This is a genomic window from Leifsonia xyli (assembly GCA_001647635.1).
GTDB lineage: Bacteria > Actinomycetota > Actinomycetes > Actinomycetales > Microbacteriaceae > Leifsonia > Leifsonia xyli_A.
Genome location: CP014761.1, coordinates 3,200,384 through 3,315,726 on the forward strand (window position 1 = coordinate 3,200,384; position 115,343 = coordinate 3,315,726).

At 70.9% G+C, this 115,343-nt stretch carries 101 protein-coding genes, 1 tRNA gene and 9 pseudogenes (2 of these 111 running past the window's edge); 67 read left to right on the forward strand and 44 right to left on the reverse strand.

Annotation, left to right across the window (positions count from 1 at the left end):
* Together A0130_15645 and A0130_15650 are read right to left on the reverse strand one after the other, a co-directional pair.
* A protein-coding gene (locus tag A0130_15645) for a cyclase (protein ID ANF32905.1) crosses the window boundary here: on the reverse strand, positions 1-615 show its 5' portion. Its footprint begins 63 nt before the window's first position; the window shows 615 of its 678 coding nt (coding positions 1-615); the start codon lies at positions 613-615; its stop codon lies beyond the left edge, outside the window.
* A 34-nt stretch (positions 616-649) separates the two neighbouring features.
* Positions 650-1,488, reverse strand: a pseudogene (locus A0130_15650) (hypothetical protein).
* A 17-nt stretch (positions 1,489-1,505) separates the two neighbouring features.
* Here A0130_15650 and A0130_15655 point away from each other — a divergent pair.
* The gene (locus A0130_15655) at positions 1,506-2,501 is read left to right on the forward strand and encodes a hypothetical protein (GenBank protein ID ANF32906.1); all 996 of its coding nucleotides are present in this window, start codon (positions 1,506-1,508) and stop codon (positions 2,499-2,501) included.
* 24 nt (positions 2,502-2,525) lie between these two features.
* Here the strand turns inward: A0130_15655 and A0130_15660 are convergent, their stop codons facing one another.
* From A0130_15660 to A0130_15680, 5 genes are all read right to left on the reverse strand, one after another.
* Positions 2,526-3,866, reverse strand: a complete 1,341-nt coding sequence (locus A0130_15660; GenBank protein ID ANF32907.1) for a hypothetical protein — start codon at positions 3,864-3,866, stop codon at positions 2,526-2,528.
* Positions 3,867-3,875: 9 nt separating this feature from the next.
* Positions 3,876-4,817, reverse strand: a complete 942-nt coding sequence (locus tag A0130_15665) for an AAA family ATPase (GenBank protein ANF33489.1) — start codon at positions 4,815-4,817, stop codon at positions 3,876-3,878.
* A gap of 65 nt (positions 4,818-4,882) precedes the next feature.
* Entirely contained in the window at positions 4,883-6,148 is a 1,266-nt protein-coding gene (locus A0130_15670) for a hypothetical protein (GenBank protein ANF33490.1), read from the reverse strand.
* Positions 6,149-6,162: 14 nt separating this feature from the next.
* A complete protein-coding gene (locus A0130_15675) occupies positions 6,163-6,822 on the reverse strand; it encodes a hypothetical protein (GenBank protein ANF32908.1) in 660 nt (219 codons plus the stop codon).
* Complete coding sequence (locus tag A0130_15680) at positions 6,807-8,078, reverse strand: hypothetical protein (protein ID ANF32909.1); 1,272 nt, start codon at positions 8,076-8,078, stop codon at positions 6,807-6,809. Before A0130_15680 ends, A0130_15675 begins: the two co-directional genes overlap by 16 nt.
* Positions 8,079-8,262: 184 nt before the next feature.
* Between A0130_15680 and A0130_15685 the strand changes: the two genes are divergently transcribed.
* From A0130_15685 to A0130_15705, 5 genes are all read left to right on the forward strand, one after another.
* Positions 8,263-8,946 carry a DNA-binding response regulator gene (locus tag A0130_15685; protein ANF32910.1) on the forward strand — a complete coding sequence of 228 codons (684 nt, stop codon included), beginning with the start codon at positions 8,263-8,265 and terminating at the stop codon, positions 8,944-8,946.
* 15 nt (positions 8,947-8,961) lie between these two features.
* On the forward strand, positions 8,962-10,614 hold the full coding sequence (locus A0130_15690; protein ID ANF32911.1) for a two-component sensor histidine kinase: 1,653 nt from the start codon (positions 8,962-8,964) through the stop codon (positions 10,612-10,614).
* The gene (locus A0130_15695; GenBank protein ID ANF32912.1) at positions 10,611-12,317 is read left to right on the forward strand and encodes a hypothetical protein; all 1,707 of its coding nucleotides are present in this window, start codon (positions 10,611-10,613) and stop codon (positions 12,315-12,317) included. Before A0130_15690 ends, A0130_15695 begins: the two co-directional genes overlap by 4 nt.
* Before the next feature lie 910 nt (positions 12,318-13,227).
* Positions 13,228-13,929, forward strand: a complete 702-nt coding sequence (locus A0130_15700; protein ID ANF32913.1) for an RNA polymerase subunit sigma-54 — start codon at positions 13,228-13,230, stop codon at positions 13,927-13,929.
* A 198-nt stretch (positions 13,930-14,127) separates the two neighbouring features.
* Complete coding sequence (locus tag A0130_15705; GenBank protein ID ANF32914.1) at positions 14,128-16,932, forward strand: preprotein translocase subunit SecA; 2,805 nt, start codon at positions 14,128-14,130, stop codon at positions 16,930-16,932.
* Between the two features lie 87 nt (positions 16,933-17,019).
* Here A0130_15705 and A0130_15710 read toward each other — a convergent pair.
* Positions 17,020-17,358 (reverse strand): annotated as a pseudogene (locus A0130_15710) (hypothetical protein).
* A gap of 264 nt (positions 17,359-17,622) precedes the next feature.
* Between A0130_15710 and A0130_15715 the strand changes: the two are divergent.
* Positions 17,623-19,116, forward strand: a complete 1,494-nt coding sequence (locus A0130_15715) for an ATPase (GenBank protein ID ANF32915.1) — start codon at positions 17,623-17,625, stop codon at positions 19,114-19,116.
* Positions 19,117-19,248: 132 nt separating this feature from the next.
* Here the strand turns inward: A0130_15715 and A0130_15720 are convergent, their stop codons facing one another.
* Complete coding sequence (locus tag A0130_15720) at positions 19,249-19,497, reverse strand: WhiB family transcriptional regulator (GenBank protein ID ANF32916.1); 249 nt, start codon at positions 19,495-19,497, stop codon at positions 19,249-19,251.
* A 225-nt stretch (positions 19,498-19,722) separates the two neighbouring features.
* Here A0130_15720 and A0130_15725 point away from each other — a divergent pair, with 225 nt between their 5' ends.
* From A0130_15725 to A0130_15755, 7 genes are all read left to right on the forward strand, one after another.
* Positions 19,723-20,154 carry a hypothetical protein gene (locus A0130_15725; protein ID ANF32917.1) on the forward strand — a complete coding sequence of 144 codons (432 nt, stop codon included), beginning with the start codon at positions 19,723-19,725 and terminating at the stop codon, positions 20,152-20,154.
* A 35-nt stretch (positions 20,155-20,189) separates the two neighbouring features.
* The gene (locus tag A0130_15730) at positions 20,190-20,945 is read left to right on the forward strand and encodes a hypothetical protein (GenBank protein ID ANF32918.1); all 756 of its coding nucleotides are present in this window, start codon (positions 20,190-20,192) and stop codon (positions 20,943-20,945) included.
* 59 nt (positions 20,946-21,004) lie between these two features.
* Positions 21,005-22,489, forward strand: a complete 1,485-nt coding sequence (locus A0130_15735) for an ABC transporter substrate-binding protein (protein ID ANF33491.1) — start codon at positions 21,005-21,007, stop codon at positions 22,487-22,489.
* Positions 22,490-22,579: 90 nt separating this feature from the next.
* The gene (locus tag A0130_15740) at positions 22,580-23,542 is read left to right on the forward strand and encodes an ABC transporter permease (protein ANF32919.1); all 963 of its coding nucleotides are present in this window, start codon (positions 22,580-22,582) and stop codon (positions 23,540-23,542) included.
* Complete coding sequence (locus A0130_15745) at positions 23,539-24,420, forward strand: ABC transporter permease (protein ID ANF32920.1); 882 nt, start codon at positions 23,539-23,541, stop codon at positions 24,418-24,420. The genes A0130_15740 and A0130_15745 overlap by 4 nt, the downstream gene beginning before the upstream one ends.
* Positions 24,417-25,220, forward strand: a complete 804-nt coding sequence (locus tag A0130_15750) for an ABC transporter ATP-binding protein (GenBank protein ANF32921.1) — start codon at positions 24,417-24,419, stop codon at positions 25,218-25,220. Before A0130_15745 ends, A0130_15750 begins: the two co-directional genes overlap by 4 nt.
* The gene (locus A0130_15755; protein ID ANF32922.1) at positions 25,217-25,981 is read left to right on the forward strand and encodes a peptide ABC transporter ATP-binding protein; all 765 of its coding nucleotides are present in this window, start codon (positions 25,217-25,219) and stop codon (positions 25,979-25,981) included. The genes A0130_15750 and A0130_15755 overlap by 4 nt, the downstream gene beginning before the upstream one ends.
* Before the next feature lie 23 nt (positions 25,982-26,004).
* On the opposite strand, the gene A0130_15760 is transcribed toward A0130_15755, so the two are convergent.
* From A0130_15760 to A0130_15770, 3 genes and pseudogenes are all read right to left on the reverse strand, one after another.
* On the reverse strand, positions 26,005-26,481 hold the full coding sequence (locus tag A0130_15760; protein ANF32923.1) for a peroxiredoxin: 477 nt from the start codon (positions 26,479-26,481) through the stop codon (positions 26,005-26,007).
* A 44-nt stretch (positions 26,482-26,525) separates the two neighbouring features.
* Positions 26,526-27,589, reverse strand: a pseudogene (locus A0130_15765) (GTPase).
* Positions 27,582-28,952 carry a 3-phosphoshikimate 1-carboxyvinyltransferase gene (locus A0130_15770; GenBank protein ANF32924.1) on the reverse strand — a complete coding sequence of 457 codons (1,371 nt, stop codon included), beginning with the start codon at positions 28,950-28,952 and terminating at the stop codon, positions 27,582-27,584. The pseudogene A0130_15765 and the gene A0130_15770 overlap by 8 nt, the downstream one beginning before the upstream one ends.
* Positions 28,953-28,995: 43 nt before the next feature.
* Here A0130_15770 and A0130_15775 point away from each other — a divergent pair, with 43 nt between their 5' ends.
* Both A0130_15775 and A0130_15780 read left to right on the forward strand, forming a co-directional pair.
* A complete protein-coding gene (locus A0130_15775) occupies positions 28,996-29,679 on the forward strand; it encodes an RNA polymerase subunit sigma (GenBank protein ID ANF32925.1) in 684 nt (227 codons plus the stop codon).
* Positions 29,676-29,921 carry an alpha-ketoglutarate decarboxylase gene (locus tag A0130_15780; GenBank protein ID ANF32926.1) on the forward strand — a complete coding sequence of 82 codons (246 nt, stop codon included), beginning with the start codon at positions 29,676-29,678 and terminating at the stop codon, positions 29,919-29,921. The genes A0130_15775 and A0130_15780 overlap by 4 nt, the downstream gene beginning before the upstream one ends.
* Positions 29,922-29,937: 16 nt before the next feature.
* Here A0130_15780 and A0130_15785 read toward each other — a convergent pair whose 3' ends face one another.
* The gene (locus A0130_15785; GenBank protein ID ANF32927.1) at positions 29,938-30,720 is read right to left on the reverse strand and encodes a glyoxalase; all 783 of its coding nucleotides are present in this window, start codon (positions 30,718-30,720) and stop codon (positions 29,938-29,940) included.
* Positions 30,721-30,758: 38 nt separating this feature from the next.
* Positions 30,759-34,592 carry an alpha-ketoglutarate decarboxylase gene (kgd, locus tag A0130_15790; protein ANF32928.1) on the reverse strand — a complete coding sequence of 1,278 codons (3,834 nt, stop codon included), beginning with the start codon at positions 34,590-34,592 and terminating at the stop codon, positions 30,759-30,761.
* 147 nt (positions 34,593-34,739) lie between these two features.
* On the opposite strand from kgd, the gene A0130_15795 reads away from it, so the two are divergent.
* Positions 34,740-36,179 (forward strand): inosine 5-monophosphate dehydrogenase, encoded by a 1,440-nt coding sequence (locus tag A0130_15795; protein ID ANF32929.1) that lies wholly within the window; start codon positions 34,740-34,742, stop codon positions 36,177-36,179.
* Between the two features lie 92 nt (positions 36,180-36,271).
* On the opposite strand, the pseudogene A0130_15800 reads toward A0130_15795, so the two are convergent.
* From A0130_15800 to A0130_15815, 4 genes and pseudogenes are all read right to left on the reverse strand, one after another.
* Positions 36,272-37,660, reverse strand: a pseudogene (locus tag A0130_15800) (hypothetical protein).
* Between the two features lie 123 nt (positions 37,661-37,783).
* Positions 37,784-38,335, reverse strand: a complete 552-nt coding sequence (locus tag A0130_15805) for a TetR family transcriptional regulator (GenBank protein ID ANF32930.1) — start codon at positions 38,333-38,335, stop codon at positions 37,784-37,786.
* 58 nt (positions 38,336-38,393) lie between these two features.
* Positions 38,394-39,431, reverse strand: coding sequence for a hypothetical protein (locus tag A0130_15810; GenBank protein ANF32931.1), 1,038 nt, complete (start codon positions 39,429-39,431; stop codon positions 38,394-38,396).
* A complete protein-coding gene (locus tag A0130_15815) occupies positions 39,424-40,746 on the reverse strand; it encodes a hypothetical protein (protein ID ANF32932.1) in 1,323 nt (440 codons plus the stop codon). The genes A0130_15810 and A0130_15815 overlap by 8 nt, the downstream gene beginning before the upstream one ends.
* A 228-nt stretch (positions 40,747-40,974) precedes the next feature.
* On the opposite strand from A0130_15815, the gene A0130_15820 reads away from it, so the two are divergent.
* Entirely contained in the window at positions 40,975-41,352 is a 378-nt protein-coding gene (locus A0130_15820; GenBank protein ID ANF32933.1) for a glyoxalase, read from the forward strand.
* 28 nt (positions 41,353-41,380) lie between these two features.
* Here the strand turns inward: A0130_15820 and A0130_15825 are convergent, their stop codons facing one another.
* Entirely contained in the window at positions 41,381-42,463 is a 1,083-nt protein-coding gene (locus A0130_15825; GenBank protein ID ANF32934.1) for an oxidoreductase, read from the reverse strand.
* An 8-nt stretch (positions 42,464-42,471) separates the two neighbouring features.
* On the reverse strand, positions 42,472-43,089 hold the full coding sequence (locus A0130_15830) for a hypothetical protein (GenBank protein ID ANF32935.1): 618 nt from the start codon (positions 43,087-43,089) through the stop codon (positions 42,472-42,474).
* A 72-nt stretch (positions 43,090-43,161) separates the two neighbouring features.
* On the opposite strand from A0130_15830, the pseudogene A0130_15835 reads away from it, so the two are divergent.
* The 5 genes and pseudogenes from A0130_15835 (at position 43,162) to A0130_15855 (ending at position 47,340) form a co-directional block, all read left to right on the forward strand.
* Positions 43,162-44,017 (forward strand): annotated as a pseudogene (locus tag A0130_15835) (NAD(P)H-hydrate dehydratase).
* Positions 44,018-44,073: 56 nt separating this feature from the next.
* The gene (locus A0130_15840; protein ID ANF32936.1) at positions 44,074-45,417 is read left to right on the forward strand and encodes a hypothetical protein; all 1,344 of its coding nucleotides are present in this window, start codon (positions 44,074-44,076) and stop codon (positions 45,415-45,417) included.
* An 83-nt stretch (positions 45,418-45,500) separates the two neighbouring features.
* Entirely contained in the window at positions 45,501-45,809 is a 309-nt protein-coding gene (locus A0130_15845) for a hypothetical protein (GenBank protein ID ANF32937.1), read from the forward strand.
* A 1-nt stretch (position 45,810) separates the two neighbouring features.
* Positions 45,811-46,050, forward strand: coding sequence for a hypothetical protein (locus tag A0130_15850; protein ID ANF32938.1), 240 nt, complete (start codon positions 45,811-45,813; stop codon positions 46,048-46,050).
* 39 nt (positions 46,051-46,089) lie between these two features.
* A complete protein-coding gene (locus A0130_15855) occupies positions 46,090-47,340 on the forward strand; it encodes an arabinose ABC transporter permease (GenBank protein ANF33492.1) in 1,251 nt (416 codons plus the stop codon).
* A gap of 18 nt (positions 47,341-47,358) precedes the next feature.
* On the opposite strand, the gene A0130_15860 is transcribed toward A0130_15855, so the two are convergent.
* The 6 genes from A0130_15860 to A0130_15885 form a co-directional block, all read right to left on the reverse strand.
* Positions 47,359-48,012: a LuxR family transcriptional regulator gene (locus A0130_15860; protein ID ANF32939.1), complete on the reverse strand. Its 654-nt coding sequence runs from the start codon at positions 48,010-48,012 to the stop codon at positions 47,359-47,361.
* A gap of 36 nt (positions 48,013-48,048) precedes the next feature.
* A complete protein-coding gene (locus A0130_15865) occupies positions 48,049-49,266 on the reverse strand; it encodes a hypothetical protein (protein ID ANF32940.1) in 1,218 nt (405 codons plus the stop codon).
* On the reverse strand, positions 49,263-50,429 hold the full coding sequence (locus A0130_15870; GenBank protein ID ANF32941.1) for a histidine kinase: 1,167 nt from the start codon (positions 50,427-50,429) through the stop codon (positions 49,263-49,265). Before A0130_15870 ends, A0130_15865 begins: the two co-directional genes overlap by 4 nt.
* Before the next feature lie 16 nt (positions 50,430-50,445).
* Complete coding sequence (locus A0130_15875; protein ANF32942.1) at positions 50,446-51,651, reverse strand: homoserine O-acetyltransferase; 1,206 nt, start codon at positions 51,649-51,651, stop codon at positions 50,446-50,448.
* 71 nt (positions 51,652-51,722) lie between these two features.
* Positions 51,723-52,424 (reverse strand): hypothetical protein, encoded by a 702-nt coding sequence (locus tag A0130_15880; GenBank protein ANF33493.1) that lies wholly within the window; start codon positions 52,422-52,424, stop codon positions 51,723-51,725.
* A 10-nt stretch (positions 52,425-52,434) separates the two neighbouring features.
* A complete protein-coding gene (locus A0130_15885; protein ANF32943.1) occupies positions 52,435-53,220 on the reverse strand; it encodes an oxidoreductase in 786 nt (261 codons plus the stop codon).
* A 108-nt stretch (positions 53,221-53,328) separates the two neighbouring features.
* On the opposite strand from A0130_15885, the gene A0130_15890 reads away from it, so the two are divergent.
* Positions 53,329-54,651 (forward strand): O-acetyl-L-homoserine sulfhydrolase, encoded by a 1,323-nt coding sequence (locus A0130_15890; protein ANF32944.1) that lies wholly within the window; start codon positions 53,329-53,331, stop codon positions 54,649-54,651.
* 61 nt (positions 54,652-54,712) lie between these two features.
* Here A0130_15890 and A0130_15895 read toward each other — a convergent pair whose 3' ends face one another.
* Both A0130_15895 and A0130_15900 read right to left on the reverse strand, forming a co-directional pair.
* Positions 54,713-55,504 carry a hypothetical protein gene (locus tag A0130_15895; GenBank protein ID ANF32945.1) on the reverse strand — a complete coding sequence of 264 codons (792 nt, stop codon included), beginning with the start codon at positions 55,502-55,504 and terminating at the stop codon, positions 54,713-54,715.
* Between the two features lie 2 nt (positions 55,505-55,506).
* Complete coding sequence (locus A0130_15900; protein ANF32946.1) at positions 55,507-56,967, reverse strand: transporter; 1,461 nt, start codon at positions 56,965-56,967, stop codon at positions 55,507-55,509.
* Between the two features lie 42 nt (positions 56,968-57,009).
* Here A0130_15900 and A0130_15905 point away from each other — a divergent pair, with 42 nt between their 5' ends.
* From A0130_15905 to A0130_15925, 5 genes are read left to right on the forward strand one after another with little or no spacing between them, the layout of a single operon-like run.
* Positions 57,010-57,531, forward strand: a complete 522-nt coding sequence (locus tag A0130_15905; protein ID ANF32947.1) for a phosphoribosyltransferase — start codon at positions 57,010-57,012, stop codon at positions 57,529-57,531.
* Positions 57,532-57,538: 7 nt separating this feature from the next.
* Positions 57,539-58,231: a uracil-DNA glycosylase gene (locus A0130_15910; protein ID ANF32948.1), complete on the forward strand. Its 693-nt coding sequence runs from the start codon at positions 57,539-57,541 to the stop codon at positions 58,229-58,231.
* Positions 58,232-58,266: 35 nt separating this feature from the next.
* On the forward strand, positions 58,267-58,845 hold the full coding sequence (locus A0130_15915; GenBank protein ID ANF32949.1) for a phosphinothricin acetyltransferase: 579 nt from the start codon (positions 58,267-58,269) through the stop codon (positions 58,843-58,845).
* Positions 58,846-58,882: 37 nt separating this feature from the next.
* A complete protein-coding gene (locus A0130_15920) occupies positions 58,883-59,437 on the forward strand; it encodes a hypothetical protein (protein ANF32950.1) in 555 nt (184 codons plus the stop codon).
* Entirely contained in the window at positions 59,437-59,667 is a 231-nt protein-coding gene (locus A0130_15925; GenBank protein ID ANF32951.1) for a hypothetical protein, read from the forward strand. The genes A0130_15920 and A0130_15925 overlap by 1 nt, the downstream gene beginning before the upstream one ends.
* A 16-nt stretch (positions 59,668-59,683) precedes the next feature.
* Here the strand turns inward: A0130_15925 and A0130_15930 are convergent, their stop codons facing one another.
* From A0130_15930 to A0130_15945, 4 genes are all read right to left on the reverse strand, one after another.
* On the reverse strand, positions 59,684-60,016 hold the full coding sequence (locus A0130_15930) for a cation transporter (GenBank protein ID ANF33494.1): 333 nt from the start codon (positions 60,014-60,016) through the stop codon (positions 59,684-59,686).
* A gap of 182 nt (positions 60,017-60,198) precedes the next feature.
* On the reverse strand, positions 60,199-60,972 hold the full coding sequence (locus tag A0130_15935) for a hypothetical protein (GenBank protein ID ANF32952.1): 774 nt from the start codon (positions 60,970-60,972) through the stop codon (positions 60,199-60,201).
* Positions 60,969-61,880 carry an ABC transporter ATP-binding protein gene (locus A0130_15940; GenBank protein ID ANF32953.1) on the reverse strand — a complete coding sequence of 304 codons (912 nt, stop codon included), beginning with the start codon at positions 61,878-61,880 and terminating at the stop codon, positions 60,969-60,971. Before A0130_15940 ends, A0130_15935 begins: the two co-directional genes overlap by 4 nt.
* Complete coding sequence (locus tag A0130_15945) at positions 61,877-62,263, reverse strand: GntR family transcriptional regulator (GenBank protein ID ANF32954.1); 387 nt, start codon at positions 62,261-62,263, stop codon at positions 61,877-61,879. The genes A0130_15940 and A0130_15945 overlap by 4 nt, the downstream gene beginning before the upstream one ends.
* A gap of 109 nt (positions 62,264-62,372) precedes the next feature.
* Here A0130_15945 and A0130_15950 point away from each other — a divergent pair, with 109 nt between their 5' ends.
* Genes A0130_15950 through A0130_15960 form a run of 3 tightly spaced genes read left to right on the forward strand, consistent with a single transcriptional unit; the run spans position 62,373 to position 66,397 of the window.
* On the forward strand, positions 62,373-63,512 hold the full coding sequence (locus tag A0130_15950; protein ID ANF32955.1) for a hypothetical protein: 1,140 nt from the start codon (positions 62,373-62,375) through the stop codon (positions 63,510-63,512).
* Positions 63,513-63,521: 9 nt separating this feature from the next.
* Positions 63,522-64,952 (forward strand): amidase, encoded by a 1,431-nt coding sequence (locus tag A0130_15955; protein ANF32956.1) that lies wholly within the window; start codon positions 63,522-63,524, stop codon positions 64,950-64,952.
* 59 nt (positions 64,953-65,011) lie between these two features.
* Positions 65,012-66,397 carry a pyridoxal-dependent decarboxylase gene (locus A0130_15960; GenBank protein ID ANF32957.1) on the forward strand — a complete coding sequence of 462 codons (1,386 nt, stop codon included), beginning with the start codon at positions 65,012-65,014 and terminating at the stop codon, positions 66,395-66,397.
* An 82-nt stretch (positions 66,398-66,479) separates the two neighbouring features.
* Here A0130_15960 and A0130_15965 read toward each other — a convergent pair whose 3' ends face one another.
* Entirely contained in the window at positions 66,480-68,279 is a 1,800-nt protein-coding gene (locus tag A0130_15965; GenBank protein ID ANF32958.1) for a transferase, read from the reverse strand.
* Between the two features lies 1 nt (position 68,280).
* Entirely contained in the window at positions 68,281-68,655 is a 375-nt protein-coding gene (locus tag A0130_15970) for an ATPase (protein ANF32959.1), read from the reverse strand.
* A gap of 366 nt (positions 68,656-69,021) precedes the next feature.
* On the opposite strand from A0130_15970, the gene A0130_15975 reads away from it, so the two are divergent.
* From A0130_15975 to A0130_15990, 4 genes are all read left to right on the forward strand, one after another.
* A complete protein-coding gene (locus A0130_15975) occupies positions 69,022-69,579 on the forward strand; it encodes a translation initiation factor IF-3 (protein ID ANF32960.1) in 558 nt (185 codons plus the stop codon).
* A complete protein-coding gene (locus tag A0130_15980) occupies positions 69,579-69,773 on the forward strand; it encodes a 50S ribosomal protein L35 (GenBank protein ID ANF32961.1) in 195 nt (64 codons plus the stop codon). Before A0130_15975 ends, A0130_15980 begins: the two co-directional genes overlap by 1 nt.
* Positions 69,774-69,806: 33 nt before the next feature.
* Complete coding sequence (locus A0130_15985) at positions 69,807-70,199, forward strand: 50S ribosomal protein L20 (GenBank protein ANF32962.1); 393 nt, start codon at positions 69,807-69,809, stop codon at positions 70,197-70,199.
* Positions 70,200-71,253: 1,054 nt separating this feature from the next.
* Positions 71,254-71,685: a hypothetical protein gene (locus A0130_15990; GenBank protein ANF32963.1), complete on the forward strand. Its 432-nt coding sequence runs from the start codon at positions 71,254-71,256 to the stop codon at positions 71,683-71,685.
* Positions 71,686-72,233: 548 nt separating this feature from the next.
* On the opposite strand, the gene A0130_15995 is transcribed toward A0130_15990, so the two are convergent.
* Positions 72,234-73,118 carry an aldo/keto reductase gene (locus A0130_15995; protein ANF32964.1) on the reverse strand — a complete coding sequence of 295 codons (885 nt, stop codon included), beginning with the start codon at positions 73,116-73,118 and terminating at the stop codon, positions 72,234-72,236.
* Between the two features lie 74 nt (positions 73,119-73,192).
* On the opposite strand from A0130_15995, the gene A0130_16000 reads away from it, so the two are divergent.
* Positions 73,193-73,765 (forward strand): hypothetical protein, encoded by a 573-nt coding sequence (locus A0130_16000; protein ANF32965.1) that lies wholly within the window; start codon positions 73,193-73,195, stop codon positions 73,763-73,765.
* A 6-nt stretch (positions 73,766-73,771) separates the two neighbouring features.
* On the opposite strand, the gene A0130_16005 is transcribed toward A0130_16000, so the two are convergent.
* Positions 73,772-74,125 carry a hypothetical protein gene (locus A0130_16005; protein ANF32966.1) on the reverse strand — a complete coding sequence of 118 codons (354 nt, stop codon included), beginning with the start codon at positions 74,123-74,125 and terminating at the stop codon, positions 73,772-73,774.
* A gap of 75 nt (positions 74,126-74,200) precedes the next feature.
* Here A0130_16005 and A0130_16010 point away from each other — a divergent pair, with 75 nt between their 5' ends.
* From A0130_16010 to A0130_16055, 10 genes are all read left to right on the forward strand, one after another.
* Entirely contained in the window at positions 74,201-75,001 is an 801-nt protein-coding gene (locus A0130_16010) for an RNA methyltransferase (GenBank protein ANF32967.1), read from the forward strand.
* An 86-nt stretch (positions 75,002-75,087) separates the two neighbouring features.
* On the forward strand, positions 75,088-76,128 hold the full coding sequence (locus A0130_16015; GenBank protein ID ANF33495.1) for a phenylalanine--tRNA ligase subunit alpha: 1,041 nt from the start codon (positions 75,088-75,090) through the stop codon (positions 76,126-76,128).
* Complete coding sequence (locus A0130_16020) at positions 76,128-78,668, forward strand: phenylalanine--tRNA ligase subunit beta (protein ID ANF32968.1); 2,541 nt, start codon at positions 76,128-76,130, stop codon at positions 78,666-78,668. The genes A0130_16015 and A0130_16020 overlap by 1 nt, the downstream gene beginning before the upstream one ends.
* 273 nt (positions 78,669-78,941) lie before the next feature.
* Entirely contained in the window at positions 78,942-79,988 is a 1,047-nt protein-coding gene (locus tag A0130_16025) for an N-acetyl-gamma-glutamyl-phosphate reductase (GenBank protein ANF32969.1), read from the forward strand.
* Positions 79,985-81,139, forward strand: a complete 1,155-nt coding sequence (locus tag A0130_16030; protein ID ANF32970.1) for a bifunctional ornithine acetyltransferase/N-acetylglutamate synthase — start codon at positions 79,985-79,987, stop codon at positions 81,137-81,139. The genes A0130_16025 and A0130_16030 overlap by 4 nt, the downstream gene beginning before the upstream one ends.
* 17 nt (positions 81,140-81,156) lie before the next feature.
* Positions 81,157-82,050, forward strand: a complete 894-nt coding sequence (locus A0130_16035; GenBank protein ANF32971.1) for an acetylglutamate kinase — start codon at positions 81,157-81,159, stop codon at positions 82,048-82,050.
* A gap of 14 nt (positions 82,051-82,064) precedes the next feature.
* Positions 82,065-83,279: an acetylornithine aminotransferase gene (locus A0130_16040; protein ID ANF33496.1), complete on the forward strand. Its 1,215-nt coding sequence runs from the start codon at positions 82,065-82,067 to the stop codon at positions 83,277-83,279.
* A gap of 36 nt (positions 83,280-83,315) precedes the next feature.
* The gene (locus A0130_16045; protein ANF32972.1) at positions 83,316-84,254 is read left to right on the forward strand and encodes an ornithine carbamoyltransferase; all 939 of its coding nucleotides are present in this window, start codon (positions 83,316-83,318) and stop codon (positions 84,252-84,254) included.
* Positions 84,251-85,705 carry an argininosuccinate lyase gene (locus A0130_16050; protein ID ANF32973.1) on the forward strand — a complete coding sequence of 485 codons (1,455 nt, stop codon included), beginning with the start codon at positions 84,251-84,253 and terminating at the stop codon, positions 85,703-85,705. The genes A0130_16045 and A0130_16050 overlap by 4 nt, the downstream gene beginning before the upstream one ends.
* A 123-nt stretch (positions 85,706-85,828) precedes the next feature.
* On the forward strand, positions 85,829-86,458 hold the full coding sequence (locus A0130_16055) for a 3-methyladenine DNA glycosylase (protein ANF32974.1): 630 nt from the start codon (positions 85,829-85,831) through the stop codon (positions 86,456-86,458).
* 21 nt (positions 86,459-86,479) lie between these two features.
* On the opposite strand, the gene A0130_16060 is transcribed toward A0130_16055, so the two are convergent.
* Both A0130_16060 and A0130_16065 read right to left on the reverse strand, forming a co-directional pair.
* Positions 86,480-87,079 carry a hypothetical protein gene (locus tag A0130_16060; GenBank protein ANF32975.1) on the reverse strand — a complete coding sequence of 200 codons (600 nt, stop codon included), beginning with the start codon at positions 87,077-87,079 and terminating at the stop codon, positions 86,480-86,482.
* Entirely contained in the window at positions 87,076-87,705 is a 630-nt protein-coding gene (locus tag A0130_16065; protein ANF32976.1) for a DNA-binding protein, read from the reverse strand. Before A0130_16065 ends, A0130_16060 begins: the two co-directional genes overlap by 4 nt.
* 135 nt (positions 87,706-87,840) lie before the next feature.
* On the opposite strand from A0130_16065, the pseudogene A0130_16070 reads away from it, so the two are divergent.
* The 7 genes and pseudogenes from A0130_16070 (at position 87,841) to A0130_16100 (ending at position 96,215) form a co-directional block, all read left to right on the forward strand.
* A pseudogene (locus A0130_16070) lies at positions 87,841-89,159 on the forward strand (tyrosine--tRNA ligase).
* 173 nt (positions 89,160-89,332) lie between these two features.
* Positions 89,333-90,132, forward strand: a pseudogene (locus A0130_16075) (hemolysin).
* A 98-nt stretch (positions 90,133-90,230) separates the two neighbouring features.
* On the forward strand, positions 90,231-91,148 hold the full coding sequence (locus A0130_16080; protein ID ANF33498.1) for an NAD kinase: 918 nt from the start codon (positions 90,231-90,233) through the stop codon (positions 91,146-91,148).
* Between the two features lie 13 nt (positions 91,149-91,161).
* Positions 91,162-92,883, forward strand: coding sequence for a DNA repair protein RecN (locus tag A0130_16085; protein ID ANF33497.1), 1,722 nt, complete (start codon positions 91,162-91,164; stop codon positions 92,881-92,883).
* A 130-nt stretch (positions 92,884-93,013) separates the two neighbouring features.
* Positions 93,014-94,663, forward strand: a complete 1,650-nt coding sequence (locus tag A0130_16090) for a CTP synthetase (GenBank protein ID ANF32977.1) — start codon at positions 93,014-93,016, stop codon at positions 94,661-94,663.
* Positions 94,663-95,310, forward strand: a complete 648-nt coding sequence (locus A0130_16095; protein ANF32978.1) for an ADP-ribose pyrophosphatase — start codon at positions 94,663-94,665, stop codon at positions 95,308-95,310. Before A0130_16090 ends, A0130_16095 begins: the two co-directional genes overlap by 1 nt.
* Entirely contained in the window at positions 95,307-96,215 is a 909-nt protein-coding gene (locus tag A0130_16100; protein ANF32979.1) for a tyrosine recombinase XerD, read from the forward strand. The genes A0130_16095 and A0130_16100 overlap by 4 nt, the downstream gene beginning before the upstream one ends.
* Before the next feature lie 126 nt (positions 96,216-96,341).
* On the opposite strand, the gene A0130_16105 is transcribed toward A0130_16100, so the two are convergent.
* Positions 96,342-96,869: a hypothetical protein gene (locus tag A0130_16105; GenBank protein ANF33499.1), complete on the reverse strand. Its 528-nt coding sequence runs from the start codon at positions 96,867-96,869 to the stop codon at positions 96,342-96,344.
* Between the two features lie 145 nt (positions 96,870-97,014).
* On the opposite strand from A0130_16105, the gene A0130_16110 reads away from it, so the two are divergent.
* From A0130_16110 to A0130_16140, 7 genes are all read left to right on the forward strand, one after another.
* The gene (locus A0130_16110) at positions 97,015-97,875 is read left to right on the forward strand and encodes a chromosome partitioning protein (GenBank protein ID ANF33500.1); all 861 of its coding nucleotides are present in this window, start codon (positions 97,015-97,017) and stop codon (positions 97,873-97,875) included.
* Positions 97,859-98,686, forward strand: coding sequence for a chromosome segregation protein ScpA (locus tag A0130_16115; protein ANF32980.1), 828 nt, complete (start codon positions 97,859-97,861; stop codon positions 98,684-98,686). Before A0130_16110 ends, A0130_16115 begins: the two co-directional genes overlap by 17 nt.
* The gene (locus A0130_16120) at positions 98,676-99,326 is read left to right on the forward strand and encodes an SMC-Scp complex subunit ScpB (protein ANF32981.1); all 651 of its coding nucleotides are present in this window, start codon (positions 98,676-98,678) and stop codon (positions 99,324-99,326) included. The genes A0130_16115 and A0130_16120 overlap by 11 nt, the downstream gene beginning before the upstream one ends.
* Entirely contained in the window at positions 99,316-100,077 is a 762-nt protein-coding gene (locus tag A0130_16125; protein ID ANF32982.1) for an MFS transporter, read from the forward strand. The genes A0130_16120 and A0130_16125 overlap by 11 nt, the downstream gene beginning before the upstream one ends.
* A 125-nt stretch (positions 100,078-100,202) precedes the next feature.
* Positions 100,203-101,291, forward strand: a complete 1,089-nt coding sequence (locus A0130_16130) for a prephenate dehydrogenase (GenBank protein ID ANF32983.1) — start codon at positions 100,203-100,205, stop codon at positions 101,289-101,291.
* Entirely contained in the window at positions 101,288-101,959 is a 672-nt protein-coding gene (locus A0130_16135; GenBank protein ID ANF32984.1) for a cytidylate kinase, read from the forward strand. The genes A0130_16130 and A0130_16135 overlap by 4 nt, the downstream gene beginning before the upstream one ends.
* Entirely contained in the window at positions 101,952-103,457 is a 1,506-nt protein-coding gene (locus tag A0130_16140; protein ID ANF32985.1) for a ribosome biogenesis GTPase Der, read from the forward strand. Before A0130_16135 ends, A0130_16140 begins: the two co-directional genes overlap by 8 nt.
* Here A0130_16140 and A0130_16145 read toward each other — a convergent pair.
* Positions 103,454-105,394, reverse strand: a complete 1,941-nt coding sequence (locus A0130_16145; GenBank protein ID ANF32986.1) for a hypothetical protein — start codon at positions 105,392-105,394, stop codon at positions 103,454-103,456. The genes A0130_16140 and A0130_16145 overlap by 4 nt on opposite strands.
* A gap of 259 nt (positions 105,395-105,653) precedes the next feature.
* On the opposite strand from A0130_16145, the pseudogene A0130_16150 reads away from it, so the two are divergent.
* The 4 genes and pseudogenes from A0130_16150 to A0130_16165 all read left to right on the forward strand — a co-directional run bounded on the left by A0130_16150 (position 105,654) and on the right by A0130_16165 (position 110,490).
* Positions 105,654-107,927 (forward strand): annotated as a pseudogene (locus tag A0130_16150) (glycosyltransferase).
* A 77-nt stretch (positions 107,928-108,004) separates the two neighbouring features.
* Positions 108,005-109,615, forward strand: coding sequence for a glycosyl hydrolase family 18 (locus A0130_16155; GenBank protein ID ANF32987.1), 1,611 nt, complete (start codon positions 108,005-108,007; stop codon positions 109,613-109,615).
* Between the two features lie 493 nt (positions 109,616-110,108).
* A complete protein-coding gene (locus A0130_16160) occupies positions 110,109-110,333 on the forward strand; it encodes a hypothetical protein (GenBank protein ANF32988.1) in 225 nt (74 codons plus the stop codon).
* An 83-nt stretch (positions 110,334-110,416) separates the two neighbouring features.
* Positions 110,417-110,490, forward strand: a tRNA-Pro gene (locus tag A0130_16165).
* Between the two features lie 103 nt (positions 110,491-110,593).
* On the opposite strand, the gene A0130_16170 is transcribed toward A0130_16165, so the two are convergent.
* From A0130_16170 to A0130_16185, 4 genes and pseudogenes are all read right to left on the reverse strand, one after another.
* Positions 110,594-110,980: a hypothetical protein gene (locus A0130_16170; GenBank protein ANF32989.1), complete on the reverse strand. Its 387-nt coding sequence runs from the start codon at positions 110,978-110,980 to the stop codon at positions 110,594-110,596.
* Positions 110,980-111,750: a hypothetical protein gene (locus A0130_16175; protein ANF32990.1), complete on the reverse strand. Its 771-nt coding sequence runs from the start codon at positions 111,748-111,750 to the stop codon at positions 110,980-110,982. Before A0130_16175 ends, A0130_16170 begins: the two co-directional genes overlap by 1 nt.
* Before the next feature lie 461 nt (positions 111,751-112,211).
* Positions 112,212-112,832: a DNA-binding response regulator gene (locus A0130_16180; protein ANF32991.1), complete on the reverse strand. Its 621-nt coding sequence runs from the start codon at positions 112,830-112,832 to the stop codon at positions 112,212-112,214.
* Positions 112,829-114,024, reverse strand: a pseudogene (locus tag A0130_16185) (two-component sensor histidine kinase). Before A0130_16185 ends, A0130_16180 begins: the two are co-directional and overlap by 4 nt.
* 150 nt (positions 114,025-114,174) lie before the next feature.
* On the opposite strand from A0130_16185, the gene A0130_16190 reads away from it, so the two are divergent.
* Positions 114,175-115,263, forward strand: coding sequence for an ABC transporter substrate-binding protein (locus A0130_16190; protein ANF32992.1), 1,089 nt, complete (start codon positions 114,175-114,177; stop codon positions 115,261-115,263).
* A protein-coding gene (locus A0130_16195; GenBank protein ID ANF32993.1) for an ABC transporter ATP-binding protein crosses the window boundary here: on the forward strand, positions 115,260-115,343 show its start. Its footprint extends 624 nt past the window's final position; the window shows 84 of its 708 coding nt (coding positions 1-84); the start codon lies at positions 115,260-115,262; its stop codon lies off the right edge, out of view. Before A0130_16190 ends, A0130_16195 begins: the two co-directional genes overlap by 4 nt.

Here is a 115,343-nt window from a genome sequence, read left to right on the forward strand (position 1 = left end):
AGCGGCGGTGAAGCGGGCGCCGCGCTCCGGCAGCTCGCCGAGCCGCGTCAGGTGCTCGACCACGTGGATGCCGGCGGCGAGCAGGATGCTGTGCGCCGGTCTGCTGCCGCCGCCCTCGGTGTCGTCGATGTTGAGCGAGTCGATGCCGACCAGGGCGACGCCCGCCTCCACCAGCGCCTGCGCCCCCTCCTCGGTGAGGAACGGGGCGCCCGCCGCGTACGCGGGGGTGCCGAAGTGCGCATCCCACCCCGTTCGCAGCAGCACGGCGCCACCCGGTTCGCCGACTCCGGCGACGGCCGAGGCGGGGACGCCGCGAGCGTCACGCACGCCGTCGCTCCAGTCGACGACCCCCGCCGGGAGGCCGACCAGCGTCGCCAGGTCGAGCCCGGCGAGGTCGCGGCCGTCCGCGTAGCGGTGGAACGGGCTGTCGAGATAGGTGCCCGTGTTGCCGATCATCGTGATCACGTCCATCGCGAACTCCGTGCCCAGTGCGTAGACCTCGCGGGAGGCCTCGCGGGTCAGGTGCGGCGTGATCGTCGGCGCGGGGAGCCCGGGATAGGTGACGAGCCCGGCGCGGATCGGGTGGCTGAGGTCGACGATGCGGCGTGCGGTCACGGTGCTCCTATGGATCGGGGTCGGCGTCGAGCGCTCAGCGCTCGGGGAAGCCGTGCGGCAGCGCGCCGAGCACCGGTTCGAGCCGTTCCAGCCGCTGCTTCTCCAGCTCGAGTCCGCGCGCGTCGCGCTCCCGCCGCAGCACCGCGACGGCGACGAGGAACGTCTCGGCGTCGACCGGGGGACGGGGGAGACGTAGGGCACCGCTTCACGCGCCAACTCGGTGCTGAGGCCGAGGCGCGCGGCCGGCGTCAGGTCCGGCGCCTGGCGGATGAACTGCGCGATCCGGCGCGAGAGCCGGTCCGGCAGGCGCGCGACGTCCGCGGTCGCCGCCCAGGCGGTCAGGTGCGGGGCGAGGTAGAGGGGCAGCGGGGTCGGCTTCGGAACGCGCACGAGCTGGCTGTACGTTCCCGCAAGCAGGTCGCCGAGCCGCTTCGACCGGGTGTTGAGCAGGCCGGTCAGCGCGGCGACGGCGCCGACCGTCATGAAGATCTCGAGAACGCCGACGAGGGCGCGGATGAACGAGTGCCGGAAGCCGATGGCCCCTCCGTCGTCGCGCACGATCCGCGCGCCGACCGCGAGCTTGCCGAGCGAGCGGCCTCGGGACGCGAGCTCGACCGTCGTCGGCAGGACCACCATCCCGAACACCAGGATGAGCACCACCAAAGCCCGGGCAAGGGCCTGATCCAGGCCGCCGCCGGTGGCCGCCAGCAGCAGGATGCAGCCGAACATGACCAGCATGTACACGAGCCAGTCGATGATGCAGCCGGCCGCCCGCAGGATGTAGCTGGCGGGCTTCACGTCGAGCGCGACGGCTTCGCCGGTGACCAGCTCGCGCTCGTCCCGCGACGCGCTCCCCGGCCCCGCCTGCATCATAGATATCATCTAAGCAGATGGACCTCGACGCCTACACCGCCGCGCGCAGCGCCGACTGGGAGGAGCTCTCCCGGCTGGCCGCGAAGCGACGCCTCGACGGGGCCGAGGCCGACCGGCTGATCGACCTCTACCAGTCCGGCGCGGCCGACCTGTCGGCCCTCCAGACCAGCGCGGGAGCGACCACCGCGGGCGATCGGCTCTCGCTCGCGCTGTCGAACGCCCGGCTGCGCTTCACCGGCGCCGGAGCCAACCTGTTCGCGCAGCTGCCGCGCTTCTTCGTGCTGCAGCTGCCCGCCGCGCTCTACCGCCTCCGCTGGATCGTGCTGGCCGTCGCCCTCGCCACAGCCGTGATCGCCACGCTGTACGCGCTGTGGATCACCGGCAACCCGGACGTGCTCCGCAATCTCGGCGACGACGCGAACCTGCGCCGCTACGTGGAGCACGACTTCATCGACTACTACTCGAACAACCCGGCCGCGTCGTTCGCGGGCCAGGTGTGGACGAACAACGCCTGGATCGCGGCACAGTGCATCGCGTTCGGCATCACCGGCCTCTACGTTCCGTACGTGCTCATCCAGAACGCGGTCGGCGTCGGCACCGCGGCGGGCGTGATGTTCGCCTACGGCCGCGGCGACGTGCTGTTCTCCTACATCGTCCCGCACGGCCTGCTCGAGCTCACCAGCGTCTTCGTCGCCGCGGCCGCGGGCCTCCGCATCTTCTGGGCCTGGATCGCCCCCGGCGCGCGCACCCGCGGCCAGGCGCTCGCCGAGGACGGCCGGGCGCTGTTCACGGTCGCCGTCGGCTGCGCCATCTCCCTATTCGTCTCCGGGCTCATCGAGGGCTTCGTGACGCCATCCGGCCTGCCCGTCTGGGCGAAGATCGGAATCGGGGCGCTCGCCCTGGCCGCATTCCTGACCTACATGCTGGTGCTCGGGCGGCGCGCCGTGCGTGCCGGCGAGACGGGAGACCTCACCGAGTACGAAGCGGGGACGCGACGCATCGTCGCCGGGTGACCGACCGGCTGTCGACGCCGCGCGTCAGAGCCGTCCGGCGGCCTTCAGCGCCAGGTACCGGTCGGCGAGTGCCGGCGGCAGGTCCGCGGGTGCCCCGGTCACCACATCCCCGCCGAGCCGGCGCACCGCGGCCGCGACGCGGCTGACGTCGAGCAGCGAGCGCTCGGCGGCCGCCGCCCGGTAGACCGCCTCGCGGTTCGGCCGCTCGCGCGTTGCCGCCAGCGTGTCCGGGTCGGTAACGCTCGCGACCACGACGAGGTGCTTGGCGGTCAGCTGGGGGAGGGCGGAGAGCAGCCCGCGCGACGCGCCGGGGGACTCGATCGAGGTGAGCAGCACGACCAGCGACCGCTGCGACGTGACCTGCGCCACCTGCGACGGCACGGCCGACCAGTCCATCTCGATGAGGGCGGGCTCGATCCCGGCCATCGCATCCACCATCCGCGACAGCAGCTCCGGGCCGGAGGCTCCCTGCACCCGGCCGCGGACGACCCGGTCGTACGCGATCAGATCCACCCGGTCGCCCGCGCGCGTGGCCAGGGCGGCGAGCAGCAGCGAGGACTCGAACGCGGTGTCGATCCGCGGCTCGTCGGCGACGCGTGCGGCGGAGGTGCGCGCGGTGTCGATCACGATGACCACGCGCCGGTCGCGCTCGGGTCGCCAGGTGCGGACCATCACCCGGGCGCCGCGTCCGCCGGTCGGGTCGTGTCGGCGTGCCGTCGCCCGCCAGTCGATCGAGCGCACGTCGTCACCGCGCACGTACTCGCGCAGCGAGTCGAACTCGGTCCCCTGGCCGCGGAGCAGCACGGTCGTGCTCCCCTCCAGCTCACGCAGGCGGGCGAGTCGCGAGGGCAGGTGCTTGCGGGCGGTGAACGGCGGCAGCACCCGGATGCGGCCCGGCGCCTCGAGCGTCGCCTGCCGCGCCCACAGGTGCAGGGGCCCCCAGGACCGCACAGTGACGGCCGCCACGCGGCGTTCGCCGCGCCGCCACGGGCGCAGCGACGCGACGACGCGGCGGCGCTCGCCGGCCAGGATCGAGACCCGCGTGCGTGTCGGTGCGGCGCCGGCGGAAGGCTCCCAGGCGTCGCGCACGGTGCCGCGGAGCGTCCGGCGACCTGCGTTCGTCACCAGCAGCTCCGACTCCGCCTCTGCTCCGAGGCGCACGCGAGCCGGGAGCGTGCGCTCCAGCCGGACCGCGCGCGGCGAGGCGGCCGCCGTCAGGTCGATCGCCCCCAGGAGGATGCACAGCACGAGCCAGCCGCCCAGCGCGAGGTACGCGGTCGCGTCGTTCCCGCCGCCCAGTCCGAGCAGCACGACGGGGACGACGCCCAGCGCGAGCAGGGCGACGAAGCGTCCGGATACGGTCACGTCGGGCGCCTAGATCGGGACCTGGACCTGCTGGACGATCGACTGCAGGATCGCGTCCGCGCCCACGCCCTCCAGCTCCGCCTCGGGCCGCAGTTGGATGCGGTGGCGCCAGACCGGGAGCAGCATCGCCTGCACGTGGTCCGGCGTGATCGAGTCGTAGCCGGACAGCCACGCCCAGGCCTTGGCGGCCGCGAGGAGCGCGGTCGTCCCGCGCGGGCTCACGCCGAGCTTCACCGACGGGCTGCGCCGGGTGGCCCGCGCGAGGTCGACGATGTAGGCGAGAACGTCACCGTTCGCTCCGACGGTCGCCGCGGACGCCCGCGCGGCGGCCAGCTCCGCGGCCCCGAGCACCGGGGTCACGCCGGCGGACGCGAGGTCGCGCGGGTTGAACCCGGCGGCGTGCCGGCGCAGCACCTCCACCTCGGTGTCGCGCTCCGGCACGTCGAGCGTGAGCTTCAGCAGGAAGCGGTCGAGCTGGGCCTCGGGGAGCGCGTAGGTGCCCTCGTACTCGATCGGGTTCTGGGTCGCCGCGACGATGAAGGGGTCGGGGAGGCGGCGGCTGACGCCGTCCACGCTGACCTGGCGCTCCTCCATCGCCTCCAGCAGCGCGGACTGGGTCTTCGGAGGCGTGCGGTTGATCTCGTCGGCGAGCAGGATGTTGGTGAACACCGGTCCCTCGCGGAACACGAAGCCGCCCGTCTGCGCGTCGTACACGAGCGACCCGGTCACGTCGCCCGGCATCAGGTCGGGCGTGAACTGCACGCGCTTGGTGTCGAGGCTGAGCGCCTGGCTGAGCGACCGCACGAGGAGGGTCTTCGCCACGCCCGGGACGCCCTCCAGGAGGACGTGGCCGCGAGCGAGCAGCGCGATGATGAGCCCGGTGACCGCGCCGTCCTGGCCCACGACCGCTTTGCCGACCTCCGTGCGCACCCCGGCCAGGGCGGAGCGCAACTGCGCGGCATCGGCGGAGGCGCCGGGGGAGGAGGCGGGGAATCCTGTCCCCGTGGTGACGTCGGTCATTCGCTCATTCTTCCGTTCTGGCCCGGATCGGGCGGGGACGTGGGCGGTGCGGCGGTCGGCGAGACGGCGTCCGCCGCGGCGCGTTCGAGGTCCGCGAGGTCGTCCGAGAGCCGCAGCAGGTCGCGGTCGGTGGTGGGGACGCGGTCGACGAGGACGTCGCGGACGCGCATCCGGTCGGCTCGCAGCAGCGCCGCGACGGCGTCTGCGACCTCGAGCGTGGTCGCGGTGGCCGGCAGGCCGACGACGACGGAGAGGCGCCCGATCGTCCCGACGCGCAGCGCGTCGGCGGCGCGCAGCCTCGCGGAGGACCGCTGGTAGAGCCGGGCGCGGCCTTCCCGGGTCTCCCCGGCGCGGACGACCACCGGCAGGTTCTCGACGACGAGCGGCCCGAAGCGCCGTCCGCGCCAGACGGCGGCCGCGATGAACACGACCATCAGCAGGAGCATCACGGGCGTGACCCAGCCCGGGGTGAGCGCCGCGATGTCCGGCGGCCCGGTGACCGGACGGTCGTCGATCGACGGGAGATACCAGACCAGCGTGCGGTGGGCGCCGAGCAGGTTGAGCGCCAGCGCCGCGTTCCCCTCGCGCTCCACGCCGTCGTTCGTGAGCACGGCGGCGGAACCCAGGAGGTACAGCGTCGAATCGTCGAACGTCGTGCGGACGAGCGACGTCCGTCCGCCCGCGTCCGTGAAGCACGCGACGCCGTCGCCGGCGACCCGGAACGTGCCGGGATGGATGTGCTCCTCCGTGTTGGGGGTGCTGCGCGGGTCGATGCGCTCGGCCCGCTCGGCCGCGCGGACGCCGCACCCGGCGGTGACAGCCCCGCGCGGTGCGCCGGCCGCAGTGACGTCGGGCGCGACCGTCCGCAGAGCCGCGAATCCCGGCTCGACCAGCACGAGGGTGCGTCCGTCGCCCGCGAGCGATCGGTAGCCCGAGGAGGACAGGTTTCCCTGCGGGTCGTACATGAGCACGGTCGCCTCGTCCGCGGCCGCCCGCGTGGCGTCGGCGAGCGTGGTGACCGGATGGATCGTCACGCCCTGATCCTTCAGCACCTGGGCGACCGCCTCGGCGCCGGCCGGGGCGGCGTTGGCCGGGTCGACGGGCGTGCCCTCGCCGCTGCGCCCGCCGGTCAGCAGGATGCCGAAGAGCGCGATGACGACCGCGATCGCGGCCAGGACGATCCACGGCACGGCCCGCCGCGCCGTCTGACGGACCGTGGGCGAGACCGCCGGAGCGGGCGCCGTCACGTCCCGGTCGCGCACCGGTGCGGACGCGGTCACGACGTCACCGCCGCCGCGGGGACGCGCACCCGCTGCAGGCGCTGATCCAGGGCGACCAGCTGCTGGTAGGCGGCCTCGGTGCCCGGCCGATCGAGGTAGCGCACGTCGTCGAAGGAGCGCGCCGCAGCTCGCAGGGCCTCGCGCTCGTCCGGCGCGACCGCGGCGGTGCGCTGGGCGAACTCCGTCGCCGTCGTCCCCGGCGTCACGCGCACGAGTGTGCGCTCGTCCAGCGACACCGCGATCGCACGGAACTGCTCCTCCACCGCGACCACCCAGTCGCCCGCGCGCGCCGCGCGTTCCGCGGCCGCACGCAGGTCGGCGGCGCTGCGGGAGTCCTCGTGGCCGAACAGCGACCGCCGCTCGCGCTCCGACCGGCGATTGACCCGCGGACGGCCGAACACGAAGAAGGCGACCGCGATCAGCCCGGCGATCACCAGCACCACGACGAGGAGCAGCACCGGGCCGCCGTTGGCTCCCGGGCCCTGGAACAGCGAGGCGAGCCAGTCCTGCACGGCCTTCGACGCCAGATCGAACCAGGTCGGTTTGGCGGCCTGGTACTGCGGGCGCGCGAGCTCGTCGCGCAGCCACTGCTGCGCCTCCGGCGAGCTCGGGTCCACCGGGATGTCGACGTGGAACACGATCAGCCGGCCGGCCACCCGGGAGCCGCGGCGGGCGGCTGCGCCCGCTCGGCCGGCGGCAGGTACGGGTCGGGCAGCTCCTGGCCGGTCTGGCGCGCTTCGACGAACCGCACGAGGTCGAGGTCGAGACCCTCCTTGCGCATCCGCAGGTCGAGGTAGAGCAGCGCGACCGTGGCGTTCTGGATGACGCTGCCGATGGCTCCCACGATCGACGTCACGATGCTCGCCAGCACGTTGACGCTCAGCTGCGTGACCAGCAGCTGGGTCATCGGGTCGCCGGAGCTCGCCTGTGTCGGTGCGAGCACCCCGCCGAGGAACCCGCCGACGAGGCCGAACGGGATGCTGATCGTCTGGGTGATCGCGTAGACGATCAGCCAGACCAGGGTGATGATGCCGAAGGTCCGCCAGAAGTAGTTGTTCGTGAGGCGCCACGACCGCGCCACCGCTGCGGTGAGCGGCAACCGCTCCAGCACGATGGCGGAGGGCACCATGGCGAGCTTCGTGTTGACCCAGATGGCGAGGGCGGCGAGACCGAAGCCGCCGACGATCCCGGCCGACACCGCGCCGATCACGCCGGCGGTCCCTCCGAGCATCGCCAGGACGACGACCACGGTCGTGACCAGCGCCACGGCGACGATCCAGGCCAGCCCGAGCAGCAGGGTCCAGCCGATCAGGGCCCCGACGCGCCCGCGCACCAGGCGCCACAGGGAGCCGAACGTCAGCTTCTCGCCCAGAGTCTCACGGGCGACTTCCCCGACGATCACGCCCTGCAGCAGCGCGCTGAAGACGGTCGTGATGAGCAACGAGAGGACGCCGAGGACGATGATGCCGCCGACCGCTCCGGCCTGCAGGGTGGGCTGATCGGCCACGTCGCCGTTCGCGATGCGCCCGGCGAGCAGCGCGACACCGCCCGCGATGACGATGCTGACCACGATCGACGGGATGCCCTGCAGCACGAGGGCGGCGCCCACGGTGACCCGCGGGTTGCGCCGGAGCGCCTGGAACGGCGCCGCCAGCAGCGGGCCCAGCGTGAGCGGGCGCAGCGGGATGAGTCCAGGCTTCGGCGGGGGAGTCCACCCGGGCTGCTGACCCGGCTGCCCGTAGCCCGGGTACGGCCCGTACTGGGGCGGCTGCCCGTACGGCGGCGGCTGCCCGTACTGCGGCTGCCCGTACTGCGGCTGCCCGTACGGCTGCTGCGGCTGCTGCGGCTGCCCGGCACCCTGCCACCCGGACCCCTGCGAGCCCGGCGCCTGCCAGTTCTGTTCGTCGGTCACGCCGTGCCCTTCCGTCCCCGCGCGTCGTGCGTTGGTCCCATGCTGGCACATCGGCCTCGCGAGCGATGTCCCATCCACAGGGCACGTGATGCATTCATTCAAGCCCGTATCAGGACTGCTCCATTACGCTGATCATGTTGTCCGCGGCTCCGGCCGCTCGAGGAGGGTTCGGGAAACGTCCCACATGACTAGTCGCATCCTGGTGGTCGACGACGACACCGCGCTTGCGGAGATGATCGGCATCGTGCTGCGCACGGAGGGCTACGACCCGGTCTTCTGCGAAGACGGCTCCCTCGCTGTGGACACCTTCCGGTCGTCGAAGCCCGATCTCGTGCTGCTCGACCTCATGCTGCCCGGCATGGACGGCATCGAGGTGTGCGGCCGCATCCGCGCCGAGTCCGGCACCCCGATCATCATGCTCACCGCCAAGTCCGACACCGCCGATGTGGTCAAGGGCCTCGAGTCGGGCGCCGACGACTACATGGTCAAGCCGTTCAACCCCAAGGAGCTCGTGGCGCGCATCCGCACCCGCCTCCGCCCGGGTCCCGCCGCCCCGCCCGCCGACGAGTTGACCGTCGGCGACCTCGTGGTCGACGTCGCCGGCCACGAGGTGCGCCGCGGAGACACCCGCATCGCGCTCACCCCGCTGGAGTTCGACCTCCTGCTCGCCCTCGCCTCCAAGCCGCAGCAGGTGTTCACCCGCGAGATGCTGCTGGAGCAGGTCTGGGGCTACCACTACAAGGCCGACACCCGGCTCGTGAACGTCCACGTGCAGCGGCTGCGCGCCAAGGTGGAGCAGGACCCGGACAACCCGAAGATCGTCATGACCGTGCGCGGGGTCGGCTACCGCGCCGGCGCGGCCGCCTAGCGGTCGGAGGCCGGGATGCGCTGGTGGCCGACGCGGGAGATGTGGCGGCAGGCGCCGTCCCGTCTGGCGCGCCTGTGGCGCAGCTCGCTCCAGCTGCGCACGGTCGCCATCACGCTCCTCCTGACCGGCGTCGCCATCCTCGTGACCGGCGTCTACATGGCGCTCAGCATCAGCAACGACCTCTACCAGTCGCGGCTCGACCAGGCGCTCCGCGACTCCAGCCGTGCCACGACGACCGCGCAGTCCACGCTGAACGCGTCCGACGTCTCCACCGGCGACGCGGGCAAGAACCTGCTCAACACGGTCCTGCAGAGCGTGCAGGCGTCCACGTCCAGCCGCCTGGTCGCGGCCTACCGCGTCCCCGGGCAGGACACCGGCGTGCTGGCACCGCCTGACCGCGGCAGCCCCGCCATGAACTCCGTCATCTCGCCCGAGCTGCGCGAGAAGGTGCAGAACGGCGGGACCAAGCAGTTCTACCAGTCCGTCGCCCTGCCAGCCGTCGTCGGCGACACCGACCCGGGGATCGTCGTCGGGTCGCAGCTGACGCTGCCCTCGTACGGCAAGTACGAGCTCTACATCGGCTACAACCTCCGCGACTCCGAGAACACGCTGCTCTTCGTGCAGAACACGCTGCTGCTCGCCGGGCTCGCGCTCATCCTGCTCATCGGCGCGATCACCTGGGTGATCGTGCGCTTCGTCGTGGAGCCGATCCGCGTCGCCGCGCGCACCAGCGAGCGGCTCGCCGCAGGGGACCTCGCCGTCCGCATCCCCGAGAAGGGGGAGGACGTCTTCGCGACCCTCGCCCGGTCGTTCAACGGGATGGCCGACAGCCTGCAGAGCCAGATCAACCAGCTGGCGACGCTGTCGCAGCTGCAGCAGCGGTTCGTGTCGGACGTCTCGCACGAGCTCCGCACGCCGCTCACCACCATCCGGCTGGCCGGCGACGTCATCTACGACCAGCGGGAGGGCTTCGCGCCCGCGACCGCCCGCACCGCCGAGCTGCTGCACACGCAGATCGAGCGCTTCGACCGGCTGCTGTCGGACCTCCTCGAGATCAGCCGCTACGACGCCGGATCCGTGGTCCTCGACGCCGAGCCCACCAACCTGGTGCGACTCGCCGAGGACTGCGTCGACGAGCTGCGCACGCTGTCCGAGCAGAACGGCTCGGAGCTCATCCTCGACGCCCCCGGCGGCTACTTCGACGTGCCGATGGACCCGCGCCGCATCCGCCGCGTCGTCCGCAACCTCATCGGCAACGCGATCGAGCACGGCGAGGGGCGCCCCGTCATCGTCACGGTGGACAGCAACGAGACCGCGATCGCACTGACCGTCCGCGACTACGGCATCGGCATGAGCCCGCAGGACATGGCCCACGTCTTCGACCGCTTCTGGCGCGCCGACCCGTCCCGCAAGCGCACGCTGGGCGGCACCGGACTCGGCCTCGCGATCTCGCTCGAGGACGCGACCCTGCACTCCGGCTGGCTGCAGGTGTGGTCGGCTCCCGGGCAGGGGTCGTGCTTCCGTCTGACGCTGCCGCGCGTCACCGGACGCGAGATCACGGCCTCGCCGCTGCCGCTGCCTCCGGCGGATGCCGGGGCGACACTCCCCGCCGGATCGGCTCCCGAGCTGCCCGGCGCGGTCGGAACCGGAAGCGAGGCCCGCGCATGATCCGTCGTCGCTCCCCGGGCGTCCGTGCAGCGCTCGCCGCGCTCGTCTCGCTGGCGCTCCTGGCGCTCGCCGCGTGTGCGAGCATCCCCGACTCCGGTCCCGTGCGTCAGGGCGCGCCCGTGGCGCAGGTGAACGATCCGCTCGACCTCGACTTCAACCCGTCCCCGCCCGAGAAGGGCGCGTCGCAGCAGCGGATCGTGCAGGGCTTCATCGACGCCGCGTCCAGCCCGAAGAACAACTTCAAGATCGCCCGCGAGTACCTGACCACGGCGATGGCCGCCAACTGGAACCCCGACGAGTCGGTGACCGTGGACGACGGCCGCAATCGCACCTACGACGACCAGGGGACCCTGTGGCGCCTCGACGTCACCCCGGTCGCGAACGTCGACAGCGTCGGCTCGTACCATCCCGTGGCCAGCACCGCCCCGGTCGGACTGAACTACCAGCTGGTGAGGGAGGACGGGGAGTGGCGCATCTCGGTCGCCCCCAACGGCGTCGTCATCGACGACCCCACGTTCCGCGCGGTCTACGCCCAGCAGAACCTCTACTTCTACAGCCCGGGCTACACGTACCTGGTGCCGGATGCGCGCTGGTTCCCGGCGCGCGTCGCATCCGCCGCCACCCGGGTCGCCAGCTCGGTGCTCGCCGGGCCCGCGCCGTGGCTGAACGGCGCCGTCGTCACGTCGTTCCCGAAGGGGACCCAGCTCGCCGTCCCGTCGGTCACGACGGAGGGCGGCGTCGCCCGGGTCGACCTCAGCTCCGAGGCGGGACAGGCGGACTCGGCGCAGCTGCAACGCATGCAGTACCAGCTGGAGCAGTCCCTCGGCAGTCTCGCGCAGAGCGTCCAGCTGTCGATCGAGGGCAATGTGCAGCAGGTGCCGACCCTGAGCGCGGACGCGACGCCGATCCGGAACCCCTCCGTCGACTCCCGCGCGTATGTCTACCGCGGCGACGTGTTCGGGCCGCTGAACGGCGACACCGTGACGGGGCTGACCGGACTGAGCGACAAGGTCGCGGCGCTGCGGCCGACGGCGATCACGCTGAGCGCCTCGCGCGACCAGGCCGCCGTGCTGTCGCAGACGGGGGTGTACTCCGTGCGCAAGAACGGCGATCCCGTCCGCGTGGATGGCCGTCCGGGCCTCATCGGACCGTCGCTCGACCCGCAGGGCTGGGTGTGGTCGGTCCCCGGCGGCTCGCCCGGTGCGGTCCAGGTGACGGCGGCGAACGGCGCCGATGCGCACGGGCTGGTCGCGAACTGGCCGGATGCGACCGGGATCCTCTCCCTCGCCGTTTCGCGCGACGGGACCCGGCTCGCGGCGCTGCTGCGGACCAACACCGGCTACGCGCTCATGGCCTCCGGCATCGTGCGGGCCGCGAACGGGGCGCCGAACGGGCTCACCGAGCCCGTCGAGCTCGCCGTGCCGTCGGCGGGAGCGCGGTCGGCGGCGTGGACCAGCGACCTCACCGTCGCGGTGCTCGGCACGACGAGCGGAGAGGCGACCAGCATCGCCCAGCAGACGGTCGGGGGCACGCAGACGACGACCTCCGGGCCGACCGGCGGGCGGACGATCATCGGGGCGGCGGGCCTCGCCCCCTACGTCGTGCTCAGCGCCGACGGCACGCTGCTGGCGCCGACGGGCACGGGGTGGCAGGCGCAGCTCGACAAGGTGGGCGCGGTGGCGGTGCAGCAGGGCCAGCCCTGAGTTCTCCACAGCGCCGGTTCCGACGCGGTTCTCCACCGATTCGCGACATCCGGCCCGCAGCGGTGCGCCGCCCGCGAGGCTCGATGCATGACAACCCACGCCCTGGTCCGTGAATCCCTCCTCGACGCGGCGGCGATCCTGCTGCCCGTCCGCTGCGCCGGCTGCGGTGCGCCCGACCTCACGTTGTGCTCCGAGTGCGGCGCTGCTCTGCGGCCGGTGCTCCGGGTCGACGCGGTCGGCGACGTCCCGGTCTGGTCCGCGCTCGCGTACGACGGCGTGGCCCGTCGGGTGCTCCTCGCCTACAAGGACAGCGGGCGCGTCGACCTCGCGCGAGCGCTCGCGCGCGTGTTGCGCGAGGCGATCGCCGAGGCGCAGCGGCAGTCGCGCCGGGGGAGCGACGGCTCCGCGCTGCTCCCGGTCGTGATCCCGTCCACACGGGCGGCGTGGCGCGGCCGCGGCTATCATCCGACCCGGTCGGTGCTGGCCCGGGCGCACATCCTGGTTCCTCCGCTCTGGGGCGCACTGCGTCTCACGCGGCAGACGGTCGATCAGGCCGGGTTGTCGGCGGCGGACCGGTCGGGCAACCGGGCCGGGAGCATGCGGGCGTCCTCACGCCTGACGGGACGCGACTGCCTGATCGTGGACGATATCCTCACCTCGGGCGCGACCATCGCCGAGGCGGCTCGTGCGATCCGTAGGGTGGGTGGACGCGTGACCGGCGCGGTTACCATCGCACGCACCCCGCTCCGCAATGAAGGTGATGCTCAGCGAGCGTCCAGCGGACGCACCGCAAATGGATCACGATGGGCGGTTTCGCTTCCGGAGCGCGCGCACTACGGTAGTCGAAAAGGCGCGAGCGATCCGCCTCTCGTGAACGGGGCGGACATCGCGCCGGATCAGGGAGGTCTCCATGGACATCAACATCATCGGACGCAACCTGGATATCACTGATCGTTTCCGGGAGTACGCCACCGAGAAATCGGACAAGGTCGCGCACCTGGCCGAACGAGCGATCTCGTTCGAGATCAAAGTGAGTCGTCACAACGAGAAGCTGGGCAACGTCAGCGGCGATGACCGCGTCGAACTCACTCTCGTCGGCCCCAGGGCGGTGGTGAGATCCGAGGCGACGGGCCAGGACAAGTACGCGGCTTTCGACATCGCGCTCGGCAAGCTCCTCGAGAGAGTCCGTCGCGCGAAGGATCGCCGAAAGGTCCATCGCGGGCAGCACCGGCCGACCTCGTTGCGCGAGGCCAGCACCGACGGCTTCAGCGCGGTGGGTCTGGCGGCGGCTCCGGTCGCCGTGCTCGACCAGGTCCGAACCGGCGCAACACCCGCTGCATCCGATGAGGTGACGGAGACCGCGGAGGCGGAGGAGGAGTACTGCCCCGTCGTCATCCGCAAGAAGGTCTTCGCGTCCATTCCCATGACCGTCGACGACGCGCTCTATTACATGGAACTCGTCGGTCACGACTTCTATCTGTTCGTCGACCAGGAGACCCAGCGTCCGAGCGTGGTCTACCGCCGCAAGGGCTGGGACTACGGCGTCATCTCGCTCGACGATGAGGCCGAGGAGCTCCAGGAGGTCGCCACGGCGGCGCGCAAGCTCGGCTGATCGCCGGTCCAGCGCCGATGGCGGCCGCCCGGGCGGCGGTCGCCATCGGCGCCTGTCCAGGCTGCTCCCAGGCATCGCCTGCCGAACGCGAGGGCTGAACAAGTAGCATGTCCCTAACGTCGGCGGAGTCTGCCGTCCGACGCGCGCCCGCCGGGGCGCCGGGCCATCGGCCCGACCGAGCAAAAGTGGAGTGCATCAGTGGCCTCAGTTCTTGAAAAGGTCCTTCGTGTCGGCGAGGGCCGGACCCTCCGTCGGCTGGAGGCGTATGCCAAAGCGGTCAACGCCCTCGAAGACGACTTCAGCGAACTCACCGACGAAGAGCTCGCGCACGAGACGGTCGAACTGCGCGAGCGCTACGGCAACGGCGAATCGCTCGACGACCTCCTCCCCGAGGCGTTCGCGGCGGTGCGCGAAGCGGCGAAACGCACGCTCGGGATGCGGCACTTCGACGTGCAGATCATGGGCGGCGCCGCCCTGCACCTCGGCAACATCGCTGAGATGAAGACCGGTGAGGGCAAGACCCTGGTGGCGACGACCGCGGCCTACCTGAACGCGATCGGCAGCCGCGGTGTCCACGTCGTCACAGTCAATGACTACCTCGCGAGCTACCAGTCCGAGCTCATGGGGCGCGTCTTCCGTGCCCTCGGCATGACGACCGGCGTCATCCTCGCCGGCCAGACCCCGGAGGAGCGCCGCGAGATGTATGCGGCCGACATCACCTACGGCACGAACAACGAGTTCGGCTTCGACTACCTGCGCGACAACATGGCGTGGCAGGCGAGCGACATGGTGCAGCGCGGCCACTTCTTCGCGATCGTCGACGAGGTCGACTCGATCCTCATCGACGAGGCCCGCACGCCGCTGATCATCTCAGGGCCGTCCTCCGGCGAGGCGAACCGCTGGTTCAACGAGTTCGCGAACCTCGCCAAGCGCCTCACCCCCGAGGTCGACTACGAGGTGGACGAGAAGAAGCGCACCGTCGGCGTGCTCGAGCCGGGCATCGAGAAGGTCGAGGACTACCTCGGCATCGACAACCTCTACGAGTCGGCGAACACCCCGCTCATCTCGTTCCTCAACAACGCGATCAAAGCCAACGCCCTGTTCAAGCGCGACAAGGACTACGTCGTCATGAACGGCGAGGTCCTGATCGTCGACGAGCACACCGGCCGCATCCTGGTCGGCCGTCGCTACAACGAGGGCATCCACCAGGCGATCGAGGCGAAGGAGGGCGTCGAGGTCAAGGCCGAGAACCAGACCCTCGCCACCGTGACGCTGCAGAACTACTTCCGCCTCTACAAGAAGCTGTCCGGCATGACCGGTACCGCCGAGACCGAGGCGGCCGAGTTCATGAGCACCTACAAGCTCGGCGTCGTCCCCATCCCGACCAACAAGCCGATGCAGCGCATCGACCAGTCCGACCTCGTCTACAAGAACGAGAAGGCCAAGTTCGACCAGGTCGTCGAGGACATCGTCAAGCGCCACGAGAAGGGCCAGCCGGTCCTCGTCGGCACGACCTCGGTCGAGAAGAGCGAGTACCTGTCCCGCCTGCTCGCCAAGAAGGGCGTGCGCCACGAGGTGCTCAACGCGAAGAACCACGCGCGTGAGGCGGCCATCGTCGCCCAGGCCGGCCGTCTCGGCGCGGTCACGGTGGCCACCAACATGGCCGGCCGTGGAACGGACATCATGCTCGGCGGCAACTCCGAGTTCATCGCGGTCGCCGAGATGAACGCACGCGGACTGTCCCCGGTCGAGACGCCGGACGAGTACGAGGCCGCCTGGGAGGAGGTCTTCGAGAACGTCAAGGCGCAGGTCGCCGAAGAGGCGGAGAAGGTCATCGAGGCCGGCGGCCTCTACGTGCTCGGCACCGAGCGCCACGAGTCGCGTCGTATCGACAACCAGCTGCGCGGACGGTCCGGCCGTCAGGGCGACCCGGGCGAGAGCCGGTTCTACCTGTCGCTCACCGACGACCTCATGCGTCTGTTCAACGCGGGCGCGGCCGAGAGTCTGATGGGCCGCAGCAGCGTCCCCGACGACATGGCCATCGAGTCGAAGGTCGTCAGCCGCGCCATCCGCAGCGCCCAGTCGCAGGTCGAGGCGCGCAACGCCGAGATCCGCAAGAACGTGCTCAAGTACGACGACGTCCTCAACCGGCAGCGCGAGGCGATCTACAGCGACCGCCGCCACATCCTCGAGGGCGACGACCTGCACGAGCGCGTGCAGCAGTTCCTCACCGACGTCATCGACGACATCCTCGACCAGCACACCGGCGAGGGCAGCGGCGACGACTGGGACTTCGATGCGCTGTGGGCCGAGCTCAAGACCCTCTACCCGGTCAGCGTCACCATCGACGAGGTCATCGCGGAGGCGGGCAACAAGGGCCGCATCAACCGCGACTTCATGCGCCGCGAGATCCTCTCCGACGCCAAGATCGCCTACCAGCGCCGTGAGGAGTCGCTGGGATCGCCCGCGATGCGCGAGCTGGAGCGGCGCGTGGTGCTCTCGGTGATCGACCGCCGCTGGCGCGACCACCTCTACGAGATGGACTACCTCAAGGACGGCATCGGCCTGCGCGCCATGGCGCAGCGCGACCCGCTGGTCGAGTACCAGCGCGAGGGCTTCGCGATGTTCCAGCAGATGATGGGCGCGATCCGCGAGGAGACCATCGGCTTCCTGTTCAACCTGGAGGTGGAGGTAAACCAGGCCCCCGGCGAGGTGGAGCAGCCGGCGGTCGCCGCGAAGGGCCTCACCCGCGGCGAGGGCGACACCGCGCTCAGCTACTCCGCGCCGGCCGAGCAGGGCGGCGTCGAGGTGCGCAACCAGCGCGGCCAGGTCGAGCAGGCCGCGACCGCTCGTGCCCAGCGTGCGCAGCAGCAGCAGGCCGCGCCCGCCGCGCCGGCACAGGGAGCCACGCAGCGCGGCGCCTTCGGCCAGCGCGTGCAGGAGCCGTCGGACGACGCGCCTGCGAACCGCGCCGAGCGCCGGGCCCAGGCCAAGAAGCGCTGAGCCCGCGGCGCTGAGCCCCGGCTCATCGACATGACGACGAACGGCGGCCCCTCGGGGCCGCCGTTCGTCGTTCCGGCCGTCTCCGGCTCAGAGCACATTGATCGTCGTCGCCCGCCACCGGGCGCGGTGCCGCTCCAGGCGCATGGCGACCGCGCGCGAACGGCCCTGCTGGTGCACCAGGACGACCGCCTCCACCACGCCCTCCGAGGGCCGGCTCAGGCGCGGTTCCCCGATGCGCATGCGGGGCCGCAGCGCGTCCTCCGTCGAGAGGGCGCGGGCGCGCGCCGCCAGCACGGTCCGGCGCAGCAAGTGGACGTACACCGCGTCGCTGACCCAGGGGCCGACCTGGTCGAGCGGCCGGGCTCCGGCGAGGATTTCGATCACGCAGCGGGCGAGATTGGAGCACAGAGTGCCCGGATCCGGGTCGCTGAGATCCCAGGCCCGGATCGGCGGGATGGCCTCTCGTGTGGGTGTCTCCGGGGCGACGAGGGTCATCGTGGGGGTGAGAGCGGGGGCGAGTGCGAGGTGGTGCATGAGTCTTCCAATTACGAGTGTCGGTGGTCCATGTTCTACTGGACCTGTGATATGTCCGATGCCTCACTCAAGCAGGCGAGTGCGCGGCGGTCCAGGGCATATGTGCCCTGTGGAGAACCGGGGAGGGGCGCAGCGGACGCCGCTTAGGATGGGGTGGTGTCGACGCTCAGTGATCTCGTTCATGCCCACGGCCGCTCCTCGGAGGCCGACGTCGAGTGGCTGCACGGGCTGGTGGGCGACTGGCAGCTGCTCGCCGACCTCGCCTTCGCCGACATCGTCCTCTGGGTCCCGACGGCCGACGACGACTTCGTCGCCGTGGCGCACGCGCGTCCCTCATCCGCGGCGACCTTGTTCTACCGCGACTTCGTCGGCCAGCGCATCAAGCCCGAGTGGCGGCAGCAGGTCACCGACGCCTACTCGTCCAAGCGGATCATCGACACGTCGGCGCCGGACTGGTTCGAGGAGACGCCCACCCGGGTGCGCGCCGTCCCCGTCATCCGCCGGCTCTCCGTCCACTCGCCCGAGACCGCGGACGAGCCTGTGGCCGTCATCACGCGCCACACCAACCTGAGCGAGGCGCGCACTCCGAGCCGCCAGGAGCTCACTTTCAACGAGTGCGCCAACGACCTCTTCAACATGATCGCGACGGGCGACTTCCCCGACCTCGGCGCTCCGGCCGCCCCGCGCCGCGGCGCCCCGCGAGCGGCGGACGGCCTCATCCGCCTCGATGTGGACGGCATCACGACCTTCGCGAGCCCCAACGCGCTGAGCGCGTTCAACCGCATGGGCTTCACCGACGAGCTCGAGGGCGAGTCCCTGGCAGCGGTGACGACCGGCCTGCTGACGGGCACGATCACGACCGACGAGTCGCTGCCGCTCGTCGTCACGGGCCGCGCTCCCTGGCGCACCGACATCGAGGCGCGCGGCGTCACCGTCTCGCTGCGTGCCATCCCGATCCGCAACCGGGGGGAGCGCGTGGGCGCGATCGTGCTGTGCCGCGACGTCTCCGAGCAGCGCCACCAGGAGCGGGAGCTCATCACGAAGGACGCGACGATCCGCGAGATCCACCACCGCGTCAAGAACAACCTTCAGACCGTGGCGTCGCTGCTGCGCATCCAAGCCCGACGCACGCACTCGGAGGAGGCGCGCGAGGCCCTCAGCCAGGCCATGCGCCGCGTGGCCGCCATCGCGGTCGTGCACGACACCCTGTCCACCGGTCTCGCGCAGATCGTCGACTTCGACGACGTGTTCGACCGGGTGCTGCTGCTCGTGGCCGAGGTCGCGGCCAGCCACACCACGACCGTGCACCCCAAGAAGACGGGCAGGTTCGGGCAGCTGCCGTCGGAATACGCCACCCCGCTCGCCCTGGCGCTCACCGAGCTCGTCACCAACGCGGTCGAGCACGGACTCGCCGGCCGGGAGGGCCAGGTCGAGATCATCGCGAAGCGGTCGGACGACTCGCTGACGGTGAAGGTCGTCGACAACGGCTCCGGGCTTCCGGAGGGCAAGGTCGGTTCGGGCCTGGGCACCCAGATCGTGAGGACGCTGATCCAGGGGGAGCTCGGAGGAGCGATCGACTGGCACACGCTCATGGGGCAGGGCACCGAGGTGACCATCGAGGTCCCGCTGCGCTACCTGACCAAGCTCTGACGCCGTCCGGGGGTCGCCGGACATAGAGAAGCCGAGGGGCGCTCGAGTGCTAGGTGTGCGAGCGCCGCCTCGGCGATGCCGTACGCGCGGAATTCGGGTCCGCGCGGACGGGGTGGTGCTGTGCGGCCGGCCTCAGGAAGCGCGGCGGGCGCGGGCGGCGCGGCGCTTGAGAGCGCGGCGCTCGTCCTCGGAGAGACCGCCCCAGACGCCCGAGTCCTGACCCGTCTCTAGGGCGTACTGCAGGCAGATCTCGGTCACGGTGCAGCGCGCGCAGACGGCCTTGGCCTTGTCGATCTGGTCCACCGCCGGCCCGGTGTTGCCCACCGGGAAGAAGAGTTCAGGGTCTGCGGTGAGGCAGGCGGCTTTGTCGCGCCAATCCATGTAGATGTGCTCCTTGTTTACTGGGGTCTCTGGCCCGAGGGGGCCATAGAATGCAGGTAAGCAGTCGAGCTGCAGGGTGCTTAGATCCGTGGGGAATCAGACCTGCCCACGACCCTGTGAGCGTTAACTCGACCGCTGAATATGCTCCCATAGCGCTTATTCCGAATCAATAGTTTTGTATGGGATAACGCTGAGAACACGAGCCGGAAACGTCAGGATGCTATAGTGCCCGACCCTCAGAACGCCCCCATGCCCGCTGCGCCCGCCCGCCCCGCCCTGCTGCTGGTGCTCGCCGTGATCGTCGGCCTGGAGGCCCTTCTCGTCACCGGTCTGGCCGTCTGGCTGCTGATCGAGCTGCTCACTCAGCGGCCGGAGTCGTACCCGTCGGCGGTCGCGATCACCGTCCTCGGCTTCCTCGCAGCGGCCTGGGCGATCTTCACGTTCGTCGGGCTGCTCCGTCGCCAGGGCTGGGCGCGTGCGTCGGCGCTGACCATCCAGATCCTCCAGCTGGCGGTCGCGGTCGGGTGCTTCCAGGGCCTGTTCGCGCGTCCCGATCTGGGCTGGGCGCTGCTGGTGCCGGCCGTCGTGGCCGGCGTCCTCGCGATCACCCCCGCGGTCGTGCGCGCCACCGCCCGCAACACGGAGCAACACGAATAGATCGAATCGGGAAGAAGTCGCAGACTCGGATGGTTATGTCCCACATCGTGACCGATATCTTCACACCGACCTCCGCTTCCCCTGAGACCGTCGACCGCGCCCACGCGGGCTGGGACGCCTGGCGCGAGAGCCGCCTCCGCGGCGTCACCGCACCCACCGGCAACCTCGCGCTGATCGAGACCCGCTGGCTCCCCGCCGGCGATGAGACCACCCTCGAGGAGGCGCGAGCCGGGCATCCGGATACGGTCACGGCGACCGAGCTCAGCCGCACCAGCCTGGAGACCGGCGAGACCGAGCGCGGCATCCGTCTCTGGGACGCCGACTCGCCGGCCAACCGCGCCTTCCAGGGCATCGACGTCTTCCCGTTCGACCCGAGCTGGGTCATCGAGGCGACCTTCACACCCGTCTCCGACGAGCGCACCATCCCGTTCGAGCACATCCGCGACAACGGCCTCACCCGCGACCTGGTCGTCCCGGGCGACATCCGCTTCGAGCGCGACGGCGTCGAGTACACGCTGAGCGCCTTCGATGACGGCGGCACGCTGCTTCTCGTCTTCGGCGACCCGAGCAACGGGGCCGACGGCGACGACGGCACCTACGCGTCGGGCCGCTTCCTCTTCGTCGAGCTGGACGGCGACCGCGCCGTCCTCGACTTCAACCGCGCATTCGTCCCGCCGTGCGGCTTCTCGGACCAGTACAACTGTCCGCTGCCTCCGCGCAACAACCGCTTTCCCGTCGCGGTCACTGCAGGGGAGAAGCGCGTCACCTTCGACGTGGCCTTCCAGCACTGACCTGCTCCTGCACTCCCCCTTCACCCCACAGCACTGGAGAACCCGTGAGAAAGTCCACCCTGTTCGCGACGCTCGCCGTCGGTGTCACCGCCGCCTTGGCGCTGGCCGGCTGCGCGGGCGGCTCGTCGTCCTCCTCGGGCGGCGGTGACGCCTCCATCGCGATCGGCTCGCTCTACGAGCCGGTCAACCTCGACAACACCGCCGGCGGCGGCCAGGGCGTCACCGAGGCGCTCAACGGGAACGTCTACGAGGGCCTGTTCAAGCTCACCGACGACGGCAAGGTCGAGCCGCTGCTCGCGACCAAGTACACGACCAGCGAGGACGGCCTGACCTACACGTTCACGCTGCGCGACGGCGTGAAGTTCCACTCCGGCAAGGCGCTGACCAGCGCGGACGTGAAGAGCAGCATCGAACGCGTCACCGCCGAGGACTCGCAGTCTGCCCGCAAGTCGCAGCTCGCGGTGATCTCCGACATCGCGACGCCCGACGACAAGACGGTGAAGATCACGCTGAAGTCGCGCTCGATCTCGCTGCCCTACAACCTCAGCTACGTGTGGATCTACGGCCCCGGCACGAAGAACTACAAGACCGCCGAGGACGGCACCGGTCCCTACACGCTGGGAACCTGGAAGCGCGGAAGCTCGCTCAGCCTCGAGCGCTGGAGCGGCTACTGGGGCGACAAGGCCAAGAACAAAGAGGTGGAGTTCGACTACTTCACCGACGCGTCGGCCCTGTCGAACGCCCTCCAGACCAAGCAGGTCGACATCGTCACGAGCATCCAGAGCCCGGATGCGCTCAGCACCTTCAAGGGCAACAAGGACTACACGATCTCCGACGGCAAGTCGACGACCAAGGAGCTCCTGGCGTTCAACGACAAGGTCGCGCCCTTCAACAACACCGAGGTGCGCAAGGCCGTCTACTCCGCGATCGACACCAAGAAGCTGCTGAACTCCATCTGGGGCGACTACGGCACGCTCATCGGCTCCATGGTCCCGCCGAGCGACCCCTGGTACGAGGACCTCACCAAGGTGAACCCGTACGACGTCAACCTGGCCAAGAAGGAGCTGGCCGAGGCCGGCTTCGCGAACGGCTTCACCTTCACGCTGGACACCCCGACCTACGACCCGCACCCCGCGGTGGCGGAGTTCCTGAAGAGCGAGCTCGCCAAGGTCGGCATCACGGTGAACATCAACTCCATCTCGGCCGACGAGTGGTACACGAAGGTGTTCAAGAACCACGACTTCACCGCGACGCTGCAGGAGCACGTCAACGACCGCGACGTAGTCTGGTACGGCAACCCGGACTTCTACTGGGGTTACGACAACCCGCAGGTGACCCAGTGGGTGAACGAGGCCGAGCAGGCCACCACCACCGCGGAGCAGACGGCGAAGCTGAAGCAGGTCAACGAGCAGATCGCGAAGGATGCGGCCAGCGCCTGGCTGTACCTCTACCCGCAGATCGTCGTGGCCGACAGCAACGTCACCGGCTACCCGGTCAACGGTCTGAACTCGCAGTTCTTCGCCTACGACATCGTCAAGAAGTAACCACTCCGCGTTATCCACAGATGCTCGGGGAGCCGGTCGGCCGGTTCCCCGAGCATCTACTCTACTGAGCCTCTAAAGTTAAAGGGCACCATGGCTCTCTACCTCGTCCGTCGCACCGCGTTCCTCGTGGTCTCGCTGCTGCTGGCCATGGTGGTGCTCTTCTTCCTGCTCCGGGTGCTTCCTGGCGACCCGTCCAACGCACTGTTGTCGGTGGGCGCCACCAAGGAGCAGATCGTGGCTGCGCAGCGCCAGGTCGGCAGCGATCAGCCGCTGCTGCAGCAGTTCTTCGCGTGGTTCGGCAGCCTCCTTACGCTGAACCTGGGGGAGTCGTTCATCAGCTCCCTGCCGGTCGGGCCCGAGATCGCCGCGCGGCTGTCGGTGACGGTTCCGCTCACGCTCCTCTCGTTCGCGCTCGCCCTCGTGCTCGCGCTGCCGATCGGCTTCGTCGCCGCGTGGAAGGCCGACCGCTGGTACGGGGTGGCGCTGTCCGCGTTCTCGCAGCTCGGCATCGCCGTGCCGGTGTTCTGGGTCGGCATCCTGCTGGTGGATGTGTTCGCCATCACCCTGGGGTGGTTCCCGTCGGGCGGGTTCCCGCGCGACGACTGGCAGGATCCGTCGGCCGCGCTGACCTCGCTCGCGCTGCCGGTGGTCACGATCGCGATCGTGATGAGCGCGTCCATCTCCCGCTACGTACGCAGCGCGACGCTGGATGTGATCGGCAGCGACTACCTGCGGAACGCCCGCGCTCTCGGGTCGGGTTTCTCGCGGGCGATGTGGCGTCATGGTGTCCGCAATGGCGCCGTGCCGGTGATTTCGGTGCTCGGCATCGAGTTGGCGACGACGTTCCTCGGCGCGGTGGTCGTCGAGAGCGTGTTCACCCTGCCTGGGCTGGGCAGCATGCTGTTGAAGGCGATCGAGCAGCACGACTATCCGAACATCCAGGGCATCCTGTTCGTCTCGACGCTGCTGGTGCTGATCGTCGGCTTCCTCGCCGACATCGCGCAGCGGCTCGTCGACCCGCGGCTGCGCCGCAGCATCTCGGGGAACGTATGAGCGCGATCGTGGAGCAGGCGACCGAGGCCGCCGCACCGGAGCCGGCCGGCCGTCCTCGCCGTCGTGTCCGGCGCTCTGTGAGCCTCGGGATCGGCCTGACGCTGGTCGGGCTCGTCGTGATCGTCGCGGTGGTCTCGTTCGTCTGGCTGCCGTACGCCCAGTCCGACACCTCCGGCACCCGGCTCGAGCAGCCGAGCGGCGCGCACTGGCTCGGGACGGACCGGTTCGGCCGCGACCTCATGACGCAGCTCATGATCGGCGCGCGCATCGCCCTCGCCGTGGGGCTCGGTTCGGTCGTCATCGGCGCTGTCGTCGGCATCACGCTCGGCCTGCTGGCGGCCTTCGCGACCACGTGGCTGGACGACACGCTGTCGGCGGTACTCGACATCCTGATCGCGTTCCCGACACTGCTGCTCGCGATGCTGATCGTCGCGGCACAGGGCGCCTCGCTCGGCACGGCGATCGTCGCCATCGGCCTGGCGATGTCGGCGGTGGTGGCACGACTGACGCGCGTGCTCGCGAAACGCGTGCTCGCGCAGCAGTACGTGACGGCGGCGCGCACGTCGGGCACATCCTGGTGGGGCATCATCGCCCGGCACATCCTGCCGAACATCTGGCCGACGCTCAGCGTCAACCTCGCGCTCCAGTTCGGCGTTGCCGTCCTCGCCGAGGCGAGCCTGTCGTACCTGGGACTGGGCGCTCCGCCTCCCAACGCGTCGTGGGGACGCATGCTCCAGGAGGCGCAGGGCACCGTCTCGACGGCACCGGTCGGGGCCATCGCGCCGGGCGTGGCGCTCGTGATCCTGGTGATCGGGGTCAACCTCGTCGCCGACGGGTTGCGGGATGTGGCCGACCCGACGCGGAGGAGGTCGCGATGAGCGCGCAGGAGGTGCTGCTGGAGGTGGACGGCCTGTCGGTCGCGACCCGCGACGGGGTGCCGCTCGTGAACGACGTCTCGTTCAGCCTGCGGGGCGGTGAGCGGCTGAGCCTGATCGGGGAGTCGGGGTCGGGCAAGTCGCTGACCTCGTTCGCTCTCACGGGGCTGCTGCCGGAGGGGCTGACGGCAACGGGCAGCGTGGTGCTCGACGGCGTGCAGGTCGTCGGCGCTCGCGAACGCGACCTGGTGCCGCTGCGCGGACGCGTCACGTCGACCGTCTTCCAGGAGCCGTTGACCGCGCTCGACCCTCTCATGCGACTCGGGCGCCAGGTCGCCGAGCCGCTCCGGCGGCACCTGGGCCTCCGCGGCGACGCTCTCACGCGGGCGGTGCTCGACGCGCTCGACGAGGTGGGGCTGCCGGAGCCCGAGCGCATCGCGCGCGCCTACTCGTGGGAGATCTCCGGCGGCCAGCGGCAGCGCGTCGCGATCGCCGCGGCGCTCGCGTGCCGGCCGCAGCTGCTCATCGCCGACGAGCCGACCACCGCTCTCGACGTGACGGTGCAGGCCGAGGTGCTCGCCCTGCTGGAACGGCTCGTGGCGGAGCGCGGCATGGCGCTGCTCTTCGTCAGCCACGATCTCGCCGTGGTGTCCCGGATGGCGCAGCGCGCGATCGTCCTGCGCGGCGGTCGCATGGTCGAGGAGGGTCCGCTCGACCGGCTGCTGTCCGCGCCGACGCACCCGTACACGGCCGAGCTCGTCCGCAGCGCCCGTGAGCTCGATGCCGCACTGGAGGTGCGATGACGGCCATCCTCGAACTGCGCGATGCCGGGTTCCGGTACCGCCGTGCTGCGTCGTCTGCGCTGGAGGGCGTCTCGTTCTCCGTCCAGCCGGGGCGGAGCCTGGGGTTGGTCGGGGAGTCCGGCGCCGGGAAGACGACCGCCCTGTCGCTGCTGCTCGGGCTCACTCGGCCGACCAGCGGCGCGGTGCTGTTCGAGGGGGAGCCGCTCGATCCGCGCGACCGGCAGCAGCTCAGGCGGTTCCGGCGCACGGTGCAGCCGGTGTTCCAGGACCCGTACTCGTCCCTCGATCCGCGGCAGAGCGTCGGCCGGATCGTCGGCGAGCCGCTAGCCAGTCTCGGCATCGCGACCGGTGCCGACGCGCGCGACCGCGTGGCCCAGGCGCTCGAGGCGGTCGCCCTGCCGTCCGACGCCGCCCGCCGCTACCCGCACGAGTTCTCCGGTGGTCAGCGGCAGCGCATCGCCATCGCGCGGGCGATCGTCTCCCGTCCTCGCGTGCTGCTCGCCGACGAGCCGGTCAGCGCCCTGGATGTGACGACGCGCATCCAGATCATCGACCTGCTCGGCGAGCTCGCCGCGCGCGAGGACCTGACCGTGGTCATGGTGTCCCACGACCTGGGCGTCGTCGCGTCCCTCTGCGCCGAGACCGTCGTGCTGCAGGGCGGCCGCGTGGTCGAGCAGGGCGAGACTCGGACCGTCCTGGGCGCGCCGCGCGACCCGTACACGCAGCGCCTGCTGGCGTCCGTGCCGCGGCTGCCTGTCTAGTCTCTAGACGGCGGCAGCGCGCGTCACGCGTCGATCTTGAGCTTCTTGCGCAACGACGCGACGTGTCCGGTCGCCTTCACGTTGTACAGCGGCAGGCGGAGGGACCCGTCGGGGTCGACGACGAACGTCGAGCGGATGACGCCCTCCACGGTCTTGCCGTAGAGCTTCTTCTCGCCGTAGGCGCCGTACTCCTTGTGCACCGCGAGGTCCTCGTCCGACAGCAGCGGGAAGTTCAGGCCCTCCTGCTCCTGGAACTCCTTGTTGCGCGCAGGGGCGTCCTTCGAGATGCCGATCACCTGGTAGCCCGCCGACTTCAGCGAGTTGAGGTTGTCGCGGAAGTCGCAGGCCTCCGTGGTGCAGCCCGGCGTCATCGCGGCCGGGTAGAAGTACACGATCACGTTCTTCCCGGCGAAGTCGCCGAGCGAGACCTCCGAACCGTCCTGGTCGGTCAGCGTGAATGCGGGGGTCTGCTCGCCCGCCTGGAGTCGCACATCCGTCATGCCTCCATTCTGGCAGCGAATCACCGCGCGGGAGGCGGCAGCCGTCATCGTGCGAATGTCGCCAGCAGCCGCTGCAGCGAGTCCAGTCGCGCGCGCCCAGCTTCGCCGAGCCGACCCTCCTCGACCGCCTCGATGATGGCGCAATCCGGGGCGTCCGGAAGGTGCGTGCAGCCGCGCGGGCAGTCCTCGGCGATCGCGGCCAGGTCGGTGAACGCCCTCAGGATACTGTCCGTGTTCACGTGGCCCAGCCCGAAGGACCGGACGCCGGGGTATCGATGACCCAGCCGTGATGTCCGGAGCCGTCCTCGACCCGCAGCGAGACCGTGGACGACGAGGTGTGCCGTCCTCGTCCCGTCACCTGATTGACGATGCCGGTCGCGCGCCGGGCACTCGGGACGATGGCGTTGACGAGCGTGGACTTCCCGACTCCCGAATGCCCGACGACGACGGTGTCGTGCCCGACGAGAGCCGCCGTGATGTCGTGAACCGGGATGTCGTCCTCGCGGCTGGTGAAGACCGGCAGGTCGAGCCCCGCGAAGTTCTGAAGGAAGGCGTCAGGATCGGCCAGATCGGTCTTCGTGACGCAGAGCATCGGCTCGATGCCCGCGTCGTACGCGGCGACGAGGTAGCGGTCGACCAGGCGGGTGCGCGGCTCGGGATTCGCAGCGGCGACGACGATCAGCATCTGGTCGGCGTTCGCCACGATGACCCGCTCGACCTCGTCGGTGTCGTCGGCGCTCCGCCGCAGCAGGGCCGTGCGCGGCTCGATGCGGACGATGCGGGCGAGCGTTCCATCCTCGCCCGTGGTGTCGCCGACGACGGCCACGCGGTCGCCGGTCACGATCGGGTTGCGACGCAGCTCGCTCGCGCGGGCGGCGGTCACCTGCCGCTCTTCCGGAGTGTCCTCGTCGAGCAGCACGGTGTAGCGGCCGCGGTCGACGCCCAGAACGCGCGCGATCTCGGCGTCAGCGTGCTCGGGCCGCGTCTTGGTCCGCGGACGGTTGCCCTTCGGATTGGGCCGGCTGCGGATGCTGGAGTCGTCGAAGAGGTCGAGCTCGTCCTCGTCGTCCTCGCCGTCGTCCCACCACGACCCGGAGTTGTCAGACACGCCGGCTGGCGCCTTCCTGCAGCATCCGGCCCCACAGCTGAGTGAACTGCGGCAGGGTCTTGGCGGTCGTGCCGACGTTCTCGATCTCGACGCCCTCGACGACGAGGCCGACGATCGCGCCCGCGGTCGCCATGCGGTGGTCCTCGTAGCTGCGCCAGACGCCGCCGTGCAGGGGCCGCGGCTCGATGCGCAGGCCGTCCTCGAGCTCGGTCACCGCGCCGCCGAGGCCGTTGATCTCGGCGGCCAGCGCGGCGAGGCGGTCGGTCTCGTGGTGGCGGATGTGCCCGATCCCGGTGATCTCGCTCGGGCCGTCGGCCAGCGCGGCGATCGCCACGAGGGCCGGCGCGAGCTCGCCGCCGGTCGTCAGGTCGAGCGTGACGCCGTTCGGGAGCTCGGGTCCGGTCACGGTGAGCCGGTCGCCGTCGCGCGTCACGGTCGCGCCGAAGAGGGGGAGGAGCTCGGCGAGGTCGGCGCCCACCTGGGTGGTGGAGGCGGGCCAGCCGGCGATCGTGACTGTTCCGCCGGTCACCACGGCGGCTGCCAGGAACGGCGCCGCGTTGGAGAGGTCGGGCTCGATGTCGACGTCGCGGGCCGCGATGGACCCCGGGGCGACGACCCAGCGGCCGGTCGACGGAGACTCGACGGTCACGCCGCGCTGGGCGAGGGCCGCGATGGTCATCTCGATGTGGGGGAGGCTCGGCAGGCGCTCGCCGGAGTGGGTGAGGTCGAGGCCGTTCTCGAAGCGGCTCGCCGAGAGCAGCAGGGCGCTGACGAACTGGCTGGAGCTGGACGCATCCACCTCGACCGGGCCGCCCGCGACCCGGCCGGTGCCGTGAACGGTGAAGGGGAGGGAGCCGCGGCCGTCGTCGTTCACGTCCACGCCGAGGGCGCGCAGCGCCGCGATGATGGCGCCCATCGGACGCCCGCGCGCCGAGTCGTCGGCGTCGAACATGGTCGGGCCGAGCGCCAGCCCGGCGATCGGCGGGACGAAGCGCATGACCGTGCCGGCCTGGCCGCACTCGATGGTCGTGCTGCCGAGCAGCTCCTCGGCCGGGGTGACGAGCAGATCCGCGCCGAACTCTCCGGCGCCCTCCTTCTCCTCGATGCCGACCCCGAGCGCCCGCAGCGCCTCGACCATGTTGGCGCTGTCGCGTGAGTGCAGCGGGGAGCGGAGCAGCGACGGACCGTCCGCCAGCGCCGCGAGCACGAGCTCCCGTGCCGTCAGCGACTTGGACCCGGGGAGGGACACGGTGGCGGACACCGGGCCGCCCGCCACCGGGGCGGGCCACAGGGTGTTCGGCTCCTCCGCGCGGTTGTCGCCGTACGGGTCGAAGTCGGGGGCGGAATATTTCGAGATCAGCATTGTTGTCCAGATTATCCGGGATCGCCCAAGAAAGGATCAGTCCATGACCGCCACCGCTCTCCTCGACGCTCCCCGCGTCGCTGTGCGGGCGACGGAACTAGACTGGCCGGTGATGAGCACCGAGACCACCGAGGACCAGGGCCACCTCTTCGAGGAGCAGGCCCTGCCCTTCATGGACCAGCTGTACGCGGCTGCGCTGCGGATGACCCGGAATCCGTCCGACGCGCAAGACCTCGTGCAGGAGACGTTCGTGAAGGCGTACGCGGCCTTCAACCAGTTCCAGCAGGGCACCAATCTGAAGGCCTGGCTGTACCGCATCCTCACCAACACGTTCATCAACACGTACCGCAAGAAGCAGCGCGAGCCCTACCAGGGGACGATCGACGAGCTCGAGGACTGGCAGCTGGGGGGCGCGGAGTCCATGTCCTCGTCCTCGAGCCGCTCGGCTGAGGCCGAGGCGATCGACCACCTGCCGGACAGCGCCGTCAAGGACGCGCTGCAGGCCATCCCGGAGGACTTCCGGCTGGCCGTCTACCTCGCCGATGTCGAGGGGTTCTCCTACCAGGAGATCGCCGACATCATGAAGACCCCGATCGGCACCGTGATGAGCCGCCTGCACCGCGGCCGTCGCATGCTCCGGGAGCTTCTGACCGACTACGCGCACGAGCGCGGACTCTCCGCCGTCCAGGAGGGTCGCACCGTGCAGACCACCAGGAGCAAGAAATGACCGACTGCGGCTGCGAGAAGGCGAAGGCCGAGCTCGAGGAGTACCTGCGCAACGAACTGTGCAGCGAGGATGCTGCCGACGTGCGCGAGCACCTGGCCAACTGCTCAGGATGCTCCGACGAGGCGCACCTGAACGTCGTGCTCACCGAGGTGGTGCAGCGCGCGTGCAAGGAGACGGCGCCCGAGACGCTGCGCACCGAGGTGCTGCTGCGCATCCGGTCGTTCCAGGCGACCGCGCACTGACAGGCGGGCGGCCCCGCTAGGCCGCGCTGCCGGAGCCGATCTCGTGCAGGAAGAACAGGCCGCCCAGGGGGTCGGTGGCCTGCGCGAAGCGCCCGAACTCGCTGTCCCACGGGTCGCGGATGACCGTCCCGTCGAGTTCGACGACCCGCGCGGAGGCGGCCGCCGCGTCCGCCACGCCGAAGTAGACGACCCAGTGCGAGGGCACGCCCCCCGGGAGCATCCCGTTCGCGTCGAAGACGCCGCCGCTCGGTGACGCCGGGTCGCCGAAGGTGGAGTAGCGGAAGTCGGCGGTGTCGCTGAGCACCTGGGTCTTCCAGCCGAAGACGCGCGTGTAGAAGTCGACCTGGGCGGCGTACGAGCGGGCGTACAGCTCGTGCCAGGACAGGCCGCCGACTTCGGCGACGAGCTCGTAGCCGCGGTGCTGCTCCGGGTCCCACAGCCCGACGACCGCACCGCCCGGATCGGCGATCACGGCGAGGCGGCCCTGGTCGCCGACGGTCATCGTGGGGGCGATCACCTGCGCGCCGGCCTTAAGGGCCGCCTTCTCGGAGGTCTCCGCATCCTCCACCAGCAGGTACGTCAGCCAGCTGTTGCCGCCGGCGTCGCCCATCACCGGACCGAGCCCGGCGACCGTGCGGCCGTCGCGGCGGAAGGTGATGTAGCCGCCGTACTCCTCGCCGGCCTCGTCGACGGTCCAGCCGAACAGGCTGCTGTAGAAGTCGCGGGCGCGCGGGACGTCCGTGGCGGCGTAGTCGACCCAGCAGGGCTCGCCGAGGCGGTGGTTGGTCACGACGGTCATGGTGCCAACCTAGCCGCCTCGGCGAGCCTGCGGCAGACCTACAGCGTGAGCGCGCGCTGGATGAGGATCTGCTGCTCCTGCGCGTGGCGCTTCGCCGAACCGGCGGCCGGCGACGCCGACGGCGGACGCGAGACGACGCCGAGCGGGCGCGAGCCGAGCTTGGAGGTCTCCAGGATGATGAACGGCCACGCGCCCTGGTTCTCGGGCTCGTCCTGCACCCACACGAGCTCTGCGTTCGGGTAGGCGTCGACCACGGCCTTCAGCTCCTGGCCGGGGAGCGGGTAGAACTGCTCCACGCGCACGAGCGCGATCTCCGGGTTGGGGTTCTTCTCCAGCTCGTTGAGCAGGTCGTAGTACAGCTTGCCCGCCATGAGGAGGACGCGCTTCACGGCTCCCTTGTCGGTGATCCGCTGGTCGTCGATCACCGGCTCGAAGCGGCCGTGCGTGAAGTCCTGGACGTCGCTCGACGCACCGCGAAGGCGGAGCATGGCCTTGGGAGTGAAGACGACGAGCGGACGGCGAGGACGGGCGTACGCCTGGCGGCGCAGCAGGTGGAAGTACGACGCCGGGGTCGACGGACGCGCGACGGTCATGTTGTTCTCGGCGCACAGCTGCAGGTACCGCTCGATGCGGGCGCTGGAGTGGTCCGGTCCCTGACCCTCGTAGCCGTGGGGGAGGAGCAGCACCAGCGACGAGCGCTGGCCCCACTTCTGCTCGGCGGAGGAGATGAACTCGTCGATGATGATCTGGGCGCCGTTGGCGAAGTCGCCGAACTGCGCCTCCCACAGCACCAGGGCGTCCGCCCGCTCGACCGAGTAGCCGTACTCGAAGCCCATCGCCGCGTACTCGCTCAGCAGCGAGTCGTAGATCCAGAACTTCGCCTGGTTGTCGCTGAGGTTGGCGAGCGGCAGCCACTCCTGGCCGTTGACCCGGTCGTGCAGCACGGCGTGACGCTGCACGAAGGTGCCGCGGCGCGCGTCCTGGCCGGCGAGGCGCACCGGGGTGCCCTCCACGAGCAGGGAGCCGAGCGCGAGCAGCTCGCCGAAGCCCCAGTCGATGCCGCCGTTGCGGCTCATCTCGCTGCGCTTGTTGAGCAGCTGCTGCAGCTTCGGGTGCACGGTGAAGCCGGCGGGCGGGTTGTTGAACGCGTCGCCGATCATGTGGATGACCTGCTCGCTCACCGCGGTGGTCTCCGGCTCGCCGACGTTGCCGTCGTCGCCGTGGTTCGGCTGCTCGAGGTCGCCCTCGTCGCCCGGGGTGAGGACCGGCGTGGGCGTCGTCTGCGCCGCGTGCGTCTCCATGAAGGCGCGCTCCAGGCGCTCCTGGAAGTCGCGGTGCGCCTGCTCGTACTCCTCCTCGGTGATGTCGCCGCGGCCCACCAGCGCCTCGGTGTAGAGGCGGCGGACGGAGCGCTTCGCCTCGATGAGGCTGTACATCAGCGGCTGGGTCATCGACGGGTCGTCGCCCTCGTTGTGACCGCGGCGGCGGTAGCAGACGAGGTCGATCACGACATCGCGCTTGAACTCCTGGCGGTACGCGAACGCGATCTCCGCGACGCGGACCACGGCCTCCGGGTCGTCGCCGTTCACGTGGAAGATCGGCGCCTGGATGGTCTTGGCCACGTCCGTCGAGTACACCGACGACCGGCCCTCGCCGGGAGGCGTGGTGAAGCCGACCTGGTTGTTGATGTTGACGTGGATGGTGCCGCCGGTCTTGTAGGCGCGCAGCTGCGACATCTGCATCTGCTCGACGACGATGCCCTGACCGGCCATGGCCGCGTCGCCGTGGATGAGGATCGGCAGCGTCAGGAAGGTGCCCGCCGGACGGCGGTCCTGCTTGGCGCGGACGATGCCCTCGAGCACGCCGTCGACGGCCTCCAGGTGCGACGGGTTGGCCGCGAGGTAGACCGGGATCTCCTCGCCGCCGGCGCCCTTGAAGGTGCCCTCGGTGCCGAGGTGGTACTTGACGTCGCCCGAGCCCTGAACGGTCTTCGGGTCCTGCGTGCCCTCGAACTCGCGGAAGATCTGGCCGTACGTCTTGCCGGCGATGTTGGTGAGCACGTTGAGGCGGCCGCGGTGGGCCATGCCGATGGCCACCTCGTCCATCCCCGCCTCTGCGGCGCCCTGGATGATCGCATCCAGCAGCGGGATGGTGGACTCGCCGCCCTCGAGGCTGAAACGCTTCTGGCCGACGTACTTGGTCTGCAGGAACGTCTCGAACGCCTCGGCCTCGTTGAGCTTGCCGAGGATGCGGAGCTGCTCGTCGTGTCCGGGCTTCTGGTACGGGCGCTCCAGCTTGTCCTGGAACCACTTGCGCTGGGCCGGGTCCTGGATGTGCATGTACTCGATGCCGACGGTGCGGCAGTAGGAGTCGCGCAGCACGCCGAGGATGTCGCGCAGCAGCATCTTGCGGCGGTCGCCGCCGAACTGGCCGGTCACGAACTCGCGGTCGAGGTCCCAGAAGGTGAGACCGTGGTTCTCGATCTCGAGGTCGGGGTGCGAGCGCTGCTTGTACTCGAGCGGGTCGATGTCGGCCATGAGGTGGCCGCGGACGCGGAAGGAGTTGATGAGCTCCTGGACGCGGGCGGTCTTGTCGACGGCGCTGGCCAGGTCGACCGAGATGTCCGGGTTCCAGTGGATCGGCATGTACGGGATGCGCAGCTCGGCGAAGATGTCCTCGTAGAAGTTGCGCTTGCCGATCAGCAGCTCGTGCACGATCTTCAGGAACTCGCCGGATCCCGCGCCCTGGATGACGCGGTGGTCGTACGTGCTGGTGAGGGTGATCGTCTTGCCGATCGCCAGGCCCGCGAGGGTCTTCTCGGCGGAGCCCTGGAACTCGGCCGGGTACTCGAGGGCGCCGGCGCCGATGATCGCGCCCTGGCCCTTCATCAGACGGGGCACCGAGTGCACGGTGCCGATGCCGCCCGGGTTGGTGAGCGAGATCGTGGTGCCCGCGAAGTCGGACGCGGCCAGCTTGTTGTTGCGGGCCTTGCTGACGAGCTCCTCGTACGCGGCGAGGTACTCGCCGAAGCGCATGGTGTCGGCGCGCTTGATGCTGGGGACGAGCAGGGCGCGGGTGCCGTCCGGCTTCGGGATGTCGATCGCGATGCCGAGGTTGATGTGCGCGGGAGCGACGACCGACGGCTTGCCGTCGACCTCCTCGTAGTAGACGTTCTGGCTCGGGAACTCCTTGAGCGCCTGGATGAGAGCCCAGCCGATCAGGTGCGTGAACGAGACCTTGCCGCCGCGGGCGCGCTTGAGGTGGTTGTTGATGACGATGCGGTTGTCGATCATCAGCTTGGCCGGGATGGTGCGGACGCTCGTCGCGGTCGGGACGGTGAGCGACGCGTCCATGTTGGTGGCCAGCGTCTTGGACATTCCGCGCAGCGGGGTGACCTTGTCCTCTTCGGCCGCCTCGACGGTGGCGTTGGGGGCCGTGACCGGCGCGTCGGCCGGGACCGGGGTCGGCTTCGGGGCGAGGGAGGTGGTGCGCGCGACGGGCTGCTGACCGATCACCGGGATGGGGGTGGTGACGGGCTTCGGCTCGTTGGGGTGCGGGGCGGGGGCGCCGCCCGCCGGGGGAGCCGGTGTCGTCGGCTCGGACGGGGTCGGCGCCGTCGGCTCAGCCGGGGAGGGCGCCAGGGGCTCCGACGGGGTCGGGGCGGTGGGCTCGGCGGGCGTCGGGGCCGGGGTCTCGTCCGGCGACGGGGTGGAGTCGTCCTTCACCGCCGGGTGGTAGTTCTCGAGGATCGGCCACCACGACTTGTCGACCGAGTTCTTGTCCTGCACGAACTGCTCGTACAGCTCGTCGACGAGCCATTCGTTGGCTCCGAACTCGCCCGAGGACCCGTCTTCGGTTCCCACTCCGGTCAATTGGCTCGACACAGCCGATCGCCCACTCTCTCCATTGATTTCTCATGACCGAGCGGCAAAGAACCGCCCGCTTCCATCCGAGCATCAAGCCTAATCCCATCGACGCCCGGGTGCGGCCGCTCAGGAGAGCGGGATAGCGTTATTCCCATGCAGTTCTATGGAACGTCGCCGCGCCACGACCTCACCTACTCCGACGTGTTCCTCGTGCCGTCGCGATCGAACGTCACCAGCCGCCTGGATGTGTCCCTCGCGCCCAACGACGGCACCGGCGCGACCATCCCCATCGTGTCCGCGAACATGAACTCGGTGACGGGCAAGCGGCTCGCCGCGACCCTCGCCCGGCGCGGCGGTCTCGGCGTGCTGCCGCAGGACATGCGCCTGCAGGACCTCGACGACGCGATCCGCTGGGTGAAGGCGCAGCCCGTCGCCTTCGACACCCCGTACGACGCGCGTCCCGACGAGTCGGTCGCAGACGTGCTTCGCCGCATCCCGCCGGTGGAGGGGCACGGGATCGTCGTGAGCGACGCATCCGGCGCCTACCTGGGGTGCCTGGCCGCGGTGCAGCTCGGCTCGGCCCTGCCGGACGCGCGGATCGGCGACCTGCTGCACGGCGCGCTCACGTCGCTCGACGCGGAGGACCTCTCCGATGGCAAGGCGGCGTTCCGCGTCATGGACGCGGCGGGCCTGGAGTTCGCCCCGGTGCTCGAGCACGGCAAGGTCGTCGGCACGCTCTCGCGCCGCAGCGCCCTCCGCTCCACCATCTACACGCCTGCGCTGGATGCGCACGGCCGGCTGCGCGTCGCGGCCGCGGTCGGCATCAACGGCGACGTCGAGGGCAAGGCCAAGGCGCTCGCCGCGGCCGGCGTCGACGTGCTCGTGATCGACACGGCGCACGGCGACCAGGACGGCATGATCCGCGCCATCCGCACGGTGAAGGCGCTCGACCTCGGCCTGCCGATCGTCGCGGGCAACGTGGTGACCGAGCAGGCCGTGCGCGACCTGGTGTCGGCGGGCGCGGACATCCTCAAGGTCGGCGTCGGCCCGGGCGCGATGTGCACGACGCGCATGATGACCGCGGTCGGCCGTCCGCAGTTCTCGGCAGTGCTCGAGACCAGCGCGACCGCCCGCGAGCTCGGCGCCCACGTCTGGGCGGACGGCGGGGTGCGCTACCCGCGCGACGTGGCGCTCGCGCTCGCCGCCGGCGGCGCGTCGGTGATGATCGGCTCCTGGTTCGCCGGGACGATCGAGGCGCCCGGCACGCTCGACCGGGACGCGAACGGCCAGCTCTACAAGGAGAGCTGGGGCATGGCCTCCACCAAGGCGGTCAAGGGACGCTTCGAGCGGCTGGACGCCTACGAGCTGGCCCGCAAGGAGCTCTTCGCCGAGGGCATCTCGAGCTCCCGCATCTACCTCGACCCGCTGCGCCCCTCGGTGGAGGACCTGCTCGACATGATCACCACCGGCGTCCGCAGCTCGTTCACCTACGCCGGAGCGCGCACCCTCGCGGAGTTCCACGAGCGTGCACTGGTCGGTATCCAGTCGGCCGCCGGCTACGAGGAGGGCAAGGCTCTTCCCGTCAGCTGGTAGCGGCACCTGGGGCGGCGCGCGACTGCGGCGGTTCGTACCGTGTGCGGTGCGGCGAGCACCCGCAGACATTCCGAACCGCCGCAGTCGGTCTGTCAGCGGCGGCGGACCAGGACGGTGAACGCGGCGCCGATCACGGCGAGCACCGCGACTCCGAGGAAGAGGAGCAGGAAGCCGCCCGCCGACGCGGCCGCGGCACTGGCGCCTCCCGCGGCCAGAGCAGAGGTCTGGGCGGCGGCGATCCCGCCGAGCACCGCGAGCCCGAGCGCGCCGCCGATCTGCTGGGCGGTGTTGACGAGCCCGCTCGCCAGGCCGGACTCCGACTCCGGGACGCCTCGCACGGCCAGCTGCGTGGCGGTGACGAAGGTCGCGCCGAGGCCCAGCCCGATGACGACGCTCGGGAGCAGGAAGCCGAGCACGAACCCGGTGGCTCCCGCGAGGGCGAACCACAGGACGCCGGCGGCGAGCACGACGAGGGCACCAGTGAGGGTGGGTCGGAGGCCGGCGCGGCTCACGATCGCGGGCACCCCTCCGGCGATGCCGACCAGGGCGAGCGCGAGCGGGAGCTGGCTGAGGCCGGCCGAGAGCGCATCCAGGTGAAGCACCTCCTGGAGATAGACCGACAGGGCGAAGAACAGGGCGACGGTCGCGCCGCCGACCACCAGCATCACCAGGTCGCCGGCGAGGGCGTCGCGGTTGCGGAAGAAGCCGAACGGCAGCAGCGGGTGCGTTGCCCGGCGCTCGACGAAGACGAAGGCGGCGAGGAGGACGACCGCGGCGACCGCGAGGCCGAGGACGATCGGGTGGGTCCAGCCGAGCGTGCCGCCCTCGCTGAGTGCCGCGACCGCCGCCGCGAGTCCGAGGGTCGCGGTGGCGGCTCCGGCCGTGTCCATCCGCTCGCCGGCGGCGATCCGGTCCCGGGTGATGAGGAACGGGTTGACGGCGAGCACCAGGATGCCGACCGGCACGTTGACGAAGAACACGGCCGGCCAGCCGAAGCTGGTGGTCAGCACGCCGCCGAGGAGGACGCCGGCGGCGCTGCCCATCCCGGCCACGGCGCCCCACAGCCCGAGGGCCTTGCCGCGGGCGGCGGAATCCGGGAACAGCTGGGTGAGCAGGGCGAGGGAGGCGGGCGCGAGAAGCGCCGCGAACGCTCCCTGCACCGCGCGGGCGCCGAGGAGCATGGTGCCGTCGACCGAGAGGCCTGCGGCGAGCGACGCGAGGGCGAAGCCCGCGACGCCGATCAGGAACACCCGACGGTGCCCGAAGCGGTCGGCCAGCCGGCCGCCGAGCAGCAGCAGGCCGCCGAAGGGGAGCACGTACGCGGTCACCACCCAGGCGAGCGCTGCCGTGTCGAGACCCAGGGCGGTCCCGACGGACGGCAAGGCGATGTTGACGATGGAGGCGTCGAGCACGACGAGGAACTGCGCGAGGGCGAGGACGGCCAGCGCCCACCAGCGGTGGCGGCTGCGCGGGGTGGCCGCGAGCGTGGAAGCAACGGCCGGGGAGCGGTGCGGGTGGTGTTCATGATAATTCTCCTTCGATGGTGAGTGACTGTTCAATCACTCCTGAGAGTGTGGCGATGAAGCGGTGATAGAGGGGGTGGTTCAGGGGTGCCGGATCCCCTTCGTGAGCACGCGCGCCCACGTGTCAGGGATCTCGTCGAGGCCGGCCGTCACGATGAGGTGGCAGAGCTGGCCCCAGGCGATGAAGTGCTGAACGGCGTCGCCGTCGGCGCCGGAGCGCTCGGTGGCGAAGCGGGTGATGCGGGCCAGGCCCTGGCGGAGGGCGGCCTGGATGGCCGGGACGTCCGACGCCGACTGCGCGTGCACCTGGAGCATGAGCAGCGAGCGATCGGCGATGAAGTCGGCGTAGGCCTCGCCCATCGCGTCGAGGACCTCGGCGGGCGTTCCGTCCTTCACGGTGCGGGCGCCCTCCTCGAGCGCCGCCTCGATCCGCTCGAAGCAGCGCTCGAGGGCGGCGACGAACAGGGTCTCCTTGCCGGGGAAGAGCTTGAACACGTAGGCGGTGGAGATGTCGGCGTCGGCGGCGATCGACGCGATCGGGGTGCCGAGGTAGCCGCTCGCGGCGAAGACCGTGATGGCGCTGTCGAGCACCGCCTCGCGGCGGTCGTCTGCGGTGGAGAGCGTTCGTGCCATGTGAGTGACTGTACACTCACTGTCCTTGCGATGTCAACAAAGGGGGAGACCCGGCGCATCAATTGCGCCGGGTCGCGTCCTGCACTTCGCCGACGAGCTCCTCGATGATGTCCTCGAGGAACAGCACGCCGGCGGTCGCGCCCTCGCCGTCGACCACCCGGGCGAGGTGGCTGCCCGAGCGGCGCATCGTGGCCAGGGCGTCCTCCAGGTCGCTGCCCGAGAACACCGTGACCAGGCGGCGGATGCGCTTGGCGGGCACGGGGAGCTCGAACCCGGTCTCCTCCAGGTCGAGGACATCCTTGAGGTGGAGGTAGCCGGTCGGCTCTCCGTCCGCGTCGGGGACCACATAGCGGGAGAAGCCGTGCTTGGCGACAGCCTTCTCCACGTCCGCGGGAGTCGGGGACGCCGGGAGGGTGACCAGGGCGTCAAGCGCGACGGCCGCCTCCCGCACCTTCTTCTCGGTGAACTCGAACGCCGCCGTCAGCGCGCCGGTGCGGTCCATCAGCACGCCCTCGCGCGTCGACTGGGACACGATCGTGGCCACCTCGTCGAGCGTGAAGGTGCTCGCCGCCTCGTCCTTCGGCTCCACCCGGAACAGGCGCAGCACGCTGTTCGCCGTCGCGTTCAGCGCGACGATGATCGGCCGGACCGCGCGGCCGATACCGACCAGCGGCGGTGCGAGCAGCAGGGCGGCCTTATCGGGCATCGAGAACGAGATGTTCTTCGGCACCATCTCGCCGAACACCACGTGGAGGAACGACACCACCACGAGCGCCACGATGAACGCGATGGTGCCGATGACCTCCTCCGACCATCCGGTCAGGTGCAGCGGGACCTCGAGCAGGTGGTGGATCGCCGGCTCGGAGACGTTCAGGATCAGCAGCGAGCACACCGTGATGCCCAGCTGGGTGGTCGCCAGCATGAGCGTCGCGTGCTCCATCGCGAACAGCGCGGTCTTGGCGCTGCGCTTGCCGCGCTCGGCGAGGGGCTCGATCTGGGAGCGCCGTGCCGAGATCACGGCGAACTCGGCGCCGACGAAGAAGGCGTTGACCGCGAGCAGCACGACCAGCCAGGCGAGTCCGGCCCAGTCACTCATGGCGCACCCCCTCTTCCGTGGCGCCGTCGGTCACGACGACCGGATCGGGCGTGTACCGGATGCGGTCGACGCGGCGGCCGTCGAGGCGCTCGACCCGAAGGGTGCCGCCGTCGATGGTCACCTCGTCGCCGACCTTGGGCAGCCTCCCGAGCTCGTTCATCACGAAGCCGGCGACCGTCTCGTACGGACCCTCCTCGGGCACGGTGACCCCGGCGCGCTCCTCGAGCTCGTCCGGGCGCAGGATGCCGGGGAAGGTGATGGAGTCGCGGCCGCGGATGACGCCGGCGCGCGTGCGGTCGTGCTCGTCCGCGACCTCGCCGACGATCTCCTCGACCAGGTCCTCCAGGGTGGCGATTCCCGACGTGCCGCCGTACTCGTCGACGACGATCGCGAGCTGGTAGCCGCGGGCCCGGAGCTCGCCGAGCAGCGTGTCCAGGTTCATGGTCTCCGGCACGCGCAGCGCCTCGGTCATGAGAGCAGACACGGGGACGCGCCCGCGGCGCTGGCGCGGGACGCCGACCGCCTGCTTGACGTGCACCACGCCGACGACGTCGTCGATGTCGTCGCCGATCACCGGGAAGCGGGAGTAGCCCGTCTTGCGGGCGAGGTCGCTGACCGCCTGCGCAGGGTCGGTGCGCTGCACCGCCTCGATGCGGGGCCGCGGCGTCATCACGTCGGAGGCGTTGCGGCTCGAGAAGGCGAGGGTCCGGCTGAGCAGGGTGGCCGTGTCCTCCTCCAGCACGCCCGCGCTCGCCGAGCGGCGCACCAGCGACGAGAGCTCGTCGGCCGTGCGGGCGCCCGACAGCTCCTCCTTGGGCTCGATGCCGAGCAGGCGCAGGATGCCGTTCGCCGTGCCGTTGAGCAGTCCGACGAAGGGGCGGAACACGGCGGTGAACACGGTCTGGAAGGGGATGACGATCTTGGCCGTCGCGAGCGGCAACGCGAGCGCGAAGTTCTTCGGCACCAGCTCGCCGAGGATCATCGACAACAGGGTGGCGATCGTGATGGCGACGATCGTCGCGATCGGCATCACGGCGCCCGCGGGCAGCCCGGTCGCCGTGAGCGGGCCGCGCAGCAGCGAGCTGATCGCGGGCTCCATCGTGTAACCGGTGAGCAGCGTCGTCAGGGTGATGCCGAGCTGCGCGCTCGACAGGTGAGTGGACGTGATCTTCAGCGCCGCGATGGTCATCGTCAGGCGCGACTCGCCCCGTTCCCGCCGGGCCTCGAGGTCGCCGCGATCGAGGTTGACCAGCGCGAACTCGCTGGCGACGAACAGGCCGGTGCCGACGGTCAGCAGGAGGCCGACCGCGAGCATGATCCATTCATAGGCCACCCCGCTCACCTCGCTGAGTCCGGGGCGGGCGGGCCGTCATGAATGGGCTGGGAGAGGGAGGGTCGTCCATTTGCCCGCCAGTATATCGAGGCGGGATGCGGACCCTGCGGGAGTTCTCAGGCGGATTCACAGGGTGTAGACCGCCGGTTCCAGGTAGCCCGCACGAGCGCCTCCGGGCGTAGCGTTCCGCCTGGATCAAGGAGGATCACCATGTTGGAGTCATCTGTCACGTACTCCGTCCTTCCTGCCTCCGACCTGCAGCGGGCCATCGGGTGGTACCGCGACAAGCTGGAGCTCGAACCGGAGCGCACAACGGACGGCGGTGTGCTGTACGGCACCGGCGGCGAGGGCAAGATCTACGTCTACGAGACCGGCAACGCGGGCACCGCGCAGAACACGGCGATGTGCTGGCTGGTCGACGACATCGAGGCGACGATGTCCCACTTGCGGGAGCGCGGCGTGGTCTTCGCCGACTACGACTTCCCCGGGCTCAAGACCGAGAACGGGATCGCGACCGACGAGATGGGGCGGTCGTCGTGGTTTCAGGACAGCGAGGGCAACTACCTCTGCCTCACCCAGCCCACCTGACCCGACCGCCCGATCGCAGGATCGGCGGTCAGCGACGCCACTTCGCGCGCAGGTACTGCGGCGGCCAGTAGTCGATCTCGACGCCGAGCTCGTGCGCGGCCCGCAGCGGGAAGTGCGGGTCGCGGAGGAGTTCGCGCGCCAGCATGACCGCGTCCGCGCGGCCGCTCTCCACGATCTCGGCCGCCTGCTCGGGCGTGGTGATGAGACCGACCGCGCTCACATCCACCTCGGACGTGCTGCGCACGTGGTGCGCGAACGGCACCTGGTAGCCGGGCTCGACGGGGATGCGGATGCCCGCCTGGATGCCGCCGCTGGAGATGTCGAAGAAGTCGGCTCCGGCATCCTGCGCCCACGCGGCGACCGTCGCGGTCTGGTGCTCGTCCCAGCCGCCCTCGGTCCAGTCGCTCGCGGAGAACCGGACGAACAGGGGAGCGTCGGGCGCCTCCTCGCGGACGGCCGCCACCACGCGCAGCAGCAGCCGCGCGCGGTTCTCGAGCGAGCCGCCGTACCCGTCGGTGCGCTGGTTCGAGATCGGGGAGAGGAACTGGTGGATGAGGTAGCCGTGCGCCGCGTGAATCTCGAGCACCCGGAAACCGGCCTCGAGCGAGCGCCGCGTCGCGGTGCGGAAGTCGTCGACCACCGCGTCGATGCCGGCGGCGTCCAGCTCCTCCGGCACGTCGTATCCCTCGAACGCGACGGCGGACGGGGCGACGGCCGTCCAGCCGCCCTCGCTCGCGGGGACTGTGCCGTGCCGGCCCTCGAAGCCCCACGCCGGCCAGGTCGAGGCCTTGCGCCCGGCGTGCGCGAGCTGGATCCCGGGGACCGCGCCCTGGCTCTCGATGAAGGCGACGATCGGCTTCCACGCGTCGCGCTGCTCGTCGGTCCAGATGCCGGTGTCGCGGGGGCTGATCCGCCCCTCCGGGTTCACGGCCGTCGCCTCGGTGAAGACGATGCCGCTGCCGCCGCTGGCGAAGGAGCCGAGGTTGACCAGGTGCCAGTCGGTCGGCACGCCGTCTTCGGCGAGCACCGAGTACTGGCACATCGGCGAGGTCCACACGCGGTTGCGGGCGGTGACGCCGCGGAGGGTCAGGGGGTCGAAAAGAGAGGGCATGTCTCCATCTAAGACCCGAGGGCGTCGAGATATGCCCGGAGCGCCTGAGGACTCGTGAAGACGTGGCCCGCGATGCCGAGCGCCTCGGCCCCGCGCACGTTCTCCTCCTTGTTGTCGATGAAGACCGTCTGCGCGGGAGTGACGCGCAGCTCGGTCATGACGTGCTCGAAGATCTCGCGGCTGGGCTTGATGGTGCCGAGCTCGCCGCTGACGAAGACCTGCTCGAACAGGTCGCCCAGCGTCCCGTGGCGGAAGTACGAGCCGAAATCGCGTCCGGCGTTGGAGAGCAGCGCCATGCGGGTGCCGCCCTCCTTGAGGTCGAGCAGCACGTCGAGCGTGTCGTGGTCGATCGTGAGCCAGCTGCGGAAGTCCGCCAGCCACAGCCGGTGAACGGTCGCGTCGCCCCAGCTCTCGCCGAGCTCGCGTTCGATGCCGCGCCAGTACGACTGGATGCTCAGCGTGCCCTGGTCGAGCGCGTTGCGATGGCGCCAGTAGGCGGGCCAGAACCGCTCCGCATCGCCGCCCGCCAGCTCGGTGAGCGCCGCGCGGTCCTCCGGGGTCGGGGTCACCGAGATGACCTCGCCGTAGTCGAACACGATCACCTTGCCGGGGATGCTGATCGCCATGCTCACAACCTATCGTGGGCGGCGCGGGGTTCGATGGGGGACGATGGACTCACGAGCGAGCGGAGGCGGCCGGTGACGCAGTGGCAGCAGTGGGACGAGACGGACGCGGCGGCGTGGATCGCGGTGCCGCAGGAGTCGAGCGACAAGTACTCGCGCGGCGTGCTCGGGTGGTGACCGGCTCCGAGCGGTATCCGGGAGCGGCGGTGCTCGGGGTCGAGGGTGCGTCCCGCACGGGTGTGGGCATGATCCGCTACCTCGGCGCCGAGCGGCCCACCGACCTCGTCATGCGTCGACGGCCCGAGATCGTCACCGCGCCGGGACGGGTGCAGGGCTGGCTGATCGGCTCGGGCATGGACGCGGCCGGCCGGCCCGACGACGACGCCCAGCGCCTGCGCGCGGCGCTCCGTGACGGCCGACCGCTGGTGATCGACGCGGGAGCGCTCGACCTGGTCGGCCGGGCCTCCGCGCCGGTGATCGTCACGCCGCACTTCCGCGAGCTGGCGACCATGCTCGCCGCGCGCGCCGACGACGACTCGGACGCGGTGACCGCCGACGACATCGCGGCCGACCCGGCGGGGTGGGCGGTGCGCGCGGCCGACAGCCTCGGGGTGACCGTGCTGCTCAAGGGACACACCACCTACGTCGCCGCCCCCGGCGGACCGCATCACGCGGTGACCGCCGGCCCGGCCTGGCTCGCCACGGCGGGCAGCGGCGACGTTCTCGGCGGTGTCCTGGGCGCGCTCGTCGCGACCCACGCCCGCGAGATCGACGAGGACGGCCACGCGGCGCTCGCCGCCCTCGGCGCGACGGCCGCGTGGATCCACGGTCGGGCGGGGAGCGCGTCTCGGACGGCGGTCCGATCGTCGCGCTGGACATCGTCGAAGGACTGTCCGAAGTGGTCCGCGACCTCGTCCGCGCACGCGGCTGACCGCAATCGCGTCCCGTTCAGGAGCGCGTTCGACGCATCCCCTAGGATGTGGCGCTATGGGGATGGAAGCGGCGCCGATCCGCGCGTCGGCGACCCTGCGAGCCGAGCCGGGCACCCTCTACCGGGTGGTGCACAGCCCGCTGTCGCTGTGGATCGGCTTCCTCGCCGTCCACCTCTTCATCAGCGGCATCGCCCTGATCGACGGCAAGGGCCTCGGCGACGTCTTCCTGGTCTACAAGCCGTGGGCGGAGCTGGCCGCGCAAGGCACGCAGATCGTCGGCGTCGACTCCGACTGGGTGTACCCGTTCGGCGCGCTCGTGCCGGTCATGCTGCCGCTGCTGTTCGGCGACCACGGCTACGTCTGGGCGTGGCTCAACATGGTGATGCTGCTCAACGCGGCCGCCTTCGCCGTGCTCATCGTCGGGCGCGAGCCGCGCCGGCTGGTCGCCGCGTGGTGGTGGCTCGGCTTCCTGCTGTTGCTCGGTCCGATCGCGGTCGGGCGGCTGGATGCCGTGTCCGCGTCCCTCGCCATCGTCGGCCTGCTCTGGCTCACCCTGCACGAACGGGCCGCGGTCGTGGTCCTCACCGCCGCGACCTGGATCAAGGTCTGGCCGGCGGCCATTCTGCTCGCCGCCGTCGTGGCGCTGAAATCGCGGTGGCACATCGTGCTCGTGGCGGTCGTCACGTCGGCCGTGATCGTCGCGGTGCCTCTGATCTTCGGCGCCGGATGGCACATCCTGAGCTTCATCACGATGCAGACCGACCGTGGCCTGCAGATCGAGGCCCCGGTGAGCACGATCTGGATGTGGCAGGCCGCGTTCCACGTGCCCGGGGCGGCCGTCTACTACGACCGGCAGTTGCTGACCTTCCAGGTGAGCGGCAGCGGGACCGGGATCGCGGGCAGCCTGATGAACCCGCTGTTCGGGCTCACGGCGGTGGTCGTGACGCTGATCGGCGTGCGGGCGCTCCGGCGCGGGACTCCGTACACGCGCATCCTGCCCGAGCTGTCGCTCGCGCTGGTGACCGCGTTCATCGCCTTCAACAAGGTGGGCTCGCCGCAGTACGTCGTCTGGCTCGCGGCGCCGGTCGTGATCGGGCTGACGTACCAGGGCCGCGGGTTCAAGACGCCCGCCATCCTCGTGCTCATCACCGCGGGCCTGACGCAGGTGTTCTACCCCTTCCTCTACGACATGCTGCTCGGGGTGCCGCAGCCGGCCATGGTGGCGGTCCTGACTCTGCGAAACCTCATGTACTTCGTCATCCTCGGCTGGACGATCGGCGCGCTGTGGCGGCGCCGCCACCGCCAGGAGGCGGCAGGCGACCTGGTGCCGGCGCACGCGTGGCCCTTCCACACGGCGCCCGGGGCGCACACGGAGCCGGTCGGCGGCGACCCGCGCTAGGGCGGATCCTCCGCTTCCCTGGCCGTGGCCCCGCAGAAGATGACATCATCGAGGGACCCGTCCATCCCGTCGAAGGGGGAATCATGCTGGTGGCGTTCTCGGTGGCCCCGAGCGGTGGGGAAGGGGCCGACGCGTCGGTGCACGATGCGGTCGCCGCGGCGGTGCGCGTGGTGCGCGAGTCGGGCCTCCCGAACCACACCGACGCGATGTTCACGACCATCGAGGGGGAGTGGGACGAGGTCTTCGATGTCGTCCGCCGCGCCACCGATGCGGTGGGCCGCTTCGGCACGCGGGTCTCGCTCGTGCTGAAGGCCGACATCCGGCCGGGCTACACCGGCGAGCTCGAGGGCAAGGTGCAGCGCCTCGAGGCGGCGCTGGAGCAGGGGGAGTGACGTGGATCTGAACACGATCGTGCTCGCGGTGGTGGGCGTGCTGATCTACTTGACACCGCTGCTCGCGCTCATCGCCGTGCTGGTCGGCGGCGTGGCGCTCGGCTGCGTCATCGTCGCCATCGTCGGCGCCGTGCGGACCGGCGTCGCACGTCCGGAGGAGACCCGGGATGTGGATGTCGCCGAGTTCTTCGAGCAGGAATCCGCCGCGGCGGTGGCCGTGGGTCGAAACGATTCGATATAGACTCGGCGGGTGACCCCGATTCTCGACGGGCCGACGACGATGTCGTCGGCCCGTATTCGTCTTGCTCTCCTGGCGCTCGCCCTCGGCGGCTTCGGCATCGGCTCCACGGAGTTCGTCGCGATGGGCCTGTTGCCCAACATCGCGCACGACCTGCTGCCGCAGCTGTACGCGACGTCGCCCGACGACGCCAACGCCCAGGCCGGCTGGATCATCTCCGCCTACGCGCTCGGGGTCGTGGTCGGCGCGCCGACCATCGCTGCGGTCGCCGCGCGCTGGCCGCGCAAGAAGCTGCTGCTCTGGCTGCTGGTCGCCTTCACGGTGGGCACGATCGCGTCGGCCGTGGCGCCGACGTTCCAGCTCGTCATGCTCGCGCGGTTCGTCTCGGCGCTTCCGCACGGAGCCTACTTCGGTATCGCGTCACTGGTCGCCGCCTCCCTCATGGGTCCGGGGAAGCGCGGCCGCGGAGTCGCCTTCGTGCTCTCCGGCCTGACGATCGCGAACGTCATCGGCGTGCCCGCGATCACCTGGATCGGGCAGCACAACGGCTGGCGCATCGCCTACCTGGTCATCGCCGCGATCTTCGCGCTGACGTTCGTGGCGGTGGCGTTCCTCGTCCCGTGGCAGGCCGGCGACGCGAAGGCGACCATGCGCAAGGAGCTGCGCGCCTTCACCCGCCTGCAGGTCTGGCTCGCTCTGCTGATCGGCGCGATCGGCTTCGGCGGGTTCTTCGCCGTCTACACGTACATCGCGCCGATCGTCACGACGGTCACCGGGCTCCCGGAGGCGTCGGTGCCGCTCATCCTCATCGTCGCGGGCCTCGGGATGACCGTCGGCAACATCCTCGGTGGCCGGGCGGCCGACCACAGCGTGCGGAACAGCATGCTGCTGTTCTTCGCGATCCTGCTGGTGGCGCTCGCGGCGCTGTGGCTGACGGCGTCCACGGTCGTCGGGCTGGTCGTCTCGGTGTTCGTGGTGGCCGGCGCGTGCTCGGCGCTCTCGCCGACCATCCAGACCCGGCTGATGGATGTGGCGCACGACAGCCAGTCGATCGCCGCCGCCCTCAACCACTCGGCGCTGAACATCGCCAACGCGTCGGGCGCGGCCCTGGGCGGTCTGACGATCGCAGCCGGCCTCGGCTACCTGTCGCCGATCGTGGTCGGCGCGATCCTCGCCGTCGCGGGCATCCTGCTCGCCCTGCTCTCGTTCGGCATCGACCGCTCGCGCGAGCGCCGCGGCGTCGACACCGGCGTCGTCCACGCCCAGCGCCCCGACCCCGTCTCGGTCGACTAGCCGCCGAGCGGCCAGCGGCTAGTCGTTCTGGAGCAGGATGCCGTCCTGGATGGCGCGCTTGCGCAGGGCGACCTTGGTGCCCACGTCGTAGCCGGCCACGCGGTACTTCTCGCGGATGCGCTTGAGGTAGCTCTTGGCCGTCTCGTCGGAGATGCCGAGCTGGAAGGCGACCGCCTTGACCGGCTCGCCGGCGCCGTACAGCGCCATCACTCGACGCTCCTGGGCGCTCAGCTTGGGGGCGCCCCCGAGCTCGCCGGCGTTCAGCGCGAGGTCGAGCTCGGCCGAGATGAACGACTCGCCCTTGCGGGCCGCGCGGATCGCCTCCACGATCATCTCGGCGTCCTCGCTCTTCACGAGGTAGCCCATCGCGCCGGCGGCCAGAGCCTCGCGCACGACGGCCGGCTCGGAGTACGTGCTCATGAGCACGGTCGCCACGCCGGTCGTCTTCAGCGTCGACAGCTTGAGCGAGATCGGGATGTTGTCCTTCAGATCCAGGTCGAGGAGGACCACATCCACCGGGAACTCGGGATGCGTCAGCAGCTCCGGCCAGCTGGCCACCGCCGCCACCATGCGGATGTCATCCGCGGCGCTGCGGATCCACTCGGTGAGCGCTCCGAGGAGCATCTTGTGGTCATCGACGATCGCGATCCGAATCGGCGGCTGCTCGCCCATGTCGTGCCTTTCTCTGTCCCGGTCCTGCCCGCTGGGTCAGCCCAGTTCGGCGGAAGTGTCGCGGACCGAGGTGATCTCGATCCTCAGGGCGGATCCGGAGAACGACTCCGCATAGCGCCCCACTTTACGGATAGCTTGCCATGCCGCAGGGTCTACCCCGTTTCGCGGCACACCGCTGGTCGTGATCACGATCAGTGTCGTCGCGCCCGGGTTGGCAGACCTCGGGTAGGTGCCGACCGGGCGGGAGAGCTCGAGCGTGAGGGTGCGCGGTGCTCCCGCGCCGGTGCGGATGGGGTCGCTGATGAGCAGCCAGACCGCCGTGAGCAGGCCGTCGCGCTGGTCGCGGCTCAGCCAGGCGGCCAGGCCGTCCGGGTCGGTCAGCGTCACCGACGGTCCGAGCAGAGCCGACTCCGTCACCGCGTGGTACAGCCAGGTCTCTTTGCGGCCCTGGATGAGGTGGAGGCGGAGCTCGGTCGCGATGCTGGCAGCAGCGTCCGCCGTGTCCTCGCCGAGCGGCAGCCGGGTGCGGCCGGTGGCGACGCCGTCGAGGAGCCGTTCGGCGGCGAGGTCGAGGCGGGCGAGCTCCTCGGAGGCCAGCATCCCGACCGCGTAGCCGGGGGAGACGACGGTGCTCTGCACCTGAACCAGGTCGAGCTCGAGCTGCACCAGCGTGCGCAGGCTTCGGACGATCTGAACGCCGACCAGGGGAGGCGCGACCGCGATCGCGACGGTGACCACGCCGGGGCCGAGCAGCTGGAGGTCGGGCAGCGCGCGCCAGACCACCACGACGGCGAGCGTCGCGCCGAGCACTGCGGTGGCCAGGACGATGTCGCGGGCCGGGCGGACGGGGGCGCACAGCAGCAGCGCCGGTCCGACGGCGGCCGCGGCCGTGAGCGGGACGATCGCGCCGTCGAGAGGCCAGGTTCCGACGACGTCCAGGGCGACAGCGCCGGCCCATAGCGCGAGGGCGCCGAGGTAGAGCGGGAAGGGCAGCTCGTCCGGCAGGCGGAACCGCAGCACCAGCGCGCCGACGAGCGACACCCCGATGAGCACCCACGCGGAGACGGTGAAGCCCAGCAGCGCGTACTCGCTCGCGTTGATCGCGAACAGGATGAGCAGGAAGGCGATGAGGGCGACCGTCGCCACGTTGAAGCCGAGGTCGAGCCGGGCACGGCCGAGCGCGTCCCGCTCGTCCCCGGCGGCGCCGCGGGCGATCGGGCTGCGGGGGACGGTCCGCTCGTCGACACGGGTCACTTCGGCACCTCCAGCACTACGGTCGTCCCGCTGCCAGGCGACGAGAAGAGGCGGGCGTTCCCGCCCACGTCACGCAGTCGGGCGACGATCGACTCGGTGAAGCCGAGGCGCTCCGTGTCGATGGTGGCGACGTCGAAGCCCTTGCCCGCATCGGTGACCATCGCGCGCACGTTCGTCTCGTCGTCGGTGATCGTGACGTGCGCCTCGTTGACCCCGGAGTGCCGGCGCACGTTCTCGAGGCACTCGCCCAGCGCCAGCAGGAACGCGTCGAGCACGTCCGACGGCAGGAGCACCTGACCGGCGCCGTGCCAGTTGACCTCGAGCCCCATGCGGCGGAAGCGCTGCTTGACGGACTCCAGCGTCTTGCCGAGCGTGGATTCCTCCACCGGCTTCAGCTTGTAGTCGCCGGAGCGCGCCGGGTCGGGCGTGAAGCCGAGCCGGAGCTGTCGCAGCAGGGCCGCATCCTCCGCCGCCTGCTCGCGCAGCGCGCCATGACTCACGCCCACGCCGGAGTGGGCGAGCAGGGTCAGGGTCGCGAGCACGGTGTCGTGCAGCAGGCGCGCGCTCTGGCGGCGGCGCGCCTCCGTCTCGCTGGCCTGCCGCTCCACGCGGTAGGCGCGGCTCATGGTCGAGATGCGCTTCAGCGTGCGGGGCACGGTGCGCGAGAGCCAGATGCCCGTCGCGGTCAGCGCGATCCAGCCGGTGACGGTGAAGACGAGCGGCTCGATCAGTCGCGACTGCGTCATCCCGAGCGTGACCCCCAGCGCGGCCAGGGTCGCCAGCGCCGAGACCACCAGGAGCAGGACGCGCGGGCGGGATGTGACTGCGAGCACGCACACGCACGCCACGGCCGCGGCGCCGATCACGCCGACCGCGCTGATCGCCGACGGTCCGAGGGGCGTACCGGGGAGCAGGTGGATAAGGATCAGCGCGACGCCCGCGACCACGATCACCGGCATCCAGAGCATGAGGCGCAGCAGCGTCGCGAGCTGCCACTGCGCGAACGCCAGGCAGGCGACGAGCACCAGGGACGCGAGGTAGAGCGGCAGGGGCAGGGAGCCGGGGACGCTCAGGCAGATCAGCGCCGTCGCGGTGGCCGTCAGGCCCACCGTGCGAGCGGTCGAGGCGAGGAGACGATCACGCTCCTTCTGGATGCGCGACATGCCCCTCCATCCTCGGTCACACGGCGAACAGCCGCCGCAGCTGCGTGCTGACGGCGTCGTCCTCGATCAGGAACCCGTCGTGACCGAAGCCCGAGCGGATCACCACTGGAACTCTACCGTCCAGCGTGTCCGGCACGTGGTAGGCGATCTGGTCCTGTCCTTCGACGGGGAACAGCCGATCGCTGTCGATGCCGACCACGAGCGTCTTCGCGGTCACGCGGGAGAGTGCCGCTGCCAGCCCGCCGCGGCCGCGGCCGACGTCGTGCGAGTTCATCGCCTCGACGAGGGTGATGTAGCTGTTGGCGTCGAAGCGGCGGACGAACTTGTTGCCGTGGAAGTCGAGGTACGACTCGACCGCGAACCGGCCGCCGCCGCCGAGTGGGCTGATGCCGCTCTGCCAGGCGCGCTCGAACCGCTCGTTGAGTTCGGACGGGCTGCGGTAGTTGAGCAGCGCCATCCGGCGGGCGAGGGCGAGCCCCCGGTGCGGCCCGTCGCCGTCCTCGGCGTCGTAGTACTGGCCGCCGCGGAACAGCGGGTCGGTGCGCACCGCCTCGATCTGCACGGAGTTGAGCGCGATCTGGTCGGCGGTCGAGAACGGGGGAGCGGCGATCACGGCCAGCCGTTCGACGCGCTCGGGGAACATGACCGCCCACTCCAGCGCCTGCATGCCGCCCATGGACCCGCCGACGACGGCGGCCCACCGCTCGAGGCCGAGCTCGTCGGCGAGGCGTGCCTGCGCGACGACCTGGTCGCGGATGGTCGTGAACGGGAAGCGGGACCCCCACTCGGCGCCGTCCGGGGCGAGGGAGGCGGGACCCGTCGTGCCCTGGCAGCCGCCCAGCATGTTCGGGACGACGACGAACCAGCGGTCGGTGTCGATCGCCTTGCCGGGGCCGATGATGCCCTGCCACCAGCCGGCGGTGCGCTGGCCGGGACCGGCGGGGCCGACCGCGTGCGCGTCGCCGGTGAGCGCGTGGAGGACGAGGACGGCGTTGTCGCGCACCTCGGACAGCTCGCCCCAGGTCTCGTACGCGATGCGGACGTACGGCAGGCTCTCCCCGCTCTCGAACGAGAACGCGCCGATCCCGACGAACCGGCGACCGGCGACCGGGTCGGACTCCTTCCACGCGCCGCTCGCGGGCGGCTTGCCCAGCAGCGTCCGCGCCTGCGCCTCCGTGATGAAGCTCGACGGGGCCGTGTCCGCGGAGGTCTGCCAGTCCATTCGTCCATTCTTGCGGAGGCCGTGGAATTGCGGTCACGTGTTACGAAGCGCTCCGCCGCGGCTGAGCGCCGTCAGCCGCGGTCGTCGTCGCGGCCCGCGCCGGGCGGGTCGAGGCGATCATCGGGGCGTCGGCGCAAGTGCTGCGTCCGCTCGTTGAGGTAGTTGACGATCGTGGCGCTCGCGGTTCCGACGATCGCGACGCCTCCCATCATCAGGATCACGGCGAGGATGCGCCCCTCGGGGGTCACCGGGTAGTAGTCGCCGTAGCCCACGGTGGCCATGGTCACGCAGGCCCACCACACCGAGTCGCCGAAGGTTTTGATGTTGGAGCCGTGCGCGTACCGCTCGACGTGGAGCTCGGCGAGCGAGATCACGTAGATGAACATCACGATGAACGCGCTCGCGAAGACCACCACCCGGCGCCGCAGATGCGACGGCGTGTTCCCGCGGAAAGCCCGCACCCGGGCGAGGCCGGTGAGCAGCAGGAACGGACGGGCGAGCGGGAGGAGCACGGAGAGGAGGGCGATCGGGTGGCGGCGGACGAAGCGCCCCTTGCGCTCCGAGAGCAGCAGCCGCACGGTGAAGTCGACGACGTAGAACGCCCATACAGCGAGGAGGACGACGGTGACCGTCACCGTCACGGCGTGGGGCTGCCCGACCCACAGGATGCCGACCGAATACGCGGTCAGGAACAGGAACGACGCCGCCAGGGCGGGGTAGCCGGTGACCCGCTCCCAGGCGTGACGCCTGCGGTCCTCGTCCTGATCGGGCATGGCCACAGTCTCAGCCCTTCGTGCCCTTCACGGCGAGAGGGCCCTTGTGGAGCCGATACGGCGCGGCCTGTGCGACCGGTTTGACGACGATCAGGTCGAGGTCGACGTGCCTGGGAAGGGTGAGCGCGTGGACGATCGTCCCGGCCACGTCCTCGGCCGACAGCGGCTCGGGCACGTCCTCGTAGACCGCGTCGCGCTTCGCCTGATCGCCGCCGAAGCGGACCAGCGAGAACTCCTCGGTGGCGACCATCCCCGGCGCGATCTCCACCACGCGGATCGGCTCGCCGTTAAGCTCCAGCCGCAGCACCTCGGTGAGCGCGTGCTCGGCGAACTTGGCCGCGTTGTACCCGCCGCCGCCGACATAGGCGGTGAGTCCGGCGATGGAGGTGACCACGGCGATGTCGGCGTGCCCCGTCGCCGCCGCGCCCTCGCGTAGCAGCGGCAGGAGGGCCGAGACGACCCGCTTGGTGCCGATCACGTTGATCTCGTACATCCACACCCAGTCGTCGACGCTCGACGACTCGACCGAGTCGAGACCGTGCGCGCCGCCAGCGTTGTTCACGAGGGCGTGGATGCCGCCGGTCGCGGCGAGGTGGTCGCGGAGCGCATCCACGTCGTCCTGCTTCGTGAGATCGGCGACGACGTACTCGGCGCCGGTCTCGTCGGCGAGGTCGCGGAGGCGGTCCTCGCGGCGCGCGACCGCGACCACATCCCACCCCTCCGCCCGGAAGGCGCGGACGGTGGCCGCCCCGATCCCCGAACTCGCTCCGGTCACGACAACGCGTCTGCTGCTCATGCCGCCATTCTCCCGGGTTACGGCGTGTTTCGAGGGCGTTGCCCGCGCGCGGCGGCGCGTCTAGCCTTCTGAGGACCGCGCACCCGAAGCACCCGAAGGAGAAACGCCATGACCGACGCCGCCGACTGGCAGTTCGAAACCAAGCAGATCCACGCCGGAGCTGCTCCGGACCCCGTGACCAACGCCCGGGCGACGCCGATCTACCAGACCACGTCCTACGTGTTCAACAACGCCGAGCACGCGAAGAACCTGTTCGCCCTGGCGGAGTTCGGCAACATCTACACGCGCATCCAGAACCCGACGCAGGCCGTCGTGGAGGAGCGCGTCGCGGCCCTCGAGGGCGGCACCGGCGCTCTGCTGGTCGCGTCGGGCCAGGCCGCCGAGACCTTCGCCGTGCTCAACATCGCGCAGGCGGGCGACCACATCGTCTCCTCCAGCTCGATCTACGGCGGCACGTACAACCTGTTCAAGTACACGCTGGCGAAGCTCGGCATCGAGACCACGTTCGTCGAGAACCAGGACGACGCCGAGGAGTGGCGCCGTGCGGTCCGCCCGAACACCAAGCTGTTCTTCGCGGAGACCATCGGCAACCCGAAGATCAACATCCTCGACATCGCGCTCGTCGCCGACGTCGCGCACGAGGCCGGCGTTCCGCTGATCGTGGACAACACGATCGCGACCCCGTACCTCATCCGCCCCTTCGAGTCCGGCGCCGACATCGTCATCCACTCGGCCACCAAGTTCCTCGGCGGCCACGGCACTGTCATCGGCGGCGTGATCGTCGACGGCGGGAAGTTCGAGTGGTCGAAGAACGTCGAGAAGTTCCCGGGCCTCACCGAGCCGGACCCGTCGTACCACGGCGCCAGCTACACCGCCGCGGTCGGCGACGGCCTCGCCTACATCATCAAGGCGCGCGTCCAGCTGCTCCGCGACCTCGGCTCGGCCATCGCGCCCGCGAGCGCGTGGCAGCTCATCCAGGGCATCGAGACCCTGTCGCTGCGCGTCGAGCGTCACACGCAGAACGCGCAGGAGATCGCGGAGTTCCTCGAGGCGCACCCCGATGTCGCCTCGGTGAACTACTCGGGCCTGCCCACGAGCCCCTGGTACGCGGCCGCCAACAAGTACGCCCCCAAGGGCGTCGGCGCGGTGCTGTCGTTCGAGCTCAAGGGCGGCGTGGACGCGGGAGCGGCTCTGGTCGACAGCCTGAAGCTGTTCAGCCACCTCGCCAACATCGGCGACGTGCGCAGCCTCGTCATCCACCCGGCCTCGACCACGCACTCGCAGCTCACCCCCGAGCAGCAGCTGACCGCGGGCGTCACCCCGGGTCTCGTCCGCCTCTCCGTGGGCCTCGAGAACATCGACGACCTCAAGGCGGACCTGTCAGCGGGCCTCGCCGCCGCCCGCTCCGTCGCGGAGGCGGCGCGCGCGTAAGCGATGTCACGAAGGGCCCGGCGGGAAGCTCCCGCCGGGCCCTTCGGCATTCTCACCTCGGTCAGCTCTCCGCCACCGCCACGCACTTCCGCAGGAGCTCCACCGCTTCTCGTCCGTCGCCCGCGGTGAACTCCTGAGGCTCACCCGCGCGGTCGCGTACGACCCGCTCCAACAGCTCGGCGTGCTCCGGCCAGCGCTCGGCCGCGTAAGAGGCAGCCGCGGTCTTGGACACGACCTCGCCCGTCTCGATCGTCGCGACGAGGCGGATCGGCCCGAGCGCCACCCAGCGCACCGTCTCCGCGCGGATCGGCCCGTCGTCCGGGCGGTCGGCGATCTCGCGTTCGAGGCCGTCGCCGATGCCCTGCCAGTAGTCCTGCAGGTTCTGCCGCGAGAAGGCGACCACCCCCTCGGCCGCCTTGGGGTGCCGATCGGCGACGGGCGACCAGATCACGTCGCCGCCGTCGACGATCCCCTGCACCCCCGACTCCAGCTCCCGCCAGGTGATCCAGCTGAGCTGCGCCCCGGGCAGCTGGGAGACGAGCACCCCCTCCACCACCTGCGGCGCGGTCTCGATGACGTCCGGCCCCCGCGCGATCTCGGACTCGGTGAGGTACACGCCGTCGATGTGCGGGTCGGAGGCGGCGTGGAGCTCCGCGAGCGCCGGCAGGTCGTCCACCGGGTCGCGCGTGACGACGAAGACGACGTCGATGTCGCTGACGCCGGGATGCCAGTCCCCGGCCACCGCTGAGCCGGTCACCACCGCGCGGCTCACCAGGCCGGGGGCGAGACGTCTCTGCTCCAGCAGGAACTGCGTGAGCGCGTCGGCGACGGGGGCGGGGAGCTGCTCGGGCATGGTCACTCCAAGGCGGGTTCGGTGTCCGCGAACGCGAGCCGCGGCACGAAGAAGAGGAGCACCGCGGCGACGAGCGCGCCGAGGCCGCAGATGGTCCACACGATCATGTAGCCGAAGAGGCTGGCGGCCGTGGCGGTCACCGTGGCCGCGCCGGTGAGCAGCACCACGCCGAACACCGCCGAGGCGAAGGATCCGCCGACCGTCTTGGTGGTGTTCGTCAGCGCCGTGGCGACACCGGTCTGCCCGCGCGGGGCGGCGGCCGCCGCGGCGGCGGGAAGCGCCCCGACGAGTGCGCCCGACCCGATCCCGGCGACGGCCATGTTGAGGAAGACCTCCCACGTCTGCAGGTGGAAGGGCAAGAACATCAGGTACCCGATCGCGACCAGGAACGACGCGCCGATCAGGGTCACGCGCGGCGTCAGCCACGACGACACCAGCGGGAACAGCAGCGCCCCGACGATCATCGAGATCAGGTACGCGCCGATCAGGATGCTGCGCTGCCCGGCCGAGAGCCCGAGCCCGTAGCCGTTCGCCGGGTCGGTGCCCGCGTACGTGCTGAGCGGCGCCTGCGCGCCGAGCAGGCTGATCCCGATCAGGCCGGCGGTGAGCTGCACCGGCCACATCGCCGGGCTCCGCAGCACGCGCAGGTCGATCGCCGGGTCTGCCTGCTTCAGCTCCCAGCGCCCGAACGGGATGAACGCCAGGATGCCGAGCAGGATGAGCCCCCAGACCCACCAGGTGCCGACCCCGTTGAGCCGCAGGAAGGTCAGACCGGAGGTGATCAGCAGCAGGCCGAGGGCGAGGAGCGAGAACCCGATCCCATCGAGCGAGCGGCCGGGCACGGGCTCCGACTCGGGCACCCCGAACAGGATCGCGAAGAAGACCAGGCTCACCGCGACGGCCGGGACCATGAGGGTGACGGTGACATTCCCGCCGAGCGCCTCGAACAGCAGGCCGGCGCCGATCGCGCCCACGATGGCGCCCGCCTCCAGGGCGACGACGAGAAGACCGGCGGCACGCCGCGTCCGGGACGCCGCCGTCCCGCTCCTCCGGCCGCGGTCGAAGATGAGGGCGACCTCCAGCGGCAGCCAGACCACGTAGAAGCCCTGCAGCGCGAACGCCACGAGGTAGGTGACGAAGTCGCCGGAGAACGCGAGGGCCCAGCTGGCCAGAGCCGTGAGCAGCGTCGCGATGAGGAGGATGCGCTTGTGCCCGAACATGTCGCCGAGCTTCGCGAGCACGGGCACGACCAGCGCGGAGAGCAGCAGCTGGGCCGCCTCGAACCAGTTGTAGTCGGCGTCGTGGATGCCCAGATGCTTCACGATGTCGGAGATCAGCGGGACGTAGTAGCCCTGCAGGATGCCGCTGGTCAGCTCGACGAGCGCCAGCCAGCCGATGAGGGCGGCGGTGGCGCCGATCGCGACCGTCGCCCGGCGCTGGGTCGACGTCTTCTCCGAGGTCATGCGCGGATGCTAACACCCGCGCCGCCCCGGTACGGTAGATGGATGGCCAGCGAACTCGACGATTCCGGAGCAGACGTCCTTCAGGAGACGGAACGGGAGGTCCTGGGCTGGCTCGAATTCGGTGAGGCGTCCCGCCACCTCGCGGGCGAGGTGGTCGAGTCGGGCTACGAGCCGGACATGGTCGTCGCCATCGCGCGCGGCGGTCTGCTGCTCGCCGGAGCCATCTCGTACGCCCTCGGCATCAAGGCCTGCGGCGCGCTGAACGTCGAGTTCTACACGGGGGTGGACTCGCGTCTTCCCGAGCCGGTCGTCCTGCCTCCGATGCTCGACTCGGCCGCGCTGGAGGCCAAGCGCGTGCTCCTGGTGGACGACGTGTCCGACTCCGGCCGGACGCTCGCCATGGTCGTCGACCTCATCTCCGCCTCCGGCGCCGATGTCCGCACCGTGTGCCTCTACTCGAAGCCGCGGACCGTCCTCGAGCCCGACTTCGTCTGGCGCCGCACCGACCGCTGGATCACCTTCCCGTGGTCCGCGCTCCCGCCGGTGACCGCCGCGACGCACTGACGCCGCCGTGGCCAAGACGCTGGCGGAGCTCGCCGCCGACGGTTCGATGGATGCCGGCTGGGCTCAGGCGCTCGAGCCCGTCGCCGACCGGATCGCCGCGATGGGGGAGTTCCTGCGCGCCGAGGTCGCGGCCGGGCGCCCGTACCTCCCGGCGGGCGAGAACGTCCTGCGTGCCTTCCGCGCACCGCTCGCGGACATCCGGGTGCTGATCGTCGGGCAGGACCCGTATCCGACTCCCGGGCATCCCATCGGGCTGTCGTTCGCGGTCGAACGGCACGTGCGCCCGCTGCCGGGCAGCCTCCGGAACATCTACAAGGAGCTGCGCGACGACCTCGGCGTCACACCTCCGCCGCACGGCGACCTGAGCGGCTGGTCTTCGAGCGGGGTCATGCTGCTCAACCGCGTCCTCACGGTCCGTCCCGGCGAGCCGGCGTCGCACCGCGGCAAGGGCTGGGAGGAGGTCACCGAGCACGCCATCCGCTCGCTGGTCGCCCGCGGCCGCCCCTTCGTATCCATCCTGTGGGGCCGCCACGCGGCGACGCTGAAGCCCCTCCTCGGCGGCAACCCGGTCATCGAGTCGCCGCATCCCAGCCCCTTGTCGGCCTCGCGCGGCTTCTTCGGGTCCAAGCCGTTCTCCCGTGCGAATGCGCTGCTCGAACGCGTGGGCGAGAAGCCGGTCGACTGGACGTTGGATCCGTAACCCGGCGGCAACACGCACGACGTACTCTGGAAGGCGTGCTGGAAGAGGAATACCAGGAGCGCCGCGTCCTGCCGCGGCACCTGCGCAAACAGGAGGCGCCGGAGGCGCCGTTCGAGTACGCCATCCGCGACGCCGAGCCGGCCGACCTCCCGCACGTCCGCGAAATCTACAACCACTACGTCGCCAACAGCACCGTCACGTTCGACGAGGACGCGATGACGCTGCGCGAGTGGAAGAGCAAGTACGCCTACCTCAAGAAGCTCGGGATGCCGTTCATCGTCGCGGTGTCGCCGACCGGCCAGCTCCTCGGCTACGCGCTCGTGTCGCCGTGGAAGCAGAAGCGCGCGTACCGCTTCACGGTCGAGAACTCGATCTACCTCGGCGCCGCGTCCACGGGCAAGGGGCTCGGGACCGTGCTGATGCAGGCGCTGATCGACAAGTCCAAGGAGGCGGGCCTCAAGGAGATGATCGCGGTCATCGCCGACAAGGGCGCCGAGGCGTCGATCAAGATGCACGAGAACTTCGGCTTCACCGAGATCGGCCGCATGGGCCGCGTCGGCTACAAGTTCGACCGGTGGCTCGGCACGGTGCTGATGCAGAAGTCGCTCAAGTAGCGGCGGGTCGCGGCTAACCGGCGCTAGGCTCCCTCCCGTGACCACCGTGACCCCTGGAACCGGAGGCGCCCGGGTCGCGTCCGCCGCCCCGGCGACGCCCGCGAACCTGCCGCTGCGCAAGCGTCCGTTCGACATCTTCTTCATCGTGATGTTCTCGCTGTTCATCGTGACGTGCATCATCAGCGACGCGATCCCGACCCTCGGCATCCCGCAGACCGCCACGACGACGAACATCCTCGCCCAGTGGAACTACACGTACTCGTCGCAGTACGACCCGCTCTACATGCACGAGCCGCTCTGGCTGCGGTTCATCACCGGCACCAGCGCCTTCATCTATCTGCCGTTCTACGTGCTGCTGATCGTCTGCCTGGTGAAGGGCTTCAACTGGATCCAGCTGTTCGCCGTGATCTACGCGACCATGATCATCAGCCTGACGGCCATCCCGATCTTCGGGGTCGAGTTCTTCGGCCCGGTCGGAGACCGCACGCCCAACCCGATCGTGTTCCTGCTGTACAACGGGCCGTACGTGCTCGTCCCCCTGCTGCTGCTCATCCGGATGCGGAAGCCGCTGCCGTTCACGAGGAGGTTCTGATGCCGCTGCTGGAAGACCTGACCGTCTACGAGGACGGCGACCGCTACGACGTGTACGACCACTCCTTCCCCGATGAGGACGCCGCGCTCGGCCGCGGCCGGCTCCTCGGGTCGGTCGTCATCACGCCGGAGGGGGAGTACGTTCCCAGCGGGGACGGCGCCCGCTTCGAGTGGATCGCCCCGGCGCACACGCTCGACGACGCACTCGCTGCGTTCGTGGGATCGGCGTAGGCGCGGCGGCCGACGCTCAGGCCGGGTGCTTCGCGCCGAGCTCGAGCAGCCCGACGCCGCCGACCACGAGCACCAGGCCCGCGATCTGCAGCCACGTGAGCGACTCCTTGAAGAACACCCACGAGATGATCGCGATCGCGGCGACGCCGACGGCCGACCAGATCGCGTAGGCGATCCCCAGCGGCACGCCGCGCCCGAGGGCGAGCGAGAGCGCGAAGAAGGATGCGACATAGCCGACCACGACGATCACGAACGCCCACCATCGGGCGTTCTCACCCGTGGTGAATTTCAGGAACGTGGTCGCGACGACCTCGGTCGCGATGGCGACGGCGAGGTAGAGATAGCCCAGCACAGGTTCACGTTAGCGGTCGGCTATGAGTTCACCGCACGTCCCGTCGGCGGTTGCGGCTGCGTCCTAGCCTGAGGGACGACGACATCGTCGGACGGAGCGGATGCCGCGCCGGCCGAGTGAGGCCGATGGCATGAAACCGTGGCCGGGAGCGTGAAGCTCCCGGCCACGTCCATGTCGGCTCAGCTGCGCGGCGTCGCCCGAGACAGCGCCAGGTACGCGCCCCCGGCCGCGACCGCCGTCGGGACGAGCAGCCACGCCGTCACCCCGAACGGCCCGCTCGCCGCGAACCACTCGCCGACCGCCGGCCAGCTCTGCGTGAAGGTGATCAGCGCGATCGCCCCGACGAGGAGGAGGGCGACCACCGCTCCCGCGACGAGGATGCCGTACATCCGCCACCGCATGAACAGCGCGGCGGAGAACGCGCCGACCGCGAAGAAGAACAGCATCGAGCCGAACACCACGAACAACCGCTCACCGAGGTTCGCGCCGCCGAAATACACCGACGTGAACAGGTGGCCGCCGAGTCCCCAGCCGTTCGTCCACTCCTCGAGCGCCGAGAGGATGGTGAACCCGAGCGCGTAGCCGGCCGCGAGCATCAGGAAGGTGAGCCCGGAGCCGAGCGCGAAGTCCCGGCGGGTCACGCTGTAGCCCAACGCGAACGGGAAGGTCGCCGCGATCACCTGGATGGCGACCACCAGCATGTAGACGAAGATGTAGAACGCTCCGCCGCTCCACTGCGTGCCGTCCATCGCGTCGGCGCGGTCGGACGGCGCGGTGGCGGCCCAGATGATCCACCAGATCAGCCAGTTCACCAGCCCGATGAAGCCCATGATCATGACGGGCAGGTAGATCGTCGTCCATCTGTTGACGAGGTTCAGCCGGACCACGCGCCAGATGCGTTCGCCGGCGGCCGGGGGCGCCACGAGGGCTGGGGCGGGATGTGCTGCGGTCATGCGCTCTGCTCGATTCCTGTCTCGCGGATGTCGGTCTTGCGGACGATGAGCTGCTGCAGCGACACCGGCGCGAGCTCGAGGCCCGCGGCGGCGGCCTCCGCCCGGTCGGCCGGGCCGAGCCCCGCGACGGTGACGGACGCGAGTCCGCCGAGGCCGTCGCGGTGCAGCACGTCGCGTCCGCGGACGAAGGCGTCGACGGCTCCGCGCTGCCCGACCACGGTGGTGGCGGAGGTGCGGAGCGTCTCGGCGTCCTCGTCCATCAGGATGCGTCCCTGGTCGATGACGACCACCTGCTCCAGCAGGTTGGCGACCTCGTCGATCAGGTGGGTGGAGAGCACCACCGTGCGGGGATGCTCTGCGAAGTCCTCCAGCAGCCGGTCGTAGAACAGCTGCCGGGCGACCGCGTCGAGGCCGAGGTACGGCTCGTCGAAGAAGGTGAGCGGGGCGCGGGACGCGAGGCCGACGATCACGCCGACCGCCGACAGCTGCCCGCGCGACAGCTTCTTGATGCGCCGGTCGAGCGGCACGCCGAACTCCTCGATCAGCTGGTCGGCGAAGTCGGCGTCCCAGTTCTCGAAGAACCACGGCGCGCTGCGGAAGACGTGCTTGGGCTGGAAGTCCTCCGGGTAGCGCTGGCTCTCCTTGATGAAGCACAGGTTCTGCAGCACGCGGGCGTTCTCGGTGGGGTGCTCGCCGAAGACGCGGATGTCGCCTGCGGTCGGGAAGTCCTGCCCGGTGACGAGCTGCATCAGCGTCGTCTTGCCCGCGCCGTTGCGGCCGAGCAGACCGTGGATGCGGTTCGGCGCGATCGTGAGTGAGACGTCGTCGATCGCGGTGAACGACCCGAATCGCTTGGTGAGCCCGGCGACCTGAACGGCCGGGCCGGGGAAGGCCAGGGTGGCGCTCATGCGCTCAGTCCTTTCGTGGGGGACGGCGCCTCGGCGGCCGTCGCGATCATGCGGGTGAGCTGGTCGGAGTCGATGCCGAGCTTGGCCGCCTCCGCCAGCAGCGGGCGGAGGAACTCCTCCGGGAAGGCGTCGCGGCGCTTGGCGATGAGCCGCTCGCGTGCTCCCTCGGTGACGAACATGCCGATCCCCCGCTTCTTGTAGAGGATCCCCTCGTCGACCAGGAGACCCATGCCTTTGCCCGCCGTCGCGGGATTGATCCGGTGGAACGCCGCGAACTCGTTCGTCGACGGCACCTGCGTCTCGGCGGGGTAGACCCCGTCGATGATGTCGTCTTCGAGCTGTTCGGCGATCTGGACGAAGATCGGCTTGCCTTCGTCGATCATCCGAGCTTCACCGGTTCGTTACTCATGTAACTAACCAACCAGGTTGGGTGGGCCGATGTCAAGAAGGAATTCACGTCATGAACCAGGCAGACAAGTCGTCCTACTGGGTATGGGGTGGATATTCGTGCTCAGTATGTACGCAGGGTGCGGGCTCGTGCTCGCGGCCTTTCTCGGTCTGCGAGCCGTCGGGCGCGCGATGGCGCGGCGCATCGTGGCGAGGCAGCCGCGTCCCCTCACCCGGATCCACGCGAGTACCCCGACGACCGTCACGCTGGAGGCTGACCGGCGCACGCTGCACCGCGGTCACTTCGGTCTCTGGTTCGGGGACGATCACCACGCGCTGGTCGGTGAAGTGAGAGCACACGACCCACAGGCCGCCACCGTGACGCGCGAGATCCTGCACACATCAGGTGACGTCTCGACGGCGGCGGCGGGATACTGGACCGGTCACCTCCACCCGGGGCCGACCTCACTGCGTCGGCCCTTCCGCGACGTCATGATCGACGTTCCCGACGGCACCGCACCGGCGTGGCTCATCGAGCCGGCGCACCCGACCCGCCGCGACACCTGGGCGATCCACATCCATGGCTGGAATACGACGCGCATCACCGCCCTTCGTTCCGTTCACGCCACCGATGCGCTCGGCATGACCTCGCTCGTCGTGTCGTTTCGAGGCGACGGCGAGGGCCCCGAGGTCTCCGGGGGTCTGTCGACCCTCGGCCTGTGCGAGTCCGCCGACGTGGATGCCGCGATCGCGTACGCTTTGCGCCGGGGCGCTACGTCGGTGGTCCTCGTCGGCTGGTCGATGGGCGGGGCCATTGCGCTCCTACTGGCCGAGTCGAGCCCGTACCGGGCATTCATCGAGCGGCTCGTCCTCATCGGGCCGGTCACCGACTGGCGGGCCGTGGTACACAACGGGGCACGCGAGCGCGGGCTCCCTGCGTGGACCGCGAAGCTCGCCATCGAGATTCTCGCCGATCCTCTCGAGAGCGCACGGCTGGGGCTCTGCCACCCGGTCGATTTCGGGCGCCTCGATTGGAGTAGACCGGGGCGGCTCGCCGTGCCCGCTCTCGTCATCCACTCGGAGGGCGACCGCACGGTCCCGCTGGCCTCGTCCGTGCTCTTCGCCATGGCGAACCCGGACCGGGTGCGCCTCGCGGAGCTCTCGCCCGCCGAGCACGGCTGGGAGTACAACGTCGACCCGGCCGCCTTCAACCGGGCGATCATCGAGTTCATCGAACCGGGCTAGCCTGGGCGCATGGCCGACCTCCACGAGCTGACCGCGCTGGAACTCTGGCAGGAGCTGCAGACCGGGCGCGTGTCGCCCCGCGAGCTCGCGTCCCACTACCTCGACCGCATCGAACGGCTGAACCCGCAACTGGGCGCGTTCGTCACCGTGACGCGGGATGCGGCCCTCAGGCGGGCCGACGAGGTCGCCGAGAGCGTGCCCAAGACCGCTCCGCTGTGGGGACTGCCCTCCGGCGACAAGGACCTCTGGCAGCGTGCCGGTGTCCCGACCGGGTTCGGGTCGCGCGCGATGGCCGGATTCGTGCCCGAGCAGAGCGACGAGATCGTCGAGCAGCTGGATGCGACCGGCGCCATCAGCCTCGGTAAGACGAACGCGCCCGAGTTCGGCCTGCCCGCCTACACGGAGTCGCTGGCGGCGCCGCCCGCGCGCAATCCGTGGAACCCCGAGCTGGGTGCGGGTGGGTCGAGCGGGGGAGCGGCCGTCGCGGTGGCGAGCGGGATGCTCCCGTTCGCGCCGGGGTCGGACGGCGGCGGGTCGGTCCGCATCCCCGCGGCGGCGTGCGGTCTCGTCGGGCTGAAGCCGTCGCGCGGACTCGTGCCCGCCGGCAGCGGCATCGCGTCGCTGGCCGGTCTGGTCGTCGACGGGCCGCTGGCCCGCACGGTGGCCGACGCGGCCCTCCTGCTCGACGGGATGATCGCGAAGCGGCCGGACGGGACGATCGACCACCACTACACGCTGCGCGCCCCCTACGACGATGACGGCCCGTTCCTCGGCACCGCGGTCCGCGGCGAGGGACGGTTCCAGATCGGCGTGATGACGACCTCGGCCTGGGACAGCGCGTACGACATCACGATCGCGCCGGAGGCGCTGGACGCCGTGGCGAAGGCGGCCGAGCTCCTCGACACGATGGGTCACGGGCTAGAAGACACGGCGCTCGAATCCGACGACACGTACGCGCCGGCGTTCCGCACCATCTGGCAGGCGGGCGCTGCCCGGATCCCCGCCGAGGGCGAGGTGCTCGACCTGCTCGAGCCGCTGACCGCCTGGCTGGTCGAGCGCGGCCGCGCCCTGAGCGCCCGCGAGCTCGGTGAGGCGCTGGCGACGCTGACCGAGTACGAGAGGTCTTTCATCCGCCAGCTGTCGACCTTCGACGCGGTGCTGACGCCCGCGATGGCGCTCACCCCGCGTCCGGTCGGCTGGTACGACCAGGAGGACGGCGAGCGCAACTTCGAGCAGCAGGTGCAGTACACGCCGTTCACCTCGATGCTCAACGTCACGGGCCTCCCCGCGATCGTGCTGCCGGTGTCGCTGACCGAGGAGGGCGTACCGATGGGCGTGCAGCTGATCGGGCGCCCCGGCGGCGAGCGGACGCTGCTGTCGCTCGCCACCCAGCTGGAGCGCCGCATCCGCTGGCAGGAGCGGCGGCCGCCGGTCTGGTGATGCCGGTCTGGTGACCACGGTCTGGTGCGCACCCCGGGCGTGAGGGCTACCCTTCGCGTGTGAGCGATCGAGACGAGTTCGGTCCGGTGCTCGACGAAGCGGTGGTGCTCGCCGGGCGGTGGCTCGAAGGCGTGCGCGACGGGCCGATCCCGCCGACCGCCGACGTGGAGCAGGTGAAGGATGCGCTCGGGCGCGAGCTGCCCGATCGCGGGCCCGATCCGGTGACGGTGCTGCGGTCGCTCGCGCGCGGCGCGGAGCCCGGGCTGATGCGCATCCACTCGCCGCGGTTCCACGGCTGGGTGATGGGCGGCGCGCAGCCGGTGGCGCTGGGCGCGGACTGGCTCACGTCGGCGTGGGATCAGAACAACGGGCTGCGGTCGGTCACGCCCGGCGTCGCCGGGGCGGAGGAGCTGGCGGCGGAGTGGCTGGTCGACCTGCTCGGGCTGCCGTCGGGCTCGGAGGTCGGGTTCGTGACGGGTGCAACCGTCGCCAACGTCGCGGGCTTGCTGGCGGGTCGCGACGAGGTGCTGCGGCGCGCCGGCTGGGACGCCGCCGCCGACGGGCTGGCCGGAGGGCCGCGGATACGGGTGCTCGTGGGCGCCGAACGCCACGGCTCCGTGGACAGCGCCTCGGCGATCGCGGGGCTCGGGCACGGGCGTGTAATCGATGTGGACGATCAGGGCCGGATGCGGGTGGACGCGCTGCGCGCCGCGCTCGACGACGGGGAGGGGCCGGCCATCGTCGTGCTGCAGGCCGGGAACATCCACTCGGGCGCGTTCGACCCGTTCGAGGAGGCCGTCGAGGTGGCGCACGCCGCGGGTGCCTGGGTGCACATCGACGGGGCCTTCGGCCTGTGGGCCGCCGCAGCGCCGCGCCTGCGGTGGCTGATGGCCGGTGCCGAGCAGGCGGACTCCTGGGCGACGGACGCGCACAAGACGCTCAACGTCCCGTACGACTGCGGGATCGTGGCGGTCGCCGATCCCGCAGCACTGCACCGCACGATGGCGCAGCACGCGGCGTACCTGGCGTCGTCGGACACGGTCGCAGACCCGTCCGACCGCGTCCCCGAGCTGTCGCGCCGGGCCCGTGGTGTGCCGGTGTACGCGACGCTCGCTCAGCTCGGGCGATCGGGGGTCGCCGACCTCGTCCAGCAGCTCGCGGACGCAGCAACGGCGATCGCGGTCGGCATCAGCGGCATCCCGGGCGCCGAGATCCTCAACGAGGTCGTCTACACCCAGGTGTGCGCCGCGTTCGGATACGACGAGCGGACGCGCGCGATCGGTGCCGCGCTGCTGGCCGACGGGACCGCGCTCGCGTCGCCGTCCACCTGGCACGGGCGCGCGGTGCTGCGGTTCTCGGTCAGCAACTGGCTGACCGATCAGGAGGAGGCGGCCCGCACCGTCGCCGCCGTGGAGCGCGCCGTCGCCTCCGTCACCGTGTCCTGACCGCGACTGCGGCGGTTCGTCGCGTCTACGGCGGCGCGCGCAGCCGCCGACGGAACGAGCCGCCGCACGGGCGGAGGCCGCCTCACCGGCCGGCCGCGTACCCCTGCATCCCGCGCGGGTTCGCCGCCGCGCTGAGGATGCCCGTTGCGGCATCCCGCCCGACCGACGACAGCCGGCCCAGCGTCCAGTCGCCCGCGCGGCTGATGCGGTGGCCGCGGGCTTCGAGCCCCGCGATGACCTCGTCGCCCAGCCGCGACTCCACGACCGCTCCCGCCGGCACCCAGGTGCGCGGCCAGAACGACTCCGCGATGGACGTCGTGTGCAGCGCCGGCGCGTCGATCGCCTGCTGAGGTGTGTACCCGCCGACGATCGTGCGGAGCAGGTAGAGCAGCTGCCACTGGTCCTGCTGGTCGCCGCCGGGCGAGCCGAGAGCGGTCACCGGAACGCCGTCGCGGAGCACGAGCGTCGGCGTCAGGGTCGTGCGCGGCCGCTTGCCGGGCGTGAGCGTGGAGGCGGATCCCTCCTCCAGCCAGGTCATCTGCAGGCGCGTGCCGAGGCAGAAGCCCAGCTCCGGGATGGTCGGCGACGACTGCAGCCAGCCTCCGGAGGGGGTGGCCGAGACGATGTTGCCCCAGCGGTCCACGACGTCGATGTGACAGGTGTCGCCGCGGGTCTCGCCGGTGCGGGAGACCGTCGGCTCGCCGACGCCCTCCGCGGCGACGCCCGACGGCGGCGTGTACTCGGTGCGCAGCGGCGGGAGGAACGGCTCGGCGCTGGGGACGCGTCCCGGCCGGAACTCCGCCGACGCGCGGTCGCCGATCAGCTCGCGGCGCGACGCGGCGTACTCGGGCGAGAGCAGCGCCTCCACCGGCACGCGGGCGTCGCCGAAGTAGGCGTCGCGGTCGGCGTAGGCGAGCTTCTGCGCCTCCAGCACGGTGTGGGCGCCCAGCTCGGTCGACGGGTCGAGGCGCTCGTCGTCGGCGAAGCCGTCGAGGATGGCGAGGGTCTCCAGCAGTGCGGGGCCCTGGCTCCAGGCGTTCGTCTTCGCGATGGTGTGGCCGCGGAACTCCAGGGTCACCGCGTCCTCGTAGTGCGCGCGGTAGTCGGCGAAGTCCCGCTCGGCGATCACGCCCGCGTGGTCGGCGCCGTCGGAGTGCCGGTGCGGCGTCTTCACGAAGGCCGCGGCGGCCTGCGCGACGAAGCCCGTCGACCACTCGGTCCTCGCGGCCTCGATGCGGTCCTCCCGCGACGCCGCGTCGGACCCGGCCGCGATCAGCCCGCGCAACACCCGCGCGTACGCCGGGTCGACGATCACCTCGCCGGGCTCCGGGATTTGCCCGCCGGGCATCCACCGCTCCGCCGACGTGGGCCAGTGCTCCGTGAACAGCGGCGCAACCGTGCGGATCGTCGCGCACACGCGCTCGAGCACGGGATGCCCGTGCTCGGCGTAGTCGAGGGCGAAGGCCAGCACGTCGGCGAGCTCCCACGTGCCGTGGTCCTTCAGGAGCAGCAGCCACGCGTCCACCGCGCCGGGGACCGCCGCCGCCAGCGCACCCGCGCCGGGCACGAGCTCCAGACCCTCGGCGAGGTAGTGCTCGCGCGTCGCGCCCGCCGGCGCCGGCCCCTGCCCCGAGAGGACCACCGGCGTCGGGTCCTCCGCCGTCGCGAACAGCGCGACCAGGTCGCCGCCCGGACCGTTGAGGTGCGGCTCCACGATGTGGAGGACGAACGCACCCGCGACGGCGGCGTCGAACGCGTTGCCGCCGCGCTCCAGCACCGCCTGCGCCGAGGCCGTCGCCAGCCAGTGGGTGGACGCGCTCATGCCGAACCGCCCCTGCAGGGTCGGGCGCGTGGTGAAGGCCGGGGGAGGAGTGAAGGCCATGTCAGCTGACGGGGCCGGTGTACTTCTCGCCGGGGCCCTTGCCGATCTCGTCCGGAATGGCGGACGCCTCACGGAACGCCAGCTGCAGCGAGCGGAGGCCGTCGCGCAGGCTGCGCGCGTGCTGGTCGCCGACATGCTGCGCGCTCGCCGTGACGAGGCCGGCGAGGGCGTCGATCAGCTTGCGCGCCTCATCCAGGTCGGTCTGGTGCTCCGGGTCGTCGGCCAGGCCGCACTTGACGGCGGCCGCGCTCATCAGGTGCACCGCGGTGGTGGTGATCACCTCGACAGCGGGCACCTCCGCGATGTCGCGCGTGGCATCCGCGACGCCGTCGTCGAAGGCGCCGGAGTCGTCGAAGGTGAAGGATGTGTCGCTCACTGCTTTCCTCTGCTAGAATTCTTCAGGCTCCGGGGCTTATGCCTCGGTACGAAAGTGGAGATTCCTCCCACCCGCGCTTGACCGCTATACAGGTTACCGGGTCGTTGCACTCCGCCACCGCGTGCGAACGCGGGGGTAGTCAGGGTGTTGTACCAGGCCTGCGAGATTTGTTTCGCAGGCCGTGCTGGTGCGTGGAACCTCCTCTTTCGCCGGATCGTCACCGATGATCCGTGGCCGAGAAGCATCGCTTGATCAGAGGAGAAAGACATCAGCGATCCCCGTACGAATGACCGTATCCGCGTCCCCGAAGTTCGACTCGTAGGCCCCAGCGGAGAGCAGGTCGGCGTCGTCAAGATCGAGGTCGCACTGCGACTCGCGCAGGAGGCCGACCTCGACCTGGTCGAAGTCGCGCCCAACTCCAAGCCGCCGGTCGCCAAGATCATGGACTACGGCAAGTTCAAGTACGAGGCTGCGCAGAAGGCCAAGGAGGCCCGGCGCAACCAGGCGAACACCATCCTCAAAGAGGTGCGGTTCCGCCTCAAGATCGACAAGCACGACTACGAGACCAAGCGCAAGCGCGCCGAGGGCTTCCTGAAGTCCGGCGACAAGGTGAAGGCCATGATCCTCTTCCGCGGCCGCGAGCAGTCGCGTCCGGAGCAGGGCGTGCGCCTTCTGCAGCGCTTCGCGGAGGACGTCGCCGAGCTCGGCACGGTGGAGTCCAACCCCACGATCGACGGGCGCAACATGGTGATGATCATCAGCCCGCTCAAGAACAAGTCCGAGGCCAAGCAAGAGGCCAACGCACAACGTGCCGCCTCCAAGGCGCGCGCCCAGGGGCGCGACCAGGAGCCGGTTGCTGACGCAGCGGATGCTGCTCAGTCCGACGAGAGTTCGCCCGCCCAGGCGACGAACGAGGAGAAGTAATGCCCAAGCAGAAGACCCACTCCGGCGCCAAGAAGCGCTTCAAGATCACCGGTAGCGGCAAGGTCATGAAGCAGCAGTCCGGCATGCGCCACAACCTCGAGGTCAAGTCCAGCAGCCGCAAGCGCCGCCTGAACGCCGAGCAGGTCGTCCCCGAGGTGGACGCCAAGGTCATCCGCCGGATGCTCGGCAAGTAACCCCCGACACGCACCTAAGAAGGAAATCGACTAATGGCAAGAGTGAAGAGGGCTGTCAACGCCCACAAGAAGCGTCGGGTCATCCTCGAGCGCGCCGAGGGCTACCGCGGTCAGCGGTCGCGCCTCTACCGCAAGGCCAAGGAGCAGGTCACCCACTCCTTGGTCTACTCCTACAACGACCGCCGCAAGCGCAAGGGCGACTTCCGTCGCCTGTGGATCCAGCGCATCAACGCGGCCTCGCGCGCCAACGGCCTCACCTACAACCGCTTCATCCAGGGCCTGGGCCTGGCGGGAGTCGAGGTCGACCGTCGTATCCTCGCCGACCTCGCGATCACCGAGCCCGCGACCTTCGCGGCCCTCGTCGAGACCGCCAAGAAGGCGCTGCCCGCCGACACGTCGGCCCCGAAGGCGGACGCTGCGGAGTAGCGCACGGCACCCGGCCGGCTTGCCGGCCTCAACGGTGGCCGCAATCTCCCTACGTGGAGGTTGCGGCCACCGTTTTTGCGTTCCGGGCTCACGTCCGTCGAGGTTTCCTGGGCAATGGCTGTGCGTCATAGCGCATTCGTCCTTTTGCGTCATCTTTACCTCATTCGTCGGTCTGTATAAGTGCGACCGCTTTTCGTCGCAACTACCCAACCCGACGTATCCCAAAAGGACAAAACCCATGAGAACCCGATCCAAAATCAGCGGAAAGAAGGCGCTCCTGAGCGTCGGCGCGATCGCTCTCGCCTCCACCGCCCTTACGCTCGGCGTCGCCACAGGCGCCAACGCAGCTACTGGATATAGCAACCAGGGCATCAGCTATCTCCAAGTCATTCCGACTGCCCCAGCCACCAGCTTCGCTGCTCCGGGGACCACCGGCACCCTCAGCTTTTCCATGGGGTCCGGCCACGTCGGCAACACGGATTACACCTACGGAGCCGGTGAGAGCAACAAGTACGTCCTCACCGTGCCGCAAGGAATGAGCTTCGCCGCGAACGCGTGTGCCGGGCAGGGTGGCGCCACGGCTTGCACGATCTCGCCGGATGGCAAGACCCTGACCCTTGTGTGGACTGCTCCGACCGGCGGCCATTCGTTTACCAACTACTACAACAACCCCAACCCCAGCTTCCCGGTCGTCTCGACGGGGGGTCCGATCACAGGTCAGGCAACCGGTACCTACACACCGTTCTGGACCCTCACGACGGCGCAGGCTTTTGACTCTGTTGCGGTCCCTTATACTGCGGCCGCAGTCAAGATCACCAGCCCGACCGCGGGCGGCGGTTACGCGAACGACGGCAAGACCCCTTTCACGGGAACGGGCCAGCCGGGCTCCACGATCACAATCAAGGACGCGTCCGGGGTCTCCGCAGGTACTACCACCGTTGACGCATCTGGCAATTGGTCGGTCACCCTCCCCTCCGGCGCACTCGTGCCGGGTGTCGGGTCGACTGTCACCGTGCAGCAGGATGACGGGGGCTCGATCACGACTGCCTCGGTAGTGATCAACATCGCTGACCCCAATCCGGTAGCACAGCCGATCGCGCCGGTGGTCACGTCCCCGACCGCGGGTGACAAGTACGAGAATGACGGCAAGTCGACGTTCACGGGTACCGGTCAGCCGGGTTCGACCATCACGATCAAGGACGGCGCCGGTAACGCGGTGTGCACCACCACGGTCGATGGTCAGGGCAACTGGACCTGCACCCCGGCCCAGGGCGCGCTGAAGGCCGAGGACGGCTCCACCATCACGGTCGAGCAGAACGACGGCACCAACACCCTCACCACCACCATCGTGCTGGACGTGGCGCAGAGCCTCGACAGCCCGGTTGTCGAGCCGGCGGGTCTGCTGCTGGCGAGCGTCCTGCTCGCTGCTGCGGCGGGTGCCGGTGTGGTCATCGTCCGTCGCCGCCGGCTCGCCGGCCAGGCCTGACCCGGACCGACGGAAGGTAAGGAGAATCCGATGTACGGAAGCGCGCCAGGGTTCGGCGTGATGACCGGTGGTGTCATGGCCTCGACCGGCTTCACGGCCGCCGGGTTCATCATCATCGCGGTCAGCCTGGTCATCGCCGGCGGGCTCCTGCTCCGCAGCGCCTGGATGAAACGCCAGGACAAGACCGAGACCGCCTGACCCACAACCCGACACCACACAACTGAACAGCTGAAGGGCCGTCGCCACACCCGTGGCGGCGGCCCTTCGCCCGTTAAGCCGCACGCACGGCCCCAAACCCGATCGGGAGCCGCCGCAATGTTTGCATTGCTTCCGCCATGGCGTCATCGTCAATCCCGGCGTTCGTCTCTGATAGTGAGTCGCAATGCTTACGGGAGGGGTTCTACGGGCATTGCGGTGGCTGGAACCCCAGCCGGCTCACAAGGAGTGGCGGCACGCGTCGCTGGGTCTGCGCCGCGGCCGCCGCTCCGAAAGGCCGGCGGCGGCCGGTGGCTCTCCTCGGCGGCCGCTGCGCATGTCCGGGGGAAAGGTCAGGCGCCGATCGCGTTCAGCCGCTCCACCTGCTCGCCGGTCAGGCGCACGTCCCCGGCGGCGCTGTTCTCCTCCAGGTGCGCGATGCTCGACGTGCCCGGGATGAGCAGAATGTTGGGTGCGTGCGCGAGCAGCCAAGCGAGGCCGACCTGGGCGGGGGTCGCATCCACCTCGTCCGCGATGCCCTGGACGACCGGGTCGTCGGTCACCTTGGGCACTTGCGGGAACCCGCTGCCCAGCGGGAAGTACGGCGCCCAGGCGATCCCCTCCATGCGGCACAGGTCGAGCATGTCCTCGAAGCCGCGGGAGATCACCGAGTAGGCGTTCTGCACACAGGCGATTCCGGCGGGCACAGCGCGGCGCGCCGTGTCGATACGGACGGCACTCAGACCGATCGCACCGATCACGCCCTCGTCGCGCAGCGCGACGAGGGCGGCGAGCTGGTCGTCGAGATCGACGAGCTCGTCGTCCGGCACGGTCAGACCGGGACCCACCTCGGGCCTCCGCAGGTTGACGACGTCGAGCCGCTCCCGCCCGAGCGTGCGGAGGTTGGCGTGCACCTGGTCCCGCAACTGCTCGGGACGCTGCGCGAGCTGCAGCGGAAGGGGCGCATCCCTCCGGATCGCCCCGACCTTGGTCGCGACGGTCACGGCGCGGTCGTCGCCCGCCGCCTGCGCGATGATGCGGTTCGACACGCTGTCGCCGTAGAAGTCCGCGGTATCGATGTGGTCGATGCCGAGGTCGATCGCACGGCGGAGGAGGGCGACGCCGGCGCCCGGATCCGACTCCAGGTGTTCGAGCGCCATCGCGCCGTAACCGAGACGCGCCACGGTGCGACCGCCCAGATCGAACGTGCCGCCGGGGCGAAGGGTGCTCGTGGTCATGGGACCTCCTACACTGGTACGAAAGCGGAGGAACCTCCGCTACGCCGAACGTACCATTAAACGGAGGTGCCTCCATTTCAGCGACTCCCTCGGTCCGGCGACCGCGCGCGGACGCCGCCCGCAACCGCGCGGCGATCCTGGACGCGGCCCGGCCGGCCATGGCGTCGGGCGACGACCCGTCGCTCGAGGCGATTGCGCGCGCTGCGGGCGTCGGCATCGGCACGCTGTACCGGAACTTCCCGACCCGGGAGGACCTCGTCGCCGCGGTGTACGCCACCGAATTGGAGTCGGTTCTCTCCACGATGGATGCGCTGCTCGCCACGCATCCCGCCGATGTCGCCCTGCGCGAGTTCATGCGCAACTACAGCGGCTTCATCGCCACCAAGCGGGGCATGGTCGAGACCGTCCGGGCCGGCGCGCTCCGCTCGGCGGCGGCGTCGGCCGACACGCGACGGCGCGTCAACGAGGTGATCGGAACCTGCCTGTCCAGAGGCGCGGAGCAGAGGACGCTCCGGCCGGAGGTCGAGGCGGACGACGTCACCGCGGCGATGATCGGGGTGTTCCTGTCGACGGCGCAGAGCACCGATACGGGCCAGGCCGACCGGTTGCTCGACCTGCTCGTGCGCGGGCTGCGTCCAGAAGAGTAGGCGGCCTCAGTCGTCCGCGCCGTGACCTCCGGAGCCGTGGTCGTCGCCGGAGTCGTGGCCGGCGGAATCGTCGGCGCCATGACCGCCCGATCCGTGGTCGTCGCCGACGTCGTGGGTGGCCGCGTCATCCGCGCCGTGGTCGTCGGGCACCGGGACCGGCACCGCCGTCGGAACGTCGCTCGGGGTGGGCCGCGGGATGCGGTCCTCGAGCGCCGGGGACGGCGTCCCGCTCGGCTGCACGATGCGCGGGGAGTCGTCCCGTCCTCCGTCGCCGGTCGCAGCGACCGCTGCCGCCGTTCCCAGTCCGAGCGCGACCGCCGCGCCTCCCGCGATCAGTGTCGCCTTGGCGAGTGTTCTCATCGTTCAGCCTCCATCCGCTTTCCTGTAACACGAGACCCGGGGCGATCCGGTTCAGCGCACCCATATGCTGGTGCCATGCTGGACAACCCGCGCTCGCCGCGCGTCAGGGCCGTCGCCAAGCTCGCCAAGCGGCATGCCCGCTCCGAGACGGGCCTCTTCCTCCTCGAAGGGCCCCAGGCCGTCGCCGAGGCGCTCTCGTTCCGGCCCGAGCTCGTGGTGGACCTCTTCGCGACGCCGACGGCGCTCGAGAAGCACGGCGAGATCGCTCGGGCCGCCGCAGAGGCGGACGTCGAGGTGGAGTTCGTCACCGAGCACGTCCTCGACGCGATGGCCGACACCGTCACGCCGCAGGGCTTCGTCGCCGTGGCCCGGCAGTTCCCGACCTCGATCCGCGACATCTTCACGGGCGAGCCGCGGCTCGTCGCCATCCTGGAGGAGGTGCGCGACCCCGGCAACGCGGGCACGATCATCCGCGCCGCCGACTCTGCGGGCGCTGACGCCGTGGTGCTCACCGGGCGCACCGTCGACCTCTACAACCCGAAGGTGGTCCGCTCCACGACCGGATCGCTGTTCCACGTGCCGGTCGCCGTCGGAGCAGACCTGGCCGACGTCGTCGGCCGCGCCCACACGGCGGGACTGCAGGTGCTCGCCGCCGACATCAAGGGAGAGGACCTGCTGGCCGCCCGCCGAGACGGCGAGCTGGGCCGTCCCACCGCGTGGGTGTTCGGCAACGAGGCGCACGGGCTGACCGATGACCTGCTGGGGCGGGTGGACCGCGTGGTCACGGTCCCGATCTACGGTCGCGCCGAGTCCATGAACCTGGCGACCGCTGCCTCCGTCTGCCTGTACGAGTCGGCGTTCGCGCAGCGCACCTGAGCGCGTCCTTCTCCACAGGCCGGGACTTATCCACCGGATCGACTCCGAGCGGGAGGCGCCGCACGCCCCGACTAGACTGGGTGACCGTGTCAGATACCACCCAGATCACCGAATCGGAGGTCGAGGCCGCGGTCGGAGCGGCTCTCGCCGCGATCGACGCCGCGAGCGACTCGGCCGCGCTGAAGACGGTGCGCCACGACCACACGGCCGAGGGTTCGCCGCTCGCGCGCCTCAACGCGAGCATCCGCTCGCTGCCGGGCGACCAGAAGGCCGCCGCGGGCAAGCTCGTCGGCGGCGCCCGCGCGCGGGTCAACCAGGCGTTCGCCGCCAAGGAGTCCGAGATCGCGGCGGCGGAGGAGGCGGCCCAGCTCGCCGCCGAGGCCGTCGACGTGACGGCCCTGCCCACGCGCTGGACGCCCGGGGCGCGCCACCCGCTGAGCCTCCTCCAGGAGCGCATCGCCGACATCTTCGTCGGCATGGGCTGGGAGGTCGCAGAGGGTCCGGAGCTCGAGAGCGAGTGGTACAACTTCGACGCCCTCAACTTCGACGCCGACCACCCGGCGCGTGCGATGCAGGACACCTTCTTCGTCGAGCCGACGGACGCCCACCTCGTGATGCGCACGCACACGTCGCCGGTGCAGCTGCGCGCCCTGCTGGGCGAGCAGCTCCCGGTGTACCGCATCGCGCCGGGCCGCGTGTTCCGCACCGACGAGTTCGATGCCACGCACCTCCCGGTCTTCACCCAGACCGAGGGGATCGCCGTCGACAAGGGCCTCACCATGGCGCATCTGCGCGGCACGCTCGACCACTTCGTCAAGACGCTGTTCGGCGACGAGGCGCGCGTCCGCCTGCGCCCGAACTACTTCCCGTTCACCGAGCCGAGCGCCGAGCTCGACCTGTGGCACCCGACCTTCAAGGGCGGCGCGCGCTGGATCGAGTGGGGCGGCTGCGGCATGGTCAACCCGAACGTCCTGCGCTCGGCGGGCATCGACCCCGACGTCTACTCCGGCTTCGCGTTCGGCATGGGCGTGGAGCGGGCGCTGATGTTCCGCAACGACGTCAAAGACATGCGCGACATGGCCGAGGGTGATGTCCGATTCTCCCAGCAGTTCGGAATGGTGGTCTGATGCGCGTCCCCCTGAGTTGGCTCGGCGAGTTCGTCGACCTCGAGCCCGGCACCACGCCGGAGGAGGTGCACGCCGCCCTCGTGTCCGTCGGGCTCGAAGAGGAGGACATCCACACCTTCGAGCTGTCCGGTCCGATCGTCGTCGGCCAGGTGCTTGAGTTCGTCGAGGAGCCACAGAGCAACGGCAAGACCATCCGCTGGTGCCAGGTGCGCGTCGCGCCCGAAGGCGAGACGGCCGCCGACGGCGGCGCCGATGTGCGCGGCATCGTCTGCGGCGCCCGCAACTTCTTCGAGGGCGACAAGGTCGTCGTGACGCTGCCCGGCGCGGTGCTGCCCGGCCCGTTCCCGATCGCGGCGCGCAAGACCTACGGTCACGTCTCCGACGGCATGATCGCGTCGGCGCGCGAGCTCGGGCTCGGCGAGGACCACGACGGCATCCTGCGCCTAAGCACGCTGGGCCTCGACCCCGAGGTCGGCACCGACGCGGTGTCGCTGCTCGGGCTCGACGACGCGGCCGTCGAGGTGAACGTCACGCCCGACCGCGGCTACGCGTTCTCGATCCGCGGCATCGCTCGCGAGTACTCGCACGCGACGGGGTCCGCGTTCCGCGACCCGGCCGACGCCGTCCCGACGAGTGCCGAGCACGCCAGCGGCTTCTGGGTCACCATCGACGACACCGCGCCCATCCGCGGCCGGGTCGGGGCGAGCGTGTTCGTCACGCGAGTGGTGCGCGACGTCGACGGCAGCCGGCCCACCCCGGCATGGATGATCGCGCGGCTCAAGCTCGCGGGCATCCGCTCGATCTCGCTGATCGTCGACATCACGAACTACGTCATGCTCGAGCTCGGTCAGCCGATCCACGGCTACGACCTCGACAAGCTGTCCGGCGGCATCGTCGTGCGCCGCGCGACGCCGGGGGAGAAGCTGGTCACGCTCGACGACCAGACGCGCACCCTCGACCCGGAAGACCTCGTGATCGCCGACGACTCCGGCGCGATCGGCATGGCCGGCATCATGGGCGGCGCGTCGACCGAGATCGGCCGCGACACCCGCAATGTGCTCATCGAGGCGGCGAACTTCGACCCGGTGTCGATCGCGCGCACGGCCCGCCGGCACAAGCTGCCGAGCGAGGCGTCCAAGCGCTTCGAGCGCGGCGTCGACCCGCAGGTCGCAGTGGCCGCCGCCGGGCGGGTGGTGCAGCTGCTGGAGCAACTCGCCGGCGGTCACGCCGACGGGCTCGGCTCGCTGCTCGACGCGTCCGAGGCCGTCGAGGCCATCCGCCTGCCCGACGGCTACATCGCCTCCCTCATCGGTGTCGACTACACCGATGACGAGGTGCGCAGCGCGCTCGCCGAGATCGGCGGCGCCGTCACAGAGACCGACGGCGCCCTGCTCGTCGCGCCTCCCACCTGGCGCCCCGACCTGCGCGACAAGTCCGACCTGGCCGAGGAGGTCGCCCGCATCGTCGGCTACGACCGCATCCCCTCGGTGCTGCCCGTCGCCCCTCCGGGACGCGGCCTCTCGCGGGAGCAGCGCCTCCGCCGCGCCGCCGCGCAGATCCTGGCCGACAACGGCGCGACCGAGGTGCTCGCCTTCCCGTTCGTGAGCGAGGCGCAGAACGACCTGTTCGGTCAGCCGGAGGCGGACGGCCACGTCCCCGCCGTCCGCCTGGCCAACGCGCTCGACGCGACCGCGCCGTACCTCCGCACCTCGCTGCTGCCCGGGCTGGTGGACGCGGCCAAGCGCAACCTCGCCCGCGGACTCGTCGACCTGCGCGTCTATGAACTCGGGACGGTGTTCCGCCCGTCGGAGGGCTCGATCGGCAGCGAGACACTGCCGCCCGGGGCCGCCCTGCCGTCGTCGGACATCCTGGCCGGCTTGAACGCCGGCATCCCGGCGCAGCCACGCCACCTCGCCGGCCTCGTGGTCGGCGACGTGCACGGCAAGCAGCCGGGCGCGGCGGCCGTGTCCGCCGGGCTGGTCGACGCGCTCGACATGGTGCGGCAGACCGCCGCGGCAGTCGGCGTGACGGTCGAGTTCGCCCAGTCGTCCCACCAGGCCCTCCACCCGGGTCGCACCGCGCGGCTCCTCGCGCGTGGCGCGAACGGTGACGCGGTGCCCGTCGGTTACGCCGGCGAACTGCTGCCCGCCCTCGCGCACGAGCTGGACCTCCCGCGTGTGGTGGCCGTCTTCGAGCTCGACCTGGACGCCCTGATCGCGATCGCGCCGCCAGAGATCGTGGCGGGTATCATCGCCGGCTTCCCGGCCGCGACGCAGGACCTCTCCCTGGTGGTCGGCGCGGACGTCCCCGCGGGCGACGTGCTGCGCGCGGTCCGCGAGGGCGCGGGAGAACTGCTGGAGGACATCCACCTGGTCGACGACTACCGCGGCGCCGGCCTGCCGGAGGGACGCAAGAGCCTCACGTTCGCGCTCCGCTTCCGCGCCGACGACCGCACCCTCACCGCCGCCGAGGCGACCGAGGCCAAGCTGGCCGGCTCCGCCCGCGCCGGCGAGCTGTACGGCGCGACCATCCGCGAGTAGCGGCGCGCGCTCGGCGCGGCATTCGTCGTCGGAAGACGGGGAGGAACGCCGCTGCACCCGCGATTTGGCGGCGGCGGGGGAGGGCGCGCTAGGGTTGACCCATGCTTTCCGTCCGGCGCACCGCCTCGACGCGCGCGGCCCTCGCCGCTCGCGCCATGCGCCGACGCCTGCGCGACCGCCGAAGCTAGGCGGCGTTCAGGGCGGTCCGTGCGCGGGCCGACGTGGGCGTCGCCGTCGCCGAGACTCCCGTCGTCCACTCGAAAAGGAAGAAGCATGACTTTCTCGGTCGCTGTCGCAGGCGCATCCGGATACGCGGGCGGTGAGCTGCTGCGCATCCTCGCCGCGCACCCCGACTTCGAGGCCCGCACCGTCACCGCGCACAGCAACGCCGGTCACCCGCTGATCGCCCACCAGCCGCACCTGCGCAGTCTCGCGCACCTGACTCTGCAGGAGACGTCCGCGGCGAACCTCGCCGGTCACGACATCGTGTTCCTCGCACTCCCGCACGGCGCCTCCGGCGAGATCGCCGCCCAGCTCCCCGACGACACCGTCGTCGTGGACTGCGGAGCCGACCACCGCCTCGAAGACCCAGCGGCCTGGGCCGCCTTCTACGGCGGCGACCACTTCGGCGCGTGGGCCTACGGGGTGCCAGAGCTCCCGCTCACCGGCGGCGCGAAGCAGCGCGAGAATCTGGTCGGCGCGCGGCGGATCGCGGCCCCGGGATGCAACGCGAGCGCCGTGTCCCTGGCGCTCGCCCCAGGAATCCAGGCCGGCCTCATCGACGACGAGGACATCGTCGCCGTGCTGGCCGTCGGCCCGTCCGGCGCGGGGAAGTCGCTCAAGACGATGTACCTGGCGAGCGAGATCCTCGGCTCGGCGAACCCGTACGGCGTCGGCGGCACGCACCGGCACATCCCCGAGATCCAGCAGAACCTCCGGAAAGCCGGAGCACAAGCGCCGACCGTGTCGTTCACGCCGGTGCTCGTGCCGATGTCGCGCGGCATCCTCGCCACCTCGACCGCCCGGGTGAAGCCCGGCGTGACGGCCGAGCAGGTACAGCAGACGTGGGAGGCCGCGTACGCTGACGAGCCGTTCGTCCACGTGCTCCCGGCCGGGACGCTGCCGCGCACCAGCGATGTGCTCGGCGCCAACACCGTCCTGGTGGGCGTCGCGCTCGACGAGGCCGCCGGCCGCGTGGTCACGGTGCTCGCCCTCGACAACCTGTACAAGGGGACGGCCGGCGCCGCCATCCAGTCCGTCAACATCGCCCTCGGCCTCGACGAGACCGCGGGCCTGACCGTGAACGGAGTCGCCCCGTGAGCGTCACCGCTGCCACCGGATTCGCCGCCGCGGGCGTCGTCGCCGGGCTCAAGACGAGCGGTAACCGCGACCTCGCGCTCGTCCAGAACCTCGGGCCCCTGAACGCCGCAGCCGCGGTCTTCACCACCAACCGCTGCAAGGCGAACCCGGTGCTGTGGAGCGAGCAGGTCATCCAGGACGGCGTCGTCTCCGCGATCGTCCTCAACTCGGGCGGCGCCAACTGCTACACCGGAACTCAGGGCTTCCAGACCACGCACGCGACGGCGGAGGCGGTCGCCGAGCGGCTCGACGTCTCGGCCGGGGACGTGCTGGTCTGCTCCACCGGGCTCATCGGCGAGCAGCTGCCGCTCGACAAGCTGATCACCGGCGTCACCGCCGCGACTGAAGCGCTTGCGACCGATGCCGGGATCGCCGCCGCCGAGGCCATCATGACCACCGACACGCGCCCCAAGCAGTCCGTGCACCGCGCGCCGGACGGCTGGACGATCGGCGGCATGGCGAAGGGCGCAGGGATGCTCGCGCCAGGCCTCGCGACGATGCTCGTCGTCCTCACCACCGACGCCGTGCTCACCTCCCAGCAGCTGGATGCGGCCCTGCGCCAGGCGACCCGGGTGACCTTCGACCGCCTCGACTCCGACGGCTGCATGTCCACGAACGACACCGTCGCCCTCCTCGCGTCCGGTGCGAGCGGCGTCGAGCCCGCCGAAGCCGACTTCGCCCTCGCCCTGACGGAGGTGTGCCGCGACCTCGCCGAGCAGCTGCAGGCGGACGCCGAGGGCGCGTCGCACGACGTCGCCATCCAGGTCGTCAACGCGAAGTCCGAGGACGACGCGGTGACGGTCGGCCGCGCCGTGTCGCGCAGCAACCTCTTCAAGGCCGCCATCTTCGGCAACGACCCCAACTGGGGCCGGGTGCTCGCGGCCGTCGGCACCACCGACGCGGAGTTCGACCCGTACGGGATCGACGTGGCGATCAACGGCGTCCAGGTCTGCACCGCGGGCGAGCCGGACCAGCCGCGGGAGCTGGTCGACCTGACGCCGCGCAACGTGCACATCCTGATCGACCTGCACGCGGGCGAGGAGACGGCGACCATCCTGACCAACGACCTCACCCACGACTACGTGCACGAGAACAGCGCGTACGCCAGCTGATGGATACGGCAGAGGACATGACGGACACCGCCGAACGCGAGGAGGCGGCGTCCAAGGCCGCCACTCTGATCGAGTCGCTGCCGTGGCTGAAGGCCTTCCACGACGCCATCATCGTCGTGAAGTTCGGCGGCAACGCGATGGTCAGCGAGGAGCTGCAGCGCACCTTCGCCGAGGACATGGTCTACCTCCGCTACGCCGGCATCCGCCCGGTCGTCGTCCACGGCGGCGGTCCGCAGATCTCGGCCATGCTCGACCGGCTCGGCATCCAATCCGAGTTCCGCGGCGGCTACCGGGTGACCACGCCCGAGGCGATGGATGTCGTCCGGATGGTGCTCACCGGACAGATCAACCGCGACATCGTCGGCAATATCAACAAGCACGGACCGCTCGCGGCCGGACTGTCGGGCGAGGACGCCGGGCTCTTCCAGGGTCGGCGCCGCGCCGCGATCGTCGACGGCGAGGAGGTCGACCTCGGGCTCGTCGGCGACGTGGTCGCGGTCGACCCGGAGGCCGTCCTCGCGCAGCTCGCGGCCGGGCGCATCCCGGTCGTGTCGTCGATCGCGCCGGACATCGACGACGCGGGCCAGGCGCTCAACGTCAACGCGGATGCGGCGGCCGCGGCGCTCGCCGTCGCGCTGGGCGCCTCCAAGCTCGTGATCCTGACGGATGTGGCCGGCCTCTACAGCGACTGGCCGAATCGTGATTCGCTGTTGTCGAAGATCGGCGCCGACGAGCTGCGCGAGTTGCTGCCGTCGCTCGAGTCGGGGATGATCCCCAAGATGGCGGCCTGCCTGGACGCCGTCGACGGCGGTGTGGCGAAGGCCGCGATCATCGACGGGCGGGTGCCGCACTCGATCCTGCTCGAGGTCTTCACGCAGTCCGGAATCGGGACGGAGGTGGTGCCCGCGTGAGCGAGGCACAGGCGATGACACGATACGAGACGGACGAGTGGCGCGACGGGGCCTGGAAGGGCCCCTTCGGCGACCGCTTCATGCGCACGCTGGCGACGCCGAAGCTGATGCTGGTGCGCGGCGAGGGCGCCCGGGTGTGGGACGTCGACGGCAACGAGTACCTCGACTTCCTCGCGGGGATCGCCGTCAACTCGCTCGGGCACGCGCATCCGGCGCTCGTGGAGGCGGTGACCGCGCAGGTCGGGACGCTCGCGCACGTCTCCAACTACTTCTCGACCCCGCCGCAGCTGGAGCTGGCCGAGCGTCTGCGCCGCATCACCGGCGCCGGCGAGCAGGGCCGCGTGCTGTTCGGCAACTCGGGCGCCGAGGCGAACGAGGCCGCGTTCAAGCTGGCCCGGCTCAACCACACCGGGCCGCACGGCCGCCGCACCCGCGTCCTCGCTCTGCACAACGCCTTCCACGGCCGCACCATGGGCTCCCTCGCGCTCACCGGCAAGCCGCCGATGCGGGAGGCGTTCGAGCCGCTTCCCGGCGGCGTGGAGCACATCGACTCCACGATCGAGGCGCTGGAGGCGTCCATCGACGGTCACGTCGCGGCGCTGTTCGTCGAGCCGATCAAGGGCGAGGCCGGCGTGCTCGACCTGCCCGACGGCTTCCTCGAGCGGGCGCGAGAGCTCACCGCGAAGCACGGCGCGCTGCTCATCGTCGACGAGATCCAGACCGGCGTCGGCCGCACCGGCGAGTGGTTCGCGTACCAGCGGGCGGGCATCCTCCCGGACGCGGTCACGGTCGCCAAGGGGATGGCCGGCGGCGTGCCGATCGGCGCCCTGGTGACCTTCGGCTGGGCCTCCGAGCTGTTTAGCCAGGGCCAGCACGGCTCGACGTTCGGCGGCAACCCGCTCGCGACGGCCGCGGGCAACGCGGTGCTCGCCGAGATCGAGCGCGCCGGGCTCGTGGAGAATGCGGCGCGCCGCGGCGAGGAGCTGAAGCAGATCATCCGCGACTTCGACCACCCGCTGATCGGCGCGGTCCGCGGTCACGGCCTGCTGATCGGCATCGGGCTGACCGAGGGCGAGGCGCACCGCCTCTCCGACGCGGCCCTCGCCGAGGGCCTGATCATCAACGCGCCGAACGAGTCCAGCATCCGGCTGGCGCCGCCGCTCATCATCGGCGACGCCGAGCTCGCCGGCTTCCGGGAGCGCTTCGGACGCGCACTCGCCGCCGTCTGACACCGACCACCTCCAGCACCACGAAAGGGCGGGTACATGACCCGGCACTTCCTCCGCGACGACGACCTCTCGCCTGCCGAGCAGGCGGAGGTGCTGGCCCTGGCGGCCGACCTGAAACGCGACCGCTTCTCGGCGAAGCCGCTCGCCGGTCCGCAGACCGTCGCCGTGATCTTCGACAAGACCTCGACCCGCACGCGCGTCTCGTTCTCGGTCGGGATCTCCGATCTGGGCGGCAGCCCGCTCGTCATCCAGAGCGGCGAGAGCCAGCTCGGCGGCAAGGAGTCGATCGCCGACACCGCGCGCGTCCTGGAGCGGATGGTCGCCGCGATCGTGTGGCGCACCTACGCGCAGGCCGGCCTGGAGGAGATGGCCGAGGGGACGCGGGTCCCGGTGGTGAACGCGCTGTCGGACGACTTCCACCCGTGCCAGATCCTCGCCGACCTGCTCACCGTCCGCGAGCACAAGGGCCGCACCGAGGGCCTGACGATGACCTACGTCGGCGACGGCGCGAACAACATGGCGCACTCCTACCTGCTCGGGGGCGCGACCGCGGGCATGCACGTGCGGATCGCGGCCCCCGCGGCGTACGCGCCCGACGCATCCATCGTCGCGGACGCCCGCGCGGTCGCCGAGCGGACCGGCGGCTCTGTCGCGGTCCTGACCGACCCCACGGAGGCGGCGGCCGGCGCGGACGTCGTGGTCACCGACACCTGGGTGTCGATGGGCCAGGAGGCCGAGAAGGCCGAGCGGGTCGCCGTGTTCGGCGACTACACCGTCGACGCCCGCCTGATGGGGCTGGCCGCGCCGGACGCGATCTTCCTGCACTGCCTACCCGCGTACCGCGGCTACGAGGTGAGCGCCGATGTGCTCGACGGCCCGCAGTCGGTGGTGTGGGACGAGGCGGAGAACCGCCTCCACGCGCAGAAGGCCCTGCTGGCCTGGCTGCTGGAGAAGAACACGGAGGCGGGCGCATGAGCGACGGCACGGCCGGCGGCGGCAAGACCGGCGAGGGCTCGCTCTGGGGCGGACGGTTCGCCGGGGGTCCGTCGCCCGAGCTCGCCGCGCTCAGCAAGTCCACGCATTTCGACTGGGAGCTCGCCGCCTACGACATCGCCGGCTCCCGCGCGCACGCCCGGGCGCTCGCCGCGGCCGGCTACCTGAGCGCGGAGGAGCTGGATGGGATGCGCGCCGCCCTGGACGCGCTCGACGCCGACGTCGCCTCGGGCGCTTTCGCCGCGGCCGAGACCGACGAGGATGTGCATGGCGCCTTGGAGCGCGGTCTGATCGAGCGCGCGGGCGCCGACCTCGGCGGCAAGCTGCGCGCCGGACGCAGCCGCAACGACCAGATCGCCACGCTGATCCGGCTCTATCTGCGCGACCACGCCGGCGTCATCGCCGAACAGCTGATCGCGCTGATCGACGCCATCGCCTCGCAGGCGGACGCGCATCCCACGGCCATCCTCCCCGGCCGCACGCATCTGCAGCACGCCCAGCCGGTGCTGCTCGCGCACCACCTGCTGGCGCACTGCTGGCCCCTGGTCCGCGATCTGCAGCGCCTGGCCGACTGGGACGCGCGCGCCAACGTCTCGCCGTACGGCTCGGGGGCCCTCGCCGGGTCGACACTGGGCCTCGACCCGCTCCTGGTCGCCCGCGAACTGGGCTTCGCCCGGAGCTCCGAGAACTCGATCGACGGCACGGCCGCCCGGGATGTGGTGGCCGAGTTCGCCTTCGTCGCCGCGCAGATCGGCGTGGACCTCTCCCGGTTCGCCGAGGAGATCATCCTCTGGAACACCCGCGAGTTCGGTTTCGTCACGCTCGACGACGGCTACTCGACCGGGTCGTCGATCATGCCTCAGAAGAAGAACCCGGACATCGCCGAGCTCGCGCGCGGCAAGGCCGGCCGGCTGATCGGCAACGCGACCGGCCTGCTGACCACCCTGAAGGGCCTCCCGCTCGCGTACAACCGCGACCTGCAAGAGGACAAGGAGCCGGTCTTCGACTCGGTGCGCACCCTCGAGCTGGTGCTGCCCGCCTTCACCGGCATGGTGGCGACGCTGCGCTTCCACACCGAGCGGATGGCGGAGCTCGCGCCGCAGGGCTTCTCGCTGGCGACGGATGTCGCCGAGTGGCTCGTCAAGCAGCACGTCCCGTTCCGCGTCGCACACGAGCTGAGCGGCAGCCTAGTCCGGGTCGCCGAGGAGAACGGGCTCGAGCTGCACGAGGTGTCCGACGAGCAGCTCGCCGCCGTCTCGCCGCTGCTCACTCCGGAGGTGCGCTCGGTGCTCTCGGTCGAGGGATCGGTCGCCAGCCGCGACGGCGCCGGAGGCACGGCCCCCGACCGCGTGGCGGAGCAGCTCGCCGCCCTCACCGATCACGTCCGGAAGGCCGCCCTGGCCCTCCGCGCAGCGAAGAGAGACCTCGTCTGATGGCCCGATTCCAGCCCGAGCGCAAGTACCCGTGGATCATCCCGCTGATCGTCGCGGTCGCCGTCGCCGTGATCGTCGTCGGCCTGATCGTGGCCGTCGTCGCGGGCGGCCGGATCTTCTGACGTGACGCTGTACCGTCCCGCGCGCGACGAGTTCCTGGCGTCGTCGCTGGCGGTCGCGCCGCGGCTCCTCGGCGCCGTCCTGCGGCACGAGTCGCCGGAGGGGACGGTCGGCCTGCGGATCACGGAGGTGGAGGCCTACATCGGCGACGGTCTGGACCCTGGGTCGCACGCCTTCCGCGGACGCACGAAGCGCAATGCGGTCATGTACGGGCCACCCGGGCACGTGTACACCTACTTCACCTACGGGATGCACGTCTGCGCCAACATCGTCTGCTCGCCCGCGGGCGAGGCGTCCGCGGTGCTGCTGCGGGGGGCGGAGGTGATCGAGGGGGAGGACCTCGCCGAGCACCGCCGCGTCGGCGCGAGCGGGAGGCGCATCCCGCACCGCGATCTCGCCCGCGGACCGGCGCGGCTGGTCGTCGCGGCCGGGATGAGCCTGGCCGACGACGGCGCCGACCTGTTCGAGCCGCCGTTCTCGATCGAGCTGCCGTCGACGCAGGCCGAGTACGAGGCCGGCCCGCGCACCGGCGTCTCCGGCGCGGGCGGCGGGCTGGCGTTCCCGTGGCGCTACTGGCTGCCGGGGGACCCGACGGTGTCGCCGTACAAGCGGCACCCCCGTGCTGACGAATGAGATTGGCGGACGACTAGAGCGTCATCCCGCGGCGATCCGGAACACCCCGGCGCACACGCACGCCCAGATGATGCTGGTCAGCGTGCCGATAAGGAACCGCTCGCGCGCCTCCGCCTGCTCCAGCTCGGTGAACCGGCCGACGCCCTTGATGGCGATCAGCACGGCCAGGCCCTCGGGGAAGCCGGCCATGATCGTCCCGGCCGCGGCGAGCCGTTCCAGCAGGCCGATCGTGGTCCCGCCGCGCAGCACCTCGCGCGTCGTGACCCCTTCGGGCGTGAGCGCCCGCACCAGGATCCCGTCGTGCGCGCTGGGCTCGGTCGTGCTGCGGGTGGCGAGCACGAGGACGAGCTGCGACGCCGGCCAGCCGCCGAGCACGGCGAGCGACAGCGCCAGGATGCCGATGACGATCCTCACGGCGAAGGGCGCGTGCTGGCCGGGGATGAGGACGACGACGACCGCCGCGGCGAGCAGGGCCGCGGCGCTGTAGACGAGCGGTCGCCGCGGGGTACGCAGGGTGGCGACGATGCAGCCGAGGGAGGCGGCCAGCAGCAGCACGACGAGCGTCCAGAGCACGATCGGAACGGCCTGGTTCAGCAGCAGGGGCAGCGGCCAGCTCGTCATGCGTCCTCCCCGGTCTCCGTCGTGCCGGCCTGGGCGGCGTCGGCGCGTTCCAACAGCCTAGTCAGGGCGGGCAGGGCGGCGAGCTCGACGCGCAGTCCGGCGGCGCGGGCGCGGTCGCTCGCGGACTGCGGGGTGATCCCGAGCCGCGCCCCGGCCTCCTTCTGGCTGAGGCCGGACCGCACCAGGTCGTACAGCTCCCAGCCGGCGGGCGTGCGGGTCGCCCGGACCGCGAGCAGGAGGGTGAGCAGGGCCTCGGCGTCGGCCGCCTCCTCGGGCGAGACCACGGCGTCGACGGCGAGCCGGTAGGGCGCGCGCTTGGCGCGGGTGACGGCGGCGCGGGCGGCCACGAAGGCATCGCCGGTCGCCTCGCGCGTGGAGGCGGGCAGGGGGAGCCGGACCGGGCCGACCCCGAGTCCGATGCTCCAGGCGTCGTCGCGCGAGAGCGTCAGCATGAGGTCGAGAGCGGTGGCTGCATCCTCGGTGAGCACCTGGAGCTCGTCCCCGGCGTTCCGATCGGGAGGGAGTGCCAGGCGCGCGCCGAAGCGCTCGTCCAGTGTTCGGAGCGCGGGGGCGACGGCGTCGGCGCGTCGGCGACTGTCGATCTGGTCCGCTGTGACGGCGAACATGCCAGCCTCCTCATCAGGTCTGTGAACCTGATCGATAGACTATCAGGTCTACACACCTGATTACTAGTGGATCAGGTCCCTGGCCCTGATCGCTGCGTGAGGCCCCTTCTCCCGCGGATTGGTACGGTTGTACCCATGTCCGAAACCGCGACCTCCCGCGCGCCGAGCCTCACCGCGCAGACCAACGACGCGTCCTTCGACGACGTCTGGGACGAGCTCGTCTGGCGCGGCCTCATCCACGTCTCCACGGATGAAGCCGCCCTGAAAGAGCTCCTCGCCGGGAGCCGATCACGTACTACTGCGGTTTCGACCCGACGGCGTCGAGCCTGCACCTGGGCAACCTGGTGCAGCTCCTCACCATGCGCCGACTCCAGCTCGCCGGTCACAAGCCGCTCGGCCTCGTCGGCGGCTCGACCGGCCTCATCGGCGACCCGCGCCCGACCGCGGAGCGCACGCTGAACACCAAGGAGACCGTCGCCGAGTGGGTCGGCTACCTGCAGGCCCAGGTCACGCGCTACCTCTCCGACGAGGGCGACAACGCTGTCCGGCTGGTCAACAACCTCGACTGGACGGCGCCGCTGTCGGCGATCGACTTCCTCCGCGAGATCGGCAAGCACTTCCGCGTCGGCACGATGCTCAAGAAGGACGCGGTCGCTGCGCGCCTGAACTCCGACGAGGGCATCTCGTACACCGAGTTCAGCTACCAGATCCTGCAGGGCATGGACTTCCTCGAGCTGTACCGCCAGTACGGCTGCGTGCTGCAGACCGGCGGCAGTGACCAGTGGGGCAACCTCACCAGCGGCACCGAGCTCATCCGCAAGGTGGAGGGCGTCCACGTCCACGCGATCGGCACGCCGCTCATCACCAACAGCGACGGCACCAAGTTCGGCAAGAGCGAGGGCAACGCCATCTGGCTCGACCCGCGGCTCACGACCCCGTACGCGATGTACCAGTTCTGGCTGAACACCGACGACGCCGACGTGATCGCACGGCTCAAGGTGTTCACGTTCCTCTCGCGCGCCGAGATCGAGGAGCTGGAGCGAAAGGTGGCCGAGGAGCCGTTCCGCCGCGAGGCGCAGCGCCGGCTGGCGTTCGAGGTGACCTCGCTCGTGCACGGTGTCGAGGCGACGGAGGCGGTCATCGCCGCGTCCGAGGCCCTGTTCGGCCAGGGCGACCTGGCCGCCCTCGACGCCGCGACCCTGGAGTCCGCGCTGCGCGAGCTGCCCAACACCACCGACACGGCGCCCTCGTCGACGGTGGCGCAGGCGCTGGTCGACACCGGCCTCACGTCGAGCCTCGGCGAGGCCCGCCGCGCGGTCGCGCAGGGCGGCGTCTACGTCAACAACGCCAAGGTCGAGGACGCCGAGCAGCCGATCGGCGGCGACGTGCTGCCGGGCGGCGTGGTGGTGCTGCGGCGCGGCAAGAAGACGCTCGCGGGCGTGTTCGTCGCGTGACGGCGGTGGATGCGGGACGTACGGTGGCCTCATGACCGATGAACCGCAGCCCGGCGACGGCGCCCTCGTGGAACGGCTGGACGTGATCGAGGAGCAGCCGCTCGCCGACCGCGCCGACGCGTACGCGCAGCTCCACGAGCAGCTCCGACGCGCTCTGGAGGGCGACGACGAGCATGGCCGGGGCTGACCGCCGCCTCGACGTCGCGCTGGCCGAGCTGGGCCTCGCCCGCTCCCGCTCGCACGCGGCCGCGGTGATCGCGGAGGGCCTGGTGACGGTGGATGGGCGTCCCGCCGTGCGCGCCTCCCTCAAGGTCTCGGAGGGCCAGGACCTCCGCGTCGCCGGGCCGACCACTACGTCAGCCGGGGAGCGCACAAGCTGATCGCGGCGCTCGACGCGTTCGCGATCGACCCGGCCGGTCGCGTCGCGCTCGATGCGGGCGCCTCCACCGGCGGCTTCAGCCAGGTGCTGCTGGAGCGCGGCGCGGCGCGGGTCATCGCGGTCGACGTCGGGCACGGCCAGCTGTCGCCGGCGCTCTCGGGAGAGGAGCGGCTGGAGTCGTACGAGGGCGTCAACGTCCGCTCGCTGACCGCGGCGGTCCTCGCGGGACTCACCGGCGACGACGTGCGTCCCGACCTGGTGGTGGGCGACCTGTCCTTCATCTCGCTCACCCAGGTCATCCCGGCGCTGGTGGCCACGGCCGTCCGCGACGCCGACTTCGTGCTGCTGGTCAAACCGCAGTTCGAAGTCGGCCGGCAGGGGATCCGGGAGGGCGTGGTCCGGGACGCGGGGCTGCGCGCCGACGCGATCTCCGACGTGCTCTGGGCCGCGCACGACGCCGGGTTGGGGACGGCGGGTCTCATCGGCTCGCCGATCGCGGGCGGCCACGGCAACCAGGAGTACCTGGCCTGGTTCCGCGCGGGCGCGCCGGACCCGTCCGGGCTGCGCGACGAGGTGATCCGGCTTTCGCGGTAGGTGAACGTTCTCCACAATCCGGGGCCTTCGGCCTGGTCCTGCTCCCGAAACCGGTAAGAATGGGAGGACGGCTTTCGAGAGGAGACGACGTGGCACAGATCGGTGCAGCGACGCGCTACATCCTGGTCGTCGCGCACACCGGTCGGCAGGACTCGCTGGAGGCGGGCGTGCGGGTGTCACGGCAGCTGCTCGACGCGGGCGTCGTCCCGGTGCTCAGCGCCGACGAGCGGCGTGACATCCTCGAGGCCGATCCGTCGCTCGACGCCGTGCGGGTGCTCGGCGACGACGTGGCGCCGAGCGACCTCGAGCTGGTCATCGTGCTGGGAGGCGACGGCACCATCCTGCGCGCGGCCGAGCTGGTCCGTGGATGCTCGGCTCCGCTGCTCGGCGTCAACCTCGGTCATGTGGGCTTCCTCGCCGAGAGCGAGCGCGACGACCTTGAGACGGCGGTCGCCCGCGGGCTCGCGAAGGACTACGAGGTCGAGGAGCGCATGACGCTCTCCGCTCGGGTCAAGGTCGGCCGCGAGGTCGTCTACGAGAGCTGGGCGCTCAACGAGGCCACGGTCGAGAAGGCGAGCCGCGAGCGGATGCTCGAGGTCGTCATCGAGGTCGACGGCCGGCCGATGTCGAGCTTCGGCTGCGACGGCGTGGTCATGTCGACCCCGACCGGCTCGACCGCGTACTCGTTCTCGGCGGGCGGCCCGGTCGTATGGCCGGGCGTCGCGGCCCTCCTCCTCGTGCCGCTCAGCGCGCACGCCCTGTTCTCGCGTCCGCTGGTGGTGGACGCCGACTCGTCCCTCGCGGTCGAGCTGCTCGACCGCGCGGGCGGCGCGGGCATCCTCTGGTGCGACGGCCGCCGTCCGTTCGACCTGCCGCGTGGGGCCCGCGTCGTGGTGCGTCGGTCGCCCATCCCGGTGCGGCTGGCGCGCCTGCACCCGGGGCCGTTCACCGACCGCCTGGTGCACAAGTTCGACCTTCCCGTCACGGGATGGAGGGGGCCGGCCGGGCGTGACTGACGTACGCGGAGGCATCGAGGAGATCTCGATCAAAGACCTGGGCGTCATCGCCGACGCCTCCCTGCCGCTCGGCTCGGGATTCACGGCGATCACCGGCGAGACCGGCGCAGGCAAGACCATGGTGGTGTCCGCGCTTGGCCTGCTGCTGGGCGAGCGCGCCGACAGCGGCGCCGTGCGGCTGAACAGCCCGCAGGCCTGGGTGTCGGGCCGCTGGCGCGTGCCGTCCACGGGCGAGGTGGTCGAGCGGGTGCGCGACGCCGGCGGCGACGTGGATGCGATCGACGCGGCCGAGGCCGAGCTCGTGCTCAGCCGTTCGGTGTCGGCGGAGGGGCGCTCGCGAGCGGTCGTCGGCGGCCGCAGCGCGCCGGTGGCCGTGCTGACCGAGCTGGGGGAGCAGTTGGTCGTGGTGCACGGCCAGTCCGATCAGATCCGGCTCAGGTCGGCCGTGGCGCAGCGGGCGGCGCTCGACCGATTCGCCGGTCCCGCGTTCGCCGAGCAGGTCGCCGCCTACGAGCAGGTATTCCACCGCTGGCGCGACAACCGCTCCGAGCTCGATGAGCTGGTCGCCGACCAGGAGCGCCGCGCCCGCGAAGCCGACGACCTCCGCGTCGCGATGGCCGAGATCGAGACCATCGCTCCGCAGCCCGGAGAGGATGACGAGCTGGCCGACCGCGCCGAGCGGCTGACCAATCTCGAAGAGCTCCGGCTGGCCGCCGCCGCGGCGCGCGAGCTGCTGAGCGCCGAGGAGTCCGAGGGCGCCGACGCCCTCGGCCTGCTCGACAACGCGCGCCGCCAGCTCGAGCGCGTCGCCCCGCACGACAGCGGGCTGCAGCCGCTCGCCGAGTCCGTCGCAGAGGCCAACTACCTGATCTCCGACATCGCGGCGCAGCTGTCGACCTACCTCGCCGCACTCGACACCGACGGCGCGGCCGAGCTGGAGGTCGTGCAGGAGCGCCGGGCTCAGCTCGCCGCCCTCGTGCGCAAGTACGGCCCGACGCTCGACGACGTGATCCGGACGCTCGAGACCGGCAGCCTGCGGCTCCTGGAGCTCGACGGCGACGCCGACCGCATCGACGAGCTGACCCGCGAGGTCGCCGACGACGAGGCACTGGTGCGGGAGCTCGCCGCCGGGCTGAGCGCCGAGCGTACGGCCGCTGCCGCGCGCCTGTCCGAGGCGGTCAGCGACGAGCTCTCCGCGCTCGCGATGCCGGATGCGCGCATCGTCGTCGAGGTGACCCAGCGCGACGCGGACGACCCCGGAACCTACAGCGCGTCGGGACGCGACCAGGTCGCCATCCTGCTGCAGCCGCATCCCGGTGCGGAGCCGCGTCCACTCGGCAAGGGCGCGTCGGGCGGCGAGCTGTCGCGCGTCATGCTCGCGATCGAGGTCGTCATCGCCGGCAGCGACCCGGTCCCGACCTTCATCTTCGACGAGGTCGACGCCGGCGTCGGCGGAGCCTCTGCGATCGAGATCGGCCGCCGCCTCGCGCGTCTCGCGGAGTCGGCGCAGGTGATCGTGGTGACGCACCTGGCGCAGGTCGCCGCGTTCGCCACCAACCACCTCACGGTCGTCAAGGGCAACGACGGCGCGGTGACCGCCTCCAGCGTCCGCCGCCTCGACGGCGACGAGCGCATCGCCGAGATGGCGCGCCTGCTCTCCGGCCTGCCCGACTCCGAGAGCGGGCTGGCGCACGCGCGCGAACTCGTCGAGATGGCGTCCGCCGCGCGTCGCTGACACGGGCGCGCGCGGACGGGAGTCCCCGCCAGGGGTGATAAGCTACAAGCCCGTGGTGGATTATTCAGACGCGGGCACATCTAACGGCATTACCAAGCACATCTTCGTGACGGGTGGTGTCGTTTCTTCGTTGGGAAAGGGCCTCACGGCCGCCTCTCTCGGCAACCTCCTGACGGCTCGCGGCCTCCGCGTCGTCATGCAGAAGCTCGACCCCTACCTCAACGTGGATCCGGGGACGATGAACCCGTTCCAGCACGGCGAGGTCTTCGTCACGGACGACGGCGCCGAGACCGACCTCGACATCGGCCACTACGAGCGCTTCCTCGACATCAACCTCGGCCAGTCGGCCAACGTCACGACCGGCCAGATCTACTCGAACGTCATCGCCAAGGAGCGCCGCGGCGAGTACCTGGGCGACACCGTGCAGGTCATCCCGCACATCACCGACGAGATCAAGCGGCGGATGCGCCTCCAGGCCCAGCCGGGCCCGGACGGCGAGCCCGCGCCGGACGTCATCATCACCGAGATCGGCGGCACGGTGGGCGACATCGAGTCGCAGCCCTTCATCGAGTCGGCCCGCCAGGTGCGCCACGAGCTCGGCCGCAAGAACTGCTTCTTCGTCCACGTCTCGCTGGTGCCGTTCATGAACGCCTCCGGCGAGCAGAAGACCAAGCCGACGCAGCACTCCGTCGCCGCCCTGCGCTCCATCGGAATCCAGCCCGACGCGCTCGTCCTCCGCAGCGACCGCCCCGTCTCCGACAGCAACAAGCGCAAGATCGCGCTCATGTGCGACGTGGACGAGCAGGCCGTCGTGAACGCGGTCGACGTGCCGAGCATCTACGACATCCCGACCATGCTCCACGAGCAGGGCCTCGACGCGTACATCATCGACCAGCTCGGCCTCGACCAGGCGGGCGACGTCGACTGGAACGGATGGGCGCGCCTCCTGGAGTCCGTGCACGACCCGAAGCACGAGGTGACCATCGGCCTGGTCGGCAAGTACATCGACCTGCCCGACGCCTACCTCTCGGTAACCGAGGCCCTGCGTGCCGGCGGCTTCGCGCACCGCACGAAGGTGAAGCTCAAGTGGATCGCGTCCGACGAGTGCCAGACCCCCGAGGGCGCGGCGCACCAGCTGAGCGACGTGGACGCGATCTGCGTGCCCGGCGGCTTCGGCGTCCGCGGCATCGAGGGCAAGGTCGGCGCGCTGCGCTTCGCACGCGAGAACGGCATCCCCGCGCTCGGCCTGTGCCTCGGCCTCCAGTGCATGGTCATCGAGTACGCGCGGCACGAGGCCGGACTGGGCGGCGCGTCGTCGTCGGAGTTCGACCCCGAGACCGAGTTCCCGGTGATCGCGACCATGGCCGAGCAGGTGGACATCATCGCCGGCGGCGACCTGGGCGGCACCATGCGCCTGGGCCTCTACCCGGCCACGCTCGCCGAGGGCTCGATCGTCGCGGAGCTGTACGGCGCGAACGAGGCCTCCGAGCGCCACCGCCACCGCTACGAGGTCAACAACAACTACCGCGAGCAGATCGCCGACGCCGGCCTCTGGTTCTCGGGCACCTCGCCCGACGGCCACCTCGTCGAGTACGTGGAGCTGCCGCGCGACGTGCACCCGTTCTACGTGGGCACGCAGGCGCACCCCGAGCTGCGGTCCCGGCCGAACCGGGCGCACCCGCTGTTCGCCGGTCTCGTCGGCGCCGCGCTCGACCGCCAGAAGACCGCCCTGCTGTTCGAGGTCGCCGAGGCCGACGCGGAGATGGTGGCCGAGGCCTGATGTCGGACGCCGCCGAGAGCACCGCGACCGACCTGAACGACCAGCCGTTCCGCCCGGAGATCGTCTCGAGCGAGACGGCGTTCGAGGGCAAGATCTGGAACGTGCGCCGCGACGTCTTCCGCTACAACGGCGAGGAGATCACCCGCGAGTACGTCGACCACACCGGCGCCGTCGGCATCCTGGCGATGGACGACGACGGCCGCGTGCTGCTCATCCGCCAGTACCGCCACCCCGTCCGGCACCGCGACTGGGAGATCCCGGCCGGCCTGCTCGACCAGCACGGCGAGCCGCCGCTGACCGCGGCCCAGCGCGAACTGGGCGAGGAGGCCGACCTCGAGGCGGACGAGTGGAACGTGCTCGCCGACGTGTTCACGAGCCCCGGCGGCAATGACGAGGCGATCCGCATCTACCTGGCACGCGGCATCCGCTCGACCGGCTCCGCGTTCGCGCGCGAGGCGGAGGAGGCCGACATCGAGGTGCGCTGGGTGCCGCTCGACGAGGCGGTGGATGCGGTGTTGCAGCGCCGCGTCCACAACGCCCCGCTGATCATCGCCCTGCTCGCCGCCCGCACCGCGCGCGAGCAGGGATGGAGCACGCTCGGCGCGGCCAACGAGCCCTGGCCGAGCCACCCCAAGCTGTCCGCATGACCGTCGCGGCCGATGTCGACGCCTTTCTGAGGCACGTCGCCATCGAGCGCGGACTGTCGGCGAACACGGTCGCTGCGTACCGGCGCGACCTCGGCGTGTACAGCGCGTGGCTGGACTCGGAGGGCATCGGCGACGTCCGCGCCGTGACACCGGCCACGCTGTCGGCGTTCGCCGTGCACCTCGGCACGCGCGAGGAGTCGCCGCTCACCGCATCCTCGCTCGCCCGGATGCTGTCGACCGTGCGCGGCTTCCACCGGTTCCTGCTGGAGGAGGGCCGGGTCGAGGTGGATGCGGCGCGCGACCTGCGCCCGCCGAAGCTCCCGAGCCGGCTGCCGAAGGCGATCTCGGTGGAGCAGGTCTCGGCGCTGCTGGCCGCCACGGAGGGTGACGACGTCGCATCCCTGCGCGACAGGGCGCTGCTCGAGCTGATGTACGCGACGGGCGCGCGCGTCAGCGAGGCGGTCGGGCTGAACGTCGACGACGTGATCGACGCCGACGTCGTCCGCCTCACCGGCAAGGGCAGCAAGCAGCGGATCGTGCCGCTGGGGTCGTACGCGCGCGAGGCGGTGTCCGCCTACCTCGTGCGCGCCCGGCCGGTGCTGTCGGCGAAGGGGCGCGCGACGCCCGCGCTGTTCCTCGGGATGCGCGGGGCACGGCTGTCGCGCCAGAACGTCTGGCTGATCATCCGCGCCGCCGCCGACCGGGCGCACCTCGAGGTCGACCACCTGTCGCCGCACACACTGCGCCACTCGTTCGCGACCCACCTGCTGGCCGGGGGAGCGGACGTCCGCGTCGTGCAGGAGCTGCTGGGCCACTCGTCCGTCGCGACGACGCAGATCTACACGCTGGTCACCGCCGACACCCTGCGCGACGTCTACACCGCGTCCCACCCCCGCGCTCGCTGACCGGCTCGCCCCCCCGCCATGCCGTGCCTCGTGACGAACGACGACGGGTCCGCGATTCGTGACGAATGGGTGCGATTCGTGACGAATGGTCGGCATTCGTGGCGAATGGCGGCGCGCGGGAGGGGGTCAGGAGGAGACGCGGTGGCGGCGACGCGGGGCGCGGCGGCGCAGCCAGACGTAGACCGAGCCGCCGTCGAAGCCGGCACGCCGGGTCGCGGTGAAGCCGAGCTTGGAGAGCACGCCGAAGGACGGCGCGTTCCAGGTCGCGACCGTCGCCCACAGGGTCGGGAAGCCGGCGTCGAACGCCGCATCGGCCACGACCGCCGCCGCCTCCGTCGCATAGCCGTGCCCGACCTGTCCGCGCAGCAGCTCGTACGCGAGCTCCGGCCGGGCGGCGTTCGCCCGGCCGATCACGAGCCCGCAGTAGCCGACCACCTCGCCCGACGAGGCATCCTCGATCGTGTACAGCCCGAACCCGCGCTCGTCGAAGCCCGCGCGCTGCGCATCCAGCCGCTCCCGCTCCTCCTCGACGGTCCCGGCGGGGCGGCCGAGGGGATGCTCGGCGAGCAGCGCGAGGTTCCACTCGGCGTCGCGTCCGTCGCGCGGGCGCAGACGCAGACGCGGGGTCTCGAGGGCGGACGGCATCGGCTGCACGCGACCACCGTACCGAACCGCCGGGCGTGCGACCCGCAAGCGGGGCACGTCGCGCATAGACTGTTCCCTTGAAAGACCGCCCACGAGAGGGACGAGGAACACCCAGGTGACGCGCAACGACGAGGTCGAGACCCAGCTTCCGGGCATGGATGAGGCATCCGTCGCCGCGAAGCCCGGGCCCACCGGCCGTCCGCTGCGTGCATTCCCGGAGCCGGCCCCCCTCGCGCAGCACGGCCCGGCCAAGATCATCGCCCTCTGCAACCAGAAGGGCGGCGTCGGCAAGACGACCACGAGCATCAACCTCGGCGCCTCGCTCGCCGACTACGGCCGCCGCGTCCTCGCGGTCGACTTCGATCCGCAGGGCGCGCTCTCGGCGGGTCTGGGCGCGCGGACGCACGACGTCACGACCATCTACGATCTCCTGCTCAATCGCAACGCGGACGTGCAGGGCGCCATCCAGTCGACATCGGTCCCGAACCTCGACATCATCCCGGCCAACATCGACCTGTCCGCCGCCGAGGTGCACCTCGTCAACGAGGTCGCCCGCGAGCAGATCCTGGCCGGCGTGCTGCGCAAGGTCGCGAACGACTACGACGTGATCCTGGTCGACTGCCAGCCGTCGCTCGGCATCCTGACCGTGAACGCGCTGACCGCGAGCCACGGCGTCCTCATCCCGCTCGAGTGCGAGTACTTCGCGCTGCGCGGCGTCGCCCTGCTCATCGAGACCATCGACAAGGTGCGCGAGCGGCTGAACCCGGCGATCGAGCTCGACGGCATCCTCGCCACCATGTACGACTCGCGCACGCTGCACTCCCGCGAGGTGCTGGAGCGCGTCGTCGATGCCTTCGGTGATCGCGTCCTCGAGACCGTCATCTCGCGCACGGTGAAGTTCCCGGACGCATCGGTCGCGGCACGCCCGATCACGCAGTTCGCGCCCGAGCACCAGGCCGCGGAGGCGTACCGGCAGCTGGCGCGGGAACTGGTGTTCCGTGGCGCCGTCGCCTGACCTGCCCGACGTCGCGCAGCCGGAGGACGCCCCGGGCTTCCGCGTGTCCCTCGGCGACTTCGAGGGTCCCTTCGACCTGCTCCTGTCGCTGATCACCAAGCACGAGCTGGACATCACCGAGATCTCGCTCAGTAAAGTCACCGACGAGTTCATCGCCTACCTGCGCCGGCTCGACACCGACGACAGCCTGGACGAGGCGAGCGAGTTCCTGCTCGTCGCCGCGACCCTGCTCGACCTCAAGGTGGCCGGACTCCTGCCGCAGGGCGAGCTGGTGGATGCAGAGGACGTCGCGCTGCTCGAGGCCCGCGACCTCCTGTTCGCCCGCCTGCTGCAGTACCGGGCCTTCAAGGAGGCGTCAGCCTGGTTCGCGCAGCGGCTCGAGGCCGAGGGCGCCCGGCATGCGCGCCTGGTGCGGCTGGAGGACAAGTTCCGGCAGCGCACGCCCGAGTTGGTGTGGACGCTCAGCCTCGACGACTTCGCCGCCCTCGCGACCCTGGCGATGACGCCGCGGGAGGTGCCCGTCGTCGGGCTGGACCACCTGCACGCGCCGCTGGTCAGCATCCGGGAGCAGGCGGCGATCGTCGTCGGGATGCTGCGGCACGGCGAGCCGATGAGCTTCCGGCAGCTGGTGGCCGGCGCCGAGCAGAAGGGGGTCGTCGTGGCGCGCTTCCTGGCGGTGCTGGAGCTGTACCGGCGCGCGGCGCTCGCCTTCGAGCAGCTGGAACCGCTCGGGGAGCTGACGCTGCGGTGGACCGCCGAGCACTGGTCCGAGGAGAATCTTTCGAACTTGGGAGCCGACTATGACGGTTGAGGATGTGGCCGACGACGTCGTCGAGGATGCGGTTGTCAGCGGCGACGAGGTGACGGACACCACCGAGGTGCCGGCGCCCGTGGAGGACGCGCAGATCGAGCGGGCGCTGGAGGCCATCCTGATGGTCGCCGACGAGCCGATGAGCCTGGTGACGCTGGCGACGGCGGTCGGCGCGCCCGTGAAGCGGGTGCGCGCGGCGATCACGGCGCTGGTCGCCGACTTCGACGGCGAGGGGGGCGGCGTCCGGCGCGGGTTCGAGCTGCGCGAGGTCGGCGGTGGATGGAGGATCTACGTCCGCGAGGAGTTCGACGCCGTCGTCTCGGGATACGTCCTGCAGCAGAACCCGACCAAGCTGTCCCAGGCGGCCCTGGAGACGCTGGCCGTGATCGCCTACAAGCAGCCGATCAGCCGCGGCGCCATCGCATCCATCCGCGCCGTCAACGTAGACTCGGTGGTGCGGACGCTGCTCGGCCGCGGCCTGATCACCGAGCTGTTCACGGACAGCGAGACCGGTGCGATCAACTACGGCACCACCGACCTGCTGCTCAGCCAGCTCGGCATCAACTCGATCGAGGAGCTGCCGAAGATCTCGCCGCTGCTCAGCGACGGCGTGGACGGGTTCGAGGGCGATGTCCGCTGAGAACGGGGCGCAGGGCTCGCAGGGCGAGCGTCTGCAGAAGGTGATGGCGGCGGCAGGCGTGGCGTCCCGTCGCGTCTCCGAGGAGCTCATCGTCGCCGGGCGGGTGACGGTGAACGGGAAGGTCGTCCAGGAGCTCGGCACGCGCGTCGACCCCGCGGTCGACAAGGTCGCGGTGGACGGCACCGCGGTGCAGCTCGACACCTCCCGCCGCTACGTCATGCTCAACAAGCCGGTCGGCGTGGTCAGCTCGATGCGCGACGAGCAGGGGCGTCCCGACTTGTCGCGGTTCACGGCGCAGTACCCCGAACGGCTGTTCAACGTCGGGCGACTGGATGCGGAGACCTCGGGCCTGCTCATCCTCACCAACGACGGCGAGCTGGCGCACGTTCTCGCGCATCCGTCGTTCGGGGTCACGAAGACCTATATCGCGCGCGTGCGCGGCGTGATGACGCCGCAGACGATCGGACAGCTGACGAAGGGCGTGGAGCTCGAGGACGGCCCGATCGCCGCCGACAAGGCGCGCCTGCTGCAGTCGAACCAGCGGGACGGCGAGTCGCTGGTCGAGATCACGCTGCACTCCGGCCGCAACCGGATCGTGAGGCGGATGCTCGCCGAGGTCGGACACCCGGTGGTGGAACTGGTGCGCCGGCAGTTCGGCCCGCTGCACCTCGGAACGCTGAAGGTCGGCCATCTGCGCGACCTCACGAAGGACGAGCTCGGCAAGCTGCTGACCATCTCCCGCGAGGGCTGACGTCTCCCCATCCCCCCGCGCCGCGATTCGTGCCGAATGTGCGCCATTCGTCACGAATAGCGCACATTCGGCACGAATGAGGCGGTCGGAAAACGAGGGTCGGCGGCGCTGGCTAAGGTGGACGGGTGACTGACACTCCCGCCCGCCTCGCCGGCCCTGTCCGCGTCGTCGGCGCGGGGCTGCTCGGCGCCTCCGTCGGACTCGGGCTGCGCGCCCGCGGTGTCGACGTCGTGCTCGCCGACGCCTCGCCCGCCCACCTGCGGCTGGCGGCGGACTATGGCGCCGGTCGCGTGGACGACGGGGGAGTGGAACCGGCCCTCATCGTGGTCGCGGTGCCGCCGGATCTGACCGGCCGGGTCGTCGCCGACGAGCTGGCGGCGCATCCGGAGGCGGTGGTCACGGATGTGGCAAGCGTCAAGGTCGCGCCGCTCGCCGAACTCGAGGGCTCCGGGCTCGACCTCTCGCGCTACGTCGGCGGGCATCCGCTGGCCGGGCGCGAGCGCGGCGGTCCCTCCTCGGCGCGCGCCGACCTCTTCATCGGGCGGCCGTGGGTCGTCGCCGCGCGGCCCGAGAACCCGCGCTCCGCGGTCAGTCTCGTCGAGGCGCTCATCCTCGACCTCGGCGCCACCCCGGTGGAGATGGATGCGGATCAGCACGACGCCGCCGTCGCGCTCGTCTCGCACGCTCCCCAGATCGTGTCCTCGCTCATGGCGAAGCGACTGGCAGACTCCCCGGACGCTGCGCTCGCGCTGGCCGGGCAAGGCGTGCGAGACGTCACGCGCATCGCGGCGAGCGAGCCCGAACTGTGGGTGCAGATCCTCGGAGCGAATGCTCCGGCGATCGTCGAGATCCTGCGGGCCTACCGCGACGATCTCGACCGCGTGCTGGTCGCCCTCGGCGACGTCGACGCCGCCGGCGCCCGGCGCACGATCGCGGAGGAGATCGCCGGCGGCAACGCGGGCGTCTCGCGCCTTCCGGGCAAGCACGGCCAGGACCGCAGGTATGCGCGCTTCGTCGTGATGGTCGAGGACCGCCCGGGCGAACTGGCCCGGCTGCTGAACGAGCTCGGCGAGCTCGGCGTCAACATGGAGGACCTGCGGCTCGAGCACTCGCCGGGAGCACCGTTCGGCCTCGCCGACATCGCCGTGCTGCCCGAGGTCGAGCACCGCACCGTGACGGACCTGACAGAACGTGGATGGAGGATCACCGGATGACCGAGACGATCGTGGCCGGGGTCGACGGACCCGCGGGCAGTGGCAAGTCGAGCGTCAGCAAGGCGGCCGCACGCCGGCTGGGCTGGGCGTACCTCGACACCGGGGCCGCCTACCGCGCCCTGGCCTGGTACGTCGTCGCGCGCGAACTCGACCCCACGGATGCGGGAGCCGTCATCGACGCCCTGCCCGACTTCGACTACCGGATCGGCACCGACCCGGACACCTACCACGTGTTCGTCGGCGACACCGACGTGACCGAGACCATCCGCACCCCGGAGGTGACCGCCGTCGTCGCGCCGATCGCGAGGGTGCCGGAGGTGCGCGCGTTCCTCACGCAGCTGTTCCGCGACATCATCCGGCGGACCGACCGCGACGGGATCGTCGTAGAGGGCCGCGACATCACCACCGTGGTGTGCCCGGATGCTCCGGTCCGCATCCTGCTCACCGCGGACGAAGCCGCTAGAATAGCGAGGCGTTCCGCGGAGCTGATCGGCCATTCCGCCGCCCACGTCGGTGAGGCTCTGCACAGGCGCGACGCGGCGGACTCCCGCGTCGTCGACTTCATGAACGCCGCAGAAGGCGTCACCACCGTCGACTCCACCGACCTCGACTTCGACCAGACCGTTGACGCTGTCATCCAGGTCGTACAGAAAGCAGCCCATGTCTGACATCGAAAACGAGCCCACCGGCGAGGACGACCTCGTCGCCCGGCTCTCCGACCTCGACGAGGACCTCGCGGTCCAGCGCGCCAACGCGCTGCGCAGCGGCCTCGAGGAGTACGAGCTCGACGAGAGCGACCTCGACATCCTCGATATCGCCGGCGAGGACGTCGAGGGCATCTCCTACCTGCCCGCGCTCCCGGTGCTCGCGATCGTCGGCCGCCCGAACGTCGGCAAGTCCGCGCTCGTCAACCGCATCCTGGGCCGCCGCGAGGCCGTCGTCGAGGACACCCCGGGTGTCACACGCGACCGCGTCTCGTACCAGGCGGAGTGGAACGGCCGCCGCTTCACCCTCGTCGACACCGGCGGGTGGGAGCCCGACGCCCGCGGCATCGACGCGTCCGTCGCCGCGCAGGCCGAGGTCGCGATCGATCTGGCCGACGCCGTCCTCTTCGTCGTGGATGCGACCGTCGGCGCGACCTCGACCGACGAGCACGTCGTCCGGCTGCTCCGCAAGACCAAGAAGCCCGTCTTCCTCGCGGCCAACAAGGTGGACGACGCCCGCCAGGAGCCGTACGCCACCGAGCTGTGGTCGCTGGGTCTGGGCGAACCGCATCCCGTTTCTGCCCTGCACGGCCGCGGTGTCGCCGACCTGCTGGACGAGATCCTGAAGGTACTGCCCCAGGAGTCGGCGGTCGCCAAGCGCGAGATCGGCGGACCCCGCCGCGTTGCGATCATCGGCCGCCCGAACGTCGGCAAGTCGTCTCTTCTGAACAAGACCGCGGGCGAGGAGCGTGTGGTCGTCAACGAGCTGGCGGGCACCACCCGCGACCCGGTGGACGAGCAGGTCGAGCTGGGCGGCAAGGTGTGGCGCTTCGTCGACACCGCCGGTATCCGCCGTCGCGTGCACCTGCAGCAGGGCGCCGACTTCTACGCGTCCCTCCGCACGTCCACCGCGCTGGAAAAGGCGGAGGTCGCCGTCGTCGTGCTCGACGTGAGCGAGCCGATCAGCGAGCAGGACGTCCGCATCATCGACCTCGTCCTCGAGTCCGGCCGCGCGCTGGTGCTGGCGTTCAACAAGTGGGACCTGCTGGACGACGACCGCCGCCGCTACCTGGAGCGCGAGATCGAGCAGGATCTCGCCCACGTCTCCTGGGCGCCCCGCGTCAACATCTCGGCGCGCACCGGCCGTCACCTCGAGAAGCTGGTGCCGGCGCTGGAGCTCGCGCTCGAGTCGTGGGACACCCGCATCCCGACGGGCAAGTTCAACGCGTTCCTCGCCGAGCTGACCGCGGCGCACCCGCACCCGGTCCGCGGCGGCAAGCAGCCGCGCATCCTGTTCGGCACCCAGGCGTCGAGCCGGCCGCCGACATTCGTGGTGTTCACCACCGGGTTCCTCGACCCGGGGTACCGGCGGTACATCATCCGCCGGCTCCGCGAGGTCTACGGTTTCGAGGGCACGCCGATCGTCCTCAACATGCGCGTCCGGGAGAAGCGCAAGCGCTAGGCCGACATCTCGTCACCACTCGTGCGCTGGAAGGCGACGTCGAGGACGGGCGCGAAGGCGTCCGGCGGGTGGATGACCACCACGGGCGCCGTGCCGCCCGGGAACAAACGGGCGACGTCGGACGGATCGGCGCGGTCGTCGACCGTGATGTCGATGGCCTCGCGCCAGCGGCCGTCCGACAGCCGCTGCAGGGTGGCCTCCCACGTGATCCCGGGCGTCTCCCGCGCCTGCAGCCGCAGGTGGATGCCGACCGCGCGGCGCCGTGCGAGCAGCGACAGCAGACCGCGGTACACGGCCGTCCGGCCTGCAGCGACCAGCCACGGGTCGAGCACCCGCACCAGGATGTCGGCGTTCCAGAGGATGGTCGTCGCGAAGCCGCTCCGCGACTGGTACACGTCCACGGCGATGACGCCGGGCAGCCGGCGCACCGTCTGCCGCAGCGTCCCTCGGGTGATGCCCTCCTCGACCGTGCTGTGCAGGTAGAGCGGCACCGACGGGCGCGGCGGCAGCCCGGGTCGCACGGCCGCGCGGTCCTGGATGCGCTGCACACCGCCGAGGAACGGCGCCAGCTCCGCGAGCAGCGAAGCGACGCGCGGGTCAGGCGGCTCCGCCTCCACCGCGGCAGCTGTGTCGGCGTACGCCGTGGACGCATGCAGCGCGCCGATCTTGAATCCGACGGCGAGCGGCGGCCGCGCCTTCACGGTGAGGAACGGACGGCCGCCGTCGGCTCGCAGCGGGTTCTCGCGCCCCTCAACGCGCGGCACCGGATCGAGCACGTGCTCCAGCGCCAGCACTGCGATGGACTCCGGCACGGGGATACGGCCGAGCGGCGACCCGGCGACCACCAGGTGTGTCACCGTGAAGCCCTCGGTGACCGCCGCCGTCGCGACCTGCGCGGCGATCATCCCGCCCAGACTGAAACCCGCGAGGCAGACCGGCTCGCCGGGACGGACGCCCGCGAGCCGGAGCGTCTGGATCGCCGCGCGCGTCACCGTCGGCCGCTCGTCGCCGCCGATCACCAGGTCGGCCGTCAAGTCGTTCGGCGCCGCGCCCGCGCGGGGATGCCAGGTCCGGGTGCTCGCGAACTGCGCGATCCAGCGCCGCCCGTCGGCCGCATCCACCTCGACCAGCCGCACCAGGGCGGTGTCGGGGCGGTCGTCGAGGTCCGGGTCGCAGAGGTCGTCGATCTCGCGCTGGCTGAGCAGGACCTCCCGCAGCGACCGGATCCCGCGACGCCGCATCGCGCCCGCCGCGATCCCCGGCTGGCCCAGCGGGTCGGGGGAGGGGCCGAGCGGCAGCCCGAGCAGTCCGGCCGGCACGTCCGGCAGTCCCGGTGTCGGCGTGTAATCGTCGCCGCGCGTCGGGTCGTCCCACCAGTCGAGCACATCCTTGATGAGCGGGAACGCCCGCGCGAGGAAGTCGTCGTACGGCACGATCACCGCGTCCTGGCCGTCGCGGAGCAGTCCGCGGCGGTGTCCGAGTCCCACGACCTTCCGCAGCAGCGCGGGCAGGGTGAACAGCGCGACGTACGGTCGCGCCCTCCAGCGGGGGAGGAAGACTCCGACGAGCGAGGCGAGCAGCGCCAGGGGCGACAGCAGCCAGCCCGCGAACCGCGCGACCCCGCCGATGGCGCGCGGGGCCAGCGACAGGTACAGACTGCTCAGGGCGACGCGCCGGGCCCGTCGGGCGACCGGCCGCGGCACGCCGAACGGGTACGGGATGCTGCGATCGCGCTCGACCAGGTACCGCACCCAGGCCGCGGCGACCCCGATCACCCAGGCCAGCGCGGCGAGCAGCCCCGAGACGGCGCCGAGGACGAGCAGGACGAGCCCGAGGGCCAGCGCGATCGGAACGCCGACGAGGAGCCCGAGAGCGAACAGCACGCGGCCGGCCGCCGTGCGCCCCCGCCAGAGTCGAGGGGCGGGCGTCGGCGGCATGGCGCCAGCCTAACCCGCATCCTCCGACATGCCCGGTCGGTGCGACATCCATGCATATGCATGGGAACGTTGCCGCGCAAGCCCGACACGCCGCGGAATTCCGCGCATCGGGAGCGCGGGCACCCCCAAAGAAGGGGCGACCACAAGGGGGGTATTTGTACCCCGGTCTGTCCTCACTAGTGTGGACAACCGGAAGCCACCCGACCGCGCCCACCCGAGGGCCGGGCTTCCGAACCCGATCAAGGACGCATACCCGACAATGAGTTCTGCAACCCGATACACCCCTGCCCGGAAGCGCCAGCTCGGCTCCGAGAAGCGCACCGAACCGCTCCCGACGGTCCACCCGAAGCCGTCCGACCGCAAGATCACCTGGAGCCGCGTCGCCATCGTGCTGACGGTCCTGTTCTGGGCGATCTACGTCGTCACCACGATCATCCGCCAGTTCATCGACAGCGGCAGCCAGAACTTCCGCTTCACGATGGAGGCGATCGGCTACACGGTCGTCGTGACCTTCCTCACCTTCTCCGCCCTTATGTACCTGGTGGCCCGACAGGGTGCGCTGCAGCGCTTCCAGAAGCACGTCCGCGTGCCGCGCGCGGAACTCGACCGGCACTTCGCAGAGAACCAGCCCAGCATCACCGTGCTCGTGCCGTCGTATGCGGAGGAGCCGGAGGTCGTCAAGATGACCTTGCTCTCGGCCGCGCTGCAGGAGTTCCCGTCGAAGCGGGTCGTCCTGCTCCTCGACGACAACCCGAACCCGACCGACCCGGCCGTCCGCGTGCGCCTCGAGGCGACCCGCGACCTCGCGCACGACATCAGCGCCATGCTCGCCGAGCCGCGCTTCCGCTTCTCCGACGCGCTGCTGCGGTACGAGCTGGGCGACGCCGGCGTCTACGCCACCGACGAGGCCGGCCTCGAGCTCGCCGAGCACTACCGCTGGGCCGCGCAGTGGCTCTACCAGCAGGCGGACGCGCACACCGTCGAGGACCACGTCGACGTCTTCTTCTCCGACCAGGTGCTCCGCGCCCTCGGCGACGACCTGGCCCTCACCGGGGAGGCCGTCTCGGCGGCGATCTCGGAGGGCGCATCCCTCACCTCCAAGCGGGTCGCGCAGCTCTACCGCCGCCTCGCCTGGACCTTCGACGCCGAGCTCGCGGTCTTCGAGCGCAAGAAGTGGGCGTCGCTGTCGCACGAGGCGAACAAGGCCATGAACCTCAACGCCTACATCGGCCTGATGGGCGGCACCTACCGCGTCGAGGAGACACCGGAGGGCCCCATCCTGAACGCCGTCCCCGCCGGCCAGCGCCGTGCGGGCGACGTGGAGATCCCGGACAGCGACTTCCTCCTGACCCTGGACGCCGACTCCATCCTGCTGCGCGAGTACTGCCTCCGGCTCACCTACTTCCTGCAGCAGCCCGGCAACGCGCGCGTCGCGGTCACACAGACCCCGTACTCGTCGTTCCGCGGCGCCGGCACCCGCATCGAGCGCCTCGCGGGTGCGACCACGGACATCCAGCACATCCTCCACCAGGGCAAGTCGTACTACGGCGCCACCTTCTGGGTGGGCGCGAACGCGGTCATCCGCAAGCGCGCGCTGGACGACATCGTCGAGACCGAGTTCGTCGGCGGGTTCGAGGTGCGCCGCTACATCCAGGACCGCACGGTCATCGAGGACACCGAGTCGAGCATCGACCTGGGCACCCACGGCTGGACGCTGTCCAACTACCCCGAGCGCCTCAGCTACTCGGCCACCCCGCCGGACTTCGGCTCGCTGATCGTCCAGCGCCGCCGGTGGGCGAACGGCGGCCTCCTGATCCTGCCGAAGCTGTGGCGTCAGGTGAAGGAGCGCAAGCGCCGCGGCGAGACCGTCTCGAAGATCGAGCTGCTGCTGCGCGTCAACTACATGGCGTCGATCAGCTGGGCGAGCTTCGGTCTCGTGTTCCTGCTGGCCTACCCGTACGACGGCCGCCTGCTCAGCCCGATGGTGCTGCTCGCCGCGCTCCCGTACTTCATCAGCCAGGCCGCGGACCTCCGCTACAGCGGGTACAAAGCGACCGACATCTTCCGGATCTACGGCTTCAACCTCATCCTCCTGCCGGTGAACCTCGCGGGTGTGCTCAAGTCGATCCAGCAGTCGCTGACCGGCAAGAAGATCCCGTTCGCCCGCACACCGAAGGTGAAGAACCGCACTGCGTCGCCGCTGCTCTACGTGGTCGCGCCGCTCGCGATCGTCGGCTTCTCGCTGTTCACCCTGTGGCGCGACGTCAACGCGCACAACTGGGGCAACGCCGCGTTCGCCGCCTTCAACGCGAGCCTCGCGATCTGGGCGATCGTCTCCTACATCGGCATCTGGAACACCATCGTCGACATCTGGCTCGGGATGACGAAGCCGCTCTACGTGTCCACCTCGCGGAAGCGCACGGCCGACGTCGCGGAGCCGGCCACGGCGTCCCTCGACTGGCGCTCGGTGCTGTACCACGGCCACGCCGGCGGCGAGGTGCCGCACCTGGCCGGTGTGGGCGCGGTCGTGGAGCCTGCTGCCGCGTCGGCCGAGGGCGCGGAGTCCGAGCCCGCCGCCGCGTCGGCCTCGAATGAGAAGCAGGCCGCCTGATGGCGAAGCAGAAGAAGGCGGCCGCCGCCGACGCGGTCGAGCGCGCGCAGGCCCCCGAGGCCGACAGCGGGCGACGCCTCTCCCCGTGGCGGGTCATCGGCGCCGGGCTCGTCGCCGTGATCGTCGTCAGCGCAGGGGCCGTCGGCCTGCAGTGGTGGAGCGCCCGGGCGGCGGTCGACGCCAAACCGTGGTTCGCCTCCTATGTGGATGTGACCGCGACCCCGCGGTTCGCCTTCGAGAACCTCGGGGGCACGCCGACGAAGGATGCAGTCCTCTCGTTCGTGGTCTCCTCCAAGCGCGACGGATGCGCGCCCAGCTGGGGCGCCGCGTACTCGCTCGACGAGGCCCGCGGCTCCCTCGACCTGGACCGTCGCATCGCGCGCCTGCAGCAGCAGGGCGGGACGGTCGCCGTCTCGTTCGGCGGCCAGCGGAACGACGAGCTCGCCGTCGCCTGCGAGGATCCGTCCGCGCTGAAGAAGGCGTACGCCGAGGTGGTGGACCGGTACAAGATCGGCACGATCGACCTCGACCTCGAGGGCACCGGTCTCACGGACCGCGACGCCGCCCAGCGACGCGCCTCCGCGATCGCCGCGCTGCAGCAGGAGCGCCGCGCCGCCGGAAAGGGCCTCGCCGTCTGGCTGACCCTGCCCGTCGCCCCGACCGGCCTCACCGCCGACGGGACCGACGCCATCGCCGCGATGCTGAAGGCGAAGGTCGACATCGCCGGCGTGAACGTCATGACCATGGACTTCGGCGACGCCAAGAACGCCAAGACCTCGATGGCGAAGACCGCCGAGCAGGCCGTCTCCGCCACCCAGCGCCAGCTCGGCATCCTGTACGACCGCGCGAAGCTGCACCAAAGCGACCCGAGCCTGTGGGCGAAGCTCGGCGCGACTCCGATGATCGGACAGAACGACGTCCAGGCCGAGGTCTTCTCGCTGGCGGACGCCGCGTCCTTCAACACGTGGGCCGTGTCGAACGGCCTCGGCCGCATGTCGATGTGGTCGGCGAACCGCGACAAGACCTGCGGCTCCAACTACGTCGACCTGACCGTCGTGTCCGACGCCTGCAGCGGTGTCAGCCAGGGCAAGAAGACGTTCGCCGGTGTGCTCTCGAAGGGCTTCGACGGTCGCATCGGGCTGGGGGAGGGCCAGGTCACCACGGCCGAGCCGACCTCCGCCGCCACCAAGGACGACCCCGCCACCTCGCCGTACCCGATCTGGGCGACGAAGAACTCGTACCTGAAGGGCGCGAAGGTCGTCTGGCACCACAACGTCTATCAGGCCAAGTGGTGGACCAAGGGCGACGTCCCCGACAACCCGGTCCTGAACGCGTGGGAGACGCCGTGGGAGCTGGTGGGCCCGGTGCTGCCGGGCGAGACGCCCATCCCGCAGCCGACGCTCCCGGCGGGGACGTACCCGACGTGGAGCGGGACGACCGCCTACGACAAGGGCCAGCGCATCCTGTTCGACGGCGTGCCCTTCGAGGCCAAGTGGTGGACGCAGGGCGACAGCCCCGAGGCCGCCAGCGCCGACCCCGACTCGTCGCCGTGGACCCCGCTCACGCAGGACGAGATCGACCAGATCGTCGGCGGCTCCCCGAGCCGCTGAACAGAATCGGCGGCGGGACGCTGACTCCCCCCATCGCGTCCCGTCGCCGACCCCACCTGGACTCCCGCTGCGGGGCGGGAGTGTCCGGGCGCCCCGCGTGCCGTGAGTTCGGCCGGTGCGCGGCGCAGTGCCGGCGGGGACGCGTGTGCCTTCGGGTGGTGCACGGCGTCCTCGCCGGCACGATAGAACGACCGTGATGCGATCGTGATGGGCCGGCTCTCCGTCACGCGTGCGCCGATCCCTATGCTTGCGTTGCTGCATGGTGCAGCGATCGATGATTCGGGGGAATCACATGAGATCACTGAGAGGGATGACGCTGTCGGCGGGGGTTGTCGCAGCGTTGCTTCTGGCATTGTCCGGTTGCGCCGGGGGAGCAGCCGTCGGCAGCTCACCGGCACCGACGACGACGGTCACGTCGACGGTCACAGCCACGCCGACGCCCGCGTCGGGCGACGAGCCGCTGGATGCGCTCTCGGCCTGGACGGCGTGCGCCGTGCTGGCCCAGGAGGTGTACGCGAAGGACGAGCCGACGGCCAAGCAGATGCCGTACGACCCGGCCCACCCGCCAACGCAGAAGGCCGACGGATCATGGCAGGTGACCATCGGCTTCCCGATCGTCCCGCCGGCGGAGGGCGCCGGCTCGGTCATCGTGATCTGCCACCTCGCCGGCTCCAAGGGGGAGCCCAAGCTCCTCGAGTGGGCCACCAAAGACATCTGATCCGACGTGCGCGAGGCACCCCGCCGACACGGTAGGATGGACGGGTTGCCTCGCGCGGCGCTCCGGCCCGCGTGCGACGACATCGGGCTGTGGCGCAGTTTGGTAGCGCACTTGACTGGGGGTCAAGGGGTCGCAGGTTCAAATCCTGTCAGCCCGACGTAACGAAAGAGCCGGTGGGCACGAAGGTCGCAAAAGCGACCACATGCCCACCGGCTCTTTCGTTACTCGCTGCTGTCTGTCACCGCAGCACATGGCTGTGTCTAGTCCTCGCTCCGTGGGGAAGGACTTGGGGCTCGGGGCCCGACGTCCGGGACCCAGCTCCCGGCCAAGAGAGCCAGCATCGTGATTACGGACATCGCCCTGGTCAGCAGGCCGCTCCCGGGAGCGAACTCGACCAGAATCAGCGTGGGGAGCAAGACGACCGCCACGATGGCAATATATACCCAGCCGGCGGCGGTCAGCGGTGGCGGGAAGACGGGACCCCTGACGCGACTCCACACTCGATCAAAGGTCGCGCACAGAAGCGCTCCCACCGTCAGCGCCACGCCTCTCGGCGGCTGCGGGAGAAGCGAGGTACTCAGCAATGTGGCTCCCACGATGAGAGCCATGATGGCGAAGTACGCCAGGCGTCGAGGCCGCGCTGCCATCAGAACCCTTTACAACTGGCGTTGATTCCCGCCGCAGCGATTGCACCAGTCCTGAACCAGGCGAGACCGCCAGTGGGTGGGCTGAACACCAGGCCGGCGCCGATCGAGCCCAGGGTGAGGAGACATCCGCTCTTCCAGGTGACCTTTACGTTGGCACCGCCACGGTAGACGAGGGCGACCGATTGAACCATGCGGCCATTGATGTATTTCTGGATGTAGCTCCCCTTGCAATTCGTCAGGTTCTCGTTCGGCTTCATGAAATAGCTGCTGCCGTTCGGGTTCACACAGCTGTACGAATACACACCGGTGGTCGTCGGATCAGCGACGACGGGGAAGGCGGCCTGCTCTGTGAAGTCGACGACTTGCGTGAGGGTATTGTTATGCACCTCGTAGTGGGTAGCCACAGCGTGGCCTTTGGCATCCTTCGCCCACGCCTCTCCGAATACCCGCAGCGGTGACCCGTCCGCTGCCACCACCGCGACTGTACCCTTCGCGTCTTTGGTCAGTGAGGCTCCCTCGGGCAGGTCGATCGGGTAGTCGTACCGTTTGGGGGCGTGTGCGTTGTCGATCACGGTGTTGATCTGCACGGCACCATTCAGATCGATGAGCGGGACGGTGGTCGAACCGTTCTTGTTGTCGTACACGACCACGCCGCGCTTCTTCGAGGCGATGGCACTACTGGCCTGGGTCGCAAAGGGAAGACCGATCTTGACATCCGACACGTCCTGAGGAGCGTTCAGCGCGACGCCCTCAGTGGGGTGCTTCGGCACGGAAACGCTGCTGCCGTCTGGGCTGTCGACATGTACGGCCGTATTGGCGTCGGCCTTCCCCGGTGCCGAGGCTGCTGCCAGCGCGTCCGGCGCCACCTTCTGGACTGCGCTGATCGCGGCAGCAGCTTTCGATTCCTCAGCGTTGGTCGCTGCGAAGCCAGACAGACCAGCTGCAATCACGCCAACTCCCGCCAGCGTTGCCGCTGACATCAAAACACGAGACTTCTTCACCGAAATCTCCCTTTCGTCCTCGTGAGAACGAAGTGGACAACTTGTCCGCCACCCGGCGAAGCCAGAACGGTCGTCAGTCCACTACCGGGCGAGCAGAATTGCCCTCCACTGGAGAGGACGCGACGATCCGGGGAACGTGTCGCGGCACGCGTTGCTAAGCATGCATTGCGGATGTCGAACGCGAGGCTCCCGCGCGTGAAGTTATGGCTGGGGCGTAGCCTGCCCCACCCTCACCGCAGAATCCCCACCTCCCGCGCCGCCGCGACCGCGGCCGTGCGCGACGACACCCCGAGCTTCGTGTAGATGTGCACCAGGTGCGACTTCACCGTCGCGTCGCTGATGTACAGGCGTCCCGCGATCTCCGTGTTCGCCGCGCCGTCCGCGACCAGCTGGAGCACCTCCACCTCGCGCCTGCTGAGGGTCGGACGCGGCTCGCGCATGCGGGCGAGCAGCCGGCCGGCGATGGCGGGGGCGAGGGCCGTCTCGCCTGCGGCTGCGGCCCTGATCGCGGCGATCAGCTCGTCGGGGGGCGCGTCCTTCAGCAGGTAGCCGCTGGCTCCCGCCTCCACCGCGCCCAGGATGTCGCCGTCGGTGTCGTAATTCGTCAGCACGAGGACGGCCGGTGGCGCGGGGAGGTCCCGGATGCGTCGCGTCGCGTCCGCCCCGGTCGTCTCGGTGCCGAATTGCAGATCCATCAGCACGACATCCGGAGCCTTCTCGCTCGCCAGCGCGACGGCGTCGTCGGGGGTGCCGGCCTCGCCGACGATCTCCAGCTCCGGGTCGCCGGCGAGCATGGCGCGCAGGCCGGCGCGGACGACCGGATGGTCGTCGGCGAGGGCGATCCGGATCATGGACGCATCCCCTCCGCTCGCGCCAGGGGCAGCCGGGCGGTCACGGTCGTGCCGGTGCCCGGCGCAGAGACGATCTCGAGCGTGCCGTCGAGCTGGTCGATCCGCTCCTGCATGGCCTGCAGGCCGAACGAGTCGCTGCCGTGGATGCCCGCGAGCGCGGCCTCCACGTCGAAGCCGCGTCCGTCATCCCGGACCACGAGCGACACGGTGTCGCCGTCCTCGCGCAGCTCGATGGCGACGTGCGACGCGTCGGCATGGAGGACCGCATTCGACAGCGCGCCCTGGGCGATGCGCAGGAGGGCGGTCTGCGTGTCCATCGGCAGCTCGAGGTCGTCGGCGCGCACTTCGACGGGGATGGCCGACCGGTCGGCGTGCTCTCGTCCCAGCCTGCGCAGCGCCGCGCCGAGGCCGCCGTCGAGGCGCGCGGGTGTGAGCTCGCGGATGATCTGCCGGGTGTCGGCGAGGCTGTCCGCCGCGGTCTCGCGCGCCAGGCGGAGATAGCCCGCGCCGGGTTCCGGGGTGTCGCGTTCCGCCGCGCGCAGCAGCATCTGGATGCTCGCGAGGCCCTGCGCGACGGTGTCGTGGATCTCGCGGGCGAGGCGGGCGCGCTCGCTCAAGGCGCCCTGCTCTCGCTCGGTCTCCGCCAGTTGCTGCCGCGTGCGGAGGAGCTCGGCGAGCAGGAGTTCCCGCTCCCGTGCCTCCCGCCGCAGCGCCCGGTAGGCCAGCCCGATGAGCACCGCGACGCCGGCGGCGATGAGGGGGCCGACGACTCCGCCGACGCTGAACCCGAGGTGCAGCCCGAGGGCGACGATGGCGAACAGCGTGGTCACGACGATGGCGGCGATCGCGCCCCTGGTCGGGAGGACGTGCAGGTAGAGGAAGAAGAGGGGAAGACGATGTAGGCGCCCTCCGGGGAGAGCCACACCAACAAGGCCCAGAGCACCGTGAGGAGGGCGACCCACGCCAGGGCGGACCCGCGACCGCCGCGGAAGCCGTCGGTTCCGGTGCGTGCCGCCGCCGCACCGGCGACGTACACCGCGACGAACGCGACCCCGACGAGGAGCGTCCACCATTCGGACGGCGACGAGACCGCGAACGCGCGCACGACGGCGAAAGCGGCGAGCCCGACCACGAGCACGTGCAGGCCGATCCGCAGGCCGGTGAACACCGGGTCGAGGGTCGAGTGGGACATGACCTCCTCAGACTAGGCGAGCGCGTGCCCGCTGCCATCGACCAAAAGGTGGAATGCGGATGCGGTGGAAAGGGCGATGCGGCTGCAGCACCGTCCGACGGAGGGTGGAACCGTTGCTCGCGCAGACGGTGCGAGCGGAAAGGCACCATCGTGTTCGTCGCGTGGAGAGAGCTGCGGTTCGCCCGCGGCCGGTTCCTCCTCATCGGGGCCGTCGTCGCCCTGATCACCCTGCTTGTCGGGTTCCTCTCCGGCCTCACCGGCGGTCTTGCCGCCCAGAACGTCTCGGCCGTCCTGGCGCTGCCGGGCGACCGGATCGTGCTCCAGCACCCCGACACCGGAAGCCCCAGCTACGCCACCTCGGCGGTCGACGGGGATGCGGTGCGGGCCTGGGAGCAGGCGGACGGCGTGTCCGCGGTCATACCCATCGGGATCGCACAGTCCCGCGCGTCGGCAGCCGCGGGAGACCCGACCGGCGTCGCCCTGTTCGGGTTGCCGACAGATGCGCGGGGCACCTCATCCGACCCGCTCTCCGAACTGATTCCGCGCTCGGGTTCCGGCGTCGGGCTGTCGGCCGGCGCTGCGAAGGCACTCGATGCCCGCACAGGCGACACGGTGACGATCGGAGGGTCGGAGTTCACCGTCGAGAAGGTCGGCGGAGACCTCTGGTACAGCCACACCCCGGCCGTCGTCATGACCGCGGCCTCGTGGAGCGCGGCGAGCCTGCGCACCGGGGGCACCGGCGAGGCCACTGTGCTCGCCGTGAGCGGCAGCCCCGACTGGGATGCGGTCGCGCAGCGCACAGGAACCGTCGCCCAGACACCCCTCGCCAGCCTGACGGCGCTCGAGACCTTCAAGTCGGAGGTCGGCTCGCTCGGGTTGATGATCGCCCTGCTGTTCGGGATCTCCGCGCTCGTGGTCGGCGCCTTCTTCACCGTCTGGACCATGCAGCGCGCGGGCGACATCGCCGTGCTGAAGGCGCTCGGCGCGAGCACCGCATCCCTGATTCGGGACTCTCTCGGGCAGGCGTCGGTCGTCCTCGTCGCCGGGATCGCCGTCGGCCTCGCCGCCGTCCTGGGCCTGGGCGCCCTCGCCGGGCAGGCCCTGCCCTTCGTCGTCAGCCCGCTCACGACCGTCGCACCGGCCGTCGCCCTGGCGCTGCTCGGCCTCGCGGGCGCGGCCTTCGCCCTGCGCTCCGTCACCACCTCCGACCCCCTTACCGCACTCGGGAGCAACCGATGATCGCCCTGCAGAACGTCACCCTCACCTTCCCCGACGGGCTGGACCGCATCACCGCCGTGGATGCCGTCACCCTGCACGGC

Coding starts and splice junctions, on each gene's coding strand:
- A0130_15655 (ANF32906.1), top strand. CDS start 1,506: ATGGACCTCGACGCCTACACCGCCGCGCGCAGCGCCGACTGGGAGGAG.
- A0130_15685 (ANF32910.1), top strand. CDS start 8,263: ATGACTAGTCGCATCCTGGTGGTCGACGACGACACCGCGCTTGCGGAG.
- A0130_15690 (ANF32911.1), top strand. CDS start 8,962: ATGCGCTGGTGGCCGACGCGGGAGATGTGGCGGCAGGCGCCGTCCCGT.
- A0130_15695 (ANF32912.1), top strand. CDS start 10,611: ATGATCCGTCGTCGCTCCCCGGGCGTCCGTGCAGCGCTCGCCGCGCTC.
- A0130_15700 (ANF32913.1), top strand. CDS start 13,228: ATGGACATCAACATCATCGGACGCAACCTGGATATCACTGATCGTTTC.
- A0130_15720 (ANF32916.1), bottom strand. CDS start 19,497: ATGGATTGGCGCGACAAAGCCGCCTGCCTCACCGCAGACCCTGAACTC.
- A0130_15730 (ANF32918.1), top strand. CDS start 20,190: ATGTCCCACATCGTGACCGATATCTTCACACCGACCTCCGCTTCCCCT.
- A0130_15740 (ANF32919.1), top strand. CDS start 22,580: ATGGCTCTCTACCTCGTCCGTCGCACCGCGTTCCTCGTGGTCTCGCTG.
- A0130_15745 (ANF32920.1), top strand. CDS start 23,539: ATGAGCGCGATCGTGGAGCAGGCGACCGAGGCCGCCGCACCGGAGCCG.
- A0130_15750 (ANF32921.1), top strand. CDS start 24,417: ATGAGCGCGCAGGAGGTGCTGCTGGAGGTGGACGGCCTGTCGGTCGCG.
- A0130_15755 (ANF32922.1), top strand. CDS start 25,217: ATGACGGCCATCCTCGAACTGCGCGATGCCGGGTTCCGGTACCGCCGT.
- A0130_15760 (ANF32923.1), bottom strand. CDS start 26,481: ATGACGGATGTGCGACTCCAGGCGGGCGAGCAGACCCCCGCATTCACG.
- A0130_15770 (ANF32924.1), bottom strand. CDS start 28,952: ATGCTGATCTCGAAATATTCCGCCCCCGACTTCGACCCGTACGGCGAC.
- A0130_15775 (ANF32925.1), top strand. CDS start 28,996: ATGACCGCCACCGCTCTCCTCGACGCTCCCCGCGTCGCTGTGCGGGCG.
- A0130_15780 (ANF32926.1), top strand. CDS start 29,676: ATGACCGACTGCGGCTGCGAGAAGGCGAAGGCCGAGCTCGAGGAGTAC.
- A0130_15785 (ANF32927.1), bottom strand. CDS start 30,720: ATGACCGTCGTGACCAACCACCGCCTCGGCGAGCCCTGCTGGGTCGAC.
- A0130_15795 (ANF32929.1), top strand. CDS start 34,740: ATGCAGTTCTATGGAACGTCGCCGCGCCACGACCTCACCTACTCCGAC.
- A0130_15805 (ANF32930.1), bottom strand. CDS start 38,335: ATGGCACGAACGCTCTCCACCGCAGACGACCGCCGCGAGGCGGTGCTC.
- A0130_15810 (ANF32931.1), bottom strand. CDS start 39,431: ATGAGTGACTGGGCCGGACTCGCCTGGCTGGTCGTGCTGCTCGCGGTC.
- A0130_15815 (ANF32932.1), bottom strand. CDS start 40,746: ATGCTCGCGGTCGGCCTCCTGCTGACCGTCGGCACCGGCCTGTTCGTC.
- A0130_15820 (ANF32933.1), top strand. CDS start 40,975: ATGTTGGAGTCATCTGTCACGTACTCCGTCCTTCCTGCCTCCGACCTG.
- A0130_15825 (ANF32934.1), bottom strand. CDS start 42,463: ATGCCCTCTCTTTTCGACCCCCTGACCCTCCGCGGCGTCACCGCCCGC.
- A0130_15830 (ANF32935.1), bottom strand. CDS start 43,089: ATGGCGATCAGCATCCCCGGCAAGGTGATCGTGTTCGACTACGGCGAG.
- A0130_15840 (ANF32936.1), top strand. CDS start 44,074: ATGGGGATGGAAGCGGCGCCGATCCGCGCGTCGGCGACCCTGCGAGCC.
- A0130_15845 (ANF32937.1), top strand. CDS start 45,501: ATGCTGGTGGCGTTCTCGGTGGCCCCGAGCGGTGGGGAAGGGGCCGAC.
- A0130_15855 (ANF33492.1), top strand. CDS start 46,090: ATGTCGTCGGCCCGTATTCGTCTTGCTCTCCTGGCGCTCGCCCTCGGC.
- A0130_15860 (ANF32939.1), bottom strand. CDS start 48,012: ATGGGCGAGCAGCCGCCGATTCGGATCGCGATCGTCGATGACCACAAG.
- A0130_15870 (ANF32941.1), bottom strand. CDS start 50,429: ATGTCGCGCATCCAGAAGGAGCGTGATCGTCTCCTCGCCTCGACCGCT.
- A0130_15875 (ANF32942.1), bottom strand. CDS start 51,651: ATGGACTGGCAGACCTCCGCGGACACGGCCCCGTCGAGCTTCATCACG.
- A0130_15880 (ANF33493.1), bottom strand. CDS start 52,424: ATGCCCGATCAGGACGAGGACCGCAGGCGTCACGCCTGGGAGCGGGTC.
- A0130_15885 (ANF32943.1), bottom strand. CDS start 53,220: ATGAGCAGCAGACGCGTTGTCGTGACCGGAGCGAGTTCGGGGATCGGG.
- A0130_15890 (ANF32944.1), top strand. CDS start 53,329: ATGACCGACGCCGCCGACTGGCAGTTCGAAACCAAGCAGATCCACGCC.
- A0130_15895 (ANF32945.1), bottom strand. CDS start 55,504: ATGCCCGAGCAGCTCCCCGCCCCCGTCGCCGACGCGCTCACGCAGTTC.
- A0130_15900 (ANF32946.1), bottom strand. CDS start 56,967: ATGACCTCGGAGAAGACGTCGACCCAGCGCCGGGCGACGGTCGCGATC.
- A0130_15905 (ANF32947.1), top strand. CDS start 57,010: ATGGCCAGCGAACTCGACGATTCCGGAGCAGACGTCCTTCAGGAGACG.
- A0130_15925 (ANF32951.1), top strand. CDS start 59,437: ATGCCGCTGCTGGAAGACCTGACCGTCTACGAGGACGGCGACCGCTAC.
- A0130_15935 (ANF32952.1), bottom strand. CDS start 60,972: ATGACCGCAGCACATCCCGCCCCAGCCCTCGTGGCGCCCCCGGCCGCC.
- A0130_15940 (ANF32953.1), bottom strand. CDS start 61,880: ATGAGCGCCACCCTGGCCTTCCCCGGCCCGGCCGTTCAGGTCGCCGGG.
- A0130_15945 (ANF32954.1), bottom strand. CDS start 62,263: ATGATCGACGAAGGCAAGCCGATCTTCGTCCAGATCGCCGAACAGCTC.
- A0130_15950 (ANF32955.1), top strand. CDS start 62,373: ATGGGGTGGATATTCGTGCTCAGTATGTACGCAGGGTGCGGGCTCGTG.
- A0130_15955 (ANF32956.1), top strand. CDS start 63,522: ATGGCCGACCTCCACGAGCTGACCGCGCTGGAACTCTGGCAGGAGCTG.
- A0130_15965 (ANF32958.1), bottom strand. CDS start 68,279: ATGGCCTTCACTCCTCCCCCGGCCTTCACCACGCGCCCGACCCTGCAG.
- A0130_15980 (ANF32961.1), top strand. CDS start 69,579: ATGCCCAAGCAGAAGACCCACTCCGGCGCCAAGAAGCGCTTCAAGATC.
- A0130_15985 (ANF32962.1), top strand. CDS start 69,807: ATGGCAAGAGTGAAGAGGGCTGTCAACGCCCACAAGAAGCGTCGGGTC.
- A0130_15995 (ANF32964.1), bottom strand. CDS start 73,118: ATGACCACGAGCACCCTTCGCCCCGGCGGCACGTTCGATCTGGGCGGT.
- A0130_16005 (ANF32966.1), bottom strand. CDS start 74,125: ATGAGAACACTCGCCAAGGCGACACTGATCGCGGGAGGCGCGGCGGTC.
- A0130_16010 (ANF32967.1), top strand. CDS start 74,201: ATGCTGGACAACCCGCGCTCGCCGCGCGTCAGGGCCGTCGCCAAGCTC.
- A0130_16020 (ANF32968.1), top strand. CDS start 76,128: ATGCGCGTCCCCCTGAGTTGGCTCGGCGAGTTCGTCGACCTCGAGCCC.
- A0130_16025 (ANF32969.1), top strand. CDS start 78,942: ATGACTTTCTCGGTCGCTGTCGCAGGCGCATCCGGATACGCGGGCGGT.
- A0130_16035 (ANF32971.1), top strand. CDS start 81,157: ATGACGGACACCGCCGAACGCGAGGAGGCGGCGTCCAAGGCCGCCACT.
- A0130_16040 (ANF33496.1), top strand. CDS start 82,065: ATGACACGATACGAGACGGACGAGTGGCGCGACGGGGCCTGGAAGGGC.
- A0130_16045 (ANF32972.1), top strand. CDS start 83,316: ATGACCCGGCACTTCCTCCGCGACGACGACCTCTCGCCTGCCGAGCAG.
- A0130_16050 (ANF32973.1), top strand. CDS start 84,251: ATGAGCGACGGCACGGCCGGCGGCGGCAAGACCGGCGAGGGCTCGCTC.
- A0130_16060 (ANF32975.1), bottom strand. CDS start 87,079: ATGACGAGCTGGCCGCTGCCCCTGCTGCTGAACCAGGCCGTTCCGATC.
- A0130_16065 (ANF32976.1), bottom strand. CDS start 87,705: ATGTTCGCCGTCACAGCGGACCAGATCGACAGTCGCCGACGCGCCGAC.
- A0130_16095 (ANF32978.1), top strand. CDS start 94,663: ATGTCGGACGCCGCCGAGAGCACCGCGACCGACCTGAACGACCAGCCG.
- A0130_16100 (ANF32979.1), top strand. CDS start 95,307: ATGACCGTCGCGGCCGATGTCGACGCCTTTCTGAGGCACGTCGCCATC.
- A0130_16110 (ANF33500.1), top strand. CDS start 97,015: ATGGATGAGGCATCCGTCGCCGCGAAGCCCGGGCCCACCGGCCGTCCG.
- A0130_16120 (ANF32981.1), top strand. CDS start 98,676: ATGACGGTTGAGGATGTGGCCGACGACGTCGTCGAGGATGCGGTTGTC.
- A0130_16125 (ANF32982.1), top strand. CDS start 99,316: ATGTCCGCTGAGAACGGGGCGCAGGGCTCGCAGGGCGAGCGTCTGCAG.
- A0130_16135 (ANF32984.1), top strand. CDS start 101,288: ATGACCGAGACGATCGTGGCCGGGGTCGACGGACCCGCGGGCAGTGGC.
- A0130_16140 (ANF32985.1), top strand. CDS start 101,952: ATGTCTGACATCGAAAACGAGCCCACCGGCGAGGACGACCTCGTCGCC.
- A0130_16145 (ANF32986.1), bottom strand. CDS start 105,394: ATGCCGCCGACGCCCGCCCCTCGACTCTGGCGGGGGCGCACGGCGGCC.
- A0130_16155 (ANF32987.1), top strand. CDS start 108,005: ATGGCGAAGCAGAAGAAGGCGGCCGCCGCCGACGCGGTCGAGCGCGCG.
- A0130_16170 (ANF32989.1), bottom strand. CDS start 110,980: ATGGCAGCGCGGCCTCGACGCCTGGCGTACTTCGCCATCATGGCTCTC.
- A0130_16180 (ANF32991.1), bottom strand. CDS start 112,832: ATGATCCGGATCGCCCTCGCCGACGACCATCCGGTCGTCCGCGCCGGC.